This window comes from Pseudodesulfovibrio indicus (assembly GCF_001563225.1).
GTDB classification, from domain to species: domain Bacteria; phylum Desulfobacterota; class Desulfovibrionia; order Desulfovibrionales; family Desulfovibrionaceae; genus Pseudodesulfovibrio; species Pseudodesulfovibrio indicus.
The window spans coordinates 3473468-3588810 of record NZ_CP014206.1 but is presented as its reverse complement, the minus strand read 5'-3'; the positions used below and the strand labels follow the sequence as shown (position 1 = coordinate 3588810).

At 64.5% G+C, this 115343-nt stretch carries 91 protein-coding genes, 2 tRNA genes, 1 pseudogene and 1 CRISPR repeat array (2 of these 95 running past the window's edge); of the genes and pseudogenes, 34 read left to right on the top strand and 60 right to left on the bottom strand.

What is annotated here, in order from left to right:
- Both AWY79_RS16355 and AWY79_RS16350 read right to left on the bottom strand, forming a co-directional pair.
- A protein-coding gene (locus AWY79_RS16355; RefSeq protein WP_066806274.1) for a hypothetical protein crosses the window boundary here: on the bottom strand, positions 1-186 show its 5' portion. 87 nt of this gene lie to the left of the window's left edge; the window shows 186 of its 273 coding nt (coding positions 1-186); its start codon is at positions 184-186; the stop codon falls past the left edge of the window.
- 269 nt (positions 187-455) lie between these two features.
- On the bottom strand, positions 456-1859 hold the full coding sequence (locus AWY79_RS16350; protein ID WP_066806272.1) for a sigma-54 interaction domain-containing protein: 1404 nt from the start codon (positions 1857-1859) through the stop codon (positions 456-458).
- A gap of 907 nt (positions 1860-2766) precedes the next feature.
- On the opposite strand from AWY79_RS16350, the gene AWY79_RS19465 reads away from it, so the two are divergent.
- Positions 2767-3072: an RHS repeat domain-containing protein gene (locus AWY79_RS19465; RefSeq protein ID WP_066806270.1), complete on the top strand. Its 306-nt coding sequence runs from the start codon at positions 2767-2769 to the stop codon at positions 3070-3072.
- Positions 3073-3291: 219 nt separating this feature from the next.
- Here the strand turns inward: AWY79_RS19465 and glgP are convergent, their stop codons facing one another.
- From glgP to AWY79_RS19045, 5 genes are all read right to left on the bottom strand, one after another.
- Positions 3292-7533: an alpha-glucan family phosphorylase gene (gene glgP, locus AWY79_RS16340; protein ID WP_066806268.1), complete on the bottom strand. Its 4242-nt coding sequence runs from the start codon at positions 7531-7533 to the stop codon at positions 3292-3294.
- Positions 7534-7543: 10 nt separating this feature from the next.
- Positions 7544-8746 carry a glycoside hydrolase family 57 protein gene (locus tag AWY79_RS16335; protein WP_066806259.1) on the bottom strand — a complete coding sequence of 401 codons (1203 nt, stop codon included), beginning with the start codon at positions 8744-8746 and terminating at the stop codon, positions 7544-7546.
- Entirely contained in the window at positions 8743-10029 is a 1287-nt protein-coding gene (locus AWY79_RS16330) for a glycosyltransferase family 4 protein (protein ID WP_066806258.1), read from the bottom strand. The genes AWY79_RS16335 and AWY79_RS16330 overlap by 4 nt, the downstream gene beginning before the upstream one ends.
- A 2-nt stretch (positions 10030-10031) precedes the next feature.
- Positions 10032-11990: an amylo-alpha-1,6-glucosidase gene (locus tag AWY79_RS16325; protein WP_066806257.1), complete on the bottom strand. Its 1959-nt coding sequence runs from the start codon at positions 11988-11990 to the stop codon at positions 10032-10034.
- Positions 11991-12179: 189 nt separating this feature from the next.
- Positions 12180-14090 carry a response regulator gene (locus AWY79_RS19045; protein ID WP_133987159.1) on the bottom strand — a complete coding sequence of 637 codons (1911 nt, stop codon included), beginning with the start codon at positions 14088-14090 and terminating at the stop codon, positions 12180-12182.
- Positions 14091-14197: 107 nt separating this feature from the next.
- Here AWY79_RS19045 and AWY79_RS16315 point away from each other — a divergent pair, with 107 nt between their 5' ends.
- On the top strand, positions 14198-16165 hold the full coding sequence (locus AWY79_RS16315) for a methyl-accepting chemotaxis protein (RefSeq protein WP_078063829.1): 1968 nt from the start codon (positions 14198-14200) through the stop codon (positions 16163-16165).
- Between the two features lie 65 nt (positions 16166-16230).
- On the opposite strand, the gene AWY79_RS16310 is transcribed toward AWY79_RS16315, so the two are convergent.
- The 4 genes from AWY79_RS16310 to AWY79_RS16295 all read right to left on the bottom strand — a co-directional run bounded on the left by AWY79_RS16310 (position 16231) and on the right by AWY79_RS16295 (position 21378).
- The gene (locus tag AWY79_RS16310; protein WP_158509906.1) at positions 16231-17349 is read right to left on the bottom strand and encodes a sensor histidine kinase; all 1119 of its coding nucleotides are present in this window, start codon (positions 17347-17349) and stop codon (positions 16231-16233) included.
- 28 nt (positions 17350-17377) lie between these two features.
- Complete coding sequence (locus AWY79_RS16305) at positions 17378-19936, bottom strand: ATP-binding protein (protein WP_066806252.1); 2559 nt, start codon at positions 19934-19936, stop codon at positions 17378-17380.
- Positions 19933-20574 carry a transporter substrate-binding domain-containing protein gene (locus AWY79_RS16300; protein WP_066806250.1) on the bottom strand — a complete coding sequence of 214 codons (642 nt, stop codon included), beginning with the start codon at positions 20572-20574 and terminating at the stop codon, positions 19933-19935. Before AWY79_RS16300 ends, AWY79_RS16305 begins: the two co-directional genes overlap by 4 nt.
- 123 nt (positions 20575-20697) lie before the next feature.
- Positions 20698-21378, bottom strand: a complete 681-nt coding sequence (locus AWY79_RS16295; protein WP_066806248.1) for a Crp/Fnr family transcriptional regulator — start codon at positions 21376-21378, stop codon at positions 20698-20700.
- Positions 21379-21489: 111 nt separating this feature from the next.
- Here AWY79_RS16295 and AWY79_RS16290 point away from each other — a divergent pair, with 111 nt between their 5' ends.
- The 3 genes from AWY79_RS16290 (at position 21490) to AWY79_RS16280 (ending at position 25842) form a co-directional block, all read left to right on the top strand.
- A complete protein-coding gene (locus AWY79_RS16290; RefSeq protein WP_066806246.1) occupies positions 21490-22398 on the top strand; it encodes a 4Fe-4S dicluster domain-containing protein in 909 nt (302 codons plus the stop codon).
- The gene (gene nrfD / locus AWY79_RS16285; RefSeq protein ID WP_066806241.1) at positions 22388-23551 is read left to right on the top strand and encodes an NrfD/PsrC family molybdoenzyme membrane anchor subunit; all 1164 of its coding nucleotides are present in this window, start codon (positions 22388-22390) and stop codon (positions 23549-23551) included. Before AWY79_RS16290 ends, nrfD begins: the two co-directional genes overlap by 11 nt.
- Positions 23552-23673: 122 nt before the next feature.
- Complete coding sequence (locus AWY79_RS16280; RefSeq protein WP_066807331.1) at positions 23674-25842, top strand: tetrathionate reductase family octaheme c-type cytochrome; 2169 nt, start codon at positions 23674-23676, stop codon at positions 25840-25842.
- A gap of 112 nt (positions 25843-25954) precedes the next feature.
- Here AWY79_RS16280 and AWY79_RS16275 read toward each other — a convergent pair whose 3' ends face one another.
- The 15 genes from AWY79_RS16275 to AWY79_RS16205 all read right to left on the bottom strand — a co-directional run bounded on the left by AWY79_RS16275 (position 25955) and on the right by AWY79_RS16205 (position 41070).
- Complete coding sequence (locus tag AWY79_RS16275) at positions 25955-27220, bottom strand: amidohydrolase family protein (protein WP_066806239.1); 1266 nt, start codon at positions 27218-27220, stop codon at positions 25955-25957.
- Between the two features lie 16 nt (positions 27221-27236).
- Complete coding sequence (locus AWY79_RS16270; RefSeq protein ID WP_066806237.1) at positions 27237-28178, bottom strand: ABC transporter permease; 942 nt, start codon at positions 28176-28178, stop codon at positions 27237-27239.
- Position 28179: 1 nt separating this feature from the next.
- Positions 28180-29229, bottom strand: a complete 1050-nt coding sequence (locus tag AWY79_RS16265; RefSeq protein ID WP_066806235.1) for an ABC transporter permease — start codon at positions 29227-29229, stop codon at positions 28180-28182.
- Entirely contained in the window at positions 29220-30758 is a 1539-nt protein-coding gene (locus AWY79_RS16260; RefSeq protein WP_066806233.1) for an ABC transporter ATP-binding protein, read from the bottom strand. The genes AWY79_RS16265 and AWY79_RS16260 overlap by 10 nt, the downstream gene beginning before the upstream one ends.
- Before the next feature lie 61 nt (positions 30759-30819).
- Positions 30820-31812: a BMP family protein gene (locus AWY79_RS16255; protein ID WP_066806225.1), complete on the bottom strand. Its 993-nt coding sequence runs from the start codon at positions 31810-31812 to the stop codon at positions 30820-30822.
- A gap of 298 nt (positions 31813-32110) precedes the next feature.
- A complete protein-coding gene (locus AWY79_RS16250; protein WP_066806222.1) occupies positions 32111-33400 on the bottom strand; it encodes a TRAP transporter large permease in 1290 nt (429 codons plus the stop codon).
- Positions 33401-33403: 3 nt separating this feature from the next.
- Positions 33404-33883 (bottom strand): TRAP transporter small permease, encoded by a 480-nt coding sequence (locus tag AWY79_RS16245; RefSeq protein WP_066806220.1) that lies wholly within the window; start codon positions 33881-33883, stop codon positions 33404-33406.
- Positions 33884-33985: 102 nt separating this feature from the next.
- On the bottom strand, positions 33986-35056 hold the full coding sequence (locus AWY79_RS16240; RefSeq protein ID WP_099093217.1) for a DctP family TRAP transporter solute-binding subunit: 1071 nt from the start codon (positions 35054-35056) through the stop codon (positions 33986-33988).
- Positions 35057-35474: 418 nt separating this feature from the next.
- On the bottom strand, positions 35475-36602 hold the full coding sequence (locus tag AWY79_RS16235; protein WP_066806218.1) for a M20 family metallopeptidase: 1128 nt from the start codon (positions 36600-36602) through the stop codon (positions 35475-35477).
- Complete coding sequence (locus tag AWY79_RS16230) at positions 36603-37208, bottom strand: DUF1989 domain-containing protein (protein ID WP_066806216.1); 606 nt, start codon at positions 37206-37208, stop codon at positions 36603-36605. It lies immediately after the preceding gene.
- A complete protein-coding gene (locus AWY79_RS16225) occupies positions 37208-38038 on the bottom strand; it encodes an amino acid ABC transporter ATP-binding protein (RefSeq protein ID WP_066806214.1) in 831 nt (276 codons plus the stop codon). Before AWY79_RS16225 ends, AWY79_RS16230 begins: the two co-directional genes overlap by 1 nt.
- The gene (locus AWY79_RS16220) at positions 38035-38706 is read right to left on the bottom strand and encodes an amino acid ABC transporter permease (RefSeq protein WP_066806212.1); all 672 of its coding nucleotides are present in this window, start codon (positions 38704-38706) and stop codon (positions 38035-38037) included. The genes AWY79_RS16225 and AWY79_RS16220 overlap by 4 nt, the downstream gene beginning before the upstream one ends.
- A complete protein-coding gene (locus tag AWY79_RS16215) occupies positions 38703-39377 on the bottom strand; it encodes an amino acid ABC transporter permease (protein ID WP_078063826.1) in 675 nt (224 codons plus the stop codon). The genes AWY79_RS16220 and AWY79_RS16215 overlap by 4 nt, the downstream gene beginning before the upstream one ends.
- A gap of 22 nt (positions 39378-39399) precedes the next feature.
- Positions 39400-40254: a transporter substrate-binding domain-containing protein gene (locus AWY79_RS16210; RefSeq protein WP_066806205.1), complete on the bottom strand. Its 855-nt coding sequence runs from the start codon at positions 40252-40254 to the stop codon at positions 39400-39402.
- 261 nt (positions 40255-40515) lie between these two features.
- Positions 40516-41070 (bottom strand): cupin domain-containing protein, encoded by a 555-nt coding sequence (locus AWY79_RS16205; RefSeq protein ID WP_078063825.1) that lies wholly within the window; start codon positions 41068-41070, stop codon positions 40516-40518.
- Positions 41071-41467: 397 nt separating this feature from the next.
- Here AWY79_RS16205 and AWY79_RS16200 point away from each other — a divergent pair, with 397 nt between their 5' ends.
- A complete protein-coding gene (locus AWY79_RS16200; protein ID WP_066806204.1) occupies positions 41468-41779 on the top strand; it encodes a hypothetical protein in 312 nt (103 codons plus the stop codon).
- A 349-nt stretch (positions 41780-42128) separates the two neighbouring features.
- Positions 42129-44540, top strand: coding sequence for an SPFH domain-containing protein (locus AWY79_RS16195; RefSeq protein WP_158509905.1), 2412 nt, complete (start codon positions 42129-42131; stop codon positions 44538-44540).
- A gap of 439 nt (positions 44541-44979) precedes the next feature.
- Here the strand turns inward: AWY79_RS16195 and AWY79_RS16190 are convergent, their stop codons facing one another.
- The 4 genes from AWY79_RS16190 to AWY79_RS16170 all read right to left on the bottom strand — a co-directional run bounded on the left by AWY79_RS16190 (position 44980) and on the right by AWY79_RS16170 (position 51893).
- Positions 44980-45396 carry a cytochrome c3 family protein gene (locus AWY79_RS16190; protein ID WP_066806202.1) on the bottom strand — a complete coding sequence of 139 codons (417 nt, stop codon included), beginning with the start codon at positions 45394-45396 and terminating at the stop codon, positions 44980-44982.
- A gap of 24 nt (positions 45397-45420) precedes the next feature.
- A complete protein-coding gene (locus tag AWY79_RS16185; protein ID WP_066806201.1) occupies positions 45421-46173 on the bottom strand; it encodes a 4Fe-4S dicluster domain-containing protein in 753 nt (250 codons plus the stop codon).
- The gene (gene fdnG, locus AWY79_RS16180) at positions 46173-49220 is read right to left on the bottom strand and encodes a formate dehydrogenase-N subunit alpha (RefSeq protein WP_078063824.1); all 3048 of its coding nucleotides are present in this window, start codon (positions 49218-49220) and stop codon (positions 46173-46175) included. Before fdnG ends, AWY79_RS16185 begins: the two co-directional genes overlap by 1 nt.
- Positions 49221-49847: 627 nt before the next feature.
- Positions 49848-51893, bottom strand: coding sequence for a sigma-54-dependent Fis family transcriptional regulator (locus AWY79_RS16170; protein WP_066806197.1), 2046 nt, complete (start codon positions 51891-51893; stop codon positions 49848-49850).
- A 317-nt stretch (positions 51894-52210) separates the two neighbouring features.
- Between AWY79_RS16170 and AWY79_RS16165 the strand changes: the two genes are divergently transcribed.
- The 6 genes from AWY79_RS16165 (at position 52211) to AWY79_RS16140 (ending at position 57370) form a co-directional block, all read left to right on the top strand.
- Entirely contained in the window at positions 52211-53554 is a 1344-nt protein-coding gene (locus tag AWY79_RS16165; RefSeq protein ID WP_066806194.1) for a 2-oxo acid dehydrogenase subunit E2, read from the top strand.
- 9 nt (positions 53555-53563) lie between these two features.
- Positions 53564-53989, top strand: coding sequence for a Lin0512 family protein (locus AWY79_RS16160; RefSeq protein ID WP_066806191.1), 426 nt, complete (start codon positions 53564-53566; stop codon positions 53987-53989).
- Between the two features lie 19 nt (positions 53990-54008).
- Positions 54009-54968 carry a thiamine pyrophosphate-dependent dehydrogenase E1 component subunit alpha gene (locus AWY79_RS16155; protein ID WP_066806189.1) on the top strand — a complete coding sequence of 320 codons (960 nt, stop codon included), beginning with the start codon at positions 54009-54011 and terminating at the stop codon, positions 54966-54968.
- Between the two features lie 45 nt (positions 54969-55013).
- Positions 55014-55985 (top strand): alpha-ketoacid dehydrogenase subunit beta, encoded by a 972-nt coding sequence (locus tag AWY79_RS16150; RefSeq protein ID WP_066806183.1) that lies wholly within the window; start codon positions 55014-55016, stop codon positions 55983-55985.
- Between the two features lie 70 nt (positions 55986-56055).
- Positions 56056-57045 carry an NAD(+)/NADH kinase gene (locus tag AWY79_RS16145; protein ID WP_066806178.1) on the top strand — a complete coding sequence of 330 codons (990 nt, stop codon included), beginning with the start codon at positions 56056-56058 and terminating at the stop codon, positions 57043-57045.
- Between the two features lie 16 nt (positions 57046-57061).
- Positions 57062-57370 (top strand): DUF6506 family protein, encoded by a 309-nt coding sequence (locus tag AWY79_RS16140; RefSeq protein WP_066806176.1) that lies wholly within the window; start codon positions 57062-57064, stop codon positions 57368-57370.
- A 36-nt stretch (positions 57371-57406) separates the two neighbouring features.
- Here AWY79_RS16140 and AWY79_RS16135 read toward each other — a convergent pair whose 3' ends face one another.
- From AWY79_RS16135 to AWY79_RS16125, 3 genes are all read right to left on the bottom strand, one after another.
- A complete protein-coding gene (locus AWY79_RS16135; protein ID WP_066806174.1) occupies positions 57407-57796 on the bottom strand; it encodes a PaaI family thioesterase in 390 nt (129 codons plus the stop codon).
- Between the two features lie 81 nt (positions 57797-57877).
- Positions 57878-58204 (bottom strand): carboxymuconolactone decarboxylase family protein, encoded by a 327-nt coding sequence (locus tag AWY79_RS16130; protein WP_066806172.1) that lies wholly within the window; start codon positions 58202-58204, stop codon positions 57878-57880.
- A gap of 179 nt (positions 58205-58383) precedes the next feature.
- Positions 58384-59361 (bottom strand): lipoate--protein ligase, encoded by a 978-nt coding sequence (locus AWY79_RS16125; protein ID WP_066806169.1) that lies wholly within the window; start codon positions 59359-59361, stop codon positions 58384-58386.
- A 170-nt stretch (positions 59362-59531) separates the two neighbouring features.
- Between AWY79_RS16125 and AWY79_RS16120 the strand changes: the two genes are divergently transcribed.
- Complete coding sequence (locus tag AWY79_RS16120; protein WP_066806167.1) at positions 59532-60326, top strand: MBL fold metallo-hydrolase; 795 nt, start codon at positions 59532-59534, stop codon at positions 60324-60326.
- Between the two features lie 154 nt (positions 60327-60480).
- Here AWY79_RS16120 and AWY79_RS16115 read toward each other — a convergent pair whose 3' ends face one another.
- From AWY79_RS16115 to AWY79_RS16095, 5 genes are all read right to left on the bottom strand, one after another.
- Entirely contained in the window at positions 60481-61491 is a 1011-nt protein-coding gene (locus AWY79_RS16115) for a zinc-binding dehydrogenase (protein ID WP_066806165.1), read from the bottom strand.
- 18 nt (positions 61492-61509) lie between these two features.
- The gene (gene yjfF, locus AWY79_RS16110) at positions 61510-62532 is read right to left on the bottom strand and encodes a galactofuranose ABC transporter, permease protein YjfF (RefSeq protein WP_066806163.1); all 1023 of its coding nucleotides are present in this window, start codon (positions 62530-62532) and stop codon (positions 61510-61512) included.
- Positions 62532-63578, bottom strand: a complete 1047-nt coding sequence (locus tag AWY79_RS16105) for an ABC transporter permease (RefSeq protein WP_066806161.1) — start codon at positions 63576-63578, stop codon at positions 62532-62534. Before AWY79_RS16105 ends, yjfF begins: the two co-directional genes overlap by 1 nt.
- A complete protein-coding gene (locus AWY79_RS16100; protein ID WP_066806159.1) occupies positions 63575-65098 on the bottom strand; it encodes a sugar ABC transporter ATP-binding protein in 1524 nt (507 codons plus the stop codon). The genes AWY79_RS16105 and AWY79_RS16100 overlap by 4 nt, the downstream gene beginning before the upstream one ends.
- Before the next feature lie 130 nt (positions 65099-65228).
- Positions 65229-66209 carry an ABC transporter substrate-binding protein gene (locus AWY79_RS16095; RefSeq protein WP_199533826.1) on the bottom strand — a complete coding sequence of 327 codons (981 nt, stop codon included), beginning with the start codon at positions 66207-66209 and terminating at the stop codon, positions 65229-65231.
- A gap of 463 nt (positions 66210-66672) precedes the next feature.
- On the opposite strand from AWY79_RS16095, the gene AWY79_RS16090 reads away from it, so the two are divergent.
- Positions 66673-68010 (top strand): sigma-54-dependent transcriptional regulator, encoded by a 1338-nt coding sequence (locus tag AWY79_RS16090; protein ID WP_066806151.1) that lies wholly within the window; start codon positions 66673-66675, stop codon positions 68008-68010.
- Entirely contained in the window at positions 68003-69859 is a 1857-nt protein-coding gene (locus AWY79_RS16085) for an ATP-binding protein (RefSeq protein WP_066806149.1), read from the top strand. Before AWY79_RS16090 ends, AWY79_RS16085 begins: the two co-directional genes overlap by 8 nt.
- 14 nt (positions 69860-69873) lie before the next feature.
- Here AWY79_RS16085 and AWY79_RS16080 read toward each other — a convergent pair whose 3' ends face one another.
- Complete coding sequence (locus AWY79_RS16080; RefSeq protein ID WP_066806147.1) at positions 69874-70536, bottom strand: HAD family hydrolase; 663 nt, start codon at positions 70534-70536, stop codon at positions 69874-69876.
- 2 nt (positions 70537-70538) lie between these two features.
- Positions 70539-71585, bottom strand: a complete 1047-nt coding sequence (locus tag AWY79_RS16075) for a LacI family DNA-binding transcriptional regulator (protein ID WP_078063820.1) — start codon at positions 71583-71585, stop codon at positions 70539-70541.
- 211 nt (positions 71586-71796) lie between these two features.
- Between AWY79_RS16075 and araA the strand changes: the two genes are divergently transcribed.
- From araA to cas2, 11 genes are all read left to right on the top strand, one after another.
- The gene (gene araA, locus AWY79_RS16070; RefSeq protein ID WP_066806145.1) at positions 71797-73278 is read left to right on the top strand and encodes an L-arabinose isomerase; all 1482 of its coding nucleotides are present in this window, start codon (positions 71797-71799) and stop codon (positions 73276-73278) included.
- 24 nt (positions 73279-73302) lie between these two features.
- On the top strand, positions 73303-74979 hold the full coding sequence (locus AWY79_RS16065; RefSeq protein WP_066806143.1) for a ribulokinase: 1677 nt from the start codon (positions 73303-73305) through the stop codon (positions 74977-74979).
- A 3-nt stretch (positions 74980-74982) separates the two neighbouring features.
- Complete coding sequence (araD, locus tag AWY79_RS16060; RefSeq protein WP_066806141.1) at positions 74983-75675, top strand: L-ribulose-5-phosphate 4-epimerase AraD; 693 nt, start codon at positions 74983-74985, stop codon at positions 75673-75675.
- A gap of 87 nt (positions 75676-75762) precedes the next feature.
- Positions 75763-76407: a fructose-6-phosphate aldolase gene (gene fsa / locus AWY79_RS16055; protein WP_066806138.1), complete on the top strand. Its 645-nt coding sequence runs from the start codon at positions 75763-75765 to the stop codon at positions 76405-76407.
- Between the two features lie 636 nt (positions 76408-77043).
- A complete protein-coding gene (gene cas3, locus AWY79_RS16050) occupies positions 77044-79197 on the top strand; it encodes a CRISPR-associated helicase Cas3' (protein WP_233490946.1) in 2154 nt (717 codons plus the stop codon).
- Positions 79198-79222: 25 nt separating this feature from the next.
- Positions 79223-79882 carry a type I-C CRISPR-associated protein Cas5c gene (gene cas5c / locus AWY79_RS16045; protein ID WP_078063819.1) on the top strand — a complete coding sequence of 220 codons (660 nt, stop codon included), beginning with the start codon at positions 79223-79225 and terminating at the stop codon, positions 79880-79882.
- Positions 79879-81618: a type I-C CRISPR-associated protein Cas8c/Csd1 gene (gene cas8c, locus AWY79_RS16040; protein WP_066806134.1), complete on the top strand. Its 1740-nt coding sequence runs from the start codon at positions 79879-79881 to the stop codon at positions 81616-81618. Before cas5c ends, cas8c begins: the two co-directional genes overlap by 4 nt.
- A 3-nt stretch (positions 81619-81621) precedes the next feature.
- Positions 81622-82497 (top strand): type I-C CRISPR-associated protein Cas7/Csd2, encoded by an 876-nt coding sequence (cas7c, locus tag AWY79_RS16035; RefSeq protein WP_066806132.1) that lies wholly within the window; start codon positions 81622-81624, stop codon positions 82495-82497.
- A gap of 2 nt (positions 82498-82499) precedes the next feature.
- Complete coding sequence (gene cas4, locus AWY79_RS16030) at positions 82500-83108, top strand: CRISPR-associated protein Cas4 (RefSeq protein WP_066806130.1); 609 nt, start codon at positions 82500-82502, stop codon at positions 83106-83108.
- Positions 83108-84139 (top strand): type I-C CRISPR-associated endonuclease Cas1c, encoded by a 1032-nt coding sequence (gene cas1c, locus AWY79_RS16025; protein ID WP_066806128.1) that lies wholly within the window; start codon positions 83108-83110, stop codon positions 84137-84139. The genes cas4 and cas1c overlap by 1 nt, the downstream gene beginning before the upstream one ends.
- Positions 84140-84142: 3 nt before the next feature.
- Positions 84143-84436, top strand: a complete 294-nt coding sequence (gene cas2 / locus AWY79_RS16020) for a CRISPR-associated endonuclease Cas2 (protein WP_066806126.1) — start codon at positions 84143-84145, stop codon at positions 84434-84436.
- A 176-nt stretch (positions 84437-84612) separates the two neighbouring features.
- A CRISPR array of direct repeats spans positions 84613-85905; the repeat unit is 32 nt; unit sequence GTCGCCCCCCACCCGGGGGCGTGGATTGAAAC.
- 358 nt (positions 85906-86263) lie between these two features.
- Here cas2 and AWY79_RS16015 read toward each other — a convergent pair.
- Both AWY79_RS16015 and AWY79_RS16010 read right to left on the bottom strand, forming a co-directional pair.
- A complete protein-coding gene (locus AWY79_RS16015) occupies positions 86264-86782 on the bottom strand; it encodes a Shufflon-specific DNA recombinase (RefSeq protein WP_133987153.1) in 519 nt (172 codons plus the stop codon).
- Positions 86783-86882: 100 nt separating this feature from the next.
- Positions 86883-86958 (bottom strand) — tRNA-Thr (locus AWY79_RS16010).
- A 253-nt stretch (positions 86959-87211) separates the two neighbouring features.
- Between AWY79_RS16010 and AWY79_RS16005 the strand changes: the two genes are divergently transcribed.
- Positions 87212-90538, top strand: coding sequence for a cache domain-containing protein (locus tag AWY79_RS16005; protein ID WP_133987151.1), 3327 nt, complete (start codon positions 87212-87214; stop codon positions 90536-90538).
- A gap of 4 nt (positions 90539-90542) precedes the next feature.
- Here AWY79_RS16005 and AWY79_RS16000 read toward each other — a convergent pair whose 3' ends face one another.
- Both AWY79_RS16000 and AWY79_RS15995 read right to left on the bottom strand, forming a co-directional pair.
- Positions 90543-92540: a hydantoinase/oxoprolinase family protein gene (locus AWY79_RS16000; protein ID WP_066806120.1), complete on the bottom strand. Its 1998-nt coding sequence runs from the start codon at positions 92538-92540 to the stop codon at positions 90543-90545.
- Between the two features lie 59 nt (positions 92541-92599).
- Complete coding sequence (locus AWY79_RS15995) at positions 92600-92974, bottom strand: hypothetical protein (protein ID WP_066806118.1); 375 nt, start codon at positions 92972-92974, stop codon at positions 92600-92602.
- Positions 92975-93085: 111 nt separating this feature from the next.
- Between AWY79_RS15995 and AWY79_RS15990 the strand changes: the two genes are divergently transcribed.
- From AWY79_RS15990 to acs, 4 genes are all read left to right on the top strand, one after another.
- Positions 93086-93802, top strand: a complete 717-nt coding sequence (locus AWY79_RS15990; protein ID WP_066806116.1) for an MBL fold metallo-hydrolase — start codon at positions 93086-93088, stop codon at positions 93800-93802.
- A gap of 71 nt (positions 93803-93873) precedes the next feature.
- Entirely contained in the window at positions 93874-96153 is a 2280-nt protein-coding gene (locus tag AWY79_RS15985) for a mechanosensitive ion channel domain-containing protein (RefSeq protein ID WP_066806114.1), read from the top strand.
- 46 nt (positions 96154-96199) lie between these two features.
- A complete protein-coding gene (locus AWY79_RS15980; protein WP_066806112.1) occupies positions 96200-96571 on the top strand; it encodes a hypothetical protein in 372 nt (123 codons plus the stop codon).
- A 76-nt stretch (positions 96572-96647) separates the two neighbouring features.
- On the top strand, positions 96648-98753 hold the full coding sequence (acs, locus tag AWY79_RS15975; protein ID WP_066806110.1) for an acetate--CoA ligase alpha subunit: 2106 nt from the start codon (positions 96648-96650) through the stop codon (positions 98751-98753).
- A gap of 1 nt (position 98754) precedes the next feature.
- On the opposite strand, the gene AWY79_RS15970 is transcribed toward acs, so the two are convergent.
- From AWY79_RS15970 to AWY79_RS15945, 6 genes are all read right to left on the bottom strand, one after another.
- Complete coding sequence (locus AWY79_RS15970; RefSeq protein ID WP_066806108.1) at positions 98755-98952, bottom strand: 2-hydroxymuconate tautomerase family protein; 198 nt, start codon at positions 98950-98952, stop codon at positions 98755-98757.
- Positions 98940-100379 carry a sensor histidine kinase gene (locus AWY79_RS15965; protein ID WP_066806106.1) on the bottom strand — a complete coding sequence of 480 codons (1440 nt, stop codon included), beginning with the start codon at positions 100377-100379 and terminating at the stop codon, positions 98940-98942. Before AWY79_RS15965 ends, AWY79_RS15970 begins: the two co-directional genes overlap by 13 nt.
- 192 nt (positions 100380-100571) lie before the next feature.
- Entirely contained in the window at positions 100572-101282 is a 711-nt protein-coding gene (locus AWY79_RS15960; protein ID WP_233490945.1) for an arginase family protein, read from the bottom strand.
- A gap of 7 nt (positions 101283-101289) precedes the next feature.
- Positions 101290-102675, bottom strand: a complete 1386-nt coding sequence (gene hslU, locus AWY79_RS15955) for an ATP-dependent protease ATPase subunit HslU (protein WP_066806101.1) — start codon at positions 102673-102675, stop codon at positions 101290-101292.
- A gap of 248 nt (positions 102676-102923) precedes the next feature.
- Entirely contained in the window at positions 102924-103463 is a 540-nt protein-coding gene (hslV, locus tag AWY79_RS15950; protein ID WP_066806099.1) for an ATP-dependent protease subunit HslV, read from the bottom strand.
- A 9-nt stretch (positions 103464-103472) separates the two neighbouring features.
- Positions 103473-104021 (bottom strand): O-acetyl-ADP-ribose deacetylase, encoded by a 549-nt coding sequence (locus AWY79_RS15945; protein WP_066806098.1) that lies wholly within the window; start codon positions 104019-104021, stop codon positions 103473-103475.
- A gap of 83 nt (positions 104022-104104) precedes the next feature.
- Between AWY79_RS15945 and AWY79_RS19655 the strand changes: the two are divergent.
- Together AWY79_RS19655 and AWY79_RS18880 are read left to right on the top strand one after the other, a co-directional pair.
- Positions 104105-104302, top strand: a pseudogene (locus AWY79_RS19655) (response regulator); the annotation flags it as partial.
- A gap of 58 nt (positions 104303-104360) precedes the next feature.
- Positions 104361-105275 (top strand): hybrid sensor histidine kinase/response regulator, encoded by a 915-nt coding sequence (locus AWY79_RS18880; RefSeq protein WP_066806094.1) that lies wholly within the window; start codon positions 104361-104363, stop codon positions 105273-105275.
- Between the two features lies 1 nt (position 105276).
- On the opposite strand, the gene AWY79_RS15930 is transcribed toward AWY79_RS18880, so the two are convergent.
- The 10 genes from AWY79_RS15930 to ispE all read right to left on the bottom strand — a co-directional run.
- Positions 105277-107169, bottom strand: a complete 1893-nt coding sequence (locus AWY79_RS15930; protein WP_066806092.1) for a chloride channel protein — start codon at positions 107167-107169, stop codon at positions 105277-105279.
- A gap of 4 nt (positions 107170-107173) precedes the next feature.
- The gene (locus tag AWY79_RS15925; protein WP_066806090.1) at positions 107174-108157 is read right to left on the bottom strand and encodes a bifunctional riboflavin kinase/FAD synthetase; all 984 of its coding nucleotides are present in this window, start codon (positions 108155-108157) and stop codon (positions 107174-107176) included.
- A 66-nt stretch (positions 108158-108223) separates the two neighbouring features.
- A complete protein-coding gene (locus AWY79_RS15920; RefSeq protein WP_066807321.1) occupies positions 108224-109660 on the bottom strand; it encodes a M48 family metallopeptidase in 1437 nt (478 codons plus the stop codon).
- A gap of 109 nt (positions 109661-109769) precedes the next feature.
- Positions 109770-111140, bottom strand: coding sequence for a transcription termination factor Rho (gene rho / locus AWY79_RS15915; RefSeq protein ID WP_233490944.1), 1371 nt, complete (start codon positions 111138-111140; stop codon positions 109770-109772).
- Between the two features lie 291 nt (positions 111141-111431).
- Entirely contained in the window at positions 111432-111947 is a 516-nt protein-coding gene (locus tag AWY79_RS15910) for a CarD family transcriptional regulator (RefSeq protein WP_066806089.1), read from the bottom strand.
- A gap of 82 nt (positions 111948-112029) precedes the next feature.
- Positions 112030-112647, bottom strand: a complete 618-nt coding sequence (pth, locus tag AWY79_RS15905) for an aminoacyl-tRNA hydrolase (protein WP_066806087.1) — start codon at positions 112645-112647, stop codon at positions 112030-112032.
- 125 nt (positions 112648-112772) lie between these two features.
- Positions 112773-113393: a 50S ribosomal protein L25 gene (locus AWY79_RS15900; protein ID WP_066806086.1), complete on the bottom strand. Its 621-nt coding sequence runs from the start codon at positions 113391-113393 to the stop codon at positions 112773-112775.
- 100 nt (positions 113394-113493) lie between these two features.
- Positions 113494-114432: a ribose-phosphate diphosphokinase gene (locus AWY79_RS15895; RefSeq protein WP_066806085.1), complete on the bottom strand. Its 939-nt coding sequence runs from the start codon at positions 114430-114432 to the stop codon at positions 113494-113496.
- Between the two features lie 30 nt (positions 114433-114462).
- Positions 114463-114537, bottom strand: a tRNA-Gln gene (locus tag AWY79_RS15890).
- 380 nt (positions 114538-114917) lie between these two features.
- Positions 114918-115343 carry the 3' portion of a 4-(cytidine 5'-diphospho)-2-C-methyl-D-erythritol kinase gene (gene ispE, locus AWY79_RS15885; RefSeq protein WP_066806083.1) on the bottom strand. Its footprint extends 441 nt past the window's final position, so 426 of the gene's 867 nt are visible here — the last part of the coding sequence; its start codon lies off the right edge, out of view; it ends in the stop codon at positions 114918-114920.

Genomic DNA, 115343 nt, shown 5'->3' with positions numbered 1-115343 from the left:
CATCGCTTCGTTCCTGGAAAGGGAAAGGAGGCTCGGGAGACTCTTGAAGTTCTCCACGAGGATCTCCCGCTCGTCCTTGCAGGCGATCAGCACCTCGGTCACCCGGTACTGATCGTCCCACTGCTGCGGAACGACCATTCCCCGGACCGTGACGGTGTTGGGTCGATGTTGTTTTTCGTGCGACATGGCTCCTCTCAACCGGTCGGTTTTGAAGGAACTGGGAAAGCATGGAGTGTGCCAAATTCATATCTATCTGAAATTACGAAAGAAGTGTCATCAGTGCCCCGAGTGTGGTCGGAACTTTTAGTTCTGATTCAAACAAAAAGGGCTTCAAAAGGGGTGCAAAGGGGAATCATTCGCATGATTTTGGGCAGATTCTATGACAAAATTATTTTGTATTCATGGATGTTATATAAATACGAGAACTAAAAGTTCCGATAGGACCTGAAGAGGAATCAGGAATTCCTCTTTTTGCGGAATTCCTTCTTGTCCAGGGAGTGGCGGCTCATCAATTTCGAGAGTTGGCGGGTGGTCACGCCCGCGCGCTGGGCCGCGTCCTTGATGACCCCGCCGCACTGCTCCAGGAGGCTCGACAGGTACTGGCGCTCGAACTTGTCCACGGTGATGCGCCGGGCCTCCTTGAGCGGCAGGCTGGTCTTCACCGGGGAGGTGACCACCTCGCCCTGGGTGTCCAGCAGGTCCGGGGGAAAGCTCTCGGGCTGGAGCACGTCGCCGGTCTCCAGGATGCACGCCCGCTCGATGACGTTCTCCAGCTCGCGCACGTTGCCCGGCCATTCGTATTCCAGCAGGGTGTCCAGGACGTGCGGATGGATGCCCTTGACCTCGGTGTTCAGCAGCCCGTTGAACTGCTGGATGAACGCCTCGGACAGGCGGGGGATGTCCTCGCGCCGTTCGCGCAGGGGCGGGATGCGGATGGGAAAGACGTTCAGCCGGTAGAACAGGTCGCGCCGGAACTTGCCGCGCTCGCACAGGTCATTCATGTCCTCGTTGGTGGCCGCGATGATGCGCACGTCCACCGGGACGTCCGTTTCGCCGCCCACGCGCTGGATCATGCGTTCCTGGATGACGTTCAGCAGCTTGACCTGCACCGACTGCGAGACCGTGCCGATCTCGTCCAGGAAGATGGTCCCGCCGTGGGCCAACTCGAACTTGCCGAGCTTGCGCCGGACCGCGCCCGTGAACGCGCCCTTTTCGTGGCCGAACAGCTCGCTCTCCACCAGGGTGTCCGGGATGGCCCCGCAGTGGACCGAGATGAACGGCTGGCTCTTGCGGTTGGAGTGGGCGTGGATCAGCTTGGCGATGAGCGACTTGCCCGTGCCGGTCTCGCCGGTCAGGAGCACCGTGGTCCGCGTCCCGGCCACCTGCCGGATCTTCACGAACACGTCCCGCATGGCCTTGCTTCGCGTGTCCACGTATTCCAGCGAGTCCTCGTTCCAGAATTGGCCGCGCAGGTAGTCCAGCTCGGACTGGAGCACGTCCGATTCGCGCACCTTGTCCGCGATCAGGTCGAACTCCGCCTTCTCGATGGGGTGGGTCAGGTAGTCGAAGGCCCCGGCCTTGACCGCGTTCACGGCCAGCCCGGTCTGCTCCTCGCCCGCCATGACCACGATGGCCGCCGACGGATACTGCGCCCACAGGGAGCTCAGCGCCTTGGCCACGGACCGGTTCCTGGCCAGCAGGGATTCCACGTCCACGAACAGGGTATCCACGTCGCGGTCGGGCGCGCCGGCGTCCGGCACGGCGACCGGTTCGGCCCGGACTTCCTGTTCCCGGCCAAGCAGGCCGCCGATCTCCTCGGACCGGCTCCCGTCTCGGGTGATGACAAGCATTTTACGCATGCGGACAACGTCTCCAAACCCCCTTGTACTGCGTCCCCCCGCCCCATGACAATGGATATTTGGGCGGGGGGCGCCTTCCGAGAGCGGGCCATCCGCACATTTTCCCTGGGGGGCTTTCATCCTCACGTAGAAGGCTATCGCTGCTGTCGTCATCTCTAAGACCGAGCAAGCTCGGCCTAAGAGCTGACGCACGCTGCGGTGAAAGCCCCCCGGAAGTACCTAAGGCATAAGATCTTGTACGGCTCGAAGACTCGCCTACAATTCACTTAAAAAAGCACGGCTGACCCACTCTCGACAAATCCGCAGGACAGCGGATTTGGACGTTGCGGTCTTTCCGCAACGCCCCGAAGGGGTGAGCCCCAGGACGGGGCGAATCAAAGCCTGGTGCGAGCGCGGGGTAAGAGCCGCTGTCGGGTGGCTGCGCCACCCGAATCGCTCCATTCAGGAGAGAAATGCCAACCCTGTCCGTCGTACATTGGAGCGCTTTGGGGCGCAGCCCCAGCAGCGGCTCTCCTGCCCGCCATTCCGTCCGAAGCTTCTCCCCTGGAACGTCTTTGAGGCGTAGCCTCAAACAGTGGCTTTCATACTCCGCCATGCCTTACGAAGGCCCTTCTTCCTTCGCTCTTAGTACCGCCAAGCCGCACGCAGCGAGCCCTGTTCTGGCCGCCTAGAAGCCGACCGCGAAGGGGCGGCGGCTCCGTTCCCGTGGCCCGGAGGTATTCCATATAAGGGGTGCTCTCGCGGAGACTGTCCCTATACTTTTGATCAGATGGAGCCGCCCCGAGCGGATCGGATTCTCAGCGGCCAAACTTCGGGCGGTGGGCTACCCCCCAAAGCATTTTTCTTTGGTTCTTTCTTTTTTGCTTTGGAAAAAGAAAGAACCCCGCCGGGAGGGCTCCAAAAAAACATGGAGGAGCGCCAGCGACGGCTCTCCCACAACCAGTTCGGCTCCCTGCGCTTGGTTGTTGACATGCACGACAATGTGATAAAGGAAATCGTGTACGACCCGTTCGGCGGGATCATCGAGGACACCAGCCCGGGCTTCCGCATCCCGCTCGGCTTCGCGGGCGGCCTGCACGAACGGGATTTGGGTTTCGTGCGCTTCGGCTGGAGAGATTACGACGTCAAAACCGGCAGATGGGCCGCGCCCGACCCCATAGGGGAGAAGGGCGGCGACCCGGACTGGTTGGGTATTGTTTGGATGACCCGGTGAACGGCGTGAACCCGGCGGGGTTGGCGACCGTTCCCATTCCCCACTCTGAAAGCGATCCGCATTTCACGCCCGCACGGTTTTAAGCGGAGCGAGCGATAAAACGTTCCGGAAGGGGGGGCAGGGGGAAACCTCTCTCAAGAGGTTTCCCCCTGGCCGATCGCCGCTGTCCTCATCCGCAAGGCTCGAAGACTCGCCGGCGGCTGAGGCCCGAAGGCTCTCCTAGCTCCACCGGATGAGCCGGGCCTCGCACTTGTTGGCCAGGCCGGGGTGGGCCGGGATGACGCGCACGCCGTAGCGCATGGGGCCGGGTTCGGTGGGGATGTATTTGACCCGGTAGGTCAGGACCGGCCCTTCGGAGTGCCGCAGCTCCATGGGCATGCAGGCCACCACGGTCTGCTCGTCCGGGGTGCAGGCCACGAATTCCACGAGCAGCTCCTTGTCTTCGAGCTGTCCCCGATCCACCTTTGCCTTGACCGTGAGCTTGGTTCCGAGCCGGAACACGTCGCCGGTGATGCCCTCCACGTTGACCTCCTTGATGGTCACGGTGGAGAACCGGCCGGGGATGCGGGTGCGCCATTCCCCGATGCGCTGGGCGAGATCGTAGTTGTTCTTCTCGCGCAGGGCGGCCAGCTCGATGGCGGGCAGGTACATGTCGTCGATGTAGTCCCGGACCATGCGGTGGGTGCCGTACTGGACAAAGGCGGTGCGCATGGACTCCTTCATCCGCCTCAGCCAGGCGTGGGGCACGCCGTCGCCGCCCCGGTCGTAGAACTCCGGGGCCACCTCGGATTCGAGGGTGGCGTAGAGGTTGTCGGCGTCCACGATGTCCTGGTTGACCTGGCTCTCGTAGACCAGGCCGGAGCCCACGGCCCAGCCGTTGGTGCCGTCGAAGGCCTCGTCCCACCAGCCGTCGAGGATGGAGCAGTTGGGCACGCCGTTGACCGCGGCCTTCATGCCGCTGGTGCCGCTGGCCTCCATGAGCCGGGTGGGGTTGTTCAGCCAGACGTCCGCGCCGGACACGAGCAGCCGGGCCAGCCGGATGTCGTAGCTCTCCAGGAAGATGACTCGGCCCAGAAAGTCGTCCTGCTTGGCCAACCGGCAGATGAGGTTGATGTAGCTCGCGCCCATGGTGTCCGCCGGGTGGGACTTGCCCGCGAATATGATGTTCACGGGCCGGTCCGGGTTGGTCAGGATTTCCCGGATGCGCTGGAGGTTGTGGAAGATCAGGGTGGGCCGCTTGTAGGCGGTGCAGCGCCGGGCGAAGACCAGGGTCAGATGGTCCGGGTTCAGGGCGCGCAGGAAGGCGTGCAGCCGGTTGGGCGGCTCGCCCTCGCGGGTCCACTGGTTGGAGATGGACCGGCGCACCTCGTCGTACAACCGGTGCTTGAGGGCCACGTGGGAATCCCACAGCCGCCGGTCGTCCAGGCCGTGCAGGCAGTCCCAGTCGCCCTGGTCGAGGAGTTCGCGGTGCACGGACAGGCCGCACGTCTCCTCGATGTCGCGGCGCAGCCGCTCGTCCAGCCAGGAGGTCAGGTGCACGCCGTTGGTCACGTGGCCCACCGGGATCTCGCCCAGGATGAAGCCGCGCCACAGGTCCATCCACATGCGCCGGGACACGTCGCCGTGCAACCGGCTGACGCCGTTGCGCTTGCAGGAGAGCTGGAGGGCGAGCACGGTCATGTTCAGGTGGTCCGCCTCCTCGGAGTAGATGTGGCCGAGGTTCCACAGCCCGTCCCAGGGCACGCCCATCTCGTCGGCGTACCCCCGGAAGTAGTTCTCCACCAGGGACTTTTCGAACCGCTCGTTGCCCGCGGGCACCGGGGTGTGCATGGTGAATACCGTGGTCCCCCGGACGATCTCCTTGGCCGTGGCGAAGTTCACGCCGTCCAGGATCATGAGATGGCGGATGCGCTCGAAGAGCAGGAAGGCGGAGTGCCCCTCGTTGAGGTGGTAGACGGACGGGTTGACGCCCAGGGCGGTGAGCAGCCGCACGCCGCCCACGCCGAGGATGATCTCCTGCTCGATGCGGCCCTTGGAGGTCGGGTCGTAGAGCCGGGAGGTGATGTCCCGGTCCGAGCGGGAGTTCTCGACCACGTCGGTGTCCAGCAGGTAGAGCCTGGCCCGGCCCACGTGGACCTCCCATATCTGGGCGAACACGGTCCGGCCCGGCAGGTTCACGGTGACCATGATCTTCTCGCCGTCGGCCCCCTGGACCTGGGTGATGGGCATGGTCGCGAAGTCGTTCTCGTGGTATTCGACCACCTGGTCCCCGTTGCCGTTGATGCGCTGGTGGAAGAAGCCGTTCTTGTAGAGCAGGGAGATGCCCACGAAGGGCAGGTTCAGGTCGCTGGCGGACTTGATGTGGTCGCCGGAGAGCAGCCCCAGGCCGCCGGAATAGACCGGGATGGACTCGTGCAGGCCGAACTCCATGGAGAAGTAGGCGATGGGGTTCTTCCAGGTGATGCCGCGCACGTCCGCGCCCGCGCTCTCGGCCATGTAGGCGTCGAAGCGCTCCAGGATGGACCGGAAGCGGCCCATGAATTCGTTGTTGTCGGCCAGCTCCTCCAGCCGGTCGCGGTGCATGGTGTCCAGGAACAGGACCGGGTTGTGCCCGCTGGCCTCCCACTTGTCCGCGTCCATCCATTCGAACAGCTCCTGGGAGTCTCGGTGCCAGACCCACCAGAGGTTCTCGGCCAGCTCGCGCAGCCGGGCCAGCTGCTCGGGCAGCTCGGTGACCACGGTGAAGGACCGGAGCCTCGGCTGGGTGGTGTTGACGCCGGAGAAGCTGATCTCCCGGCCGGGCGAGGCGACCATGCGCTGCACGCCCGCGATGCGCTCGGCGCGGCTGTCGGCGGCGGCCTCGTAGGCCTCGATGTAGCGGGGGTAGAAGTGGACCCAGGTGGCCTCCTCGGCAATGGCCCGCGCCTCCCGGCTGCGGGACTCGCGCTCCTCGGCGGGCCAGCGGGTGAAGTCGGACAGGAACCGGGTCAGGTTTTCGCGGGCGGTCTCGTAGTCGTCCTCAAGCCGGTTGAGGACGTGGACGCCGGGATGCCCGTCGGGGTGCTTCTCCATGACCCACTGGCCGAAACCGGCGCGGTCCGAGGTCACGGTGGGCACGGCAAAGGCCGCGCTCTCCATGGGGGTGTAGCCCCACGGCTCGTAGAAGGAGGGGAAGACCGTCAGGTCCATGCCCGCCAGGGCGTCGTAGTATTCGAGGTTGAGCACGCCGTCGTTGCCGTCCAGGTAGACCGGGATGAAGATGACGCAGCAGCGGTTCTCCGGGGCGTTGTCCAGGTCCCGCTCGCGGCACTTGAGGACCACCGGGTCGCGGTCGGCGTCGCCCAGGTGGTGGGTGGAGATGCCCGCGTATTTCTCGATGTCGTAGCGCTCCTGCTTGAGCCTGCGGCGCGCCTCGTCGCTGAAGCCCGCGTAGCCGCAGGAGACCAGCAGGAAGGCCACCACGGTGACGTCGCCGCCCTCCTTGGCCAGGGCCTCGTCCAGATCGCCCAGGCCGTCCAGGAGCAGGTCGATGCCCTTGTTGTGGAATTCGTACCGCCCGCTGGTGGCCACCAGCAGGGTCTTGTCCGGGTCGAGGTCGCGGGCCAGGAAGTTGGCGGCCAGGTCCAGGAGCTGCTTGCGCGAGCTTTTTCTGGTCTTGGCCACGGCGCCCGGCTCGGCGAACCCCTTGAGGTTGAAGCCGTTGACCGTGACCACGGACGGGTTGGTGCCGAGCAGGTTGGACGCCTCCATCCGGGTGATGTTGGAGACCGTGGTGAAACAGTCCGCCTCGCGCGCCGAGACCGACTCCATGGAGTGCTTGGCCGTGACCCCGAACGCCTTGGCCTGCTGGGACGGTTCGATCTCCTCCAGCTGGCTGTATATGTCCACGCCCGCGCCGGACATGGCCCGGCCGAGCATGGTGGCGTGGGTGGTCAGCACCGTGCTGACGCCGGGGGCGTGTTTCTTCAGGTGAAGCACGCCCGCGCCGGACATCCACTCGTGGAAATGGGCGAAGACGGCCGCCTCGTCCTCCACGTCCTCGGCGATCTCCTTGATGGCCATGGCCGCGGCCGTGGAATAGAGGACCGGCTCGATGTAGTCCCAGCCGCCCGCCATGGAGTCCACGCCGTAGTCGTTCCAGAGCTGGAAGAGCAGCTTGTCGTGGGCCGGAAAGGCGTTGCGGAACCCGATGAGCAGGACCCAGGGCTGGCCGGGGATGTCCCAGCGCCCGGTGGCGGTCTCCACGCCCCACGCCTTGAGCCGCTCCAGGGCCGGGCGGATGTCCTCCGGCGGGTCGCACGGCTTGAAGCCGGGGTTGCGGTCGAGCAGCGGGCCGATGGCCACGTAGCGCCCGTCGAAGGCGGCCATGGCCTGGGCGGCCTTGCTGCTGATGACGGTGTAAATCCCGCCCACCTTGTTGCACACTTCCCAGGAAACTTCGAACAGCCAGCTCGTATCCATAACCAATCTCCTAGTCTCGCGCCCGGGGGAATCCCTCCAGGCGAAGGGCGAGGTCGTTGAGGGCGTTCATGTAGGTGATGAACGCCTGGTGCGGGGTCTCATAGGGGTTGAAGTACTTGTGCACGTCGCCGTCCGAAAACCACTTGGTGCACATGTAGTAGAAGTGGTCGCTGGTCAGCAGCTCGCGCCAGGTGGCCACGATCTCTTCGTCGCCGCTGGCCATGACCTTGTCTTCCAGCCCGTAGGCCAGCTCGGCGGCCTGGTCCTGCATGGGGTTGCCCTGCCAGGCCGTGACGTCGCGCTCCAGGTCCGCCCAGGAGGTAAAGTACGGCACGTCGAGCTGGGCCATGGGGTCCAGGTGCGCGGCGGCCTCGCCCGGGGTTTCGAAGACGAAGTCGTCGCGGGACAGGATGGCGTCGGGCAGGGCGCGGAAGAACTCGAAGATGCCGGTGTCCGCCCATTGGTGCTCGCCGATGGTCTCGTAGTCCATGAACAGGTTGACCATCTCTCCGCTGCCCGCCACGGCGTGGACCCAGCGCGCGAATTTCTCGGTGGTCACCGGCCATTCGCTCCACCCCCGGTCCGAGAAGCGGAAGGCCACGTCGTCGGACAGCCGGTAGTTCTTGAGCAGCGCCTTGAGCTTGGAGCAGCCCGCGGGCTGGTACACGAAATTGGGGGAGCGCCAGCCCAGGACCTGGTCCGCGCCCTCGGCCAGGATCGCCTTGTAGCCCATCTTCTCGACCTCCAGCGCCAGGTCGTTGCTGTAGATCAGCTCGGTGTTTCGAAAGGTCACGGGCTTGGCTCCGAAGAATTCCTCCAGGATGCGGCTGTGCATCTTCACCTGGCGGCGGAACTCCTCCTTGGAGAACAGGAACGCCAGGGAGTGGTAGTGGGTCTCGCCGATGAACTCCACGCACCCGGTGTCGGCCAGCTCGCGGAAGGAGTCGAGGACCTCGGGGCAGAACTCCTGGAACTGCTCCATGGCCACGCCGGTGATGGCGTAGGAGATGCGGAACCGCCCCTTGTGGCGCTCGATGAGGTCGAGCATCATCCGGTTGGCGGGCAGATAGCACTTCTCGGCCACCTTGCGCAGGATGTCGCGGTTGGCCTTGTCGTCGCGGTAGTCGTGCCTGCGCCCGATGTCGAAGAAGGTGTATTTCTGGTCCAGCCGCATGGGCTGGTGGACCTGGAAGTAGAAGCAGACGGAGATCATGACCGGCCTCCGGTAAGTTGTCGGTAGACGTCGAGCACCCGCTCGGCGGCGTGGTCCCACTGGACCTTCTTGAGGGTCTCGCGCCCCTTCTCCACCAGCTCCCCGGCCCGTTCCTCGTTCTCCAGGATGTCCTGGATTTCGAAGGCCAGCCGGTCCACGTCCCAGAAGTCCACCTTGACCGCGTCCTCCAGGACCTCGGCCACGCCGGACTGCTTGGACACGATGCACGGCACGTCGAAGACCATGGCCTCCAGCGGGGTGATGCCGAAGGGCTCGGACACGCTGGGCATGACGTACAGGTCGCTCATGGCGTAGATGCGCTCCACGTCGGCCCCGCGCACGAAGCCCAGGAAGTGGAACCGGTCGGCCAGCCGGAGCTCGGCCATGCGCTCGACCATGCGCGGGAGCATGTCGCCGGTCCCGGCCATGGCGAAGCGGACGTCGTGGTTCTTCTCCAGGACCTTGGCCGCGGCCTCCACGAAGTAGTCCGGCCCCTTCTGGAAGGTGATCCGGCCCAGGAACAGGACCAGTTTCTCCTTGAACGGCTTGGCCACGCGCAGCTGGTCCAGCCGCCGCTCCTTCTCCACGGCGTTGTGGACCACGGTGATCTTGGCCGGGTCTATGGAATAGCGGTGGACGATGGTCTCCTTGGTGAAGTGGCTGACCGCGATGATCCGGTCGGCGGCCTCGAACCCGGCCCGCTCGATGTCGTACACGGACTGATTGACGTGCTCGCCGGAGCGGTCGAACTCCAGGGCGTGGGCGTGGACCACCAGGGGCTTGCCGGAGACGCGCTTGGCCTCGATGCCCGCCGGGGCGGTCAGCCAGTCGTGGGCGTGGATGACGTCGAACTCCTGGCTCATGCCCAGGTGCGCGCCGATGAGGCTGTAGCGCACGATCTCGGCCATCAGGTTCTCGCCGTAGCCGCCCGCGAAGTCGTTCTCAAGCTCCGCGAAGATGTCCTCGGTGGTGATCAGCTCGTTCTTTTCGATCAGGGTCCGGTATTCCACTTCCGTGAGATAGGGGCGCAGGGGGGAGAGCACCTCCAGCACGGCCAGCCGTTCGCGCAGCTGGCGGATTTCCGAGATGCCCACCTTGGCCCGGATGCGGTTGGCGCCCATCAGGGTCAGGTGGTGTCCCTCCTCGTCGGAGTCCAGACGGGGCAGCACGAACAGGATTTCGGTCCCCAGATGGGCCAGTCCCTTGGTCAGGCCGAGGCAGGCCGTGCCCAGCCCGCCCGAGATGTATGGCGGGAATTCCCACCCGAACATGAGTACGCGCACGGCTACTTCTCCTTCAGCAGCTTGTTGAGCCGCACGGCCTCCGCCATGGACCACGCCTGGGCCACGGCGCCCCTCGGTTCGTGCGGCGGGTTGCCGGTGTAGAGTTCCGGCAGCGCGCCCAGCCCGAAGTCCTCGGGGAAGGAACGCAGAATCGGCTTGAAATAGGTGCGCAGGAATGCCTTGGTCCCGGCGCGGTCCTCGGCCTGGCGCAGCAGGGCCTGGCCGAAATGTCCGGCCAGCCAGGGCCAGACCATGCCCTGGTGGTAGGCCGCGTCGCGGGCGTCGGCGTCGCCGTGGTAGAACGGCTTGTAGGCCGGGTCGCGGGGCGACAGGGTGCGCAGCCCGTAGGGGGTCAGCAGGTGCGCCTGGACGTTGGCGATCACGGCGCGCATCTGGTGATAGTCGAGCATGGTGTGGGGCAGGGACGCGGCGAACACCTGGTTGGGCCGGATGGACCGGTCCTGCCCGGCGTGGTTGACCACGTCGCACAGGCAGTTGTCGTCCTCGTTCCAGAAGCGGAGGGAGAAGTTCGCCTTGAGCCGGTCCGCCGCCTCCATGGCCCGCGAGGCCAGCCCGGCGTCCTCGCCGTCGGCCAGCTCCAGGAAGAAGCGCAGCGCGTTGTACCACAGGGCGTTGATCTCCACGGCCGCGCCGTGGCGGGGGGTGACCGGCCTGCCGTAGGCCTGGGCGTCCATCCAGGTCAGCTGGGTGCGCTCGTTGCCCGCGAAGAGCAGGCCGTCGCGGTCCAGGCCGCACAGGGGCACGCGCCCGTCCAGGTGGGCGGCGACTATCCCGCGCAGGGCCGGGTAGACCTTGTCCATGACGAACCGCTTGCTCCCCCCGGCCTTGAGGTATTCCTGCGTTGCCCAGAAGAACCACAGGGAGGCGTCCACGGAGTTGTAGGCCAGGTGGTCGGAGTTCTGGTCCAGGTAGTTGGGCAGCAGCCCGTCGCGGGCCAGCCCCGCATAGGCGGCCAGGACCTCCTCGCCGAACTCGGTGCGCCCGGCGTGGAAGGTCAGGCCGGGCAGGGAGATCATGGTGTCGCGGCCCCATTCGCCGAACCAGTGGTAGCCCGCGATGACCGAGGCGAAGCCCGAGGGATTGCGGATCAGGAACCGGTCGGAGAAATACTTGAGCCACTGCACGGACTTGCTGCGGTCCTTGCCCACCTCGAACAGCGCTTCGCGGCGCGCGATCTCCTTCTTGCGCAGCCGCTCCAGGTTGCCCAGCGGCTCCACCGAGGCGGCGAAGATGACGGGCTTGCCCTTTTCCAGGGAGGTCTCGAACATGCCGGGGCAGAACAGGTCCTCCTGGTAGTCGAAGCCGCGCGCCCGTTCCATGAGGTACTCCACGCTGTAGACCCACTTGGGGCCGGGGAAAAATTCGGACTTGCGGTTGGTCCCCATGTACAGCGGCGGCATGCCCTCATAGGGCTGTATCTTGCGGCCGTTCTTCTCCGGATAGGACTTGGGGCGCAGGAACATGTTCTCGCGGGTCAGCTTGTGGACGTCGCGGTAGGCGAGCATGGGCCGCAGCCGGAGCGCGGGTTTCACCTTGCCCTCCAGCAGCTCGTAGCAGACCAGCACGGTGTTCTGGCCGTGGATCATGAGGAAGGACTTGCGGATCAGGGCGTCGCCGATGCGGTAGGTGGTCGCCGGGTACAGTCCCTGTTCGAACTGGTCCACGAACTGGTGCCCGGTGGGATGGTACACGCCGGGGAACTTGTTGGAGGAGAGCAGGAACTCCTTGTCGTTGGCGACGACCGAGGTCTCCAGCTTGGAGAGCAGGACGAACCGTCCCCTGGGCTCCTTGAGGGCAGCCACCAGCAGCCCGTGGTATTTTCGGGTGTGGCAGTTGATGACCGTGCTGGAGGCGTAACCGCCCAGCCCGTTGGTATCGATCCATTCCTTGCGTGTCGCCGTCTCGGTGTTGACGCATTCGTCTCTGGGTATTCGCAGCATGATGTTCCACCGATGGAAAATGGTTGAGCACGATCGATCATCCCCGCTTTAGAGGGGATTTTCCCATGGTTCGAGTTGATAGGAAAAGGCCGCCACTTGCAAGAGAAAAATGGCGAAGAAGTGTTATATTTCTGCTACGGCGCGGAGTGCGGAAAACGCTATGCGGACAAGGGGTTCGGAAGCGGGCGGTCAGGACTGCGGACGGTCGGCCAGGAGCCGGGCCACCTCGGCGACGAGGTCTTCCATCTCGTAGGGTTTCGTCACTATCCCGTCGATCCCGGCGCGCAGAAATTCATCCTGGTCCGAGAGGTCGGCGTGGGCGGTGACCGCGATCACCGGGGTCTCGCGGTTCGGGGATTCCCGGTCGGCGCGCAGTGCTTTGGCCAGCTCGGTCCCGTCGATGTCCGGGAGCTGGATGTCCAGGAGGATGACGTCGAAGCGCCGCTCCCGAAGCCGGGCTTCGGCCTCGGCCCCGCTCACGGCCTCGGCCACCTCGAATCCGGTCCTCTCCATGGCCCGGCGGGCGAAGAGCCGGTTGTAGGGGGCGTCCTCGACGACCAGCGCTGCGCGGCTCACTTTGTCGCCGGGGATGGCGGCCGGTTCCTGTCCGGACCCTTCCTCGAAGGGCAGGGAGAGGACCACCGATCCCCCGGCCCCGGGGGTGTGGTTCACGGTCAGGTCTCCGTCGAGCAGCCGGGTCAGGGGAGCGACCATGCGCACCGGGCCGGACAGGGACAGGCGGTCGTCGCCGTCGCCGGGATCGGCGGAGAACAGGGTTTCGTCCACCGGCACCTTGGCCGACGGGGCGGACACGGACAGCACGAGCCGGCCTTCGGGCCCGGGTGAGACGCAGGCGGACAGCTGGACCGCTCCCCACTCGGTGTTCGCCACGAAGAGCTCCATGAGGGCGGTCAGCATCTGGCGCAGCCGCCGTTCGTCCGTGCGCACCATTGCGGGCAGGGACGGGGAGACGGCGGTGATCAGGCTCAGGCCCGCCTCCTCGGCGTCGAAGGCGAAGGCCGACCGCACGTCCTCAAGGAGGCGGTGCACGTCCGTGTCGGCCAGGGTCGGGACAATGGCTTCCGGGTCGGTCAGAAAGTCGCCCAGGTCGTCGATTTTGGGCAGGATGCGGTCGATGGCCGGCTTCATTCCGCCGTCGCTTTGCGCGCCGCCCCCCGCCGGGTCGAGGCGGGTCATCAGCGAGCGCAGCTCGAAGGCGTGTTTCCTGAAGAACAGCTTCTGCTCCTTGGCCTGGCGGGCGATCTTGCGGTTGACCACCTGGAGGTTGATTTCCAGCAGGTGGCGGCGGCGGATCTCCTCGTTGAGCTTGCGGATGGAGGTCGCGATCTCGGTGTGCTGTTCGTCCACCTTCAACTGCAGCTCGTCGCGGGCCGAGCGGATCTGGTCGCGCAGGGCGGCGTAGTGGGTCACGTCCTGGACGATGCCCAGGTGGACCGGCCCGGACCCAGCGTCCTCTGCGCACCCCCAGACCAGGAGGGTGGCGGGCGGGTTCGTCAGGGTGCGGACCTCGCAGCGGTACGCCCCGTAGCCGGAGAGGTGTTCGCCGGTCACCCTGAGCAGCCGCTCGGCGGATTCCGCTGCAAGCCCGGAACCGATGGCGGCCAGCGAGGGCGGCGTGTCGGGGGCCAGCCCAAGGATTCTCGGGACCTGTTCGGTCCAGAAGGCGGCCTCGCCGTTCGCCGGGAAGCGGAACGCCCCGATGGAGGCCAGGTCGTGCAACCGGTCCAGGGTGGCGGCCATGGATTGAAAAAAGGTCTTCTCTTCGATGACCGCGTCGGGCATGCGCTGCATCTCGCGGACGATCCGCGCGAACAATTCGGGGCGGTTCTTGATGATCCGCTGGACGTCGTCGGAAATCTTGCCGCCCAGCGCCAGGAGATAGTCCGCGTCGATGCCGAGCTCCCCGGCAAGGGCCACGATCTTCTCCTCGGAAAGGGTCACGGGCAGCCCGCGCTCAATCTTGCTCAGATAGGACGGCTCCACTCCGATGCGCTGGCTGACCTGGCGCAGGGAATAGGCCTTGTCCCCTTCCAACAATTCGAGGCGTTTGTTCCGTATGTAGTCGCCGAATGTTATCATTGAACCATTATAATCTTCGCGGTGTCTGTTTACAAGCCGTGGACCTGGTTGTACACAGTGTACTAACTAGTACACATCAACCAACTAGTCAATCCACGGGAGGCATTATGATCAATAATTTGAGGTTGGGAATCAAACTGGGGGCGGGCTTCGGTTTGGTGCTGATCCTGACGGCTCTGGTGGCCGTCATCGGCTATCGCGGCATGGTCAGCGTGGCGGACCGCGTGGACAAGGCGGACGACGTGAACCGGTTGGTCCGGTACATCCTCGAGGCGCGGGTCCAGGAGAAGAACTACATGCTCCGCAAGGACGACAAGATTCTCGCTACCCACGCCGAGGCCTTGAAGAAGCTCTATGAGCAGGTGGCGACGACCACGGAAAAGCTCAATCAGCAGGCGAACAAGGACAGCATGGCCGAGGTGGTCCAGTCGGTGAAGGCCTATGAAAAGGGGTTCGCCGACTACGTGGCCCTGGAGAAGCAGAAGGCGGAGGCCCTGAGCGGCATGCGCGGCAGTTCCGAGGAGGTCATGGCCGAGACGGAGAACCTTCGCTTCGAGCAGAAGGCCCAGTTCGGCGAGCTCCTGGCCGCGGGCGATACCTCGCGCGAGTTGCTTGAGGACAAGCTGCTCAAGGCGGACGAGGCCAACCGGATGATCAAGTGGTTTCTCAACAACCGGATCCACGTCTTGTCGTACATGCTGGACATGACCGATGAGTCCATCGCCAAGAGCGACGAAAACCTGGACAACATCCTGAATCTGGCCGCAGAGCTGAGAACCAGGTTCAAGGATACCACGAATATCGAACAGCTGAAGGCGGTGGAAAAGGCCGTGCACAGCTATAGGGAGGACCGCGACAGGTTCGCGTCCAGTCTCGTTGCTCAGGGGAAGGCGGGCGAGGTCATGCTGGCCGCCGCGCGCAAGGCAGACGAACTCTGCCGCGCCGTGCGCGCCAGCCAGAAGGCGCTGATGCTCGGCGACATTGCATCCGCAAACCTTACCAGCGGGGTGGTCTCCGCCGGGGCCCTGCTCCTGGGGCTGTTGGCCGCCGTGTTCCTGACCCGGGGCATCACCCGGCCCATCGCCAAGGGCGTCAGCTTTGCCAAGGAGATGTCCATGGGCGACTTCTCAAAGACCCTGGATATCGATCAGAAGGACGAGATCGGCGTGCTGGCGTCGGCCCTGAACAACATGGTCGTGAAGCTGCGCGAGGTCGTGGCCGAGGTCGGCAGCGCCACGGACAACGTGGCCTCCGGCAGCGAAGAGCTGTCCGCTTCCTCCGAGTCCCTGTCCCAGGGCGCCACCGAGCAGGCCGCGGCCATCGAGGAGGTCTCCTCCTCCATGGAGCAGATGGCCGCCAACATCAGCCAGAACGCCCAGAACGCCGAGGAGACCGACGGCCTGGCCAACAAGGCCGCGCGCGACGCCAAGGAGTCGGGCGAGGCCGTGCGCCAGACCGTGGAGGCCATGAACAGCATCGCCGAGAAGATCTCGATCATCGAGGAGATCGCCCGCCAGACCAACCTGCTCGCGTTGAACGCCGCCATTGAGGCCGCTCGCGCGGGAGAGCACGGCAAGGGGTTCGCGGTGGTCGCCGCCGAGGTCCGCAAGCTGGCCGAGCGCAGCGGCGAGGCAGCCTCCGAGATCAGTGAGCTGTCCGTGAACAGCGTGGCCGTGGCCGAAAAGGCCGGGACCATGCTCCACGCCCTGGTCCCGGACATCGAGCGGACCGCTTCCCTGGTCCAGGAGATCGCGGCCGCGTCCAACGAGCAGAACGCCGGGGCGGCCCAGATCAATCAGGCCATCAGCCAGCTGGACACCGTCATCCAGCAGAACGCCTCCGCCTCGGAGGAGATGGCCTCCACCAGTGAGGAGCTGTCGGCCCAGGGCCAGCAGTTGCAGTCGACCATGGCCTTCTTCAACGTGGGCGGCCCGACCACAGGGGTCCGGCAGCGCAAGCCCGCCAAGGTCGGATCCGCGTCCAGGCCTCGTGCGGCCCTGCCGCAGGGCGGGGGGCAGCTCGGCATGAACCTGTCCATGGCCGGCGACAAGGAAGCGGAGTTCGAACGGTTCTGACCCTCGACGGATAAACGAAAAAATGGGGCGGCGCGCCGGTTGGCGCGCCGCCCTTTGCTTCGGTCTCAGCTCGCCTTGAGGCGTATCCGGAAGGTGGTGCCTTCGCCCTCCTCGGAGGTGAAATCCACCTCGCCGTGGAGGTAGTTTTTGGTCAGCATGCGGATGGAGTAGGTGCCAAGCCCCCGGCCCGGTCCCTTGGTGGAGAAGGAGCGCTTGAACACCTGGAGCCTGGTCGGTTCGTCCATGACCGTCTTGTTGTGCACCCAGAACAGGGCGTCGCCGTTGTCCGGGCGCACGCCGATGGTCACCGTGCCGCCCGCTGGGGTGGCCTCCATGGCGTTCAGGAGCATGTTCACCAGCGTCCGCCGGAGCAGGACCGGGTCCGTCGAGAGGGAGACCTCGGCCGCATCCGGCGCCAGGCGAAGGGTGCGGCCTTCGCTCTTGGGGTGGGCCCTGAATTCGCGGGCCAGCCTCCTGACAGCAGCCAGCCCCTCGATGTCCGACAGGGACGTGGCGAACTGGCCCTGTTCCATGAGCAGCAAGTCCTTTTGTTTTTTGATCTCCTCGACCAACCCGAACAGGGCGGAATCGAGCAGTTCGGCGGCTTCGCGCGGGTCTTCCTCCGGGGCTTCCAACAGCATCCGGGTCAGTCCCTTGGCCCCGCCGGCGGTGTTCAGGATGTCGTGGAAAAAGATGTGCTCCAGGGTCTGCCTGCGCTTCTGGTCTTCGATGTCGGCGATGGTCACGATGTAGAACGGGCCGTCCGGGGTGACCCAGGGGGAGGCGTTGACCCGGAGGTCCCGGGCCTTGATGCCCGGCTCGTCTTGGACCAGCAATTGGCATTCCCGCTCGCAGGCCCGGTTTTCGTCAATGGCCTCGATCACGGCCCGAAGGGCGCCGCACACCCGGCAATGGGGCGTGGTGCCGCAGCCGTCTTCGGTGTCGCCGGCGTAGATACAGCGCATGGCCTCGCCGGGCCGCTTGCCCAGGATGTCCTGGTCGTCCATTCCCGCCGTGCGCAGGAACAGTTCGTTGCAGAAGACGATCTGACGCAGGGGGTTGAGCACCGCCATGGGCAGCGGAAAGGAGTTGAAGAACTCGGAGGGTGAGCGTTTGCGCAGCTCGTCGTGCTGCCGCTCGATCGCTTCCTTGCTCAGCCTATTTCCGGGTATGATCTTGCGCATCATCGGTGTTCTCCCTGGTTGAAAGAAGTCACTGCGGGAGATTGCGGAGGATGACCTCGGCCAGGTCCTGGGCTTCCAGCGGTTTGGCGACGTAATCGGTCATGCCCTCCTGAAGGAATGTCTCGCGGTCCCCGTTCATGGCGTAGGCGGTCATGGCGATGATCGGGGTGCCGCGCCGGGCAGGACCCGCCTGGCCGTCCCGGATGGCCCGGGCTGCCTGGACTCCGTCCATCTTCGGCATCTGGACGTCCATGAACACCAGGTCGAACGGTTCCTCCCGCAGGGCGGCCACGGCCTCCTCGCCATTGTCCACGGTCCGCACCGCATGCCCCATGCGCCGCAGCAGCCCGGTGACGGCCATCCTGTTGACCTTGTCGTCCTCGGCCAGGAGGATGTTCAGGGCCGGGCTGCCCGTTTCGGACCGGACCGTGGTGGCGCCGTCCTCGGACGGGGCTTTGATGCGCAGCGGGACGCACAGGTGAAAGGTGGTGCCCTTCCCCGGTTCGCTGTCCACGGACATGGTGCCGCCCAGCAGGGTGACCATCCGCCTGGAGATAGCCAGGCCCAGCCCGGCGCCCTGATGGCGGCGGGTGAACCCGCCCTGCAGCTGGGTGAAATGCTCGAAAATGGATTCGATCTTGTCGTCGGGGATGCCGATGCCGGTGTCGAACACGGTGAACAGCGCGTGAACCAGGTCTCCGCGCCGAAGCGGCAGCAAGGCGGCCTCCAGGGTCACCTTCCCGGACTCGGTGTACTTGATGGCGTTGCCGGTGAGGTTGATGAGCACCTGCTGCAGCCGCGTCTCGTCGCCCAGGAGCGGGCCGGGTTCAAGGCCCTCCATGTTGACCGTGAAGTCCAACCCCTTGGAGCGGGCGGTCATGGCGAACATCTGGCGGATGCCGTCGAGGAGGTCGGGCAGGTTGACCGGTTCCTCGCGGATTTCCAACTTGTTGGCCTCGATGCGCGAGAGGTCGAGAATGTCGGTCAGCAGCCGGGTCAGCCGCCTGCTCGCCTCCAGGCCGAAGGAGGCGTATTCCTCCTGCTCCTGGGTCAGCCGGCCGGCGCGCAGCAGCTGGAGCATGCCCATGATGCCGTTGAGCGGGGTGCGGATCTCGTGGCTCATGTTGGCCAGGAACTCCGATTTGGCGCGACTTGCCTCCTCGGCCTGTTCCTTGGCTTCGGCCATGGCCTGTTCGGCCGTGACGCGGTCGGTTATGTCCGTGAAAATGCAGGCGAACTGGCCCGGCGCGGGCCGGAACGAGCTGACCTGGAAATACATGCGCTGGGAGGCGGAGAATTGTTCGAAGTTGGCCGGTTCGCCGGTCAGGGCCACCTTGCCGTAGGTCTCGATCCAGTGGTCCTCCACGTTGGGTAATATTTCGCGCACGGTCCGGCCCACGACCTTTTCGGCGTCGAGTCCGGTGATCCGCTCGAAGGCCGGGTTGACCTTGATGAACCGGTAGTCCACCGGGTTCCCGTCCTCGTCGCAGATGATCTCGTGCAGGGCGAACCCGTCGAGCATCTTCTGGAACAGGGTCTCGAATCGCTTCTCCAGGTTGCGTTCGCGGGTGATGTCCCGGGCCAGGGTGAACACGCTGTCCACACGGCCGTCCTCGTCCCACTCGGGAAAAATCCGCCAGTCGAAATGGGAGATCCCGCCGTTTCGCTCGAAGGAAAAGCCGACCCCCGTGGGTTCGCCGGTGTCGTAGACCTGCTGGATGTGCTTCTCCCAGAAGGCGCAGTGTCCCTCGGGGAAGCCCAGGTCGCGGTGGGTCTTGCCGATGAAGGACGCGGACGGGATGCCCGCCACCTCCGCCACGTTTTCGGAGACGTAGAGATGGCGGCACTCGCGGTCGAAACGCATGAGCACGTCGGGCATGTTCTTGACCAGGGTCCTGTAGAGCTCTTCGCTGGCGTGCAGGGCCTTCTCGATGCGCTTCATCTCGGAGATGTCCGCAGCGGCGGCAAGGACCACCGGCTCGCCGTCCACGTCCCTGAACGGGACGTCGTGGACCAGCAGGCAGCGGCCGTCGGGAGTGTCCATCTCCCAGGTCAGCGGGGTCCCGGAGCCGAGCACGGCGTCGATCCTGCACGGCCTGCACGGTTCCGGGGTACCGTAGAGTATCTGGTGGCAGGGCCGTTCGCCGAGTCCTTCATGGGTCTTGCGGAAATGCTCGTTGGCAAAGACGATCTCATGGTTCGCGTTCTGCAGATAGATGGACAGGGGCAGGTGGTCCAGCAGGGAGTGCATCCATTCGCGGTTGCGCGCCACCCGTTCCTCCGCCCTCTTGCGCTGTTCGATCTCCTCGGACAGGTGGGCGGTCTTGCGGTTGACCTGGAGCTTGAGGAAGATCAGCCCGGCCAGGGCAACGACCAACCCCAGGGGCAGGAGAAAGATCGTGGACTGGCGCGCCAGCTCGGGGAAGGTCAGCTCCGGCTCCGGCAGGATCGGGCCGAACCATTTTCTGTGCAGCCGGTCGTAGGCCCCGTTGGCGAAGACGATGGCCAAGCCTTCGTTGAGCCGGGCGAGCAGCTCCTTGTCGCCCTCGCGCACGGCGAGGCAGAACTTCTGCTCGAAGCCGGTCATGCCCTGGCCCTCCGGGCGCGCGACGGCTCCCGTGGGGGAAGCACGTCGACCACGTTCTTCAGGCCGAGCTTGTTGATGATCTGCCAGCCCACGACCTGCTGAACCAGGACCGCGTCGTAATGTCCCTGGGAGAGCAGGGACATTGCCTCGCTGTAGTCCTTGGTGCGGATGAGCCGTCCGGCCAGATTGTTTTTCAGGGCGTATTCCTCGGCGGTGTCGCCGCGCATGACCAGGACCTCCTTGTCGCGGAGGTCGTGCTCGCCGTGGATGTCGTCGGTCCCTTTGCGCACGAATATGGTTCCGTGCATCTGGAGGTAGGGGATGGAGAAGTCGAATACGGCGTCGCGTTCGGGGGAGTAGGAGACCAGGGGCAGGACGTCCAGCCTCCCCTCGGCCAGGTCTTTCTTGATGGCTGCCCATGGCCCGGTCTTGAACCGGATCATGAACCCCGCCTGTTTGGACACCTCCTTGAGGAGGTCCACGGAGAAGCCGTCCGCGGTCCCGTCAGGCAGGGTCAGGGCCAGAGGCGGGTAGTCCAGCTCGCTCGCCGAGCGCAGGGCGTGAGAAGGGGTTTCCTCCGCCCGTGCCGAAAGGCAACAGCAAAGGGCCAGGGCCAGGGGGAGAACAAAGCTTCTCATTATCCGCAAAAAGGGGGTCATGTCCGGTTCCGCCGTTACCGCCATGCAATGGGTGGTATTGACTTGAATACCCGGAAACCGACCCGTGTTCAATTATTATCAGGCATTTCGAGGCGAATCGGCCTATTCCCCGTAGTCGGCGTCGGACAATTCGGCATGGTCGACCACCCGGATAACCCTGCCGCTTGCTTCAATGAGGTTGCGCCGCTTGAGTTTCTGGATGACCCGCGAAAGGGTCTCCGAGGTGGTGCCCACGATCTTGGCCATTTCACGGTGCGAGATGGGCAGGCTGAAGGCGGTCCCCGGCTCGTCGGCGAAGCAGGACTCCGCGTGGAGCAGGAAACCGGCTATGCGCTCCTGGGTCCCCTGCAGGGCCAGGGCCTCGACCAGATTCATGGCCTCCAGGAGCCGTCCGGAGAGAATCTGGACGATCTTGAGCATCAGCCCCGGCGCGTTGCGGGCCAGGTCTTCCATGTCCCTGGCCGGGATCATGGCCACCAGCGACGGCTCCAGCGCGGTCACGTCCACCGGGTAGGGGCGGTCGGTGAACGCGGTGCAGAAGCAGAACGGCTGCCCCTCCTCCACCAGATAGAGAATCTGCTCCTTGCCCCTGGGCGAGCTTCTGGAAATCTTCACTCTCCCCGACAGGACGATGAAGAAGGCCTGTACGTCGTCGGATTGGCTGACAATCCGTTCTTCGGCCCCGTATTCGCTCATTCTCGCCCGGTCGGCCAAGGCCTGGAGCGCCTGGTCGTTGAGACCGGTGAACAGCGGAATCCGTCGCAGGTTTTCATATGTGCTCATAGGTGCAGGTTTTTCATAAAATTTGATCGCGATCAATGCGCTGTTTCGAAAATTTCCCTATGGTATGTGCGTGAATAATTCATAACTGTCTGCTTTTAATAGGAGAATGAAATGCCGATTACCCGCAGAAGTTTTCTGGCCGCATTGGGGATTGCCGGGGCGACCGCTGCGGCGCCCAAGAATGCGGAGGCCTGGCAGTCGAAGGCGCCGCCGGACCCCTACGGATGCCTGGTGGACCTGACCCGCTGCGTCGGCTGCCGCAAGTGCGAGCAGGCCTGCAAGGAGGTCAACGACCTGCCCGAGCCCGCGATCAAGTTCGACGACCTGACCATCCTCGACGTCAAGCGCCGCCCGGACCAGAACGCCTTTACCGTCATCAACCGCTACTATTCCGGCCGCATCGACGACCGGGACAAGCTGGTCCCCACCTTCGTCAAGGTGCAGTGCATGCATTGCCAGGACCCGGCCTGCGCCTCGGCGTGCATCACCGGGGCCCTGAGCAAGAAGGAGAACGGGGCCGTGCATTACGACGTGGACAAGTGTATCGGCTGCCGCTACTGCATGGCCGCCTGTCCCTTCGAGATTCCGGCCTACGAGTACGACCGGCCCGTCCTGCCCAGGGTGCGCAAGTGCACCTTCTGTTTCGAGCGCATCTCCAAGGAGGGGGGCAAGCCCGGCTGCGCGTCCATCTGTCCGGTGGAGGCCATCACCTTCGGCAAACGGTCCGAGCTGCTCGGCCAGGCCCGCGAGCGCATCAAGGGCGATCCCGGCAAGTACAACGACCACATCTACGGCGAGCGGGAAGTGGGCGGCACGAGCTGGATGTACATCTCCAACGTGGATTTCGGGAAGGTCGGCTTCCAGGCCCTGCCCACCCGGCCCATGCCGCAGACCACGGAGACCATCCAGAGCGGGCTGTTCAGCTACCTGTGGTCCCCGCTGGCCCTGTTCGGGGTCCTCGGCGCGGTCATGGGCTACACCAGCCGCAAGCACGACAAGGAGGACGGCCATGACGCATAGGCCCCAACCCGTCGCACAACCCTTCTGGACACCCGGCGTCCTGGTCATGCTGGCCCTGATGATCGCTGCGGGCGTGACCCTGGTCGTCCGCTACACCTACGGCCTGTCCGCCGTGACCAACCTGAACAACCACTACCCCTGGGGCATCTGGATCGGCCTGGACGTGGCCTCGGGCGTGGCCCTGGCCGCGGGCGGCTTCACCACCGCCTTCCTGGCCCACATCCTGGGCCGCCACTATTACGAGGCCGTGACCCGGCCCGCGCTGCTGACCGCCGCCCTGGGCTACACCTTCGTGGCCCTGGCCGTGTTCTTCGACATCGGCCGCTCCTGGGCCATCTGGAAGGTGGTCATCTACCAGAACCACACCTCGGCCCTGTTCGAGGTGGCCATGTGCGTCATGACCTACGTCACCGTGCTGTGGATCGAGTTCATCCCGGTCCTGGCGGAAAAGCTGGGCCACAAGATCAGGCTGCTGGCCTTCCTGGACCGCATCCTGGACAAGACCATGTGGGTCTTCATCATCCTCGGGGTGGTGCTGTCCTGCATGCACCAGTCGAGCCTCGGCACCCTGATGGTCATCGCGCCGACCAAGACGTCGCCCCTGTGGGCCACGCCGCTGCAACCGCTGCTCTTCCTGACTTCGGCCTTTGCCGTGGGCTATCCCATGGTCGTGGTCGAGACGACCATCGCCACCTCCTCGCTCAAGCTGGAGTCGGAGATGAACGTGCTCACCCCGCTGTCCAGGATCACCATCCTGCTGCTCGGCGTCTACCTGTTCCTCAAGGTCGGGGACCTGATCTGGCGCGGGGCCTACGCCACCCTGCTGGACGGCTCGGCCCAGAGCGGTTCCTTCCTGGTGGAAGTGGGGCTCGGCGTGATCCTGCCCTGGGTCATGCTGCTCTTCCCGGCGGTGCGCCGGTCGCGCAGGCTGCTCTTCACGGCGGCCCTGCTCATCGTCTCGGGCGTGATGCTCAACCGCTTCAACGTGTTCGTGGTCTCGTTCAAGGCTCCGTATGCGACGAGTCCGTACTACCCGGCCATCGGCGAGATTCTGGTCACCGCCGGGTCCGTGGCCGCGATCTTCTTCCTGTACCGTCTGTTCGTGACCTGGTTCCCGGTGCTTTCCGCCCAACGACAGGAGGTGTCCCGATGAAGACGAAGCCGAGGAAGATAATCGGTTGGTCGGTCCTGGCCGTCGCGGTCACGGTCCTGTGGGCGCTGGCCCCGGCCTGGACCGCCACGCCCCCGTTGTCCCCCGGACGCACGGTGTTCCCGATGAAGACGAAGCCGAGGAAGATAATCGGTTGGTCGGTCCTGGCCGTCGCGGTCACGGTCCTGTGGGCGCTGGCCCCGGCCTGGACCGCCACGCCCCCGGCCGGTGAGGCCGAGCCCGTGGCCAAGTCGCGCAAGGATCTGACTCCCAGGCCCGAGAGCTGGTCGCCCGTGGACCAGGTCAAGGCGGAGGAGCTGGCCCGCAAGGAACACCCCTACGTGGACAAGGTGCTCATGGAGGACCTGCCCCTGCGCCAGCAGCGGCTGCGCAAGCTGGGCATCGGCCCCAAGGACATGAAGCAGAGCTACATCCTGCTGGACAGCGAGTTCGTGGACACCTTTGACCGCAAGTACGAGCCCGTGCGGTTCATGCACGCCAAGCATTCGGCCGCCCTGAACGGCGATTGCGCCTCCTGCCACCACTACCGCCCCGAGGACCCCGAGGCCGCCGAGATCGTGGCCTGCCGCTCCTGCCACCAGGACGCCTTCTCCGAGAAGGACCCCGAGCGCATCGGGCTCAAGGCCGCCTACCACATGCAGTGCATGGACTGCCATGAGCAGATGAAGCAGGGGCCGGTCAGTTGCGAAGGGTGCCACGCCAAGCGCCCGGTGGACCACAAGGAGCTGGTCAAGCTCCCGGACAACCCCTCTCCGCAGGAGGTCACGCGGGAATGCCTGCGCTGCCACGAACAGGCGGGCGAGGACATGCTGACCACGGCCCACTGGCTGTGGCGCGGCCCGTCTCCGTACACCGTGGAGCACCGCAAGAGCGTCCTGTCCGGCAAGGGCACCACCACGCTGAACAACTTCTGCCTGTCGGTGCTCAGCAACGAATCCCGCTGCACCTCCTGCCACGCCGGGTACGGCTGGAAGGACAACACCTTCGACTTCTCCAACAAGGAGAACATGGACTGCCTGGTCTGCCACGACACCACGGGCAGCTATCGCAAGGCACCGCCCGCGGCGGGCATGCCCGACCCCAAGGTGGACATGGTCTTCGTCGCCCAAAACGTCGGCCCCTCCAGCCGCCAGACCTGCGGCGTCTGCCACTTCGCGGGCGGCGGCGGGGACGCGGTCAAGCACGCGGACATGTCGGCCGAGCTCAACTGGCCCGACCGCAACTGCGACATCCACATGGGCGGCTACGACTTCAGCTGCACGGAGTGCCACGAGACCCGGAACCACAAGATATCGGGCCGGTCCACCTCCGTGCCCGTGGCCGAAGGGTCCCGCGCCTGCGAGGACTGCCATACGTCCAAGCCGCACTACGGCGAGAGCCTGCTCGACCATCACCTGAACATGCACTGCGAGACCGTGGCCTGCAACGCCTGCCACTCGCCCATCTACTCCAAGTGCGCGGCGACGAAGACCTGGTGGGACTGGTCCACGGCCGGGGACAAGAAGCGCGAGGTGCGCAAGGACAAGTACGGCAAGCCGGACTACAACTGGATGAAGGGCGACTTCCGCTGGAAGGAGGCGGCCAAGCCCGTCTACGCCTGGTACAACGGGTTCATGGAGCGCCGCCTGCTGGGCGACCCCATCAATCCGGAGGCCAAGGGGTTCCTGCCGGGCGAGCAGCCGACCCCGGAGCAGAAGGCGGCCATGGTCGTCACGGACATCACCCGTCCGGTGGGCGCCCTGGACGACCCGCACTCCAAGATCACGCCGTTCAAGATCATGGCCGGCATCCAGCCCGCGGACGCCAAGCACCGCTATCTGCTGGTGCCGCACCTGTTCCCCTACGGCAAGGAGGACACGTCCGCCTTCTGGAAGGGGACCGACTGGCAGGCCGCGTTCAAGGAAGGCATGGCCAAGGCCAATCTGCCCTACAGCGGCGAGTACATGTGGGTCGCCACCAACATGTACTGGCGCATCGAGCACGAGGTCATGCCCAAGGAGCACGCCCTGTCCTGCGTCCAGTGCCACGAGAGCCTCAAGGGCGAGCGGACCTGCGACCGCTGCCACCAGGATTCCCGCGAGGTCAAGTTCCGGGAGCTGGTGGAGCAGGGCGCGGACTTCGAGCTGCTCAAGATGATGGGCCGCGACGTGGACGACCTGATCGGCTCCACCGACTACATCGACTTCAGGAAGCTCGGCTACAAGGGCGATCCCATCGTCTACGGCGGCCGGTTCAAGAAGCTGCCGCTGGGCTATGGCCTGACAAAGAAGTAACGGCGCACGCGCCGGAAAACACGGCCCGGGGTCCTCGGACTCCGGGCCTTTTTGCGTGGCGCGGGCCGCGCCGGTACAAGGTCGGGTGGTGCTTGCCGGCGGCGAACCGCTCTCAGCGGAAATCCACGGTCAGGGTTCGTCCCAGCTCCACGGTGGCGCGCACCGGCGGGGTGGTGGAGATGACCTTGCCGCGCCGGATGACGAACAGCCGGGCGGGGTGCAGCCTGAGCGCCTCCAGCCGGTTAGCGGCCTGGAGCACGACCATGTCCGCGTTGTCGCCCGGGGCCAGCCCGTAGCCCGCGAGGTTCAGGGTCTTCGCGCCGTTGACGGTGACCGCGTCGAACAACGCTTCCTGCTGGTCCGTGCCGGTCATGTGCAGGGCGTGCGCGCCCATGTGGGCGACCTCCAGCATGTCGTGGGTGCCCATGGGATACCACGGGTCCATGACGTCGTCGTGGCCGAGCGACACGTTGATCCCCATGGCCGTCAGCTCGGGCACGCGCATCAGCCCGCGCCGCTTGGGATAGGTGTCGTGGCGGCCTTGGAGGTTCATGTTCACCAGCGGGTTGCACACGCAGTTGATCCCGGCCTCGGCCATGAGCGGCAGGAGCTTGGACACGTAGTAGTTGTCCATGGAGTGCATGGAGGTCAGGTGCGAGCCGGTGACGCGGCCCTGCATGCCCAGCCGTTGCGTCTGGAAGGTCAGGGATTCGATGTGCCGCGAGTGCGGGTCGTCGGACTCGTCGCAGTGCATGTCGACCATCAGCCCCCGGTCCGCCGCGATCTCGCAGAGGATCTCCACGGACCTTCGGCCCTCGTCCATGGTCCGCTCGAAGTGCGGGATGCCGCCGACCACGTCCACGCCCTTGTCCAGGGCGCGCTTCAAGAGCTCCACGCCGCGTTCGCAGCGCAGCACGCCGTCCTGGGGAAAGGCCACCAGCTGGATGTCGATGAACTCCTTCATCTCCTCGCGCACCTCCAGGAGCATGTCCACGGCCATCAGGGTCGGGTCCGTGGTGTCCACGTGGGTGCGGATGGCCAGGTTGCCCTTGGCCACGGCCCAGGAGCAGAGCTTGAGGGCGCGTTCCTTCAACCCCTCGGGGGTCAGGTCGGGCTTGAGCTCGCCCCAGATGCGGATGCCCTCCAGCAGGGTGCCGGACCGGTTCAGGCGCGGCATGCCCATGGACAGGGTGGCGTCCATGTGGAAGTGGGAGTCCACGAAGGGGGGCGTGACCAGGCAGCCGTCGGCGTCAATGGTCCGAGCGGCCTCGCCCTCGATGCACGGGGCGACCTCGACGATCTTCCCGTCCCGGCAGGCGATGTCCGCCGTGGTTTCGCGCCCGGCGATGCGCGCGTTCTTGACCAGCAGGTCGAGCATGGGGTTCTCCCTTTCGTTAGCGTTCGCCCCTGCGGAAGGGGATGAGCAGGGCCTTGGGGTAGGCCGCGCGGCGCGACATGACGATGAGCGCTATGATGGAGAAAACGTAGGGCATCATCAAGTAGAATTGGTACGGGATGGCCATGCCGGACTGCTGCTGCACGCGCATCTGGATGGCGTCGAAGGCCGCGAAGAGCACGCAGCCCAGCAGCGCCTTGGCCGGTTTCCAGGACGAGAAGACCACCAGGGCGATGCAGATCCAGCCGCGTCCGTTGACCATGCCGATGTAGTGCGCGTCAAAGGCGGACATGGTCAGGAACGCGCCGCCCACGGCCATGAGCGCGCTGCCCGCCATGACCGCGCCGGTGCGGATGGAGAACACGGACAATCCCTGCGCCTCGGCGGCCATGGGGTTTTCGCCGACCATGCGCACGGCCAGCCCCAGCGGGGTGCGGAAGAGCAGGTAGGCGACCACCACGACCATGGCGAGGGCCAGATAGGTGAGGGCGGTCTGGTTGAACAGGGTCTCGCCCAGGAAGGGCAGGTCGGACAGGAACGGGACCTTGAGCGGGGTGAACGGCACGATCTTGGGCGGGGTGGTGGCCTTGGGCAGGAGCATGCGGAAGACGAAGGCCGCGAGGCTCGATCCGAGCATGGTGATGCCCAGGCCCGTGACGTGCTGGGACAGCCCCAGGTGCACGGTGAACAGGGCGTGGAGCAGCCCGAACATCGCGCCCACAAAGGCCGCGAAGAGCACGCCGGTCCACAGGTCGCCGCCGAGGTAGACCCACATCCAGCCCGCCATGCACCCGGCGGACATGATGCCCTCGATGCCGAGGTTGAGCACGCCCGCGCGCTCGCAGATCAGCTCGCCCAGGGTGCCGAAGATGAGCGGCGAGGCCATCCGGATGGTGGCCATCCAGAAACCGGTCTCAAGAAGGAAGTCGAACAGGTTCATGCTACCTCCACCGGATGCGGTAGCGGGTCAGGAACATGGAGACCAGCACCGAGAGCAGACAGACCGCCGTGGTCACGTCCGCGATGTAGTTGGAGATGTTGATGGCCCGGCTCATGGAGTCCGCGCCGATGTAGATGACCGCCACGAACAGGGACGAGGCGACCACGCCCAGCGGGTGCAGGGCCGCGAGCATGGCGACCACGATGCCGGAGTAGCCGAAGCCGGGGGAGAGGTCGAGGGTCAGGTACTCCTTGACCCCGAGCAGCTCGGACACGCCCGCCATGGCGGCCAGCCCGCCGGAGAGCAGGGCGGTGCGCACGATGACCGCGTTCACCGGCATGCCCGCGAACCGACTGGCGCGGGGGCTCGCGCCCACGGCCCGGATCTCGAATCCCCAGGTGGTGGCGCGCATGAACCACCACGCGCCCACGGCGCAGGCCAGGGCGATGACGAACCCCAGGTGCAGCCGGGTCTTGGCCAGGAGCTGGGGCAGCAGGGCGGAATCGACCACCGGCGCGGCCTGGGGCCAGCCCATGGCCATGGGGTCCTTCCACGGCCCGAAGACCAGCCAGTTGACGAACAGCAGGACGATGAAGTTGAGCAGCAGGGTGGTGACCACCTCGTCCACCTGGAGCTTGGTCTTGAGCAGGGTGGGCAGGAGCAGGAGCAGCCCCCCGCCCACGGCTCCGGCCAGGAAGAGGTAGGGGATCATCAGGAAGGCGGGCATCTCGAAGGACCCCGCGCCGAGCCAGGTGGCGACCACCGCGCCGATGTACAGCTGTCCCTCGGCCCCGATGTTCCAGAGCTTGGCCCGGAAGGCCACGGCCGCGGCCAGCCCGGTGAAGATCAGCGGGGTGGCGCGGGTCAGGGTCTCGGTCAGGGCGAAGGTGGAACCCAGCGCGCCCTTGAGCATCAGCGCCCAGCCCTCCAGGGGGGACGCCCCGGCCCAGACGAGCAGGGCGGAACAGACGACCATGGCCGCGCCCACGGCCAGGACCGGGGCCAGGGCCTTGCGGGCCAGGGAGACATTCTCCCGCGCTTCTATGCGCATGCTACGCCTCCCCCGGCACCCTTGGGCCGGTTGCCGGACATGAGCAGGCCCAGCCCGGCGCGGTCCACCCCGGAGGTGGGAACCGGGTCGGACAGGGACCCCTGGTACATGACCTGGATGCGGTCCGCCACCTGGAGCAGTTCGTCGAGGTCCTCGGAGATGAGGATGATGCCCGCGCCGCGTTCGGCCCCGTTCAGGAGCTGCTGGTGGACGTAGGCGGTGGCCCCCACGTCCAGCCCCCAGGTGGGCTGGTTGACCATGATGATGGCGGGCGCGCTCGAAAACACGCGGGCCAGGATGAGCTTTTGCATGTTGCCGCCGGACAGCTTGCGCACCGGGGTATCGATGCCGGGGCAGCGGATGTCGAAGGTTTCCACCAGTTGTTTGGCGCGGGAGGCCAGCGCCTTGAAATTCAGCACGCCGCGCCGGGCGAAGCCGGGCAGCCGGTAGGTCTCGGTGGCCAGGTTCTCCATGACGGTCATGTCCGCCACCAGGCCGGTGCCGGTGCGGTCGTCGGGCACGCGGCCCACGCCGCGCTCCAGCATGGCCGCCGGGGTGGGGTTGTGCACGGCCTTGCCCCGGATGACGATCTGCCCGCAGCGGGGCGCGATCAGCCCGGAGAGCAGGTCGGCCAGCTGGGCCTGGCCGTTGCCGGAGACCCCGGCGATGCCCAGGATTTCGTGGCTCTTGAGGCTCAGGGAGAGGTTGTCCAGGAGCGGTTTGCCGCGCGCGTCATCCACCCGGATGGAGTCGAGGTACAGGATCTCCTTGCCCTGCTTCGGCTCCGGGCGGCGCGCCTTGGGGATGTCGCTGCCGACCATGGCCCGGGCCAGCTCCCCGGCGGTGGTGTCCGCCGTGGCCGACTCGAAGACCACGCGCCCCTGGCGGAGCACGGCGCAGCGGTCGGACGCGGCCATGACCTCGCGCATCTTGTGGGTGATGAAGATCACGGACAGCCCCTCGCCGACCATCTGGCGCAGGGTGTGGAACAGGTGGTCCGCCTCCTGCGGGGTGAGCACCGAGGTCGGCTCGTCCAGGATGAGGATGCGTGCGTCGCGGTACAGGACCTTTAATATCTCCACCCGCTGGCGTTCGCCCACGGACAGGGCGTTGACCTTGGCCGAGGGGTTCACGTCCAGGCCGAAGCGGGCCATCAGGGCCGTGAGCTTGGCCAGGGCGGTCTTGCGGTCGTGCCTGAGCGCGGTCAGGGGTTCGGTGCCGAGCATGACGTTTTCGAGCACGGACATGTTTCCGGCCAGGGTGAAGTGCTGGTGGACCATGCCCACGCCCGCGTTCAACGCGGCGCGGGGCGACCCCTGGGGCAGGGGCGCGCCGTCCACCTCCACCGTGCCCGCGTCGGCCACGTAATGGCCGAACAGGATGGACATGAGGGTGGTCTTGCCCGCGCCGTTCTCGCCCAGCAGGGCGAGCATCTCGCCGCGATGGAGGGTCAGGGTCACGTCTTGGTTGGCGACCACCGGCCCGAAGGTCTTGGTGATGCCGTTCAGGGTCAGGATGGGGTCCTGCATGGAGCTCCGGAAAACGGGCCGCTCCCCCGACAAGGGGAAGCGGCCCGCCGTGAGGGTTCGTTTAGAAGGTGGACTTGGGCTCGGCGTCGTCGATGGCGACGGTGAAGGTCCCGGCCTTGATCTCGTCGGCTTTCTGCGCCACGGCCGCCTTGACGTCGGCGGGAATCTTGTCCTCGAACTCGTAGAACGGGGACAGGGACGCGCCGCCCTTGGCCATCATGGTCCACTCGCGGTAGTCCTCGGCCTTGAACTGGCCCGCCTCGACCAGCTGCACGGCGTGGCCGATGGCGGCGTCCATGCTCCACAGGGCGGAGGCCACGACCACGTCCTTGCCGTTCTCTTCCTTGTTCATGTCGTTGACGTTGCCGAAGGCGATGATGCCCTTTTCGCGGGCCGCGTCGACCACGCCCGCGCGCTCGGCGTAGAGCACGTCCACGCCGGACTCCACCTGGGCGAAGGCGAATTCCTTGGCCTTGGGCGGATCATACCAGGAGCCGATGAAGGAGACCTTGAACTGGACGTCCGGGTTCACGGATTTGGCCCCGGCCATGAAGGCGTTGAACAGCCGGTTGCATTCGCCGATGGGATAGCCGCCGACCATGCCGATCTTGTTGGTCTTGGTCATCTTGCCCGCGACCATGCCCATCAGGTAGCACGGCTCGTGGATGTAGTTGTCGAACACGGAAAGATTGTCGCCGCGCGGGCCGAAGGAGTCGCCCATGAGGTAGGCCACGTTCGGGTAGTCCTTGGCCACCTTGGTCACGTCGCGGGAGATGCCGAAGGCCTCGCCCACGATCAGGTTCACGCCCTTCTCGGAGTACTCGCGCAGCACGCGGATGTAGTCGGTGTTGGATACCTTCTCGGAGTACACGTACTCGATTTCGCCCGCGTCGGCGGCCTTTTGCAGGGCCTTGTGCAGGCAGGCGTCCCATTTCTGCTGGATGGGCTGGGTGTAGATGCCCGCCACCTTGAGCTTGCCCGCGGCCATGGCGGAGCCCGCGAACAGGGCGACCGCCAGGCAGAGCGCCGCCGCGATGGTCAGAATGCGTTTCATTAAAATCCTCTCTTGCGGTTGATGGTATGGAATGTCGCGCGGCCGTGACGATGGCGTCCCGGCCCGGTGGAAGGTGCAATGGCAGTGCCAGAAGACGCGGCCCGGCTTATTGCCAGCAAACCCCGGCCCCTGTGATGTGAAGCCCGCCCGGAAGCGCGGCTCGCGCGGTCCGGAAAGGTTACATTTTTGAAATTATCTGGTGTTCGGATCAAGGGTATTTAACGGGATTGTAAAATGGTTCGAGACAAAACCGGGCGTAAAAAAAAGGGGCCTCCCCGCCACGGGAAGGCCCCCGGCCTTACGGCGTATACAGTCCGGCCCACTGGGGCAGCACCAGCGACAGCGCCGGAATGAGCGAGATGATGATCAGGACCACGAAGTCCATGACCACGTAGGGGATCGCCTCCTTGGCGATCTCGTCCACATCGCAGCCCACCAGGTTGGCGGCGGTGAACAGGTTGACGCCCACCGGCGGCGTGGCCTGGCCGATGGCCAGGGCCGAGATGAAGATGACCCCGTAGAACACCGGGTCCACGTGGAACGCGGAGAGCACCGGGATGAGGATCGGCATGAGCAGGTACGAGATGGAGATGGCGTCCAGGATCATGCCCAGGCCGAAGAGCAGGACGTTGACCAGGATGATCATGACCACGGCGTTGGGCGAGATGCGGATGATCAGGTCGGCCATGGCGTCGATGACCCCGGTGACCGAGGCGGCCCAGGTGAAGATGCCCGCGAAGGCCACGATGAACATGATCACCGAGCTGGTCACGGCGGAGTCCACCAGGATCTCGATCAGGTCGCGCCAGCCGATGGAGCGGTAGACGACCACGGCCACGAACAGGCTGTAGAAGACCGCCACCACCGCCGCCTCGGTGGGCGTGAAGATGCCGGTGTAGATGCCGCCCAGGATGACCACCGGGGCCATGATCGCCCAGAAGGACTGGCGCAGGGCCTTGAGCAGGTCGGTCATGCAGCCTCGGCAGACCAGCCCCCGGTAGCCCCGGCGGTAGGAGATGTACCAGGCCACGAGCATGGTCGCCAGCCCGGTCAGGATGCCGGGGATGATGCCCGCCACGAACAGCGCGGACACGGACACCGAGGTGATGTTGCCGTAGATGATGAAGGCGATGGACGGCGGGATGATGATGGACAGGTCCGAGGCGTTGGCGATGGTCGCCCCGGCAAAGGCCTTGTCGTAGCCGTTCTTGAGCATGGGGGTGAGCAGGATCAGGCCCACGGCGGCGGTGGTGGCCGGGCCGGAGCCGGACATGGCGCCCCAGAACATGCAGGTCAGCACGGCCACGATGGACAGCCCGCCCGTGGCGCGGCCCACCAGCAGCTCGAAGAAGTTGGCGATGTGCGCCGCGATGCCCGCCCGTTCCAGGATGACGCCCGCCAGGACGAAGAACGGGATGGCCAGCAGCGGGAAGGAGGCGATGCCCGAGGCGAAGTTCACGCCGAGCATCTCCGCTCCCAGGTCGAAGTACAGGATGGTGGCCACCGCGGACACGCCGAGCGACGTGCCGATGGGCGCGCCCATGACCATGAGCACCAGGAAGAGGACCAGGATGAGCAGGAATTCCATGGCTTACTCCTCCTCCGGGTCGGCCAGCTTGCGCACGGCGTCGCAGTAGATGCCGTGGAAGATGAAGACCGACAGGACCGGCAGCCCCAGGTAGTAGATCCACACCGGGATGTTCAGGGCGGCGGACTTGGCCTCGAACAGGGTGATCTCGTCGTAGATGGCCTGGATCATGTAGTAGTCCAGGACCAGGAAGAGCAGGGCGGCGAGCAGGGAATAGATGACGATGCACGTCTTCTGCGCGCGCCGGGGGAAATGGTTGAAGAAGGTCACCATGCCCATGTGTCCGCCCCGCTTGAAGGCGATGCCGATGCCGATGACGGTCATCCAGACGAAGAGGTTGATGGTGATCTCCTCGGTGGCGGCCAGGGAGAAATGAAAGATGTACCGGCTCAGGACGTTGAGGAAGGCGATGATCACCATGCCGGCCATGCAGAGGGCCACGAGCCAGTGCTCGAGGCTGAAACCAAACAGTAACTTTTTCACACGCTTACTCCGCTATTCGGGTTCCGCAGGCGAAACCCCGTGAGAGAGCCCGCCCCGGAGAACCACTCCGGGGCGGGACGCAATCGTCGGCAAGGGAAGGGCTTATTGGCCGATGTCGGCCTTGGCCTTCTCATAGAGATCGGTACCGATCTCCTTGACCCACTTGTCGTAGACGGGACGGGTGACCTCGGCAAAGGCGGCCCGCTCCTCGTCGGTAAGCATGTGGACTTCCATGCCCTTGCTTTCCAGGAAAGCGATGGGGTCCGGAACTTCCATGGTGTAGTTGAATTCGTTCTTGAGGATGTTCAGGGAGACGTCGCCGTCAAGTCCGGCGCGGCTCAGGGCGGTTTCGAAGCGGCCCGCCTCGTTGGCGGCCTCCATGATCGCGTTTTGGATCTCCTCGGGGAAACCGTTCCACTCCTGCTGGTTCCAGTAGATGATCAGCGGATCGACCAGGTAATTCCACATGGTCGCGTACTTGTGGTACTGGTAGATCTGGATGGGGATGAGCACGCCGACCGGGTTCTCCTGGCCGTCGACCACGCCCTGCTGGAAACCGGCGACCGCGTCGCCCCAGTTCATGTTCACCGGGTCGGCGCCCAGCTGGCGGAAGGTGTCGATGAACAGCGGGTTGCCGACCACGCGGATGCGCAGACCCTTCATGTCGGCGGGGGTCCTGACCGCGACCTTGGAGTTGGTCAGCTGGCGGAAGCCGTTCTCGGCCCAGGCCAACGGCTCGATGCGCTTGGCGCGCATGGCCGCAAACACGGCCTCGCCCGCCTGGCCGTACTTGACCTTGTCCAGGGTCTCGAAGTCGTTCAGGAAGAAGGGAAGATGAAAAATATTGGCTTCGGGGATGACCGGGCTGATGTTGATGGTCGAATCGATGGCGCAGTCGATGACGCCCTTGGCGACCATCTGCGAGCTCTTGAGCTGCGCGCCCTTGAGCAGGGCGGACCCGAAGTACGGTTTGACGTTGATCTGGCCGTTGGTCTTTTCGCCGACCAGCTCGGCGAACTTGGTGGCGCCCATGCCCCAGTAGAGCTTCGGCCCGACCGTGACCTGCATCTTGTATTCTTTCTTGAACCCGGCGGCCCCGGCGGACAGCGCCGTCATGAGGATGGCCACGACCGCGAACGCGACCGCTTTACGCATCATTTTGAGATTAGACATGCAACCAACTCTCCACTGCAATAAATTACTGCCGGAAGCGGTGCGCCCGGCTCGATGAAAAACGGCCCGGCGCGGGTGCCCCGACAAGAGCTATATGTAATGAGCGGCCCGCCGCGCTCCGCCCTGTCCGCGCCGGAAAGACCGGCACCGGCCCAAGGCCGCGACATTCCCGCCGTTCCGGGGACCCGGGACGGCACCGGGAAGCCCGGCGGCGGCTGACGCTCTCGAATAACCTGGAAACCCCGGCAGCGGCAGCGATACCCCATCCCACGCCGCGCCCGAAGGGCTTGAACCCGGGCGGCTGCAGGCCACCCCTTCTCAAATTTGCGGAATTTCAGCACAGGTGCTTTCAAAAGTCCACTCTTTCCCACGACATGGCACGGCGGGAAGGCCGGACGGGACGCCGGTTCGGGGCCGGTCAGGGGTTGTCGGGGGCGGCGGCCCAGGCGGCTCCGATGGCCTTGTACAGGCGCACGGCCTGGCGGATCTCCCGGATGGCGCAGTACTCGTCCGTCTGGTGGGCCATGGCCGGATCGCCCGGTCCGAGAACAAGGATGGGAACGTCGGGGAGGGCGCGCCGGAATGCGGCGGCGTCCGTGAAGAACTGGACGGTTTCAATGGCCGGGGGCGCGTCCAGCAGGGGCGTCAGGACCTGGAAGGCGCTTTCGATCCACGGCTCGGACGGCTCGGTCCAGACCGCCGGGATGTCCAGGAGCTGCGCGGCGATGGTCCCGGGAGGCGCCGCCCGGATGATCCTGTCCACGATGTCCGGGCCGTGCTGGCCGGGCAGGGTCCGCATGTCGATGTCGAAGGTGGCCCGGTCCGGCACGGAATTGGTGTTCATGCCCGAATGCAGGGTGTTGACCGAGAGGGTCATGGGGCCCAGGTGGGCGTGGTCGGGCACGGCCCAGTCGATGTCCCGGATGGCCCGGATGGCGTCCACCGCCTTGTACAGCGCGTTGTCCCCCAGCTCGGGCATGGCGCCGTGGGCCGTGGTGCCCGTGGCGGTGCAGCGCAGCCAGAGCGCTCCCTTGTGTCCCAGGAGCGGGCGGCAGGAGGTCGGTTCGGCGACCACGACGGCCCCGGGCTCGCCGAGCAGGGCCGGGTCCGCCAGAGCGTGGAAGGACCCGGTGCAGCCGGTTTCCTCGCCGCCGAAGACGTACAGGGCCAGCTCGCGGTCCATGCCCTCGGCGATCATCTCGAGGGCCGCGATGCACATGGCCGCGATGCCGGACTTCATGTCGCTGGCCCCCCGGCCGTAGATCTTCCCCGCCGCCTCTTCCGCGCCCAGCGGCGGGTGCGACCAGGTCTGCCCGCCGAACGGCACGGTGTCTATGTGTCCGGCGAAGCACAGGGCCGGAGCCCGGTGCCCCGCGTTGAAGCGGGCCACCAGGCTCCCTCTGCCTTCATCGAACCGGTCCAGCGTCACGCGGGCCCCGCCGGAGGAGAGCAGGGGGGCCAGGAGGTCGAGCGCATCCCGTTCGCGACCCGGAGGATTGGTGGTGTCGATCCGGATGAGCCGCCGGGCCAGGTCGATGACGTCCATTTATTTCGCCTCGAGAATCTCGAAGTGGGTTTCGGTGGGATCGCAGGCCTCCCCGTTGATGGGCAGGATGTCCTGGGGGCAGTTGGACATGGCCACCACGCAGTCGACGGCCGCGCGCAGGACCACATAGTCCCCGGGCTTGGAGACCGGGGGCAGCCACTCGACGACGTTGTCCGTGGCCGGGGTGTTCATCCACAGGTTCAGGGGGCTGGGGCAGGTGCACGGCGTGTGGCCCAGGGCGGCCATGGCCGCGTACATGTTGTCCTGGCAGTTGTCGTGGTATTCGTCCACGCCCAGGCCGATGTAGCGGTAGATGTCGCAGGCGGCGATCAGGGTGTCGTGGACGCCCGGGGAGGTGTCCTCCTCCAGGTGCAGCAGGGGGCGGCGGCGGTTGGAGACCAGGGCGTCGCCCACCCCGGGGATGACCTTGTTCAGATAGGCCCGGGTGTGCTGCATGGACAGGTATTCGCTCATGTCATAGGGGTTGAAGGCCCAGGTGTCGACGATCTGCTGCCCGTGGGTGTTGATGATCTTGATGGCCTGGCCGGCCTTGAGGAACACGGCCTTTCCGGTCCTGGGGGGAATGCGGGTGGGGGCGGTTGTCATTATAGACTCCTTTCTTTGTGGTTTGGTGCACTGACGTTGCGCCGGTTCCAGGAACCGAGGAACCTTTCGAGCCGGGGATCGTCCGATGCGTTGAAAATGGCGTCCGGGCTGCCCTGGATGACGAGCCTGCCGTCTTCGAGGAAGACGACGCGGTCCGCCACCTCGGCGGCGAAGCCCATCTCGTGGGTGACGACGATCATGGTCATGCCTTCGTCGGCCAGGTTGCGCATGACGTTGAGCACGTCGTCGACCAGCTCGGGGTCGAGGGCGGAGGTCGGCTCGTCGAAGAGCATGATGGACGGCTCCATGGCCAGGGCGCGGGCAATGGCCACCCGCTGCTGTGCCTGGCCGCCGGAGAGGTTGGCCGGATAGCTGTGCAGCTTGTCGCCCAGCCCGACCTTCTCCAGCATGGCCGCGCCCCGTGCCTCGGCCTCCCTGCGTCCGGCCCGCTTGACCGAGCGGAGGGCCTCGGTGACGTTGTGGAGCACGCTCATGTGGGGCCAGAGATTGAACTGCTGGAAGACCATGCCGAGGTCCCGGCGCGCGTCGCGCACGGACGCGGCCGAGGCCGGGACGCGCTTGCCGTCGTAGGTCTCGGAATAGCCGATGCAGTTGCCGTCGATGAGCACGGCGCCCTCGTCGTAGGTCTCCAGGAGGTTGATGCAGCGCAGCAGCGTGCTCTTGCCCGAGCCGGAGGGGCCGATGAGGCAGACCACTTCGCCCTGGTGGATGTCCAGGTCGATGCCCTTGAGCACCTCGATGTCCCCGAACCGTTTGTGCAGTCCCTGGATCTGGATGGCCAGGGCCTTGGCTACGTGTTTCTTGGTCATGATGATTTCCCTCGGAGCGGTTTGAGATGCTTCGTGACCATGGCCTCCAGCTTGGCGCCGCCCCTGGACAGGGTTTCCACCAGCAGCCAGTAGAGCAGGGCCAGGGCCAGCAGCGGCTCGGAGATGGTGAAGGTTTCGTTGATGATCTTGGCGGTCTGCTTGGTCAGGTCCGGGACCGTGATGATGGACAGCACGGCCGAGTCCTTGACCAGGATGATGGCCTGGTTGACGAGGGCCGGAAGGACCATGGCCATCATCTGCGGCAGCTGGATGCGCCACAGGGACCGGAAGGGCGGGATGCCCAGGCTCTCGGCCGCTTCCAGCTGCCCCGCGGGGATGGCGTCGAAGCCGCCCCGGAAGATTTCCGCGAAATAGGCCGCGCCGTAGAGGGCCAGGCCGACCACTCCGGCCGTGTCCGGGTCGAGGACCAGGCCGAAGCTCGGTCCCGCGTAATAGAGCAGGAAGAGCTGGAGCAGGATGGGCGAGCCGCGAAAGAACTCCACGTAGATCCGGCACGGAACCCGGAGCCAGCGCAGGTTGCGGCGCACAAGCTCCAGGCCGAGCCCCAGGACCAGGCCGAGCAGGATGCTGAGGGTGCAGATGACCACCGTGGTGCGGAGGCCGCCGAGGATGATCGGCCAGTAGCTGTCGAGCACGGAGAGGTTCATGCCGCACCCTCCTCGTGGCCGCTCAATCTGCTGCGGACCGACGATCCCAGGACCGAGAGGCCGAAGCACATCAGGATGTAGAGCAGGGCCGCCGCGGAATAGATCTCCGTGGGCCGGTAGGTGGAGGAGACGAGCTGCTGGCTGGTGCGCAGCAGTTCGATGACCGTGATGGTCGAGGCCAGGGAGGTGTTCTTGAGGAGCACGATGAGTTCGTTCACCAGGGACGGCAGGACGCGGAGCAGGACCTGGGGGATGACGATGCGCGTCAGGATGCGCGTCTCGGCCATGCCCAGGGCGCGGGCCGCCTCCAGCTGTCCCTTGGGAAGGCTGTTGAACCCGCCGCGAAATATCTCGGCCTGGAAGGCGGCGGAGTTGAGGCTCAGGCCGAGGATGGCGGCCAGCACCGGCGGCACCTCCAGCCCCACCAGCGGGAGCATGTAGAAGACGATCATCAGCATGACCAGGATGGGAATGCCGCGCAGGGCGCTGATGTAGACCTTCATCAGCCCGCGCAGCACGCGGTTGCCCGAGAGCCTGCCCAGGCAGACCGCCATGCCGACCGCCAGCCCCGCCGTGATGGAGGCGAGGGCCACCGCAAGGGTGACCCCCGCTCCCTGTATCAAGAGGGGGAGGTTGTCGATGACGACCGTGTAGTCCAATGACGCGTTCATGTCGGGTCGTTTCCCTGGATGGCTACTGGACGGGGACGGGCAGCGCGTCGGCGGGGACCGGCATCTCGAAGCCGAACCACTTCATTTGGAGTTCCTTCATCTTGCCGGACTCGTTGAGCTTGCGCAGGCCCGCGTCGAAGAAGTCGGCCAGGGACTTGGATTCCGCGTCCTTGCGGGCGGCCCAGGAGAAGTACACGGCGGGGCCGAAGGGCGGGGTGATGATGCGGAAGGCGTCGGGGCGCTTCTTGACCGCGTCGGCCAGGTTGGGAAAGGCCTGGGCCACCGCGTCCAGCCGCCCGGCGGCCAGGTCGGCGTAGGCCTCGTCAAAGGACACGTATTCCCGCACGTCCTTGAAGGATTTGCCCTCGGCCGCGAGCTTCTCCCCGAGGCCGAGCAGGGCCTTGAGCTGGGCGGAACCGGTCTGGGAGGCGACGACCTTTCCGGCCGCGTCCCCGGCGGTCTTGATGTCGGAGTCCTTGCGCACCAGGAGGGCGACCGTGGCGTCGGCGATGGGCAGGGAGAGGGCGTAGCGGTCATACCGCTCCTTGGTGGCGGTGACCGAGGTCACGATGTAGTCGAATTTGCCGGCGGCCAGGCCCGGCAGGATGCCCTGCCAGGGCACGTCCAGGCGGTTGAGCTTGACGCCGGGCAGGTCCTTCATGATCAGTTCGAGCAGGTCGGCGGAATAGCCCACGATCTTGCCGTTCTCCACGAACTCGAAGGGCGGGAAGGCGGCCTCGGTGCCGATGGTGATCTCTCCCTTGTCCTTGATGTCCTGGAGCAGGTCGGCCCAGGCGGCGGTGACGGTGAGAAGCAGAACGGCCAAGGCCACGGCCATGCACCTGACGCTGCGTTTGAAAAGGGGGGGACGGGTCATTCTTGTTCTCCTAATACGGTTGAGTTGGCTGCGCGGTCGCGACTAAAAACTTGACTGATTTTAGCAGCTCTCGTGCCAAAACTTTCGTGTAGGGAAAATTCTCCGGGAATATGTTGAAAAGACTGAGGTTTGGAAGGGTGCCTATGGGCAACCGGGGAAAGGGGTTTAAAGGGGTGTGTGACAAATATGGGAAAATTGAGAAAATTTCCTGAGAGGAAATGACAATTATGGGCAGCCGCGAGGCGGCGCGGCAAGGCGGGATCAGTAGGTCGGCGGGGTGTTGACCCAGAGGACTCGGGCGGTGACGGCGCCGTTGTTGCGGAAGGCGTGGGGGAGTTCGGAGCTGAAGAAGAAGGAGTCGCCTTCCTTGACGTGGTAGGTCTGGTCGTCCACGGTCAGCTCCAGCTCTCCGGTCAGGACGTAGCCGACTTCCTCGCCCTCGTGGGAGATTTCGCCGAGGCTGCTGCCGCCCGGTTCGACCACGTGGATGTGGGCCTGGAGGGTGTGGCCGGGCAGGTGGGGCGACAGGTATTCGAGGACCACGCCCCTGCCCGTGGTCATCTGGGCCATGTGCCGCTCGCCCCAGTGGGAGACGATGCCCGGCGCGGCGTCGGGCTGGAACAGGGCTCCCATGTTGGTGCCCAGGGCCTTGGAGATGCCCTGCAACGCCTTGATGGACGGGTTGCCCTTCCCGTTCTCGATCTTGGACAGCATGCTTTCGGAGCAGCCCGCCTTTTCGGCGAGATCGCGGAGGGTCATCCCCTGGGCCTTGCGCAGTTGGCGGATGTGATGTCCGAGGACGTTCTGTTCGTTCATGGTCGGCTCCTTGACGTTCGTTACACCCTTTTAGCAATTTCTTTCCCGTGATTCAAGATTTTCATGAAAGTTTCCAAAATCGGGCGGAGGTTCGATCTCGGGCTCGGTTTCGGCGGGGGGCGCGTCCCGGATTTCGGGGCGGGGTATATTACCTTTTATTGCGCCGGTGATTGTGGTAATGGACGGATCGTTCAACGGGAACCCGGCCGGACTTCGGATTAGACGAGGTTTGCCTGCCGGGCGTCGGGCAATCCGGGGGATTCCCCTGAATCGATGCAACGGCGCAGCTCCCGGAACGAGGGCGTCTCAGGCCTGAATGGCACCGTGTCTAACCACCTCGGCAAAGGTCTTGATTCCAGTGGCGGCAAGCTTCAGACGATACAGCAAAATCGGACTCGTGCTGGCGATATGCCTGCTGATGGCTTCGGCCACCGGCCAGGTCCATCGTTTGTCGCACCAGTTCGGCCACAACCTTGCCGCGCGGGCGCTATCCGTCGACACCGGTCCGCTGGTCAGCCTGGCGGATCTGGGGGACACCGACAACGGGGAAGACGACCTGCACCACGTCCTGTCGGTCGAAGCCTGGTGCTTCATCCCGTCACTGCCGCCCCATGGGTCCCACGGGTTCTTTTCCCTGGCCGCGACCCTGCTCCCCAATTCCGAAGAACATCTTTCCCGATTTCTCCCCCGCCCGCCTCCGCTGGGCTGATCCCGCACCCTTTTCCCCTGTCCGGCAACGGCCCGGCGCATCACGGCGGATGACCGCCTGACGGCCTGTCCCTGTCCGGTTCCGGGCGATTGGGGTCCCGAGACCGTCTGCCATTGAGCGCAAAGGCTGCCGGGCGTCCTTCTGGGAACACCGGCATCAACCTCCCCCCAAGCCGGGTGTCGCAACCGGCCACCGGCGTTTCCGGGGGCTTTACCGCAAGCGCAAAGTCAACGTTCCGAACGGTTCTCGCCGGAGGATGCCTCCTCCGGCCGGTGTCCGTCCGGACCCTCCGCATGCCGGGGGCGGGGACTTCTGTATCAAGGATGACCGCATGAATAATTTTCTGAATATGCTTATTTCAAGCCGGGAGATGGTGGGAGTGGTCCTGCTCGTCCTGATCGTGGTGTTGTGCCTGATCGGGCTGAGCATCGTTCTGGTCCCGGGCAACAAGATCGCCATTGTCGAGCGCCGCTGGCTCGGCCGCAAGATGCCCAGGGGCAGGGTCGTTGCCATGCCGGGCCAGGTGGGTATCCTGGCCAAGACGCTGGAGCCGGGACTGCACTTCATACTGCCCTTCGTGTTTACCGTGCGCAAGATCGCCTTCCAGCAGATCGGCGTGGGCGAGGTGGGCCTTGTCGAAAGCATCGACGGCGAGCCGGTCCCCACCGGCCGCATCTTCGCCAAGGTCGTGCCGGAGCACGACGCCTTCCAGGACGGCGTGAAATTTCTGGCCAACGGCGGCCAGAAGGGGCCGCAGCTCCAGATCCTGCCTCCCGGCACCTACCGCATCAACTCCAACCTGTTCCATGTGAACAAGGTCAAGCCCATCGTCGTCGGCACGGGACAGATCGGCATCGTCACGGCCATGGACGGCCAGCCGATCCCCTCGGGCAAGCTGCTCGGCGAGAGCGTGCCGGGGCACGACAACTTCCAGGACGGTCAGGCCTTCCTGGAGAACGGAGGGCAGCGCGGGCCGCAGCTCGACATCCTCCTGCCCGGCACCTACCGCATCAACACGGCGCTGTTCAAGGTCGGGATCAAGGAGGCCATGGTGGTTCCCCCGAGCCAGGTCGGCCTGGTGCTGGCCAAGGACGGCCTGCCCCTTCCCGACGGAGAGCGCATCGCCAAGATGGTCTCCGGCCATGACGATTACCAGAACGCGCACAAGTTCCTGGCCCAGGGAGGGCAGCGTGGACCGCAGCTCGAAATCCTGCGTCCGGGAACCTATTACATCAATCCCCTGATGTTCAAGGTCGAGCTGGACGACATCATCGAGGTGGAACGGGGCGAAGTCGCGGTCTACATCTCCAACGTGGGGTTGCCGCCGACCGAGGAAATGAAGGCCCATCAGGCGACCTTCGACAACTCCAGCGTCCACCAGGAAGCCGGGGTCGGCGAGCGGTACGTGGTGCCCAAGGGATACCGGGGCATCTGGGAAGAGGTGGCCGGTCCGGGTCACTACTACCTGAACCGGTGGGCGTACATCCCGCACATCATCAGGACGACCAACCAGACCTTCGAGTGGGAAAACTCGGCCAAGACCCGGTTCGACAGCCTCAAGGTCATCTCCAAGGACGGCTTCCTGATCGACATCACGCTCAAGATCGTTGTCCGCGTCTGGCCGGAGCAATGCCCCTACCTGGTGGCCAAGGTCGGCAGCGTCGACATCCTGGCCCAGGACGTCATCCATCCGATGATCGAATCCCAGTTCCGCAACCAGGCGTCCTCCATCTCGGCCATGAACTTCCTCCTGAACCGCGAGGACGAGCAGGCCAGGGCGCACAAGCAGGTCCGGGCGGAGCTTCGGAAGTACTATGTGGAATGCGTGTCCGTGCTGATCTGCCAGGTCAGCCTCCCCGAAGAGCTGATGCAGACCCAGACCCGAAGGATCATCGCGGAACAGCAGACGGAGATGTTCGCCCGCCAGCAGGTGGCCGAAGAAGCGCGCATCGCCACCGAGAAGACCCGCGCCACGGCGGACCAGCAGATCGACCTGGTCCGGGCGGAGATCGACTCCAAGGCGGCCTACGAGGTCAAGTCGACGACCATCACCATCGCGGAAGGCAAGGCCAGGGAGATCGAGGTCATCAGCCAGGCAAAGGCCGACGCCTACCGACTCCAGAGCGAAATCCTCGGCGAAGAGGCGATAACCGCCATCGAGATTATCCGGCAGGTCGCGGAAGGCAAGATCAAGATCACCCCGGAAGTGATGGCCGGAGCAGGCCAGGGCGGGCTCATGGACGTGGTCCTGGCCCAGCTTGTCCGGGACGGGAAAGGGTGGTCCGCACCGGCCCGCGCGATCCAGGCTTCCCCGGAACGAGGGGCAACCCGGAAACCGGCGGCTCCCGCGCCGTCTCCCAAGCTGCCTGCGGCCCAGGCGCCCGCCGCTGCCAAACCCCGGGCCGGAACGGAACCCGCCGCAACCGCGGTGAAACCGTCCCCGGAAAAACCGGCCCAGCCTCCGGCGACCGTCCTGTCGCCCGAGATGCAGGTGGCCACGGCACCGGCGGCCAAGGCGCAGCAGCCAGACAAGGCCGATGCGCCCAAACCGGCGGCAAAGCCGTCTCCGGCGACCCCGGCCAAGTCCCCGGCGGCGGGCCAACCGGCCAAGGCCGCTGCAAAGGCCGCCGTAAAAACCGTTGCGGCCAACCCCCAGGCCAAGGCCGACGGTCCGAAGCCCGCAAAGGGCGCGGCCCAGAAAGCGGCCCCTGCGGGAGCTGCCAAGCCCAACGGCAAGGGCAAGGCGGTCTCCGCCGCCTAAACCGCCCTGCGGATAATCGCCGGCACGGCGACTCGCGAGATCTGATCCGATCGGACAGGATGGCGGCGGCCATCCTGCCCGGTCGGGCCTCGCGCCCGCCGCTCGCCGTCCGCGCCCGCGCTCCAGCGCGGACGCGCCCCCGCCGTTTCGCTCGTTCCGAACCCGAGCCCCATGCCCTGAAAAAAAAGAGGCCCCACGCAGATAGCACGCTGCGCGGGGCCGATGGAAACTCCGTTCGCCAGGTGTCGCAAGGTCCTGCGCGACGGCTTACGGAGGTGTTCGACAGTCTCTTCGAAAGGATCGCCGAGCGCGGCGGTTCGGAGACGTCCGTCCCTTGGACGGGGGTCCCTGGTCCTGTCCGCGATCCTTTTGAGCAGACTGTGAAGCCGGGGGGGAAACCCGGGGCGGAGGCGGACCTCCGCCCCGGGGGTTGCGGTTTCTAGTACAGGCCGGTCGGATGGCAGGCCGAGTTGGTGCATCCGGTCAGGTCCTTGTCGCCCTCGAACTCCTCACCGTGGCAGGCGAGGCAGGTGGTCTGCTTCGCGCCCTTCAGGTGCATGGCACGGAAGAAGGACTTGTAGCCCTGGGCGTCCGGGGCCGTGTCGGTGTGACAGTTGGCGCAGGACTCGGGCTGGTTCGCAACGGTGTTCTTGTGGTGACAGGTGAAGCAATCGATGCTGTCGTGGCTCGAATGATTGAAGACCACGCCGAGGTCGCGCTCGCTGTTGCCCTTGATGACGTTGATTTCCAGATCGTCGTCAGGGGCGTCGATGGCGGACTCCAGCGCTGTCTGGGCAAAGGCCAGGACAGCGGTAAGGCACACGCACAGCAGGGACAAAATGAATATTTTTTTCATATTATTTCCTTTTAGTATGCGACCTTACGCGTTCTTTCCGGGGCGGAGACGACCGGCGAGCAAGTCGCGGCGGTTGACGCCACCTTTGGCCAGGGCCTTGTTGATCATCTTGCGGCCGTCAACGGAGGCGAGCAGGTTGCCGTTGTAGCTCTCCGGCGAAGCCGTGCACAGGTAGATGACGCGCACGGATTCGGGGTCGGCCAGGTAGGCGTCCGGATTGGTCTTCTGCACTTCCGCGAGGCGCTTTTCGGCCAGGGCCAGCATCTCGGCACGGTCGCCGAAGTTCATGGTGCCGGTGGGGCAGCTCTGAACACAGGCGGGCAGACGGCCGGCCTGGACGCGGTCCAGGCACATGTCGCACTTGGCCCACTGGCCGGACTTCTCGTCCATGCGGGGCACGTTGTACGGGCACAGCTCCTGGCTTTCGACCTTGTTGCCGATACCGGCGGTGCGGCTGTTCATGACCACCGCGCCGGTCTCGGCGTCCTGCTTGATGCCGTTGTCGCAGTACATGTTTCCGATGTACTTGCAGGGCGGTTCGATGCAATGGCGGCACTGCTCCGGGAAGAAGTACCACTGCAGCTTGTCATCGGCCGTCCGCCCCTCGTTGAACCGGACGAGGCGGATGGTGTTGAAGGACAGGTCCTGCGGGTTCTGGTGGGAACCGACGTTGCGGGTCTTTTCCGCGGGTAGGTTCTTCCACTGCTTGCAGGCAACCTGGCACCCGCGACACGCCGTACAAAGGGACAAGTCAACGAAGAAGCTTTTACCGTTCATTATTTATCCCCTTCTTGCCACTTGCGCAGGTTGACCATGAACGCCTTGTATTCCGGGATGCCGGTGTTGGGGTCGCCCACGTTGGGAGTTACGATGTTCGCGGAATCGCCGCCGTCGACGGGCATGACCCAGCCGTAGTGCCAGGGCATGCCGACCATGTGCACGTCGTTGCCGTCGATCTTGTACGGCTGGATGCGCTCGGTGACCATGGCGATGGCCCACAGGGAACCACGGACGCTCTCGATGGTGACCTTCTCACCGTTCTCGATGCCCCTGAGTTCCGCGAGCTGCGGGCTGATTTCGACGAACATCTGCGGTTCGGCCTCGACCAGCCAGCTGCACCAGCGGGTCATGGAGCCGGTCTGCCAGTGTTCGGTCAGGCGGTAGGTGGTGCCGATGAACGGGTAGCGGGGATCGCAGACCGCCTTCTCTTCACCTTGGATCTGAACCGCGGTCGGGTTGTGGAGCGTGCTGGAGAAGGGATGCTTCTCCACCGGGCACTCCAGGGGTTCGTAGTATTCGGGCAGGGGGCCGTCGGCGCGGCCGGGGCCGAAGAGCTGGCCGAAACCATGCTTGCGCATGATGAACGGGTGCTTGGTGCCGGGTGCCCATCCGCCGTCGGGGACGTCGCCCACCCACTTCTTGCCGTCCCACTCGATGACGGTCCGCTCGGGGTTCCAGGGCTTGCCCTGCAGGTCGACGGAGGCTCTGTTGTAGAGGATCCGGCGGTTGACGGGCCAGCACCAGGTCCAGTTCGGGAACAGCCCGATCTTTTCCTGCAGCGGGGTCTGGGTGGCGTCGTGGCGCATGGCCTTGTTCTCGGTGTCGCTCACCGAGTTGCAGTACAGCCAGTTGCCCGAGGTGGTGGAGCCGTCGTCCTGGAGGAAGGCGAAGCTGGGAACCTGCTGCCCCTTCTTGTAGGTCTTGCCCTTGATCTCGACGTCCCGGGTGAACCAGCCGTTGCAGAGCTTCGCGGTCTTGCGCGCGCTGAATTCCATGTGGCCATGGGCATTCATCTCGCACATGTTCTCGAAGCTCAGGCGGGTGATCGGCTCGGGGTACGCGCCGCCCTCCGTCTTGTAGAGGTGGGCCATCTCCTCCCACAGCTCGTGGAAGTAGTGGCCGTCGGTGAGCACGCCGTCCTTGGGTTCCGGACCGGCATAGCGCCACTGCATCCAGCGGCCGGAGTTGGCCACCGAGCCTTCCTTCTCGATTGCGGTCGCGCACGGGATGAAGAAGGTTTCGGTCTTGACCTTGGCCGGGTCCATGCCCGGGCCCTTCCAGAAGCTGGAGGTCTCGCAGTCGAAGACGTTGACGTTGACCATCCAGTCGAGCTCGGCAAGGGCCTTGCGGGTCTTGATGGAGTCGGAGCTGGAACAGGCCGGGTTCATGCCCCAGATCCACGCGCCGGTGAAACCGCCCTTGTACATGCGGTCGATGAGCGGAATCCAGGAGTATTCGCTGGCGTTGTGGTTTTCCAGCTTCGGCAGGTAGCTGTACGCATCCTTGGGATCGTCGTCGGAGTACATGGCCTTGAGCAGGCTGGCGGAGTACTTGGAGTAGTTCTGCCACCAGTTGGCGCTCATCGGGTCCTTGGTCACCGGCGCGAACTTCTTGTTGTACTGGTCAAGGGTGTCCAGTCCGGCAAGGGGGGTCGCGATGTATCCCGGCAGGATGTGGTAGAGCAGGGCGTAGTCGGTGGAACCCTGCACGTTGCATTCGCCGCGCAGGGCGTTGACGCCGCCGCCCGCGATGCCGATGTTGCCGAGCAGGAGCTGGATCATGGCCATGGCGCGGATGTTCTGGACACCCACGGAGTGCTGGGTCCAACCCATGGCGTACATGATGGTGCCCGCCTTTTTCGGCGTGCCGGTGGCGGAGTACAGGGAGTAGAGTTCGGTCAGATCCTCGTGGGAAATGCCCGACATCCTGGAGACGTTCTCCAGGGTGTAGCGCTCGTAGTGCTTCTTGACGATCTGGAACACGCAGCGGGGGTCTTCCAGGGTCATGTCCTTTTTCGGAATGCCGTTCTCGTCGTACTCGAAGGCCCATTTGGACTTGTCGTAGGAGCTGGTCTTGGAATCAAAACCGGCGAAGAGGCCGTCCTCGAACGTGTAGTCCTTGCCAACGATGAAAGAGGCGTTGGTGTAGTCGCGCACGTAGTCGAGGAAGTAGCGCTTGTTTTCGATAATATACTTAATCATACCGCCGAGGACGGCGATATCGGAACCGGAACGAAGCGCAATGAACTTGTCGGAACGAGCGGACGTGCGTGTGTAACGCGGATCAACGTGAATGATCTTTCCGCCCTTGGCTTGCGCTTTCAAAGCCCATTTGAAGGAAATGGGATGGTTTTCGGCAGCATTGCTGCCCATGATCAAAATGCAATCACTGTTCTGCAGATCATTCCAGTGATTGGTCATCGCACCGCGTCCGAACGACTCTCCCAGAGCCGCAACAGTGGCGCTGTGTCAGATACGGGCCTGATGTTCGAGATAGACTATGCCCTGGGCGCGCATGAACGCATGCATGGCATAGCATTCCTCGTTGTCCAGAGCGGCGGAGCCGAGGGAGGCCACGCCCATGTTGCGGTTGACGACCTGGCCCTTTTCGTTCTTGACCTGGAAAGACTTGTCGCGGGATTCCTTGGCGAGCTTGGCGATGCGCTTCTTGCACCATTCCCAGCTCTTCTCCTCCCACTGGCCGGAGTACGGCGCGCGGTACAGGCATTTGCCGGTGCGCAGGTCGTTCTCGGTCATCTGGATGGAGCTCGCGCCCTTGGCGCAGAGGGAACCTTCGTTGATGGGGTGGTCGGGGTTACCTTCCACGTTGATGGCCCGCTTGGTCTCCAGCGAGGTGGTCACCACCAACCCGCAGCCGACGGAGCAGTAGGCGCAGACGGAGGTCGTTTCCTTACTCCATTCCGGCTTCATCTGGGCAATTTTTTCGACCGCCGTCTTCCGGCATCCCGCACCGAGGCCGGTGAAGGCCACGCCGATGGCGGTAGCTGAAGACAGCTTAACAAAGTCACGACGATTCAGTTTCATTCAGTCATCCTTGAGTAGTAGTTATCGTCCACGAATCTCACGGCCGAGTACCGTAAGGAGCCTGTAGCCGGAGAGTGCCGCCGGAGGCTCATGAAAAGCCATGCCGTCACAAGTCGCGGCTGGAATCCGGGTGACGACCCGGACATGCAGCGTTTGGGCATGCTCTTCACACGACTCCAGGGACAACCCCAGCCCCCCGAACGGGAGGCAGGCTGCGGCCCACGCTGTTGAGAGTTTTTCAATGAGTGCCAGAATGCACCTCCATGCTCCTTTCCTTCGCGCCCAATACGCAAAAGGTTTTGTTACCTATGGAGAATAAAAATGGGCAGCAAAAAAAAACGACTTTCACGCGGTTATGCACTGACCTGTTTGTTGTGTCTAAAATGACATAATGACTGCGTTTTTCGGGACGCTCGGACGAGCCTGCGGCGGCGGGAATTGCGCCTTGAGGGCCGGGGTGGGCGGAAGGTGAGGAACGACGGACGCTGCCGGGTCGCGCAGCGGGGGAGCCATGGCGCGGGGCGCGCCTTTGCCGGGCGTATGAGAGAAAACAAGACGGCGGGACCGCGACGCTCCGTCCCGGTCCCGCCGACGTGAAAGAGCGGGTTCCGTGGGGCAGTGCCCCGTTTAGGTCTCTATGCCGTAGCGTTCGAGCTTGACGTACAGGGTGTTGCGGCCGATGCCGAGGGCCTTGGCGGTCTGGCTGATGTTGCCGCCGTGGAAGCGCAGGGCCTCCCGGATGGTCTCGGCCTCACGGTCCTGGAGCAGGAATCCCCGGTCGGCGGTCTCCTTGGCGGGCTGGGCTCCGGCGGTCCGTTCCAGCAGGTAGGGCGGCAGATTCTCGGCCCGCAGCCAGCCGTCGGACAGGTTGTTGGCCGCGTATTCCAGGCAGTTCACCAGCTCGCGGACGTTACCCGGCCAGTCGTGGGCGGACAACACCGAAGCGGCGTCCGGCCCGATCTGCGGAACCGGGATGCCGAACCGGGTGCACAGCTGGCGCAGGTGGTATTCGGCCAGCAGGTTGACGTCCGAGGCGCGCTCGCGCAGCGGCGGGATGGAGATGCCCACCACGTTGAGCCGGTAATAGAGGTCTTCGCGGAATTTCCCCTGGCGCACGAGCTCGGCCAAATCCTTGTTGGTGGCGGCCACGATCTTCACGTCCACCGGGAGGGGGGTGGAGCCGCCCACGGGCACGATGGCCCGTTCCTCCAGGGCGCGCAGCAGGTTGACCTGCTGGGACAGGGGCATTTCGGAGATTTCGTCCAGGAACAGGACGCCCTTGTCCGCCTTCTGGAACTTGCCGATGCGGCCCCGCTTGGCCGCGCCGGTAAACGCCCCCTCGCGGTAACCGAACAGCTCGCTTTGGACCAGCTCCTCGGTGAAGGCGCCGCAGTTCACGGCCACGAAGGGGTAGGCGGCGCGCGGCCCGGCCTGGTGGATGCCGCGCGCGAACAGCTCCTTGCCGGTGCCGGACTCGCCGGACAGCAGGACCGTGGACGGGGTTCGGGCGGCGTTGGCCGCGCGGTGGATGGTGTCCCGCATGGCCGAGCTGACGTACAGGACGTGCTCGAATCCCTTGATCCGGTCGCTGTTCGGGACCGGGGCCATGGAGACCATGGGGCTGGTCGGCCGTGCTTCGGTCAGGGTGACGATGGTGTCCAGCCAGTCGCCGCCCGCGCTGAAGGTGGGCAAGGCCTGGGCGAACAGGGGGCCGCCGTGCCGGTATTTCAGGGGGACCGGGTCGCAGCCGACCGCGTCCTTGGCCTGGGCCAGGTACGTGTCCAGTTCGAAGAATTCATCGGCCTTGCGCCCGCGCAGGGTCTTGTTGGCCCCGACCAGGAGCCGCTCGGCCGCGTTGTTGGCGCTGGTGATCCGGCCGCCGCGGTCCAGGAACAGGACCCCGGTCACGGCGGAGTTGAACATGGAGGAGAAGAGCGAGGCCATCTGGCCTTCCAGCTCCGAGCAGTAGAGTTTGCTCAGCCGCTGCTCCAGGGCGCGGGCGGCGCTGAGCACGATGTCCAGGGCGCGGGAGTGGTCCGATTCGGTGGGACCGGAGATGTCGAAGCTGCCCCAGACGTTGCCGCGCGGGTCGAGGATCGGTGCCGCCGTGCAGTTCCAGGCGTGGTGGCTGCGGCAGTAGTGCTCCTCGCCGAAGACCTGCATGGGCCGTCCGGTGGCCAGGGCCGTGCCGATGGCGTTGGTGCCCACGCACGATTCCGCCCAGTTGGCCCCGGGGCCGAAATTCAGGGAGTCCGCCATGCGCAGGACGTCGCGGTCGCCCAGGGTGCGGGCCACGCGGCCCTCCGCGTTGGTAATGGTGATGAGCAGTCCCTTGTCCTTGATGATCTCGAACGCCGTGGATTCCACCTCTCCGCAGATGCGCTCCAGGGTGGTGGTGAACCCCGCCATCTGGTCCATGGGCATGAAGTCCCAGCACCGCCTGGGGGCCGGGTCCACCGCCTGGCTCCGGCAGCGGCTCCATGAGTCCATCAGGGCCTGATCGATATCAAGGGCGGCCCGCTTGCCGTCCACAAAGTCCTTCCAGGAAGCGTAGTCCACCTGCGCGCCGCGCTGTTCCCGTCCGCCGCTGGTGGGGAGTCGGAAACAGGATTTCTGCATGTACGGGTTGCGACGAATCTCGAACCCTTCGCCTTCCCTCGTGAGCAAATGCATGTGCAACCTCCAGGAGCACATTAATAACCCTCTTTGTGCCGCCCTTACGGTCTCCTCCAACCTCAATGCCATGTCAAGTGTTCATATTTCGAACAGTGCAAAGGTCGGATGACGGTTGTTCTTCCAGTGAAATCAGTCTGATGGAGCCGAACGACATTTTTGAGGGCCATTCCGGCCCGGGTGTTCCAGGCCCGAACAGACGGCGGGGTTCCGGAATTCATCATTGGCCCATCTTACTGAAATACTGGCAATAACCGCCTTGGCACTCCCGTTGCAATCCTCCGGTGACATTCGAAACCAACCAGGAGGACTTGGTTATGGCTCAAGAAGTGATCATGCCCAAATGGGGCCTGACCATGAAAGAAGGAAAGGTCTCACGTTGGCTCAAGGCCGAAGGAGATCCGGTCAAAGCCGGCGAACCGCTGTTCGAGGTGGAAACCGACAAGATTACCAATTCGGTCGAGGCGCCCGCTGACGGCGTCCTGGCCAAAATCATCGTCCCCGAGGGTGGAGTCGCTGCGGTCCAGGCCGTGCTTGGCGTCATCGCCGCGCCGGGCGAGGCGGTGGACGTTGCGGGCGGAGCTCCGGCCGCAGCCGAACCGGCCCCGGCCGGTGCGTCGTCCGATGCCGCGCCCGCGGCCTCGGGAGCGGGCCCGGCCAAGGACGGCGAGTTCGTCAAGGCCATGCCCGCCGCACGCAAGCTGGCCCGGGAGCTGGAAGTGGACCTGTCCACGGTGACCGGCACGGGCCGAGACGGCGCGGTGACCATGAAGGACGTGCAGGAGGCCGCCGACGCCGCCTTTGCGGGCGTCAACGCCAGCCGCAAGGCCATCGAGTTCGCCCGCAAGAAGGGCATCGACCTCACCCAGGTCGCGGGCACCGGCGAGGACGGCAGGATCACCAAGGCGGACATCCTGCGCGCCATGAATCCGGCCGCCGAAGCACCCGCCGCCGCAGCCCCGGCCCAGGCCGCCGACACCGTGATCCCCATGGAAGGCGTGCGCAAGCTCATCGCCGACAACATGCAGGCGAGCCTGACCAATGCGGCCCAGCTGACCGTGTTCGTGGAGATCGACGCCACCGGCATGGTCGAGCTGCGCGGCAAGCTCCTGGCCCGCAACAAGCGCAACCCGGACTACCGGCTTTCCTACAACGACATCGTGTCCTACGCCGTGTGCCGCGCCCTCAAGCGCCATCCGATCATGAACTCCACCCTGCAGGACGACGGCATCCACCTGCACGACTACGTGAACCTCGGCATCGCCGTGTCCATCGACAACGGGCTGATCGTTCCCAACGTCAAGAACGCCGACAAGTACGGCCTGGAAGGCCTGCGGACCGAGGTCCGCGACGTGGCCACCCGGGCGCGCAAGGGCGGCCTGAGCATGGACGAGATCTCCGGCGGCACCTTCACCATCAGCAACGTCAGCATGCTCGGCGTGGACGGGTTCACCCCGATCCTCAATCCGCCGGAAACCGGCATCCTCGGCGTGGGCCGCATTGTCGAGAAACCCGCGGTCAAGGACGGAGCGGTCTGCGTCCGGCAGATGATGACCCTCTCCCTGACCTTCAACCACATGACCACGGACGGGGCCCCGGCCATGGCCTTCCTGCGCGAGCTGGGAGACATGCTGGAAGATCCCGGCCTGATGATCGTCTAGGGGCGCGCCATGGCTCGGCAACGGTTCGCCATAGAACTCGGCTACGCCGCGGACCTCCACGGCGAGGACATGACAAAGGCCGCGGTCCGCGCGGTCCGGGACGCCGTGTCCCGGGTCTGCCTGTGCGGGATCATGGAAATCTGCGGCCGGGATCGGTTCCAGGGCGTGTTCGTCCATGCCGACGTGGCCGTTCCCGACCCGGAGCGGGTGGACCGGGACGCGGTGCTCGCCTGCATCCCCATCGGCGAGACCTCCCTGAACCTGGTCCCCGGCGGCATGAGCGTGCCGGGCATCGAGGTTCCCTGCTTCGCCCCCGGCGTGAGCAACATCGTCGTGGCCTGCGCCGCGCTGACCGTGTCCGTGGAGACGGACATGGAGGGCGCGGCCGACGGATCGAAGAAACCGGCCTGCGGATGCGCCGCCAAGGCCGACTAACCTTACAGGAGAGAAAGCAATGGCTCTCAGCAAGAAGACATTGATTCACATGTACGAAACCATGAACAGGATCAGGCTGTTCGAGCAGAAGCTTCAGGAATTCTTCGCCGCGGGCGAGATTCCCGGCTTCGTGCACCTCTATCTCGGCGAGGAAGCCGTGGCCACCGGGACCTGCGCGGCCCTGACCGACACGGACATGATCACCTCCACCCACCGCGGCCACGGCCACCTGCTGGCCAAGGGCGGCGACCTGAAGCTGATGATGGCCGAGATCTTCGGCCGCCAGACCGGCTACTGCAAGGGCAAGGGCGGTTCCATGCACATCGCCGACATGCACCTCGGCATCCTGGGCGCCAACGGCATCGTGGGCGGCGGCGGTCCCCTGGCCGTGGGCGCAGCCCTGGCCGCCAAATACAAGAAATCCGACGACGTGGCCGTGTGCTTCTTCGGCGACGGCGCGTCCAACCAGGGCACCACCCAGGAGGCCCTGAACATGGCCAGCGCCTGGAAGCTTCCCCTGGTCTTCGTCAATGAGAACAACGGCTACGGCATATCCTGCCCGCAGTGCAAGTCCATGGCCGTGGTCGACATCGCCGACCGCGCCGCCGCCTACGACATGCCCGGCGTGGTGGTGGACGGCAACGACGTCCTGGCCGTGCACGAGGCCGTGACCGAGGCCGTCAAGCGCGCCCGCAAGGGCCAGGGTCCCTCCCTGGTGGAGTGCAAGACCTACCGCTGGCGCGGCCATTTCGAGGGCGACGCCTGCACCTACCGCTGCACCGAGGAACTGGAGGAGTGGATGGCCAAGGACCCGCTGCCCCGCTTCGAGGCCAAGCTCCTGGAGAGCAAGACCCTGACCAAGAAGGAAGCGGAGAACATCAAGGAGCGCATCGTCGCCGACGTGGAGGCCGCCGTGGCCTTCGCCAAGGAGAGCCCCATGCCTCCGGTCAGCGCCCTGATGGAAGACGTCTACGCCTAGGCCGTCACCTTTCACGAATCCCTACAAAACCATACGGAGAATATAATGTCCGAAAAAACATATCTTCAGGCGCTCAATGAAGCGTTGAGGCAGGAAATGGAACGCGACCCGAACGTGTTCATTCTCGGCGAGGACGTGGGACAGTTCGGCGGTTGCTTCGGCGTCACCCAGGGGCTGTTCGACACCTTCGGCGAAGAGCGGGTCATGGACACCCCGATCACCGAGAGCACCATCGTGGGCGCCGCCACCGGCGCCGCCGCCGCCGGGCTTCGCCCCGTGGCGGAGCTGATGTTCGTGGACTTCATCGGCGTGGCCATGGACCAGCTGTTCAACCAGGCCGCCAAGATGCGCTACATGTTCGGCGGCAAGACCACCGTTCCCATGACCCTGCGCATGCCCCAGGGCGCGGGCATCGGCGCCGCCGCCCAGCACTCCCAGTCCCTGGAGTCCTGGTTCATGAACATCCCCGGCCTGAAGGTCGTCATCCCGTCCACCCCCTATGACGCCAAGGGGCTGCTCATCAGCGCCATCCGCGACGACAACCCGGTGGTCTTCCTGGAGCACAAGCTGCTCTACGGCATGACCGGCGAGGTCCCGGACGAGAGCTACACCATCGAGATCGGCAAGGCCGACGTCAAGCGCGAGGGTTCCGACGTGACCATCGTGGCCACTTCCCAGATGGTCTACTCCGCCCTGGAGGCCGCCGAGCGCCTCAAGGCCGACGGCATCGAGGCCGAGGTCGTGGACCCGCGCTGCCTGCAGCCGCTGGACAAGGAGACCATCCTGGAGTCCGTGAAGAAGACCCACGCGCTGGTGGTGGCCAACGAGGCCGTGTCCTTCGCCGGTCCCGGCGCGGAGATCGTCGCCCTGGCCGCCGAAGAGGCCCTCGAATACCTGGACGCCCCGGTCAAGCGGGTGGGCGCGCCGTTCTGCCCGGTGCCGTTCTCGCCGCCCCTGGAGCAGGCCTACATTCCCAACGCCGACGACATCGTCGCGGCCGTGAAGAGCATTCGCTAATCCCCAGCACCCTGGCGGGGGGCCGGCTCCGGCCGTCTCCCCGCCGAACCCATTTCGTGAGGGCGACCCCTTGAGCATCGCAGCCATTCTGGCAAACCCCGCTTCCGGCAAGGACATACGCCGCCTGGTGGCCCACGGCAGCGTCTTCGACAATCAGGAGAAGGTGCGCATGGTCCGCAGGCTGATTCTCGGCCTGGAAAAGGCGGGCGTGAAGAAGATCTTGTACATGCCCGACGGGTACGGCATCGTGCCGCGCGCCCTCAACGCCATTTCGCCTTCCATTCCCGTGGAGGCGGTGGAGATGCCCATCCGCAACAGCCAGACCGACACCACCACGGCGGCGGGCATCATGGAGACCCTGGGCGCGAAGTGCCTTGTCGTCCTCGGCGGCGACGGCACCAGCCGCGCGGCCTGCAAGGGCACGGTCTCCATTCCGCTTCTGCCGCTCTCCACGGGAACCAACAACGTCTTTCCGATCATGGGCGAGGCCACGGTGGCCGGGCTGGCCGCCGGGCTGGTGGCCTCGGGCAAGCTGCCCGTGGACGGCTGCTGCTACCGCTCCTGCATGTTCGACGTCCTGCTGGACGGCCAGGTGGTGGACATCGCCCTGGTGGACGCGGCGGTCTACGACGACGTCTTCCTCGCCTCCAAGGCGGTCTGGCACATGGACAAGGTGCCGCAGCTCTTCCTGACCCGGTGCGGCGCGAGCTCCATCGGGCTGTCGGCCATCGGCGGCCAGATCCGCGAGATCCGCCCGGAAACCCCGGAGGGCATGGCCCTGCGCCTGGGGGGCGGCGCACCGGTCACGATCACGGCCCCCATCGCCCCCGGCATGTTCGCCGACGTCCCGGTCTGCGGGGTCTCCCCCATGGCTCCCGGCGAGCTGTTCACCATCGACGTCAGCCCCGGCCTGGTGGCCCTGGACGGCGAGCGCGAGGTGGAGATTCACGCCGGTTCCCACGCGGCCATACGGCTGAACACCCACGGCCCGCTGGTCGTGGACGTGGACAGGACCCTGTCCCTGGCGCGGCAGGAAGGAATTTTCAGGCAACCATTATAACCACAGGGGAAACATCATGAGCAGCGCACTCAAGGCGGCGTTCATCTTCATCGCGCCCGGCGCGGATCCGGTCGCCCATCGCAACTGGGTGAAGACCGGGGCCGTGGACCTCCTGGCCGTGGCCGTGAAGGATTATGACCAAGCGGAGAGCCTGGCCCGCGAGCTGGTGGAAAAAGAAGGGATTGCCGCCATCGAGCTGTGCGGCGGGTTCGGCAATGCCGGCACCGCGCGCGTGGCGGCGGCGGTCAACGTCCCGGTGGGCGTGGTCCGTTTCGACATCCACCCCGGCCTGGGCAACGCCAGCGGCGACACCCTGTTCGGCTAGACGCGCGGCGTCGTCCCGGACCGCCGGGGCCCGATCCTATTTGCCCGCCAGGACGTGCTCCCTGGTGACGAAGCAGGTGAAGGTCCCGGCAAAGACCGTCTCCTCGCCGGAGAAAACCTCGACCTTGACCAGGTGCCTGCGCTCGTCAGGGGTCTCGTCCTGCGCCCTGGCCACCAGCGTGTCGCCCACGCGGGACGGCTTCAGGAAGCGGGTCTCGGCCCCGCCCAGGACCACGTTGGGATGGTTCACGGAGAGCATGGCCGCGTAGTCGGCCAGGCCGAAGATGAATCCGCCGTGGACCAGCCCGCTGGCGTCCGCGGCCATGGATTCCAGGCAGCGAAGGCGCACTTCGCTTCGGCCCGGCTCCAGGGAGATGGGCTCCCCGCACAGGGAGCGGTCGATGCTTTCGTGGGTCTTGATATCCATACATTCCTCTTTTGGGGGGCGGCGAACGCCGGGACCGGGGGGAAACGCGTACCCCGGCCCCGGCATGAATCCGCCTCTCGGTTAATCGAACAGGTCTTCCAGCTCGTCGAAGACGTACTTCATGTACATCATCTTCGGGGAGCCGCCCATGGCTATGGCCAGCATGGCGGCCTGCATGATCTCCTCCTTGGTCGCGCCGTGGCTGGCCGCGCCCTGAATGTGGAGGGAGATGCACATCTCGCACTGCGACATCATGGAACAACCGATGTGGATGAGTTCCTGCGTCTTGTGGTCGATGGGACCGAACTGGCTGATCTCCTTGGTGAAGGCAATGTAATTGGGGAACACGTTCCCGGCTTTGGTCTGCATCTTGGACAAGGTCATTGCCGCTTTTTCCGCTGCATCCATTGGATTTCTCCTAAAGGTTGTGGTTGAGATGCAGGGATAAAGCAAGGAGCATGCCCGGGTAATTTTTATCTGTAAATCCAATGTTTTTGTAAGAAAACCATCCTTTCAAGGGCCGGTAAACGGCCCGCCCCGTGTTCCCAACGCGAACATTGCCCGAAAATCGAACAGGTCCCCTCGGCTCAGAACAGGCAGTCCAGCAGGACGGGCAGGGTCACGCCGTTCAGGTATTCGCCGAGCGGCAGGCCGGAAAGCCGCTCCTCAAGGGCCGTTCGCTCGTGGGCGCAACCCTCGATGCGCCGCTCCAGGGGGTCGATGTCCCGGACCCCGAAATAGTCGCCGAACAGCCGCGCCTTGACGATCAGCCCCTTCTTGACCTGCATGTTCACGTCCAGCAGTCCGCCGGGGGTGCGGGTCCGGCGGGAGAAGTTGTAGGCGGGCGAGGAGCCGAAGTTCCACTCCCAGGTGCGGTAGCGCGCGGCGGCCAGCGCCTCGATGGACGCCTGCTCCTCGGCGCTCAAGACCATGTCGTCCATGGGCGTGTGGCCGGAGACGTGGTCCATGAGCGCCTTGATGAAGGCGGTCACTTCCATGGGCGCGGGCAGATGGCTGGAGATGTTGGTCACCCGCGAGCGGACGCTCTTCACCGCCTTGTCGCGGTACTTCTCGGGGTCGGTGCGCAGCGCGCCGGACAGGTCGGCCATGTCCGAGGCGAAGAGCAGGGTGCCGTGGTGCAGGATGCGCCCGGCATGGAAATGTTGGGCATTGCCGGAGAACTTCTTTCCGTCTATGAGCAGGTCGTTGCGGCCGGAAAACTCGCACGCCACCCCCATGGCCCCGAGGGCCTGCTGGATGGGCGCGGTGAACCGCTCGAAGTCCAGCCCCTGCGAGGGGTTGCCCCGGGTGATGAAGGTGAAGTTGATGTTCCCCAGGTCGTGGAACACGGCACCGCCTCCGCTCAGGCGGCGGACCACGGGGATGCCGCGCGTCCGGGTGAAGGCTTCGTCGATCTCGGCCAGGGTGTTCTGGTTCCGCCCGACGATGACCGCGGGCCGGTTGCGCCAGAGCATGAAGACGTCCTCGTCCGAGCGGGTCAGCAGCCATTCCTCGGCTGCCAGGTTGAAGGCGGGGTCCGTGACCGGGTTGTGGATGTATCGCATGTCCGCTCCTTTTTCGGGGGCTTTGCAAAAGACGGGCCTCGACGGCCGCCCTGTTCTGGCGCGGTCTTGTCGCGCTGTCAACCCGGTCCGGAATGTGCAATGGTGCGGGGCGTAATCAGGCGGAAAAGTGCCGCTGTGCGAAAGCGGGACAAACCTACAGGGAGCGATTCGTGGCGGAGTGCATAGATGTGACCTTGGTGGCCAACGCGGGCATCCTGGTCCGAGGCGGCGGGACCGGACTGCTGGTGGACGGCATCCACGACCAGGGGGACCACCCCTTCGACCGCGTGGACAGGGACACCCTGGTGCGCATGCGCCAAGGGGACGCCCCGTTCCAGCAGCTGGAATACCTGCTCTTCACCCACGAGCACCCGGACCACTTCACGCCGGGGCTGGTCATGGAGCACCTGCGCTACCGGCGGACCAAGGGGCTGTTCACGCCCGATCCCCGGTGCGGCTCGGTCGAGGCCGTGCTGCTGGCCCGGTTCGCGGGCGAGCTGGGGGTGCCCCAGTGGAACGGGTCCCTGGAGCCGGGCCAGGCCAAGACCTACGGCCTGGGCGAAGGGCTGGGCGTGACGGTCATCGGCGGGGTTCACATGGGCAAGGCGTTCACCGGCGTGCGCAACGACAGCTTCCTGGTCTCGGTGGGGAGCAGCAACCTGCTCTTCACCGGCGACGCGGACCACGTGCCGGAACATTTCGAGAAGGCCCTGGCGGGCGTGAGCCTGGACGCGGCCTTCGTCAACCCCATCTTCTACCACAACCCGGAAGGGCAGCGGTGCATCAACGAGGTCTTCCGCCCGCGCGAGGTGGTCATCTGCCACCTGCCGGACCGCGAGAAAGACACCTACCACCTCTGGTTCACCCTGGAGCGCGCCCTGTCCCGCCACGCCCGCCCCGGCATGCCCGTCCGGGTCCTGACCACCGACTCCCCCTCGCTCAGATTCTGCACCGAGCGGGGCTAGCGGCCCGGGCTGCCGCACCCGGCGGAGGCCCCCATTGTCCCCGCTTGCAGGTCGACCCGCGAAAAAGCGCTTATGATCCCTCATAAGCGCTTTTTCGTTGGAGCCGGGGCCGGAGTCGAGCCGACGTCCTGCCGATGACGAATGTATTGCGGGATTACGTTGTCGGGCGGAGGCAGACTTTCAGTCCCGATCTGGAGACGGCGGTCGCGAATGCTTCGTCAGCCTTTTCCAGGGGGAAGACGTGCGTCACCAGCGGCTGGAGCCGAACCGTTCCCGCCATGGTCAAGGCGATGGCTCGCGGGTAGGTATGCTTCATGCGGCGCACGAGCTTGATGGTCAGCCCTTTGCGGCGGGCTTCGGAGGCGCAGAATGAGGTCCTGTCGTCCCGGGGGATGCCGCCGAGGATGAGCTTGCCGCCCGGGCGGAGGCTGCGGATCGCGGCCTCCACGGCATCATCCTCGCCCGCGATTTCAAAGGCCACGTCCAGGCCGCCCTTGTAGTCCGACCGGATGAGCGGAGCGACCTCTTCGCCGTTCCGTGCGGAACTCGGCTGGGCGCCGAAGGTCCCGGCCAGATTGCGGCGGTGCTCCAGAGGGTCGGTGGCCAGCACCCGCTCGGCGCCCGACGCCAGGGCCAGTTGCACCATGAGCAGGCCGATGGGGCCGCAGCCGAAGACGCCCACCTTGTCGCCCACCCGGATCTTGCCGAGGTCCATGGCATGGAGGGCCACGCCGAGCGGTTCCAGCATCACGCCGTCCTCAAAGGACAGTTCGTCGGGGAGCGGGTGCAGGAGCTCTTCAGGCCAGGCCATCCTTTCACGCAATGCGCCATCGTCCGGGGCGTGTCCGGCGAAGCGCGTGGCTTCGCAGAAGTTGGGGTTGCCCTCGATGCAATGGCGGCAGCGGTTGCACGGGATGGCCGGGTCCACGGCCACGCGCTTCCCCGCGAATTGTCCCGTCAGGGCGACGGCGGAGAATTCATGGCCCAGAATGAGCGGGCGCTCCAGTCTGGCCGAGCCGATGCCCGAGGAGACGAACCAGGTGAGGTCCGAGCCGCAGACGCCCACCGAGGCGATTTGCAGCAGGGCTTCGCCGGACGCGGGACTCGGTTCGGGCTCGTCCAGGAGCCGAATGTCGCCGGGGCCGTAAAGACGCAGGGTTTTCATCGCAATGCCTCGCTTGGCCTACTCGGTAGCCGTTCGCCCGTCATCCTGGGCGTTTTGTTTTGCCGTCCCGACGTCGCCGCCGGAGTAGGCGGTCGACAGGTAGCGTTGCAGCAGGATGAACACGAACAGCAGGACGCCGACCACGATTTTGGTCCACCACGAGCTGAGGGTTCCCTGGAACGTGATGAACGTCTGGATCAGCCCGAGGATCAGGACGCCGATGAGGGTGCCTTCCACGTAGCCCACGCCGCCGGTGAGCAGCGTGCCGCCGATGACCACGGCGGCGATGACGTCCAGCTCCAGGCCCACGCAGGCCAGCGGATAGCCGGACATGGTGTACAGGGAGTAGACCACGCCCGCCAGGGCGCAGAGGAGGCCGTTGAGGGTGAAGATGTATATCTTGGTCCTGCCCACCGGCAAGCCCATGAGGACGGCTGATTGCTCATTGCCGCCGATGGCGTAGGCGTTGCGGCCGAATTTGGTGAAGTGGGAGAGGAACACGCCCAGGGCGAAAATGGCCACGAAGACCATGGCGATGGACGGCACCCAGACCTTTCTCGTCACCTGGAAGCCGAAGTCCACCAGGCTTTCGAAGAAGGGGTGCTTGATGGGGATGGAGTTCAGGCTGAGCAGGAAGGCCAGGCCTCGCGCCAGGAACATGCCGACCAGGGTGACGAGGAACGAGGGCAACTGGAAGAAGTGGATCAGGCACCCCATGGCGCAGCCCAGTACCGCTCCGAGAGCGAGGCAGATCGGGATCGCCAGCATGGGATGCATGCCGTGGTCGTGGACCAGTGTCGCCAGGAGAACGCCGACCAGCGCCACCACGGAGCCGACCGAGAGGTCGATCTCGCCCGAGATGATGACGAAGGTCATGCCGATGGCGATAATGCCGATGAAGGCGTTGTCGATGAACAGGTTGACGAAGACCCGCAGGGAGAAGAAGCCGGAATACATGAACCCGCCGATGGCGTAGATGATCAGGAATACGGCGATGGTTGCGAGAATGGGGATGTTTTTCTGATTCAGGCGGAGTCGCATTATTTTCCGGCCTCCTTTTTCATCAGGCGGCCTGCCAGGATGTTTCTGAAGGTCTCGGATTGGATCAGGGCCACGCAGATGATGACCACGGCCTTGAATACCAGGGTTATTTCAGGAGCGATGCCGCGCGTCAGGATGGTCGTGGTCAGGGACTGGATGATCAGCGCGCCGATGATCGAGCCCGCCACGGTGAAACGGCCGCCCCACATCGTGCCGCCGATGATGACGGCGGCGATGGCGTCCAGTTCGAGAAACAATCCCGCGTTGTTGGCGTCGGCCGCTTTGATGTCCGAGCAGATGATCAGCCCCGCGATGCCCGCGCACAGGGCGCAGAACATGTAGACGGCGACCTTGATCACCTTGGCCCGTATGCCCATGTACAGGCTGGCCTTGGGGTTGGCCCCGATGGCTTCGATGAACAGGCCGAGCGCCGTTCGTCGAGTCAGCAGGTAGGTCGCCGCCAGGGCGACCAGCACCAGGATGATGGGGAACGGAATGCCGAAGAGAAAGCCGCCACCGATGTATTGAAACGGTTCATGGATGAAGACCAGGATCTGGCCTTCGGTGACCAGCTGGGCGATGCCGCGCCCGGCCACCATCAGGATGAGCGTGGCGATGATGGGCTGGACGCCGACGTAGGCCACGAGCACGCCGTTCCACAATCCCGCCGCCAACGAGACGATCAGCGGGATGGCGATGACCTGGAACAGGGGGGTCAGCTCGCCGTATTCGATGACGCCCTTGACGTAGTCCGGCCGGATGAGATGGGCGGCGATGGCCCCGGAGATGGCGATGACCGCGCCCACGGACAGGTCCACGCCGCCGGTGGCGAACACCAGCGTCATGCCGATGGACACGAGCATGACCGGCGCGCCTCGGTTGAGGATGTCGATAAGGCTGCCGAACAGGTGCCCGTCCTTGATCTCGATGTGGAAAAAGCCGGGCGTGAACAGGATGTTGAATATGATGATTGCGGAAAGGGCGACAAGCGGCCAGATCAGCTTGGCCGTGGCCTCGTTCTGCAGAAAGGACGGCTTCAGGCTCATTGTTTTCCTCCCTGCGCGATAATCTTCATGATCTTGGATTCCTCTATCTCGTCGCCGGAGATCTCATCGACGACTTCGCGGTCTCTCAGCACGGCGACCCTGTCCGCGCAGGATATGATTTCTTCCAGCTCACTCGATATGAACAGCACGGCCATTCCGGCCCGGCTGAGTTCGACGATCAGTTTTTCGATCTCCGCCTTGGCGCCGACATCGATGCCCCGGGTGGGCTCGTCGAGGATCAGGAACTCCGGGTCCGAGGCGAGCCAGCGGGCCACGATAACTTTCTGCTGGTTGCCGCCGCTGAGATCGCCGACCTTCTGGTTCTGGCTCGATGCCTTGATGTCCAACATCTTGATATACTTGTCAACGATCTCGCTCTGGCGCTTGGGGGAGAGCTTGTTGAAGATTCCCGACCGCGCCTGCAGGGCGAGGATGATGTTTTCGCGGACCGAAAGGTCTTCGATGATCCCCTCCGATTTGCGGTCTTCCGGGCAGAGGCCGAAACGATGGGCGATGGCCTTGCGGGGGGAGTTCAAGACCTCGCTCTTGTCGTTAATGTACAGGTTGCCCTGCTGCGCCTTGTCCACGCCGAACAGCAGGCGGGCCGTTTCCGTCCGCCCGGAGCCGAGCAGGCCGGCCAGCCCCATGACCTCTCCCTTGCGGATCACCAGGTTGAAGGGCGACATGGCCCCCTTGCGGCCCAATCCCTGGGCTCGCAGGAAGCAGAGGTTGTTCCCGGTGCCGCAGTCCTTGGGCGCTTTTTTGTCCGCTTTCTGGAGGGATTCGATGCTCTTGCCGAGCATCATCTCGATCAGCTGCAGCTTGGGCAGCTCCGCCACCGGTTTCTCGCCGACGAGTTTGCCGTTTCGCAAGACGGTGATGGTATCGGAAATTTCGTAAACCTGGCCGAGGAAGTGCGTCACGAAGACGATGGCGATGCCCTGGGACTTGAGTTTCTTGAGCACGGTGAAGAGACGTTCGGTCTCGGCGGCGTCCAGGCTCGAAGTCGGCTCGTCCAGGATCAGGATGCGGGCCTGGATGTCCAGGGCGCGGATGATGGCCACCAACTGCTGGATGGCGATGGAGTAGGAGGACACCGGCTGGGTCACGTCGATGTCCAGATCGAGTTTCTTGACCGCTTCCTCGGCCCGCCGGTTGAGGGTGGGCCAGTCGATGGCCCCGAAGCGCTTCGGTTGGCGGCCGAGGTAGATGTTCTCCGCCACCGACAGGTGGGGGATCAGATTGACCTCCTGGTACACGGTGCTGATGCCGTGCTTGGGGGCCTGCTCGGGCGAACCGAACTCGAAGGGCTGCCCTTCGAGGAGCATCTCCCCGGTGTCCTTCTTGTACAATCCGGTCATGACCTTGATCAGCGTTGATTTCCCCGCGCCGTTTTGGCCCATCAAGGCGTGAATTTCCCCGCGGCGCAGCGTGAAATCCACGTCCTGCAAGGCCTTTACGCCGGGGAAACTCTTGCTGAGGCCCTTGATTTGAAGGATCGCATCCTGGTTGTTCGACATTCCCTGCTCCGATACTCGTGATAAGATGTCCGACGCGCTGGTTGGCGTTGAGAGCTCCGGGCGGCCCGAGCGGGCCGGCCCGGAGCTCGTGATTTGATCTTACGGAGCCCCTGGCGGGGCAAATCCAACGCTAGTACTTGCGGTTAGGCAGTTCCTTGGCGGCGACTTCCTGGGGGAAGACGCCTTCGTTGGTCACGATGCGCTTGGGCAGGGTCTTGCCGGCCATGAGGTCTTCAACGGCGTCGAAGAGCTGGGGTCCGAGCAGGGGGCTGCACTCGACGGTGCAGTTGAGCTTGCCTTCGATCATGGCTTCGAATGCGCCGCGCACGGCGTCGATGGACACGATGATGATGTCCTTGCCGGGCTTCAGGCCGAATTCCTCGATGGCCTGGATGGCGCCGATGGCCATGTCGTCATTGTGGGCGTAGAGCACGTCGATCTTGGCGCCTTCGGCCTTCAGGAAGGCTTCCATGACTTCCTTGCCCTTGGAGCGGGTGAAGTCGCCGGACTGGGACTTGATGACCTTGAACTGGGGGTAGTTCTTCATGACTTCTTCAAAACCGGTCTTGCGGTCGATGGCCGGAGCGGAGCCGACGGTGCCCTGGAGTTCCACGACGTTGATGACGTCGGAAGACTTGTCGGCGTTCTTGAGCCGGTCATAGTTTTCGGCGAGCCATTTTGCGGAGCGGCGTCCTTCCTCGACGAAGTCGGAGCCCATGAAGGTGACCCACAGGGTGTCGTCTTCGGTGTCAACGGCGCGGTCGGACAGGATCACGGGGATGCCGGCGCGCTTGGCTTCCTTCAGGACCGGGGTCCAGCCGGTTTCGACGACCGGGGAAAAGGCGATGACGTCAACGCCCTGGGCGATGAAGTTGCGGATGGCCTTGATCTGGTTTTCCTGCTTCTGCTGGGCGTCGGAGAATTTCAGTTCGATGTTGGGGCGCTTGGCCGCTTCGGAAGTGATGGATTCCGTGTTGGCGACGCGCCAGGCGCTTTCAGCGCCGATCTGGGAAAAGCCCACCACGATCTTGTCTTTGGCCAGAGCCGGAGCGGCGAGGAACATCCCGACCGCCAGCGCCAGTGCACAAATCATCATCAATTTAGTAGCCACGTTTTTCATAATACCTCCAAATGATGTTGAATCACTCAAACCTACCTCTAGGCAACAGTCCCTGAATCAACTGCCCGGGACTGGGGCAACCACTTCGCAGATAGAAGCAGCAATTCCGCTTTATCACGCCGCAACGGGTCATAAAGTCAGAGCAAATATCGAACCGAATCGCGACGTTGGACCCGGCGAAGCGGGCGGTCCGTTCGCAATGCGTTGAATGGAGCCGGTTCCCGACGTTTTTGTCAGCATTGACGTGATTGTAATAAAAGTGATCACTCTCTGGCGGACAAGCTCGCCTTTCGGTGATTAGAGCTTTTATTTCGGTAAGTTATGCCGTTTTTCAAGATGTTCCGTGAACGTTGACGTAATATGGCGAATGTGTAACATTTTCACACATGGTGTGAAAGTGTGTATCCGAGGTTCACACTTTCTTCAGACGAATCAATCGGCACAGGGTGGAGAAATGGGAAAGGAAATTCTGATTGTCGACGACAACCTCAAGCTGTCGAGCAGCCTGGCCCGCAACTTCGAGCAACTCGGATATCTCGTGCACGAGGCGCCCAATTCGCGCCGGGCGTTCGGCGCGCTGGAAAGCGGTTCCGTGGGGGTCGTGCTCCTCGACATCATGTTGGGGGAAGAGGACGGCCTGGCCTTGCTCAAGGACATGGTCGAGCGGTATCCGGGGCTGCCGGTCATCATGATCACGGGCTTCGGTTCCATCGAGTCCGCCGTGACCTCGGTCAAGCTCGGCGCCTACGACTATGTCCAGAAACCGCTCGATTTCAACAAGCTGCTGAAGATCGTGGAGAACGCCATCAAGCTCGGGGAGCTGGAGCAGGAGAACTCGACCCTGCGGGACAGGATCGTGGAGCTTTCCGGCAGCATCGTGACCGGCAACGACGAGGTCCTGGCCGTGTGCGAGAAGGCCAAGAAGCTGGCGGGCACGAACATCTCGGTCCTCATTCTGGGAGAGAACGGCACCGGCAAGGAGCTGCTGGCCAACCTCATCCACAACAACTCGCTCCGGGCCTCGAAAAAGATGGTCACGGTCAACAGCGCAGCTTTCCCGGACAGCCTGCTGGACAACGAGTTGTTCGGCCATGAGAAGGGCGCGTACACCGGCGCGCAGAGCCGGTTCATCGGCATCATCGAGCGGGCGGGGGATACGACGCTCTACCTGGACGAGATCGGCGACATGTCCATGTCCACCCAGGCCAAGATCCTGCGGGCGCTCCAGAATCAGGAGATCCGCCGCATCGGCGGGACGGAATCCATCAAGGTGGACATTCGGCTCATCACCTCCACCAACAGGGACCTGGACAAGCTCATCAGCGAGAAACGGTTCCGGCAGGACCTGTACTATCGGCTGAACGCGGCCATCCTCAAGCTGCCGCCGCTGAGGGAGCGCCGCGACGACATCCCCCTGCTGACCGAGTATTTCCTGGCCCAGTTCTCGGCGGAGAACGCCAAGGAAGTCCGTTCCGTGTCCGGGGAGGTCATGGAGCGGTTCATGGAATACGCCTGGCCCGGCAATGTCAGGGAATTGAAGAACACCATCAACTATGCGGCCACTCTGGCCGTGGCCGACTGCATCAATCTCGAAGACCTGCCCACCCCGCTGATGGAGAGGAAGCGGCAGGGAGGGCGGGGGTCCATGCTCATGGAGGCCGAAAAGCGGCTTATCCTGCGCACGCTCAAGGAAACCGGGAACAACAAGCGTAAGGCCGCCATGGTCCTGAACATCAGCCGCAAGACGCTGTACAACAAGCTGAAGAAATATGAGATCGACCAATATGCCTGAGAACGGTCCGGGTGAAGCGGTCCTCAGGCTGGAAGACGTGGCCTGCGGCGTGGGGCACATCCATGCCCTGCGCAATGTGAACCTCGACATCGGCCCCGGGGAATTCCATGTGGTCATCGGCGATCATGGCGCGGGCAAGTCCTCTCTGGCCAACCTCACGGCGGGGCTGCTCCGGCTCAACTCCGGGCGGCGGTTCTACAACGGCACCGCATACCCCAACCTGAGTCAGCGGGAGGCGAGGAAACTCAAGATCGAGCTGGTCTGCCAGGAGACCCATCTTATCAACTGCCTGACCGTGACCGACAATCTGCTCATACCCGACCTGATCAAGAGCAAACCGTTTTTCTTCAAGAAACGGGCGTGGCACCGGGAATGCGGGGACATCCTGAAGAAGTACGGCTTCGATTTTTCCCCGGAGACCCTGGTTCAGGAATTGCGTCCGTCGGAGCAGCTCATCGTCTATTTCCTGCGGAGCGTCCTGCGCAAGCCGCGCCTTCTGGTGCTGGACGCCATCCTGGAGCAGCTGTCCGCCGAGGACCTGGACAAGGTGCTTCACGTCCTGGCCGCCTTGAAGGAGGAGGGCACGGCCATCCTCTGCCTTGCCCACGGCATCGACGAGGTGGCGTCGCTGGCCGACAGGGTGACCATCCTGCGCAACGGCAAGACCATCGTCACCGAATCCATCGAGAACGTGGACAAGGTCAACCTGATCAAGCTGTGCTACAGCCAGCTGGCCGAGCATGCCAAGGCCGGGGACTCGCGCGAGTTCTATCAGCTCCTGCGCTACAACGAGGCCATCCTGCAAAAGCTGCCGATCAACCTTGTGGTCGTGGACAACGACAACCGCATCAAGATGATCAACGACAATGGCCGGAATTATTTCGAGCTCGGCGATGCCGACTACAGGAAACTCCGCATCGACGACCTGTTTCCCCTGGGCGACGGCAAAGCGCTGCCCCTGATCAAGGGCGCGTTCGCGGAGCAGCGGGAGGCGGCGTTTTATGCCGTGCCCACCACGGTCGGTGAAAAGGAGACCACGGCGGACATCAAGATCCTGCCCATCGGCGACGGCGCGTTCTTCATCGGCAACATCCTCATCGTCGAGGACATCTCCCGGCAGGAAACGCTGCGCCAGCAATTGACCATGGCCGAGAAGCTGGCCTCGGTGGGCATCCTCTCGGCGGGCGTTGCCCACGAGATCAACAACCCCTTGGAGATTATTTATAATCACCTGAATTATCTGAAGTTCAACCTCGAAAAGACGCAGGTGGCCGAGACCATCGACCTCATCGAGGAAGAGTTGGAGGACATCAAGCAGATCGTCAGCAACCTGATCTCGTTTTCCGACCGAACCCGTGTGGTCATCGAGGAGATCGACATCAGCGAGCTGCTGCTGTCCATCATCGCCCTGCTTCGGATCGACGCGCGGCGGCGCAACATCGAGATCCGGTTTTCGCCGCCCGATTGTCCTGTGGTGGTCGAGGCCAGAAAGAACGAGATCAAGCAGGTCCTGCTAAATCTCTTCAGAAACAGCTTCGAGGCGGCCGGCGACGCGGGAACCATCCGCATCGAAACCGACATGGTGGAGGAGGGCGGAAAGCCCCTGGCCCGCATCCGGTTCATGGACGACGGGTGCGGCATCCTCGACGAGGACCCGAGCAACATCTTTCTGCCGTTCTATTCGTCAAAGCTCGGCAAGGACACCAATCTCGGGCTCGGGCTTTCGGTGAGCTACGGCATCATCAGCAAGTACAACGGCTCCATCGAGGTCAAGAACAGGGAGGCGGGAGGCTGCGAGTTCACCATCCTCCTGCCCGGCGTCCCGTGCGAGCCGGATGAGCGCGACTGAGACGGGGTGCTGAATCAGGGGAACAGCGTTCCCACGGCGTCGGAGGTCAGGTCGGCCAGCCCCTTGAGGACCAGGTCCGCTTTCGCCAGTTCTTCCGCCCGGTGCGTGGTGCACACGGCCAGGCACCGCATGCCCGCCGCCTTGGCCGCCTGGACGCCGACCTTGGCGTCTTCGATGACCAGGCATTCGGAGGGCGGCAGGCCCAGGCGCTCGGCGGCCAACAGGAACGTGCTCGGGTCCGGCTTGCCGGGCAGCGCGGAGCCGGAGACCAGCGCCTGAAACGACGCACGCAGACCGATGCCGTCGATGATGGCGTCGATGTTTTCCTGAGGCGCCGAAGAGGCCACGGCCTGGGGAAATCCCGCCCGTTTGAACCGCTCGAGCCATTCGACCACGCCGGGCAGGGGGGCGATGTTGCCCTTGATGTCCTGCCGAAAAAGCTCTTCCTTCAGACCGCCGATGGCGTCCACTTCCTCGTCGGTCGCGTCGCGTTTCAGGAGCAGGGAGATGATCCCCCTGTTGTTCATGCCGAAGGTCTCGTCAAAGAACTCCCGGGTGCAGGGAAGGCCGTATCGTTTCAGGGACGCCTGCCAGGAAACGTAATGGGCTTCGCCGCTGTCCACGATGACGCCGTCCATGTCCCACAGGACGCCGATGCGTCTGCCGTTCTCCATCATGCTCACTCTCCGTTCCTGTTGGTGGATTGGCGCGCGATCACCTCCGGCTGGATGATGATCGTGTCTTTGGCAACGCATTCGTCATCCGGAGTGGTGCCCGCAAGGTACAGGAGCTTGCGGACCGCCAGGTCGCCCAATTGGTGGAAATTCTGCCGGATCGTGGTCAGCGCCGGGGTGAAAAACGCCGACTCCGGGATGTCGTCCATGCCCGCGACGCCCAAGGATTCGGGAACGTTCACACCGCGCAGTCCGGCCTCGTGCAGCACGCCCAGCGCCATCTGGTCGTTGGCCGCGAATACGGCGTCCATTTCGGGGTAGCCTTTCAGGAGGCGGAGGTAGCTCTCCCTGCCGGACGCGGGCGACCAGTCGCCGGCGACCACGGCCCGGTCGTGGACGGGCAAGCCGGCTTCGATCAGGGCCTGCCGCCACCCGCGCTCCCGCTCGATGGATTCCCACCAGTCCCTCGGGCCGTTGATGTGGGCGATGCGGGTGTACCCCCGATCTATGAGGTGCCGGGTGATCTTGTATCCCGCGGCATAGTTGTCGATGGAAACGGTCACGGGCGCGGCCAGCGGGTTGCCCTTGAGAAAGACCAGCGGCGGGGTCTTGGCCGGGAGGGATTGTTGCAGGATGGTCCAGTTCGAGCCCACTTGCGGGGCGGCGCAGATGATGCCGCGCACCTGGTGCGCCATCAGGGAATGGATGAAGGACAGGACGTCGCGGCAGTCCATGGAGGACGTTTCCTTGAGGATGAGGGTGAACCCCCGCTCCTCCGAGGCCCTGGCCACGCCGTTGAGGGTCGTGGCCACGCCGGTGTAGCGGAGCCCGGAAATGATCACGCCCAGGGTGTCGCTCTGCCTGCGCATGCCCCGGGCGATGATGCTCGGCTGGTAGCCCAGCCCGTCGATGACCGCCTGGACCTTGTCGCGGGTCGCATCGGAGACGTCGCTGCGGTTGTTCAACACGCGCGAAACGGTCTGGATGGAGACGTTGCACTCTCTGGCGACGTCCTTGATGGTGACCTTTTTCTGGCTCAGATGCTGTGTCATGGCCTCTGATTACCCGCCTTCAGGCCGGTTTGTAAACAGCGGTTCGGGGGCGTTCCGGCACGGAGCCGGGCCGAACCGTCCAATTGTGGTGCGAGGGTTGACATGATTTTGCGTTGGTATGTAGATATGGCATACCGTGAACGATAACGAAACCCGGCCCGCGTCGACGCCGTCATTGGGTCGAGCCCTGTCCGGGAGGAGGCATAGAAGTATGATATCATTTGACAAGTTCGAGATTTGGTTCGTGACTGGCAGTCAGCATCTCTATGGACCGGAAACCCTGAAACAGGTCGAGAGAAACGCTGCGGAAATCGCCGAGGCCCTGAGCGAGGCGATGCCGGTGAAAATCGTGCCCAAAATCGTGGCCACCCGGTCTCATGAGATCGCCAAGGTGTGCCGGGAGGCCGATGCGGCAGAGGCCTGCATCGGGCTGATCTGCTGGATGCATACGTTCTCGCCGGCCAAGATGTGGATCGCCGGACTCTCCTCCCTGAACAAGCCTTTCGTCCATCTGCATACACAGTACAATCGCGAGATTCCCTGGTCGGACATCGACATGGATTTCATGAATCTCAACCAGTCCGCCCACGGCGACCGCGAGTTCGGCTTCATCTGCTCCCGCCTGCGCCTGAACCGCAAGATCGTGGTCGGGCATTGGCAGGACCGGGACGTCCGTGACGAGCTCGGCGTCTGGGTGCGCGCGGCGGCCGCCGTGGCGGATTCGCGCGGCGCCAAGGTGGCCCGTTTCGGCGACAACATGCGCGACGTGGCCGTGACCGAGGGCGACAAGGTGGAGGCCCAGATCCGGTTCGGTTACGAGGTCCACGGCTTCGGCGTGGGCGACCTGGCCGTTCGGGTCAAGGCCGTTTCCGACGCGGACATCAAGAGCATGGTCGACGAGTATTTCCAGGCCTACGACGTGTCCCGGCTGACCGCCAAGCCCGATGACCCGATGATCCGCGAGGCGGCCCGCATCGAGGTCGGCATGCGCCGGTTCCTGGCGGAGGGCGGGTTCAAGGCGTTCACCACCACCTTCGAGGATTTGCACGGCCTCGCCCAGCTCCCCGGCCTGGCCTGCCAGCGGCTCATGGCCGACGGGTACGGGTTCGGTGCGGAGGGCGACTGGAAGACCGCCATGCTGGTCCGTTCCATGAAGGTCATGGGAGCCGGATTGCAGGGCGGCACATCGTTCATGGAGGATTACACCTACCACCTGCCGGAAAACGGCGAGGCCCTGGTGCTCGGCGCGCACATGCTGGAAGTGTGTCCGTCCATCGCCGGGGGCAAGCCCTCGCTGGAGCTGCACCCCCTGTCCATCGGCGGCAAGGACGACCCGGCCAGGCTGGTCTTCTCCACCAGGAAGGGAGCCGCCCTGAACGCCACCATCGTGGACATGGGCAACCGGTTCCGCATGCTCGTCAACCCCGTGGAGGTGGTCGACACGCCCAGCGATCTGCCCAAGCTGCCGGTGGCGCGCGCCCTGTGGCGTCCGGAGCCGAACCTCAAGGTCTCGGCGACAGCCTGGATTCTCGGCGGCGGCGCGCACCACTCCGGGTTCAGCCAGAGCGTGACCGTCGAGCATCTGCGCGACTTCGCGGAGATGATGGACGTCGAGATGCTGGAAATTGACCGGAACACCGATATCCGGGCTTTCAAGGGCGAGATTCGGGCCAATGAAGTCTATTACAAATAGCCGGAACCAGGGGAGGAGCGGAGCATGAGCGATTCGAAGTATGTCCTGGGACTCGATTACGGCACGGATTCGGTGCGGGCGGTTCTCGTGGACACGGCCACCGGCACCGAGGTCTCGTCCCATGTCTTTTACTATCCCCGCTGGTCAAAGGGAATGTATTGCGACGCGCGGGTGAACCGTTTCAGGCAACATCCGCTGGATTATCTCGAAGGGCTGGAAGGGGCCGTGAAAGGAGCCCTGGCGAGCGGACCCAAGGGTGCCGCCTCCAAGGTCGCGGGCATCAGCGTGGACACGACCGGGTCCACCCCGGTCGCCGTGGACAAGCAAGGCGTCGCCTTGGCGCTTCGCCCGGAGTTCGCGGAAAATCCCAACGGGATGTTCATACTCTGGAAGGATCACACGGCCATTGCCGAAGCGGCGGAGATCAACAGGCACGCCAAGGAATGGGGCGGTGAGGACTTCACCCGTTACAGCGGCGGGGTGTATTCATCCGAATGGTTCTGGTCCAAAATCCTGCACACGCTCCGCGAGGATGAAGCCGTCCGCGATGCCGCCTGGTCCTGGGTGGAGCATTGCGACTGGATTCCCGCGGTGCTGACCGGCGTGACCGACCCCGCAGCGATGAAGCGCAGCCGGTGTGCCGCCGGACACAAGGCCATGTGGAACGAGCTGTGGGACGGCCTGCCCGACGAAACGTTCCTGGCCTCGCTGGACCCGCTTCTGGCCGGTCTGCGCGAGCGGTTGTACCGGGAGACCCATACCGCCGACCTCAAGGCGGGCGGCCTGAGCGACGAATGGGCCGGGCGGCTTGGACTGCGGCCCGGCATCGCCGTGGGCGTCGGCGCATTCGACGCGCACATGGGAGCCGTGGGCGGCGAAATAGCGCCCTACAGCCTGGTCAAGATCATCGGGACGTCGACGTGCGACGTGCTGCTGGCCCCCTCCGACGAGCTGGGCGATACCCTGGTGAAGGGAATCTGCGGCCAGGTGGACGGGTCCGTTCTGCCGGGCATGATCGGCCTGGAGGCCGGGCAATCGGCTTTCGGCGACATCTACGCCTGGTTCAAGCAGCTTCTCCTGTGGCCCCTGACCCTGTTGGGCGAACAGCCCGGCCTCGATGCCGACGCGGCTGCGGCCCTGGAACAGACGCTGGCCGACAGGCTGATCCCCGCCTTGAGCGAGGCCGCGGCCGCCATCCCGCCCGGCGAGACCGCCGAACTGGCCGTGGACTGGCACAACGGACGCCGGACGCCCTTTGCCAACCAGGCGCTCAAGGGCGCGTTGTGCGGCCTGAATCTGGGCAGCGACGCCCCCCGAATCTTCAGGGCGCTGGTGGAAGCCACCGCCTATGGTGCCCGTCTGATCGTGGAGCGGTTCCGCGAGGAAGGGGTCCCCATCAAGGAGGTCATCGCCATCGGCGGCGTGCCCAAGAAGGCGCCGTTCGTCATGCAGGTCCTGGCCGACGTCCTGGACATGGACATCAAGGTGGCGAAATCCGAGCAGACGGTAGCCCTCGGGGCGGCCATGTTCGCCGCGACCGCCGCCGGTCTGTTCCCCTCGGTGATGGAAGCGCAGAAGGCCATGGGCAGCGGTTTCGACACCGTGTACAGCCCCGACCCGGCGAGCGCCGCCCGCTACCGGGTGCTGTTCGAGAAGTATCGCCATGTGGGCGATTTTATTGAAAACAACCTGACGGAGTAGGCCATGGGACGCTACACTGAGATACGGCGGGAGGCCTTTGAGGCGAACATCCAGATTCCCGCTCTCGGGCTGGCCATATACACTTTCGGCAACGTCAGCGCCTATGACCCCGACTTGGGCGTGTTCGCCATCAAGCCATCGGGCGTGCCCTACGCCGACTTGAAGCCGGAGCACATGGTCGTGGTCGATCTGGACAACGCCGTGGTGGACGGTGATTTGCGCCCGTCTTCGGACACCAATACCCATTCCGTGCTGTACAGGGCGTTCGCGGGAATCCGGGGCATCACGCACACGCATTCCACCTATGCCACGGCATGGGCGCAGGCATGTATGCCCATCCCGGTGTTCGGGACGACCCACGCCGACCATCTCGCCCGTGAGGTGCCGTGCACCGAGGTGATGTCGGACGCCATGATCCGGGGTGATTACGAAACCGAGACGGGCAACCAGATCCTGGCCGCATTCAAGGGACTGTCGCCCGCCGAGGTGGAGATGGTCCTGGTGGCCTGCCATGGCCCGTTCACCTGGGGCGTGTCGGCGGAAAAGGCGCTCTACAACAGCGCCGTGCTAGAGGAAATAGCGCGCATGGCCCTGCTGACCCGGCAGGTCAATCCCGACGCCGGTCCGCTCAAGCCGTCCCTGATCGATAAACACTACCAGAGGAAGCACGGCAAGAATGCGTATTACGGCCAATAGGCCGTTCGCGTGCGGTGCGTCCGTGATCCGGGTCCTGTTGCGGCAGGCCTTCTTCCCCTGCAGTCAAATAAAGACAAGGAGTCTCCCATGGAATTCTTTCTCGATACCGCGAATCTCGATGAAATCCGTGCCGCCACACAACAGGGGTTGGTTGACGGCGTGACCACCAATCCCACGCTGCTCGCTCGCGAAGGCGGCGAATGGCGGTATCAGGCCAAACGTATCTGCGAGGAAGTGGATGGCCCCGTATCCCTGGAGGTTGTCGGCCTGACCGCCGCCGAGATGGAAAGGGAAGCGGAGGACCTCATCGGGTTCGGCGACAATGTGGTCATCAAGCTGCCCATGACCGGCGAGGGCCTCGTTGTCTGCAAGGCGCTGACGGCAAAAAACATCAAAACCAACGTCACCCTCGTGTTCTCGGCCATGCAGGCGCTGCTCGCCGCCAAGGCCGGGGCGACGTACGTCAGCCCGTTCGTGGGCCGTCTGGACGGGCTGTCCCAGGACGGGATGCAGCTTATCGAGCAGATCCGCACCATTTACGACAATTACGGGTTTCCGACGAAGATACTCATCGCCAGCGTGCGCAACCCCCTGCACGTGCTGGACGGGGCGCTCATCGGTGCCGATGTGGCCACGATTCCCTTCTCCGTCATCAAACAGCTCGTGCATCATCCCATGACCGACAAGGGGCTTGAAGCGTTCTTGAAGGATTGGGAAGCGTTCGCCAGGTAGCCCAAGGATGGATGGAACTGCATCGTAGTGGATGCCTGTAGTCATGAAGGGCGTGCTGCCGCCTTTTTTCTACGGCATCCGCGCTATGTCCATTTCTTTTTCAGCGCCATGCGGAATCAGCGCTGTTCCGCACCTCGCGCATGCGATGCACTCTAAATGACGAAGTCCCTCGGTGCTAGAAGGTCCAGTTTAATAAATAGGTTATTCGCGTTGGTCGGTCTTGCGACCTAAAGGATGGCGCTCAAGAGATCGTTGGGCGATCTGAAACCGATCGCACGTGAATCCCCCGCAAACCTCTCCACCAACCGGCCAGATCTCGACGGTGTATCCCGCTTCGACAGAAGTGGTCCAACAAACCGGACCCACTTCTCTACCTCACTCAGATTCCGTGCGTTGATTCATTCTGGTTAAAGGAGGCAGATTAAACAATCTTCTGTCTACCTGTTTTAGCTTTTGGATCCCTATCCCTTGCCACCAACATATATATGACCCTATAAGAATTCTGCTGTTCCCGGATAACCGACTAGTAGTTCTGCCACCTCGGATGGTTGCGGACGTATTCGCAAATAAATATAGCGGAGTTTAGAGATGTTGTATGCCCATACCCAGGAGGGGGCGCCTCAGTCGGAGTGGCAGTTGCTGAGTGATCACCTCGCCGCAGTGGAAAGGTTGGCTGCCAGGTCGTCCGCCGCTTTCGGGGCGGGAGAGTGGGGGCGGATCATCGGTCGACTCCACGACATCGGCAAATGCAATCCGAAATTCCAGATGAGGCTAACGGGGGAGTCTCGGAAACACGCGGATCACAAAGGCCTCGGAGCCAGTCTGCTGGATGGTTTGGGCACCGGGTTCGGCCGTATCGGGGCCTATTGTGTGGCCGGACATCACGGAGGCTTGCCTGATTACTCGCATTCGAAGAACAAGCGTTCTTTGAGGCAAGTCATAGCGGAAGCCATCACCCTGCCTGACGATGTGGAAAATCCCCTCGCGGCTTTCGTCGAACCCGGTTTACCCTTTGTCCCGGAAGATGGCTTTGCATGTTCGTTTTTTACGCGCATGCTCTTTTCGGTCCTGGTAGATGCCGACTTTCTCGACACCGAGCGGTTCATGACTCCGGGCAAGCATGCGTGGCGTGTCCCCGGCCCGTCCATGTACGAGTTGGCGACCGCGTTGGACAAGCGGCTCGCCGCGTTCGATTCCTTGGGCCGCATCAATGGGTTACGGGCGGAAATTTTGGCCCATTGCCGGAACAAGGCGCCCCTCGTGCCTGGGCTGTTCACCCTCAGCGTGCCTACCGGCGGCGGCAAAACGCTCTCATCCATGGCTTTCGCTCTTGATCACGCCCGCCACCACGGTTTGCGCCGCGTGATCTACGTCATTCCCTACACTTCTATTATCGAGCAGAACGCTCGGGTGTTCCGCGACGTGTTCCGGGATCATCCCGGTGCCGTCATCGAACACCACAGCACCTTCGATCCGAGGCATGCCTTCAGCGAAGCTGACAACGCGGGCGAGACCGACGAGGCCCGCCGCCATCGGCTTGCCTGCGAGAACTGGGACGCGCCCGTGGTAGTCACCACCAGTGTCCAGTTCTTCGAGTCGTTCTTCGCGGCCAAACCCTCGCGCTGCCGTAAGCTGCACAACGTGGCCGGGTCGGTGATCATTCTGGACGAGGCCCAGATGCTGCCCGTGGAATATCTGGACCCGTGCCTGCGCGCACTGGAGGAGTTGACGGACCATTACGGATGCAGCGTGGTGCTGTGCACCGCCACTCAGCCCGCCCTGCGCCGCGAGGATTTTGCGGCCAACCGGAGGGCTGGGCGTACACCCGGTCTTACCGGGCTGAACGCGGAACGCGAGCTGGCCCCGGAACCGGACCGCCTGCACGAAGCGTTCAGGCGCACCGAGCTGCGCGACCTGGGCAAGCTCGCCCTGCCCGCCGTCGCGCAGTTGATGAGAAAGCCGGAACAGGTGCTGTGCATCGTCAACACGAGAGCCCGCGCGGCCGAACTGTATGGCATGGTGGAGGACGAGCCCGGCGCTTGTCACCTGAGTGCCCTCATGTGCCCGGCCCATCGTTCGGCGCGGTTGGATGAAATTCGGCGAAAACTGAAAGAGGGTGAACCGTGCCGGGTGGTCAGCACCCAGTTGATCGAGGCCGGGGTGGATGTGTCGTTCCCCGAGGTCATCCGCGAGATGGCCGGGCTGGACTCCATCGTCCAGGCCGCGGGACGCTGCAACCGCGAGGGCGAACGAGAGGGCACAGCTCCGGTGTCCGTATTTTTTCCGGACGAGGGGTTGGGACGCGCCTTCGGAGCCCAGGCGGAGCATACGGCCTCGGTGCTGCGCAACCTCGACGCAGGCGCGGACCCCTTTTCGCCCGCCGCGATCCGCCACTATTTCCGCCTGCATTACTGGCTTCAGGATTCCCTGGACCGCAAGAACGTTCTGGCCGACCTGAATAGCTTGGACCTCGAGTGGCGGTTCCAGGAGGCGCAGCACAAGTTTCGGTTCATCGACAATCCCATGCAGCCGGTGATCATCCCGTGGAATGACCGGGCAAGAAAGCTGATCGACAATTTGCGGTACGTCGAAAATCCCGGCGGCCTCCTGCGCGAACTGCAACAGTACACGGTGCAGGTCTACGAGGGGCAACTGCGCGCCCTGGACCACGCCGGAGCAGTGGAATGGGTGGCCGACACTTATGCGGTGCTGTGCCGCATGGAGCACTACGACGACCGGCTCGGCCTGACTGTTCCAGGGGAGTGGAGGGGGGAGGATTTTTTGATTTAGGGACCACAACAAGGAGGTGACCGTTGTGTCAGGAATAAAGCTCAGGGTCTGGGGCGACTACGCCTGCTTCACCCGGCCGGAGATGAAGGTTGAGCGCGTCAGCTATGACGTGATGACACCGTCTGCCGCCCGGGGGATTCTGGAGGCCATCTACTGGAAACCGTCCATCCGCTGGGTTGTGGACCGCATCCACGTCATGCGGCCCGTCCGGTTCGACAATGTGCGCCGCAACGAGGTGGACGCCAAGGTGCCGGTGGGCAGCGTTAAAACCGCCATGAAGGGCGGCGACAAGCCCTTGCAGCTCTTCATCGAAGACAGCCGTCAGCAGCGGGCCGCCATGGTTCTGCGCGACGTGGAGTACGTCATCGAGGCGCATTTCGAGTATACGTCGGACGAGGACCGGAACGACGGCAAGCACCTGGACATGTTCAACCGCCGCGCAGCCAAGGGGCAGTGCTTTCACCGGCCCTACCTCGGCTGCCGCGAGTTCGCGGCGTTCTTCGAGCCGATAGAGGGCGACGTGCCCGTTTCGCCGTTGGCGGACGATCCGGCGCGCGACCTCGGCTGGATGCTCTACGACATCGACTACGCGCGCGACATGGCTCCTGTCTTCTTCCGCCCGGCCCTGGAGGGCGGAGTGGTGGAAGTGGCAAAGGCCCTGGCCCGCGAGGGGGTGGCGTCATGATCCTCCAGGCGTTGAACGGCTATTACGAACGGCTGTTGGCTGACAGTTCGTCGGCAATTCCAGAATTTGGCTTTAGTGTTGAATCTGTCGCGCATTGCGTGATTTTGGCAAAGAATGGAGATGTAGTTGGTGTTCACGACCTTCGGGAGAGAGACGGCAACCGCGTTGTATTGAAAAAGGTGGTAGTCCCCAAACCTCCTAAAGAGCGATCAGGAACAAAGGCACCAGCCTATTTCCTTTGGGATAAATCAAAATATGTAATTGGATGCGATGTTGACCCCAAAGGGAATCGTCAATTTCATACGTTCGCTTTTGACGACTTCGCCAAACGGCAATTTGGACTTCTGGAAGGCGTCGAGGATATGGGAGCTAAGGCTTTCTCTGAGTTCGCCAAGAAACGGAAACTCGGCGACATTCCTTCCTGGGCAAACGATGATGTCATGAGCGGACGTTTCATGGTATTTCAGCTGGATGGTGAACCTGGATTTCTTCATGAAAGAGAGGGGTTGAGGAGGATATGGCTGCAACATCTGGAAAAGGAAGCCCCTGAGGATGTCGGTCAGTGCTTGATAACTGGCTTGAGTGGTCAAGCTATTGCCTATACACATCCGCAAATCAAGAATGTTCAGGGAGCGAATACAGCAGGGGCGGCCTTGGTGTCATTCAATGCAACAGCCTTTGAGTCTTATAATAAGGGTAAAGGGAACCTGAACGCCCCGGTCTCGGAGCGGGCGGCCTTTGCCTACACCACGGCCCTGAACCATCTGCTGGCCCCGGAGAGCCCGCGCAAGCTGCGCGTGGGCGACACCACCGTAGTCTTCTGGACCGAGGCGCGCGGCGAGGCGGAGCGGTTCTTCAACTTCGCCATGGGCGGCCGGCACGCGGAAGACGACAGCCTGGCCCGGCGGCTGGAGGGCTACCTCTCGGCCGTGACCAAGGGCAAATACCCAGAGGAGCTTGGCGATTCCCGAACGCCGTTTTACGTGCTCGGTCTCTCGCCCAACGCGGCCCGGCTCTCGGTGCGTTTCTGGCACGTGGGCACCGTGGGGGACATGGCCGCCCATCTGGGCGAACACTACCGCGCCCTGGCCCTGCAGCGGAGGTTCGACAGCGATCCGGAACACCCGAGCCCGTGGCATCTGCTCAAGGAGTTGGCCCCGCAGCGGGACTCGAAAAACATGTCGCCCTTGCTCTTCGGCCAGTTCGTCCGGTCCGTGGTTCAGGGGTTGGCCTATCCGCAGACCCTGCTGTCCGCCGCCATCGGCCGCATCCGGGCCGACAAGGAGGTCAACTACCTGCGGGCGGCGGTGATCAAGGCCTTTCTCGTTCGCAACAGAAAACAGGAGATTCCCATGACCCTCGATACCACCAACACGGACATAGGCTACCGCCTCGGTCGGCTGTTTGCCATTGTCGAACGTATCCAGGAGGAGGCGGTTCCCGGCGCCAACGCCACGGTGAAGGATCGTTTCTTCGCGTCCGCCGCCGCCACCCCGGCCCGGACCTTTCCGATCATCGTCAAGAACGCCCAGCATGGGTTGGCCAAGATCCGCAAGGACAAGCCGGGTTGGGCGATCAACCTAGACAAGGCGATCCAGGAGATCGTGGGCGGCATCGACGCCGCAACCGGCTTCCCGGCCTCCATGCCGTCGGATAAGCAGTCCATGTTCATTCTCGGCTACTACCAGCAGCGTCAGGACTTTTACACCAAAAAAGAAAAGAATACGGAGGACTAGATCATGGCCGCCATCAATAATCGCTACGAGTTCGTCTATCTGTTCGACGTGGAGAACGGCAACCCCAACGGCGACCCGGACGCGGGCAACACCCCGCGCATCGACCCGGAGACCGGACATGGCCTGGTCACCGACGTCTGCCTCAAGCGCAAGGTCCGCAACTATGTGGACATAGTGAAACAGGGGGCCGAGGGGTACAACATCTATGTGGCCGAGAAAGGCGTGCTTTCCCAGACCCGCGAGCCCGCCTACAAGACCGAGGAGGTCAAGAAGCTCAAGAAGAAGGATGAGCAGATAGCGGCCGCGCGCCAGTGGATGTGCGGTAATTTCTTCGACGTGCGCACCTTCGGCGCTGTCATGTCCACCAAGGAGAACAATTGCGGCCAGGTGCGCGGGCCGGTGCAGCTGACTTTTGCCAAGAGCATCGAGCCCATCGTCCCGGCCGAGGTGTCCATCACCCGCATGGCCGTGGAGACCGCCAAGGAGGCCGAGGCGCAGGAAGGCGACAACCGCACCATGGGCCGCAAGCACATCGTGCCCTATGGCCTGTACCGCGCCGAGGGGTTCATCTCCGCCAACCTGGCGCAGGGCGACAAGGGCACCGGCTTCTCCGAGGCCGATCTTGATTTGCTTTGGCAGGCCCTGGCCAACATGTTCGACCACGACCATTCTGCGGCCCGGGGCAAGATGAGCCCGCGCGGCCTGATCGTCTTCAAGCACCAGGACGCCCTGGGCAACGCCCCGGCCCACAAGCTGTTCGAGGCCGTGACCGTGACCCGCAAGGCGGGCGACGGCCCGGCCCGCTCCTTTGCCGATTACGAGGTGGCCGTGGACAAGGCGGCCATTCCCGGCACGGTGGAACTGGATGTGAAGTTCTAGCCGTGGACCAAACCCTGCCTCTTTCCGCTCTGCAGCACTATCTGTACTGCCCGAGGCAGTGCGCGCTCATTCACGTGGAAAAGGTCTGGGAAGAGAACCGGTTCACCGCCGAGGGGCGGCTTTTGCACCTCCGCGCCGATTCCGGGGCAACCGGGCGGCGCGGAGGCATTGCCGAGGATCGGTCGGTGCCGCTGCGCAGCGACCGCCTCGGCCTCTACGGCGTGGCCGATGTAGTGGAGCTGCGGCCCGGCCCGGACGGACGCGAGCGGCCCTATCCCGTGGAATACAAGCGGGGCAGCCCCAAAGTGGAGGACTGGGACCGGGTGCAACTCTGCGCCCAGGCCATGTGCCTGGAGGAGATGCTCGGGGTAACCATACCGGAGGGGGCCATCTTCTACGGTAAGCCCCGGCGCAGGGAGCGGGTCGTTTTCGAAAAAGTCCTACGCGTTTTGGTGGAGAAGGCTTGCGGCGACATGCACGCCATGATCGAGGGCGGAGAAGTGCCCCCCGCCGAGGTCGGCAAACGCTGTCGGGGCTGCTCGCTGGCGGGAGCCTGCATGCCCGGGGCATCGGCCCGAGTCGAAAGCTATCTTCTCAAGGGGTTGGAATAGTGAAAAAGCTTCTGAACACGCTCTACGTCACCTCGCAGGGCACCTATCTGTCCAAGGATGGCGAATGCGTGGTGGTTCGCACCGAGGATGGGGAGAAGCATCGGTTCCCGGTCCATGTGCTGGACGGCATCGTCTGCTTCGGCAATGTGTTGTGCAGTCCGTTTTTGCTGGGCCATTGCGGCGAAGCCGGGCTTGCGGTGTCGTTTCTTACCGAACGGGGCAGGTTCCTGGCCGGGGTGCGCGGCCCGCAAAGCGGCAACGTATTGTTGCGGCGGGCGCAGTATCGGCTGGCCGATGATCCGGTGGAAAGCGCGCGGCTGGCCCGTGCGGTCATCGCGGCCAAGGTGGCCAACTCTCGCGCCGTGCTGCGCCGTTGCCTGCGTGATCACGGCGACCGCGTGCATGCCGCGGCTATAGGTCGGGCGGTGTCGGTGCTGGACGACTGCGCAGGGCGCTTGCGCATGCCTGTGGACATGGATGAGGCCCGAGGCATGGAGGGCAGGGCGGCGGCCGCCTATTTCGAGGTGTTCGGGCACATGATACTTGCAGAAGATCCGGCGTTCGCCTTTGGCGGGCGCAATCGTCGGCCTCCGCTGGATGCGGTGAACTGCCTGTTGTCTTTTGTGTATACCCTGCTGGCGCACGATGTGCGCTCCGCGCTGGAGGCGGTGGGGATTGATCCGCAGGTGGGTTTTTTGCATCGCGACCGGCCGGGCCGCCCCGGGCTGGCGCTTGACCTGATGGAGGAGTTCCGCCCGTTTCTGGCTGATCGGCTGGTGCTCTCGCTGATCAATCGGGCCGAGGTGCGCGGGCGCGGGTTCGTCCGCAAGGAGAGCGGGGCGGTCTTCATGGACGACGATACGCGAAAGGTGGTGCTGACCGCCTGGCAAAAACGCAAGCAGGACGAAGTGATGCATCCATACCTTAAGGAGCGGTTGCCGTTGGGGCTTGCGTTTCATATTCAGGCCCGGCTCATGGCGCGGGCCGTGCGCGGCGACCTGGACGGATATCCGCCGTTTTTTTGGAAGTGACCCATGCTGGTGCTAGTGAGTTATGACGTGAGCTTCGAGGATGAAGGCGGCAAGCGGCGGCTGCGCCGCATTGCCAAGGTCTGCCAGGACTTCGGCCAGAGGGTGCAGTATTCGGTATTCGAGTGCGTGGTTGATCCGGCGCAGTGGACGCGTTTACGTCACCGGCTGCTGGAAGAGTATGACGAGGAGCGTGACAGCTTGCGTTTTTATTTTCTCGGCAAGAACTGGCAGCGCCGGGTTGAGCAGCACGGTAGCGGAAGCAGCTATGACCCGGAAACAGACACGTTGATATTGTAGCGCGAACCCCAAGCGGTTGGAAAAATCCAGGGAGGTTCGCAACCCTTGGGGTGTCAAGGATAACAGCCCGTTGCGCTACCGCTGATGAGTAAGCGAGCCTTCGGGGCCTTAAGCGGACATGGTTTCGCGGACAAACGGCTGAGGAAGCCCGCGCCGCAAGGCTTTGCTGCCGCACTGTCGCCCCCCACCCGGGGGCGTGGATTGAAAACAGATGGCGCGACGGCGGCCGGTATTGCGGGGCTGTCGCCCCCCACCCGGGGGCGTGGATTGAAAAATCTTCGGCCATCCATGTCGTCTCCTCATCTGCCGTCGCCCCCCACCCGGGGGCGTGGATTGAAAAACTTTCAGTCACAGGTAAACCACATTGCCAGTTGTCGCCCCCCACCCGGGGGCGTGGATTGAAAAATTATCAGGCCGAAGGTTGAACTTGACGAGAGTGGTCGCCCCCCACCCGGGGGCGTGGATTGAAAACTGCACGTCGAGGAAGGTTGCAACTCCGTAATCGAAGTCGCCCCCCACCCGGGGGCGTGGATTGAAAACGCACTTTCCATGGCCGCCTTGATATTCTTGCGGCCAAGTCGCCCCCCACCCGGGGGCGTGGATTGAAAATGCACGGCAATCCGCCGCGCGGCTGTCACAGCAGTCGCCCCCCACCCGGGGGCGTGGATTGAAACAGGCGCATTGCAGAGATTGTGGCGGACAACAACAGTCGCCCCCCACCCGGGGGCGTGGATTGAAACCATGCAAAACTGGATTTTATATGCGGACATCAAATGTCGCCCCCCACCCGGGGGCGTGGATTGAAACCAGCCCTGCGCGTCACAGAGCGCGGCCCACTCGACGTCGCCCCCCACCCGGGGGCGTGGATTGAAACCGGTTGGGCGGTTTGGGCTGCTGGTTGACTACCCGTCGCCCCCCACCCGGGGGCGTGGATTGAAACACTTATTCTGCTTGATGCGCTGGAGGATTTACACGTCGCCCCCCACCCGGGGGCGTGGATTGAAACTCGTCTTTTCCCCGGGCGCGGCGGGCGTGCCGGAGGTCGCCCCCCACCCGGGGGCGTGGATTGAAACTTGAGCTCACCTTTCATGAGTCTGGCCAGGATGTGTCGCCCCCCACCCGGGGGCGTGGATTGAAACCGCTACGTCATTACCAACCTGGGCGACCCGGTGGTGTCGCCCCCCACCCGGGGGCGTGGATTGAAACCTCCGCTGCTTGGCCCGCATCTTCCGGGCCGCTTGTCGCCCCCCACCCGGGGGCGTGGATTGAAACATCGGTCTTGCCCGCCTCGACGAACTCTTCGCTGTCGCCCCCCACCCGGGGGCGTGGATTGAAACTGTGCAGTTGCTCATAATTGCCTCATGCTTTTGGTCGCCCCCCACCCGGGGGCGTGGATTGAAACCCCTGACCGACCAGCAGAAGCGCAAGGTTTTCGGCGTCGCCCCCCACCCGGGGGCGTGGATTGAAACCCGGCCATGGCGCAGATCGCGGAAAGTCAGGCCCTCAATCTGGGCGGCGGCGAGCGTCCTTCTCATTGCAATGGTGATGGCGTTTGGAGTCATGCCGAACACCGAGCCGGTAATATTTCGAGGGATGCTCGTCAGCACGGCCAGGGCGTCGGGTGATAGTGGGACTGTTCGCTCGGACTTATTTTTGGTGCTTTCGAGGTAGAGCGTCTTCGTCTTCAGGTCGACGTTTCCTCATCGCAAGCCTGCGATTTCCTCACGGCGCATCGCCGTTGCCAGAGCGAACTGAACAAGAGCTCGGAACTTGTCGCCACAGGCGGCCAAGAGCCGTTCCTCTTCGCTCTTGGCGTCCTCGACACCCTCAGGAGCGGGGTAAATGTCGCCGGGTCCGTCCGCCGGTCAGTTTGGGCTTGTTGCTCGCCCTTTTCACGGGGTTTGCGAGGCTTTCCGTACTCCAATCTGAGGCGACGACTTCGAAGAGCCGTGAGAGGATAGCAAGGTCAAGCCGGATCACGTTCGGCTTCACTCCTTCGGCTTCGCGTTCATCGATGAAAGCGGCAATGTGCTTGGGGCGGATAGCGGCCATGTAGAGGCTGGCGATCTCGCGGCGTTGGATTCCCTTAGCCCTGCGCGTTTCAATGGCCGCTGTTCTCAACCTCGGGATATCATACTCAATGAAACGATCCATGGCTTCGAAGAGGGTTGTCTCTTCGGCCTCTTTGCGGGAGACGAAGACGCCGCGATCCATTTCATTCTCAATGTCTCGCGCCCATTGCTCAGCATCTCTTTTTCGCTCTAAGGTTTTACTTTGAAGAGGAAAACCATTCCTTCTGATACGGCATTCCCATTGTAGTTTTCCGCGCTTTCTGATGCTAGCCACTGTGCCCCCTCCTTTTGGGGCATTGGAGCAAAAATGGAGCAAAAAAAACAATTAAATAACAAAAAAAGGGTCTAGCTAGTTGCTAAACCCTTGATTTCGCTGGAGCCAGGAATCGGAGTTGAACCGACGACCTACTGATTACGAATCAGTTGCTCTACCAACTGAGCTATCCTGGCGAAACGGGAGTCGATTTTTATATCAGGTGGGGGGCGGGGTCAAGGCAAAAGAGTGGGGGGAGTGGGGGGGGAGGTAGGTTGCGGGTTGGTTGGGAACTGGGGGGTGGGCTGGGGGCTGGGGCGGGAACCAGCGCGGGGAGGGGATAATTTGGGGGTGGCTTTTGTGGGGTTGCTTGGTATACTGTATAGATAACATTTAGCAGTGTTCTTAACGGGCTGACTGTGGCGGCCCGATTCATGGGAGAGGTTGCGGGTGCGAAAGGGAATGACCATCAGCGGGGCGAGCCTTTTGGGCATGGTGGCCGTTTCCTGGATTTCCATTCTCGTCATCGGCGGGTTCTGGGTCTATTCCATGTACCGCGATTTCCGTTTCGAGGCGGACCGGCTTCGGCAGGATCACTACGCGGAGCAGCGCAACTTGGTTAAGGCCGAGGTTGAGGACGCCGTGGGGCTTGTGGCCGAACTGCGCTACAGCGCCTCCCAGGCGCTCCTGCGCGAGCTCGAATCGCGGGTGCGGGATGTCCGCGCCCTGGTCGAGGTGCTCAAGCACGACCTGGTTCAGGAACCGGACGAGGCGGTCATCCGGTTGGCCACCGTGCGCCTCATGGCCGCCCAGGACGGCAGCGAGGCGCGACTCTACGCCCTGCACGGCGCGTCCATCTACCTCATTTCCCCCTTCCCTCGCTGGATCGACAAGGGCGATGCCCTGGCGCAGATCGAGAGCGCTCTTGCTTCCACCCGGACCGGGCGCAGCAAGCTGTCGCTGAAGGTGCCGGAGGGGGCCGCCGGGTGCACCCTGCTGCTGACGGTCAACGAGTTTGACTCCTTCGGGTTGCGCGTGGTGGCCGGGGCCAGCCTGGAAATGGCCGAGGAATCGGTCAAGGAGAAGGTCCTGGATAGGCTGTCCGAAATCCGCTACGCCAAGAACGGCAGTCTGTTCGGCGGGACCTACGCGGGCGAGTCTTTGCTCGGCCCGGTCCGGGGCCGGGACATGTGGAACGTCATCGACGTCAACGGGGTCAAGATCGTCCAGGAACTGGTGGCCGCGGCCAAGAGCGGCGGCGGTTTCGTCTCCTACGTCATGCCCCCTCTGGACGGCCAGCGCAATGCCGAGAAAGTCAGTTACGTCATGCCCATCCCGGACTGGGACTGGTATGTCGGCACCGGCGCGTTCGTGAACGACATCGAGAACGTCATCAACCTGAAGCGCAAGCAGCTGGAGCAGAACATCGAGGACCGCGTGCTGCTGATCCTCGCGGGCATGGCGGCGCTCAGCCTGCTGGCCCTGTATCTTTCCCACCGTCTCTCGCGCAAGCTGGACAACAACGTGGCGGCGTTCATCCGGGTCTGGACCCAGGCCACCTCCGGCAAGGACGAGATCGACATCAAATCCCTGTACTACTCCGAGTTCCGCCAACTGGCCGAGGCCGCCAACTACATGGTTGCCGAGCTGCGGGCCGTGCAGGACGCCCTGTCCGGGAGCCTGGAGCGGTTCAGCTCCCTGGTCTCGAACATCCCGGGCATCGTGTTCCACTGCGACAACGAGAACGGCACATGGGAGCGGAAGTACGTGGGCGGTTCGGTCCTGGAGATGACCGGCCATGATCCGCAGATGTTCATTGACGGCGGTTCCGCGGCGTTCAAGTCCATCATCCATCCCGAGGACCGCGAGTGGGTCGGCCGGATCTACGAAGACGACCTGAACAGCCGCAGCACCTACACCGCGGACTACCGGATCATCCGCAAGGACGGCGAGATCCGCTGGTTGTCCGAGCGCGGCAGGGTTCTGCGCGACGACGCGGGCCGCCACGCGCGCATCGACGGCGTTATCTTCGACGTCTCGGACCGCAAGCTGGCCGAAGAGGAATACTACAACCATATCCACTTTCTGGAGACCCTGGAGCGCATCGACCGGGCCATGCACATGGGCGGGAACACCCAGGAGATGCTGCGCAACATCATGGAGGCCATCCGTCACGCCTTCGGCGCGGACCGTGCGTGGCTGCTCCACCCCTGCGACGTGGAGGAGGAGACATTCACCGTTCGCCTCGAACTCAGCGACCGGATGTTCGCGAATGCCGATGGGGAGGGCTCAGAGGTGTCCATGGACCATTGCGCCCGCGAGGTGTTCGGCGGCGTGCTGGACAGCCCGGTGCCGCTGGCCTACGACCCGTCCACCGGCAGGGAGATTCCCGATTACGTCCGCGAGCGCTACGGCATCCAGTCCCAGTTGATGTTCGCCCTCAGGCCCCGGGTGGGCAAGCCGTGGATACTCGGACTGCACCACTGCCGCGAGGCCCGGGTCTGGACCGGGGAAGAAATCAGGCTGTTCACCGAGGCGGGGCGCAGGCTGTCAGACGGGTTGAGCACCGCGCTGGTCCTGGACCGGCTGACCGAGAGCGAGGAGCAGTTCCGGACCTTCTCGGAACAGACCATGCTCGGGCTGCTCGTGCTGCAGGAGAACAGGATCATTTTCGTCAACCAGGCCACGGCGGACATCGTCGAGACCTCGGTGGAGGAGCTCATGGCCCTGCCGCCCAACGGGTTCGAACGGTTCCTGCATCCGGACGACCGGGATTTCGTCGTGGACCAGGGCCGCCGGAAGCAGGCGGGCGATCCGGACGTGGTGCCCTCCTATTCCTGGCGGGTGGTGACCGCCACGGGCCGCGTCAAGTGGCTCCACCTGCACTCCAAGTCCACCCGGGTCAACGGGCGGACCGCCGATCTCATCTCCCTGGTGGACATCTCCGCCCTGAAGCGGGCCGAGGAAGACCTGGAGTCGCTGGTGGCCCAGCGCACATCGGACCTGGCCCGCAAGGCCGAGGAACTGAAGCGGGCCAATGCGGAGCTGACCCGGCTCGACGATCTCAAGTCGTTCTTCCTGACCACCGTGTCCCACGCCATGCGGACGCCGCTGACCTCGGTCCTGGGCTACTCCGTCCTGATACGCAGGGAGCTGGAAAGGGCGCTGGAAGGGCGCAACGGCGGCAGCCTGGAGCGGGCGGTGGACAACCTCGACGTCATGGAGACCGAGGGCAAGCGGCTGCACCACCTGGTGGACCAGTTCATGGAGTTGGCGGACATGGAGGCGCAGGGCGACCTGCGCACCCCGGACGCGCACCCCGTGGGCGAGGCCATCCGGAAGGCGGTGGAGAGCGCCAGGGAAGAGTGCCGCACCAACGTCGAGCTGACCCTGGAGATGGACGACTCCGGAACACTGCCCGAGATCAACGTCTCGCCCGCGCACCTGGAACGGGTGGTCGGCTACCTGCTGGAGAACGCCTGCAATTATACCCGCGAGGGGAGCATCGTCGTGCGCGTGACCAGCCCGAACGGGGCGGGCATCGACCTGGCCGTGGCCGACACCGGCAAGGGGATTCCTGACGAAGAGCTGGAGGCGATTTTCAAGCCGTTCCACCAGGTGGAGACCGGCGACACGCTGGTGGACGAGATCAAGGGCGCGGGGTTGGGGCTGGCCCTTTGCCGGATGGTCGTGGAAAAGCTCGGCGGCCGCGTCTGGGCGGAATCGGCCAAGGGGCGCGGCGCGGTCTTCCACATTTCCCTGCCCGGCGCGGGCTAGGTCCTCAGCTTTCCAGGATCAGGTTGGACCATGGGTCCACGCGCGCCGTGGTTCCCGGCGGGACCACGATGGTCGAGGTGTATTCGGTGACGATGGCCGGTCCCCGGAACTCGTTGCCGGGCAGCAACCCTTCGCGGTCCAGGACCAGGGCGTCCACCCCATGCCCGTCGAACACGGCGCGCCTGCGCCCCAGCCGGGCCGCTTCCGGCACCCGCGCGCCGCCGTCCGGGGCGGGTGCGGGAAGGCGCCGCTCCTGGCCGCCCCGGGAGCGCAGCCGGACGTTGACCACCTCCACCCCCTTGGACTCGTTGCGGTAGCCGTACCGTTGCTCGTGCAGGGTCTGGAACGTCTCTATCCGGTCGCTGCCTTCGGGTACCAGCAGTTCGAAGGACTGGCCCTTGTAGCGCATGTCCAGGTATCGCTCGTGGCGCACCCGTTCGGCCGGGACGCCTTCCGCGGCCAGCTCGGCCAGCCCGTCCCGCTCCAGCTCGGTGAAGCAGGCCTCGGCCTCCTCGTCGGTGAATTCCTCGGCGGGCCGCATGATCGTGCGCGAGTAGTCCTTGACCACGTCGGCCATGAGCATGCCGCAGGCCGAAAGAATGCCGGGGTTGACCGGGACAAAGACCCTGGGCATGCCGAGCAGCCGGGCCAGGGACGCGCAGTGCAGGCCGCCCGCACCGCCGAAGGAGTAGAGGGTGAATTCGCGGGGATCGAACCCCTTTTCCACGGAGATGACCCGGATGGCCCGCTCCATGTTGGCGTCGGCCACGGCCAGGATGCCTTCGGCCAGCTCCTCCGGGCCCATGGCGAGCCGTTTGGCCAGCCGCTCCACGCCGGATCGCGCCGCACCCTCGTCCAATCCCATGGCCCCGCCCAGGAACCGGTCGGGCACCAGGCGGCCGAGGTACAGGTTGGCGTCGGTCACGGTGACCATGTCCCCGCCCAGCCCGTAGCAGATGGGGCCGGGAGCCGCGCCCGCGCTGCGGGGGCCGACGGTCAGGGACCCGCCGGGGTCCGGGGAGGCGATGGACCCGCCGCCCGCGCCCACGGTGTGGATGTCGATCATCGGCACCTTCACCGGGTAACCGGAGATGGAAGAGGTCGTGGTCAGGGGCAGGGTCCCGTCCATGAGGCTGACGTCCGTGCTGGTGCCGCCCATGTCGAAGGTGATCAGCTTGTCGTATCCGGCGTTGCGTCCGGTCGCCAGCGCACCCACGGCCCCGCCCGCCGGACCGGACAGGATGGTCCGCACGGACTCGCGCATGGCCGTGGCCGCCGAGATGGAGCCGCCGTTGGACTGCATGACGCTCAGCCCCGCGTTGCCCAGCCCGCGGCGCAGGTCGGTCAGGTAGCGGGTCATGATCGGCGAGACGTAGGCGTTGACCACCGTGGTGGAGGTCCGCTCGAACTCGCGGAACTCGGCCAGGATTTCGTGGGACAGGGAGACGGGCAGCCCCAAGGCGCGCAGCCGGTCTCCCAGGAGCAGCTCGTGCTCCGGGGCGAGAAAGGAGAAGAGCAGGCAGACGGCCACGGACTGCGCGCCCGATTCCCGGACGCGCTCCAACGTGCGCGCCACCGAATTCTCGTCCAGGGGGGCGCTGACCGCGCCGTCCGATCCCACCCGTCCCGGGACGCCGAAGCGCAGCTCGCGGGGCACGATGTGCGGCGTGCGGCGGTAGGTGAGGTCGTAGAGCCGGGACCGGTTCTGGCGGCCGATCTCGATGACGTCCGTGAATCCCTCGTTGGTCACCAGGGCGGTGGTCACCCCCGTGCGTTCCAGGATGGCGTTGGTGGCCACGGTGGAGCCGTGGATCACGGCCAGCTCGGCGTCCGCCGGAGCCGTGCCGGGGAACCGTTCGGCCACTATTCGGCGCACGCCCGCGAGCACGGCATCGGCCGGGTTGCGCGGCGTGGACAGCGTCTTCCAGGTCCCGGAGTCCGGGCCGTGGGTCCAGGTGAAATCGGTGAAGGTGCCGCCGGTATCGACGCCGATGGTGAGCATGTCGCCTCCTCTGTGGGGGGCGAGGATACAGGAATCCGGCGCGGGCCGCCAGGACGGGTTCAGGAGCGGGCCAGCCACTCCTCGGCCTCGGCGCTGTCGGTGAAGGCGCGGTAGGCGATGGAGCGGTTGTGGGCGATGGTCTCGTACTTGCGGTGCAGGTCCACGCCCTCCGGAGAGCAGAGCGCAGCGATGCGCAGGCCGTGGAGGTGGAATCCCTGCTCCGTGGCGTATTCGGCCAGCTCCAGCAGGTCGTGGTAATCCATCATGAAATAGGCCTCGCGGTAATCGATGAATACCCGGCGCAGGCCGAGCCGGTTGGCTTCCAGGCGGTACTGCCTGGAGTAGTCGGCGATTTCTTCGAGGGTCCGGATCACGCCAGTGACCGTCACCCGGAGAAAATCGCCCTGCGTTTCGATGGTTGCCTTTGCCGTCATGGAAGCTCCCCTATTAACATGGTTCTTTAGCCCTGTGTAAGCCGGATGGCAAGAGCGCGGGACACTTTCCGCCATTAATGATAGGAAGCGGGAAACCAGCCGGAGTCGTCCATGCAGTGCACCGTGACCTATGTTCATCACAATTGTTTTCTCCTCAAGACCTCGTCCCGGACGTGGCTGTTCGACTACCCGGAGGACAAGTTCCTGCCCCCGGGCGCGGCGGCCCTTGTCCGCCGCGCCGTGGCCGGAGACGACCTGGCCGTGTTCGTTTCCCACGGCCACGAGGACCATCTGAACGGGAACCTCGCCTCGGTTATCGGAACCGCGGCCGAGGCGTGCCTTGTCCTTTCCGACGACATCCCGGAACTGCGCCCGGAGGCGGTGCCGGGCGGCTACGAGACGCTCGTCGTGGAACCTGACGAGCGGTACGAGTTCCGGTCCATGCGCATCGAGACGCTCATGTCCAACGACCTCGGCGTGGCCTTTCTGGTGCAGGACGGGGAGTTCCGGTTCTATTTCGGCGGGGACCTGGCCTGCTGGATATGGGAGGGAGCTTCCCCGCGCGAGGCGGAGTTCACCCGGCGGTTCTTCACCGAGGCCATGGAGCGGGTCCGGGACTTCGGGCCGCAGGTGGCGTTCTGCAACGTGGACCGGCGGCTGGCCAACCTGGCCGGGGGCGTCGACGCCTGCCGGATCATCGCGCCCCCGCTGTTCGTGCCCATGCACTCCTTCGGGGTTGGCTCCTGGCCCGAATCCCTGTCCGCGGAATGCGGCTCGGATCTGTTTCTGTACCGGGAGAGCGGCGATGCGCTGGAATATCATTTCTAGTTTACAACTATTTACCGGCCTTGCTAAAAGGCAGGGGTCAGTAACTCCTTAGAATCCCTAACGGGGGCGTCATGCTCAAGCGCATCATCCTGGTCCTTGTCCTGTGTCTTTCCTGCCAGTTCGCCGCAACCGGGGTGGCCGGGGCTTCTTCGGCGGCCATGCTCGCCGTGACCGCCGGGTCCGGCAAGAGCGCCAAGCAGGTAGTCATCCCGCCCGACGCCAGCCCGAGCCAGCTCAACGAGATCATGGCTTCCCTGAGCGACGAGCAGGTCCGCCGCCTGCTCATCGAGGAACTCAAGCGCAACGCCGTCCCGCCCGCGAAGGAGACCGGTCCCACCGGGGTGGCCGGGGTCATCGTCAAGGCCAAAACCTTCGTCCAGAAGGTCCACGAGCGGTTCGTCTACCTGTTTTCGGGCGCGGCCCAGGCCCCCCGGCTGCTGCCGGAGACCTTCCGCAAGGCCCTCAGCGGCGAGGGCGTGCATCCCCCCGGACATCTGGCCCTGGGGCTCTTGGCGGTCATCGTCCTGTGGTTCGGCTCCCGGCGGCTCCTGGTCCGGCTGTGCCGCGGAGTGCTCCGCCGCATCGAGGATGCGGAGGGAGACGTGCACGTCTCGGCCAAGCTCGGCAGGCTCCTGGCCCGTTGCGGCTACGACCTGCTCATCCTGGCCGGAGGGCTGCTCATCACGCTGATCCCCTACCTCCTGATCTTCAACGAACCGATCAAGGGCCGCCCGGTGATCTTCATAGTGCTGGCCGCCCTGGTCCTGGTGGACCTGGTCCGGCTGGCGGCGCGCATCATCCTCGCTCCCCAGGCTCCGGCGCTCCGGCTTCTGCCCCTGGGCGACGGGCCCGCCCGGTATATCAACAAGTGGACACTGCACGCGGCCTGGGTGGTGGCGGCGGGATTCGTGGCCACCAGCCTGGTGGCCCTGACCGAGCGCAGCGAGCTGGCCTTCCTGCTGGTCCTGGCCGTGACCGGGCTCGTGGTGGCCGTCATGGTCAGCCTGCTGGCCCTGTGGAACCGGAACCAGGTTGCCGACGCCATCCGCAGGAACGTTCCGCCGGACTCCCTGCGCCACCAACTGGCCGGGTCCTGGCACGCGGGGGTCATCCTCTACGCCATGGTCTTCTGGTTCTTCTGGGTCCTGGCCCTGCTGGTCTTCGGCCGACACGCCATGCTGACCGGGGTCTACACCCTGTTCCTGGTGCCGGCCTACCTGCTGGTGGACTGGGCGTGCCAGCGGCTGGTGGCCTTCGCCTCGTCCATGGCCGATACGCCCATGGACGACGAGGAGACCGTGGTCGAGGGCGTGCCGAACATCGGCCGGTTCCAGCAGTTCCTGTCCGCCGGATTCCGGGTCCTGGTGTTCGCTTCGGCGTGTTTTCTGCTGCTGCGCATCTGGGGCATCAACCTGGCCTTCGGCCGGGCCTCGGTGGACGCGGGCATCGATATCCTGCTGACCCTGGTGCTGGCGTACATCTTCTGGGTGTTCATCTCCAACTACATCGAACGCAAGCTCAAGGCCAAGACCGGGGCCGACGACGACCGCAGCGACGGCGAGGGCGGCGGCGGACCGGGCGGCGACCGGTTCTCGACCCTGCTGCAGCTGGTCAAGAAGTTCATCTTCGCGGGCATCACCGTGATCACCGTGCTGGTCATCCTGTCCTCGCTCGGCGTGGACATCGGGCCGCTCATCGCGGGCGCGTCGGTCTTCGGCATCGCCATCGGCTTCGGCGCGCAGACCCTGGTCAAGGACATCATCTCCGGCATCTTCTTCCTCATGGACGACGCCTTCCGGGTGGGCGACTACATCATCGTGGGCAACGCCATGGGTACGGTGGAGGAGATCTCGGTCCGCTCCTTCAAGCTGCGGCACCACCTCGGGCCGCTGTACACCATCCCGTTCGGGTCCATCAAAGAGGTCCAGAACATGACCCGCGACTGGGCGGTGATGAAGCTCCAGTACCTGGTGCCCTTTGACACCGACATCGGCGAGATCAAGAAGATCATCAAGAAGATCAACAAGGAGATCCGGGAGATTCCGGAGCTCAACGAGTTCATGCTGTCCGACATCAAGAGCCAGGGCGTCAAGGCCATGGAGGAATACGGCATGCGCATGCGGGTCAAGTTCATGACCAAGCCGGGCGGGCAGTTCACCCTGCGCAAGCTGGTCCTGGCCAAGATGCGCAAGTACTTCGCCGAGGCGGGCATCGAGTTCGCCAAGCCGAGGGTCTCGGTACACATCCCGGACCGCGACCAGCTGACCCCGGATGAGGAGGCCCACGTGGCCGCCGCAGCGGCCCAGTCCGTCACCTCGGACGAGGGGAAGCACAAGAAAAAGAAGGGGTAGACGGGGATCGGCAGCCCGAGCCGGAAACCGGGCCGCAGGAGGAAGCATGGGGTTCAGGTTGAGCACCGAGGTCAGGGACGGGTACATCCACGGCGTGACCACCGGGGAGATCCGGACCGCCGACCACGTCCTGGAGAAGGTCGAGAGCCTGCGCCGGGTGTGCGAGCGGGAGGGCATCTTCCGCTTTCTCATGGAGGAGCGGCGGTTGCGGCTGCTCGTGGACGCCCATGAGAGCGCCATCGCGGCAAACCTGCTGGAGAGGGAGGGAATCCAGACCTTCGGCGGGCGCATGGCCACTCTCTACAATCCCGATTACCTGGACGCGTTCCGGCTGCAGGAAACCATGTACATGAACCGTTCCCTGAGCTACAGGCTGTTCCGGGACGAGGCCGAGGCCCTGGTCTGGCTGATGCGCTGATCCGGCCTTTCCATGGGGCCGCTTTCGGGTTACATTCGTCCGACGCAAACAGCCACCCTGACCAGGAGTCCCGCCCTTGACCGCCAAGGACAATCTGCACGCCTTCTTCTATCCCGACACCGTCGCCGTCATCGGCGCTTCGGCCACGCCCGGCAAGGTCGGACACACCATCGTGACCAACATGCTCGAAGCCGGGTTCACCGGGCGGCTGCTGCCCGTGAACCCCAAGGGCGGAGAGATCGAGGGGCTGCCCGTGACCTCGTCCGTCGCGGACCTGCCGCGCGGCCTGGACCTGGCCGTCATCTCGGTGCCGCCCAAGTTCGTGGTCGGAGCCATCGAGGAGCTGGCGGCCATCGGGACCAGGTCGGCCATCGTCATAACCGCCGGGTTCAAGGAGGTGGGCAAGGAGGGATACGACCTGGAGCAGCGGATCAAGGCGCTGTGCGAGTCGTCCGGCATGGCCCTGCTCGGGCCCAACTGCCTGGGCATGATGAACGGCGCGGCCGGGGTCAACGCCTCGTTCGCGGCGGGCCGGCCCGATCCCGGCTCCATCGCCTTCTTCTCCCAGTCCGGCGCGCTCTGCGTGGCCATCCTCGACTGGGCGCGGGGCGCGAACATCGGCTTTTCGAAGTTCGTCTCCCTGGGCAACAAGGCGGTTCTGGACGAGGCGGACATGCTCGAATACCTGAACCGCGACGAGGACACCAAGGTCATCCTCGGTTACATCGAGAACGTGGAGCACGGCGATTCCTTTCTGCGCCAGGCGCGGCGCACCAGCCTGAACAAGCCGGTGATCATGATCAAGGCGGGCACCACAGCGGCGGGCGCCAAGGCGGCGTCCTCCCACACCGGGGCCATCGCCGGGTCGGACCAGAGCTACACCGCCGCCTTCCACCAGTCCGGGGTCATCCGGGTGGGCGACGTGGCCACGCTCTTCAACCTGGCCCAGGCGTTCTCCAGCCAGCCCCTGCCCAAGGGGCCGAACCTGGCCGTGGTGACCAATTCCGGCGGGCCGGGCATCCTGACCGCCGACGCCGCGGACCGCTCCCGGCTGACCATGGCCGAGCTGTCCCCGAAGACGGTCCAGAAGCTCCAGGAATTTCTCCCCAGCTACGCCGCCTTCTACAACCCGGTGGACATCGTGGGCGACGCGGACGCCAAGCGCTACCGCCAGACCCTGGACGTCATCGGCGAGGACCCCATGGTCCACGCCATCCTGGTGCTGCTCACGCCCACGGCCTCGGTGGAAATCGAGAAGACCGCCGAGGCGGTCATCCGCACGGCGCAACGCTGCGGCAAGCCGGTCTTCGCCTGCTTCATGGGCAAGACCCGGGTGGCCGGCGCCAGGAAGATGCTCATGGACGCGGGCATCCCGTGCTACGCCTTTCCGGAACCGGCGGTCCACTCCATCGAGACCATGTACCAGTACTACCTCTGGAAGAACCGCCCCGAGCCGCAGTACGCGGAGGTCGAGCGCGACCTGGACGCGGCCCGCGAGGTCATCGACGCCCACCTGCGCCGCAAGCAGCCGGAGATCGTGGAGTTCGAGGCCCAGCAGGTGCTCAAGGCCTATGGGCTGCCCACGCCGAGGACCGTGCTGGCGCGTTCCTCGGACGAGGCCGTGGCCGCAGCCGAGGAGATCGGCTATCCGGTGGTCCTCAAGATCGCCTCGCCGGACATCTCGCACAAGTCGGACGTGGGCGGGGTCAAGGTCAACCTGCTCAACGCGGGCGAGGTCATGGACGGGTTCAAGGAAATCACGGCCCGGGCGCAGCGCATGCGCCACGACGCCTACCTGGCGGGCTGCCTTGTCCAGGAGATGGCCCCTGCGGGCGTCAAGGAAGTGATCATCGGGTTCAAGCGCGACGAGCAGTTCGGCCCCATGCTCATGTTCGGCCTGGGCGGCATCTACGTGGAGATCATGAAGGACATCGCCTTCCGGCTGGCCCCGCTGTCGCGGCAGGACGCCTTCGAGATCGTGCGCGAGATCAAGTCCTATATGCTGCTCAAGGGGCTGAAGGGCGAGATGCCCGTGAATTTCCGCGCCCTGGAGGACATCCTCATGGTCATGTCCCGGCTGGCCCTGGACTTCCCGGAGGTCTCCGAGGCGGAGTTCAACCCGGTGCTGGCCAACGACGAACGGGCCATGGTCGCCGACGTCCGCATGAGCCTCAGCCTGTAGCTCACTTCTTCCGCAGTTCGGTCACGCTTTCGCCGGCGATGCCCCAGTTGTCCGTGTCCACCTCGTCGATGATCACGAAGGTGGTCTTGGGGTTCTTGCCCAGGACGTCGGCCAGGAGGTCGGTGACGCCTTGGATCAGGCGCTCCTTCTGCTCCTTGGTCGCGCCTTCCCTGGTGATGCGGATGTTCACGAACGGCATGATTCTCTCCCGTTTTGGTCGGTCCCCGAGGGCAGCGTCACGGTCACCGTGGTTCCGTCCTCCTCGGACGTCTCCATGGCGATTCGGCCGCCCATGACCTGGACCATGAGTTTGGCGGAATAGGTGCCCAGGCCGGTGCCGGTGCGCTTCCCGGCCGTGGCGTACTTCTGGAAAAAGACATCCCTGACGGATTCGGGCACCGCGGCCCGGTTGTGGACGGCCAGGGCGACCTCCTCGCCCGAACCGATGCGCACCTCCACGGAGTCGCCCGTGTCCGAGGCCTCGATGGCATTCTTGACCAGGTTGGCCAGCACCGCGTAGCACAGGCTGCCCTCCATGCACGCCTCCAGGGCGTCGCCCGTCTTGAGCGGCGCGCCGTCCAGGGAGACGATCACGTCCACTCCGCGTGCCTTGGCCATGCCGGACAGGTCGTCCGCAACCCGGCGGCAGGTGGGCAGGATATCCATGACCACGGGCGCGTATTCGTAGTTGCCCGTCTCCATCTTGTAGAGGTCCAGGCTGCGGTTGATCAGGTCCAGGCCGGTGTTCAAGGACTGGCGCATCTCCTCCAGCATGTCCCGCTGCTCGGCGTCCACCGCCGTGAAGTTCTCCAGGTAATTGATGCCGTTGAGCGCGCCCAGGAGCGGAGTCTTGATGTCGTGGCGGGTGATGTGCTCCACGTCCAGGCGCAGGGCGTCCGCCTGCTGGCGGGCGTATTCGCGGGACGCCTCCATGCGCAGCAGGATCAGGACGATGCACAGCAGGCAGAAAGAAATGATGAAGGTCGCGGCCGTGGCGTAGGTGTTGAACCGTTCCAGTTCGTTCTTGGGGCCGGTGACGTCGAAGACGATTCGGAAGGCGCCCAGGAAGACGCCTTTCTGCATCAGGGGGACGTAGGCGTCCACCACGTCGATGACCGGGGTCGTCCTCCTGGTGGGCAGGGAGCGCAGGGTGCCGAGGTGGGCTTGCGGATTGCCCAGGGCCACCCGTTCAAAGGCCGAATCCACGGTCTGGGCTCCGATCTCGTCTGGATTGGTGGAGTAGAGGACGCATCCCTCGGGCGAGAGGACCGCCACCTTGATCAGCCCGAAGCTCGACTCCAGTCGGTAGACGTCGGCCAGGAACCGCGGAGTGTCCAGTACGGCCGGGGTCAGGGCGGTGTTGCGGATGGACGGCGGGATGGTGTGGGCCGCCAGCCTGCTGGCCGTGTTCTCGAATGTCCCGACCATGATCTCGGTGTAGGCGGGATAGATGACCAGGGTGTTCAGCAGGGGCAGGGCAACGGCGCTGATTACGGCGAGCACCAGGATGCCGAGCAAGGGATAGCTGTGCCTGACCCGGACGTCGGCCCGACGGCCATAGATCAGCCAGCGCAGTCCTCGCAGCAGAGGGGTGTCGGTGGGGGAATTGAACCCGGATTCAGCCATGGCCTTGCTCTCCTTCACGAACCGGAAGGGCCGTGCGAATTGACCATAGCAGATGGAAGGAAAGAGGCAAGGGCGTTAGAAATCGCTCCCGGAAGGGAAAGGTCCTTTACGAATTCAACATCATTCCGGCGAGTTCCTTTATGATTTTCGCCCCGGTCATGGCCGTGACCCTGTCCCGGTCGCGGTCCGGGTTCAGCTCCACCACGTCCGCCCCACGATGGGCGCGTCGATGGCGTGCAGGATGTCCAGCAGCTTGCGGGTGGTCATGCCTCCCGGCTCGTGGTGCGAAACGCCGGGCGCGAACGCCGGGTCCAGCGCGTCCAGGTCCACGCTGACGTAGACCGGGGTGTCGAAGGCCAGGCGGGGCCAGTTCGCCTTGTCGCGCATCTCCAGCCACTGAATGCCGAACCGTTCCTTCTGCTCGCGCTGGTGGCCCGTGGCCGTGCGGATGCCCACCGAGACCAGCCTGGTGCACAACCCCTCCTCCATGATCCGGGCAAAGGGGCAGGCGTGGGAATGGAGGTTCCCCTCGAACTCGTGGTAGCAGTCGGGGTGGGCGTCGAAATGGAGGATGGCGAAGTCGCCCACGGCGCGCTTGAGCCCCCTGACCAGCGGGTAGGTCACGGAGTGGTCGCCGCCCAGGAAGAGGGGCGCAACGCCCGGTTCCGCCCCGGCCCTGGCGGCGGCTTCCTCGATGGCCGCAAAGGCGGTGTCCGGGTCGCTCAGGTCGAGCACGCCCCGGTGGTCGATGACGGGTTCCAGGTTGTGCCCGGTCTCGGTCCACAGGTTGGCCGAGTCGCAGTGCAGCGCCTCCACCAGCCCGAACGGCCCCTTGGCGGGGCCGCGCAGGTAGGAGGAATTGCAGTCCAACGGGACGCCGATGAGGGAGATGCGTTGCGCCATGGCGGGCCTACAGGATGTAGCGGGACAGGTCGCGGTCCTCGATCACCTGGCCGAGCTGCTTGACCACGTACTCCCGGTCGATGACCACCGTGCGCCCGGACTGGTCAGGGGCTTCAAAGGACAGCTCCGCCAGGATCTTCTCCATGATGGTGTAAAGCCTCCGGGCGCCGATGTTTTCGGCCTCCTCGTTGATCTTCTCCGCCATGGCCGAAATCTCCTCCAGCGCCTCTTTGGTGAAGTCGACTTCCACGCCCTCGGTCTTGAGCAGCGCCTTGTACTGCACGGTCAGGGCGTTCTTCGGCTCGGTCAGGATGCGGTAGAACTCCTCCTTGTGCAGGGAGGTCAGCTCCTCGCGCAGGGGGAAACGGCCCTGCAACTCCGGGATCAGGTCGGACGGCTTGGCATAGTGGAACGCGCCCGCCGCGATGAACAGGATGTGGTCGGTCTTGATCATGCCGTACTTGGTGTTGACCACGCTCCCCTCCACGATGGGCAGCAGGTCGCGCTGCACGCCTTCGCGGGACACGTCGGCGGAGCCGCCGCCGGTCTGGTCGTGGCGCGAGGCGATCTTGTCCATCTCGTCCAGGAACAGGATGCCCTGCTGCTCAACGCGCTCGCGGGCCAGCTCGTTGACCGCGTCCGGGTCGATGAGCTTGTCCGCCTCCTCGTCGATGAGCAGCTGGTAGGCGTCCTTGATCTTCATCTTGCGCGCCTTGCGCTTGCCGGGGAACATGTTGGAAAAGGCGCTTTGCAGGCTGGACCCCATCTCCTCCATGCCGGGAATGGCCATGATCTCCACCGAGGCGTTGTTCTGGATGGTGACCTCCATCTCGACCTCGCGGTCGTCCAGCTGGCCCGCGCGGAACATCTGGCGGAACTTCTCGCGGGTGGCGTCGTCCTTGGGCGGTTCGACCCGCTCCACCTCGCCGTTCTGGCCGCCCTGGAAAAAGCCCATGGGACCGCTCGGCTGGGGTTTCTTGCCCGGCAGCAGCAGGTCCAGCAGCCGCTCCTCGGCGTGCTTCTCGGCCTTGATGCGGACCTTGGCCGTCTCCTCCTTGAGGACCATGCTCACCCCGATCTCCATCAGGTCGCGAATCATGGACTCCACGTCGCGGCCCACGTAGCCCACCTCGGTGAACTTGGTGGCCTCGACCTTGAAGAACGGGCAGTTGGCCAGCCGCGCCAGGCGGCGTGCGATCTCGGTCTTGCCCACGCCCGTGGGACCCATCAAAATGATGTTCTTGGGCGCGATCTCGTCGCGCAAATCGGGCTCGATCTGCTGCCTGCGCCAACGGTTGCGCATGGCGATGGCCACCATCCGCTTGGCGGCCTCCTGGCCGATGATGTATTTGTCCAGTTCCGATACGATTTCACGCGGTGTCAGATTGCTCATGGGATGCCTCCGGCGGCTTAAGAACCTTTTGAAAAAGGTTCTTAAGAATCTCCAAAACTTTGTATCGCACGCCTGTCGGCGTGGGGCGTTGTTACAATAAGTCGCACGTTCTCTGTGAACGCACCTCCACGCCGCCTTGTCCTTTTGGGGTGTTCCTCGTCCCTTCCCGGCGGCGTGGCGCCAAAAAGTTTGGAAGGGAGAGCGCGAGAGGGAAACTTTTTTAAACGTTTCCCTCTCGCATCTTCAAATTACTTCGATTGCGTTTCCAGGGTGATGTGGTTGTTGGTGTAGACGCAGATGTCGGCCGCGATTTCCATGGCCTTGGTGGCGATTTCGCCTGCGGACAGGTCGGTGTTCTGTTGCAGGGCGCGGGCCGCGGCCAGGGCGTAGGACCCGCCGGAGCCGATGGCGGCCACGCCGTCGTCCGGCTCGATCACGTCCCCGGTGCCGGAGATGATCAGGATGTGCTCGCCGTCCGCGGCCAGGAGCATGGCTTCGAGCTTGCGCAGGTACTTGTCCGTGCGCCAGTCCTTGGCCAGCTCCACGGCGGCCCGGAGCAGGTTGCCGGAGTAGGTCTCCAGCTTGTTCTCGAACCGCTCGGACAGGGTGAAGGCGTCGGCGGTGGCCCCGGCGAAGCCGATGGTCACCTTGTCCTTGTAGATGCGCCGCACCTTGCGGGCGGTATGTTTCATGGCCACGGCCTGGCCCAGGGTCACCTGGCCGTCGCCGGCCACGGCGGTGCCGTTTTCGTCCTTGACCGCGACGATGGTCGTTCCTCTGAGTTCCATGGGGTCTCCTTACAGGATGTGCTCGGCGGCCCGCGTCCACAATCGGTACGCGGGTTCGCCGTGAAGGACCATGACCGCCTCCTGGACCAGCCCCTGGTTCACGCCCCTTTTCAGGGCGGAAAGCGCTATCTGCGCCGCGTCCTCGACCGGATAGCCGTAGACGCCGCAGGAGATGGCCGGAAAGGCCATGGTGCGGATGTCGTGTTCGTGGGCGAGCCGCAGGGAGTTTGCGTAGGCGTTCTCCAGCAGCCCGGGTTCGTTGGCGTTGCCGCCGCGCCAGATGGGGCCGACGGTGTGGATGATGTGCCGTGCAGGGAGGTCGAAGCCGGGGGTGAGAACCGCCTCGCCCGGTGGCAGGGAGCCGATCTCGCGGATGATGGCCCGGCAGGCCGCCTGAAGCCGTTCGATTCCGGCCGCGCGGTGGATGGCGCCGTCCACGCCGCCGCCCCCGGCAAGCCGGGAGTTGGCAGCGTTGACGATGGCGTCCACGTCAAGCCGGGTGATGTCGCCCTCGCGGACGGTGATCCGTCCCGGACCGATGCTCCACGTATTCTGCATGACAGTCCGAAAGGTAAGACCGCTGCTCCGATTGGCAAGGGGCGCGCAGAGGGAAAAACTTCCGCGCATCGTCTGAACGTGTTATGCTATATGGCATGACTATGTCCGAAACCATCCTCCTTGTGGACGACCAGCCCGAGAACATCAGCATCATGATCGAGGCGCTGGAGCCCCTCTACACCCTGCTCGCGGCCACGGACGGGGCCACGGCCCTGGAGCGCGCGTCCGGGGAGCAGCGTCCCGACCTGATTCTGCTGGACGTGATGATGCCCGGCATGAGCGGGCACGAGGTCTGGCTGCCGCAGGCTCAAGGACGACCCGGAGACCAGGGATATTCCGGTGATCTTCGTGACCTCCCTGTCCGACCCGGACGACGAGGCGCGCGGGTTGCGGGTCGGGGCCTCGGACTATCTGACCAAGCCGGTCAGCGCGCCGGTTGTCCAGGCCAGGGTGCGCGCCCACCTGGACCTCAAGCGTGTCAGGGAGCAGCTCCAGCGCCAGAACCAGGAGCTGGAGGAGCGGGTCCGCGAACGGACCGCCGAGGTGGTCCGGGCGCAGCGGGAGCGGGTGGAAAGCCTCAACCACTTCGCCAACGCCATGGCCCACCAGATCCGCAATCCGGTGGCGGCCATCGGCGGCATCGCCGGGCTGATGGTCCGCAAGGCCCCCGGCGGCAGCCCGCTGGCGGAATATGCCGAGGCGGTGCGGGAGGAGGGGCTGCGGCTGGAGAGTCTGGTGCGCGAGATCAGCGAGTACGTCTCTCTGACCGCGGGCGGCATACAGGCCGTGTCCGTGAAGACCGTCATGAACCAGGCCCTGGTCAAGGGCCGGGAGTTCGCCGAGGCGTCCGGCAGGACGCTGCACGCGGAGGTCGATCTGACCGACGCCATGGTCGGGGTGGATATCCGGCTGGTGACCACGGCGGTGGCCGAGATCATCCGCAACGCGGTGGAGTTCGCCGAGGGGCTGGAGGCGGACATGGTCGTCCGTGGACGCCCCGTCCCCGACGGGGGCCGCTACGAGATCCGGGTCATCGACGACGGCATGGGCATTCCCGAGGAGAACCTGCCCTACGTGACCGATCCCTTTTTCACCACCAAGGCGCGCGGCGTGGGCATGGGGCTGACCAAGGCCAAGCGCGTGCTCTGCGACGAGCACGGCGGCTCGCTGCGTCCGTATTCCCCGCCGACCGGAGAGGACGACGAGTTCGGAGGCAGGGGAACGGCCATGGTCTTCGACCTGCCGCTGGCCTGATCTAGAGGGTATCCATGTCCGCCGGTCGGAGTTTCTTGGCCGGTCCGGCCTCGCCCTTCACTTCGGCTATGGCCTCGGCGTAGGCCAGGAACACGTCGTCGCGGTTGATCAACCCGATGATGTCCGAGGTGTCGGTGGAGGCGACCACCGGAATCTGCCCGTAGTCCGTGTTCACGAACCGGAGCAGGGCCTGGTAGAGGTCGTAGTCCGGGCGGACGTAGACCGGGCGGGACATGAGGTCGCGGACCACCACCAGCTCGTGCAGGTCCTCCTCGAACATCCAGTTGCGGACGTTGTGGATGGAGACCATGCCCACGTACTTGCCCTCGCTGGAGCGCACCGGGAAATAGAACTGGTCCGAGTTGGCGATGATGTCGGTCAGCGCCTTGAGGGTGGTGCCTTCCTCCAGCACGATGACGTCGCCGGGGTTGTAGAAGTCGGTCACGTGCATCTGTTCCAGGATGTTGATGGTCGCGTCCTCGGCGTGGGCCGGGGAGTCGAACTTGTTCTCCACCTGGTGCTCGTAGAGCGAGTAGTTGCGGCCGAGCACGATGCACAGGGCCGAGGCGAGCATCAGCGGGGCGAGCAGCCCGTAACCCTGGGTCAGCTCGGTGACCATGATCAGCGGGCCGATGGGCGCATTGGCCACGCCCGCGAAGAAGGCGGCCATGCCGACCAGGATGTACGCGCCCGGCTGGGTGACGATGTCCGGGAAGAAGTGGTGGCCGAGCTTGCCCACCAGGCCGCCGGACATGCCGCCCACGAACAGGGCGGGCGCGAACATGCCGCCGGACATGCCGGAGCCGATGGTCACCGAGGTGGCCACGGTCTTGCCGATGATGATGTAGCACATGCCCAGGGCCGGAATCTGGCCGAGGATGGCCATTTCGAGCCAGCCGTAGCCGCCGGAGAGCACGCCGCCGGTGATCAGCCCGTCGGTGGCGGTGTAGGGGTAGGCGATGCCGATGAGCCCCATGGCCAGCCCCCCCAGCCCCATGGACCAGATCAGGCCGATCTTGTCCCGCAGCGGGATGAAGATGTGGTATTTGATGGTGTAGAAGGTCTTGATGTACAGCCAGCCCACCCCGGCGCAGACAAAGGCGAGCAGTCCGTAGAAGATCAGCTCGCGCGGGTCGTGGAAGGTGAAGCGCGGTATGCCGAAGATGGGGTCCGTGCCGTAGAAGAAGGTGAAGATGGAGTAGGAGACCACGGAGCTCATGACCGAAGGCAGGATGGCCTCGGCCTCGAAGTCCTCGCGGTAGATGACCTCCACGGCGGTCAGCGCGCCGCCCAGGGGCGCGCGGAAGATGGCCCCCAGCCCTCCGGCCGCGCCGGACAGCAGGAGCATGCGCCGTTCCTTGGCGGACATGTCGAAAATCTTGGCCAGCCAGGAGCCCGCGCCCGCGCCCATCTGGGTGATGGGGCCCTCGCGGCCCGCCGAGCCGCCCGAGGCGATGGTCAGGACCGAGCACAGCCCGCGGATGATGGCCACGCGCGCCCGGATGATGCCGCCCTGGTTGTGGAAGGCGTTGATGGTCGCGTCGGTGCCGTCGGTGCCGCCGTTCATGGTCTCCGGGATGAAGGTCTGGACCAGCCAGCCGGTCAGCAGGGCGGTGCCGGTGGTGAACAGCGGGATGATCCAGGGCCGGAACTGTCCGGCCTGTCCCTCGAAGATGCCCTCGCCCGCGGGTTCCGGGGCCACGATGCCCGCCAGGTGGTGCTGGATGAAGAACTTGCCCGCTTCCACCAGCCAGAAGAAGCCCACGGCCACCAGGCCGGACAGGCAGCCCACCAGCACGCCGATGACCAGCCAGCGGAAGGCGGTCACCGTACGGTAGGATTTGACGAAATCCTTCCAGTAATTGATCAGGCGGGTGAAGACGGAAAAAGGCATGCGACTATCTGACCTCCGGTCCCTTGTCGAAGTCCGGGCGGGTCACCTTGATGGCCGCTTCGGGCTGGGCGAGGATCTGGCGGCCCAGCTCCACGTCCTTGGCAATGCGGTCCTTGAGTTCGTCCAGGCTGTTGAATTTCTTTTCGTCGCGGATGCGCTGCACGAAGTGCACGCGGATGTCGGTCCCGTAGATGTCCCCGGAAAAGTCGAGGAGATGGGCCTCCACGGACAGGGCGTCGTTGCCGAAGGTCGGGTTCTTGCCGATGTTGGCCACGCCCTCGTACACCTTGTTGTCCACCTCGGCCCAGATGGCGTAGACCCCGGGCTTGGGGAACAGCTCGTCCACCAGCTTGAGGTTGGCGGTGGGGAAACCGAGCAGCTTGCCGCCCCGGTTCATGCCGTGCACCACCTCGCCCTTGACCTGGTAGAACCGGCCGAGCAGCGGGCGCACGGCCCAGACGTGGCCCGCCTGGACCAGGTCGCGGATGCGGGTGGAGGAGACCACGGCGCTGTCTATGGTCACCGGGTCGAGCCGGTCCACGGTGAACCCGTGCTTCTCGCCCAGCGCGGTCAGGGTCTCGAAGTTCCCGGCCCGCCCCTTGCCCAGGTGGTAGTCGTAGCCGATGATCATCTCCTTCATGTTCAGGCCGTTGAGGAGGTAGGTCTTGACGAACTCCTCCGGCGAAAGCCTGGCCATGTCCATGGTGAAGTTGAGCAGCAGACAGACCTGCGGCCCGAACTGGGAGAGGAGCTCCAGCTTCTGCTCGGTGAGGGTGATGAAGGGCGGCGTCTTGTCGCTGCGCAGCACCCGCAGGGGGTGGGGGTCGAAGGTCACGACCACGCTGATGAGGTCCCTGGCCTTGGCGCGCTCGCAGCACAGCTCGATGAGTTTCTGGTGGCCTTTGTGGACTCCGTCGAAATTGCCGATGGTCACGCATGACCCGGCAATGACGTCCGCGATGTCCTTTATGGTCCGTACGACGATCATGTCTTGGGTGTTCCTGTTTGAAAAAAGTGCAACCTACGCCAAAAAGTCCCGGTGTACAAGGGTGCGCTACTTCTTCAACGCGGCCCGGGTCTTGATGGTCTCGCTCAGCTGCTGGAGCTGCTCTTTCTGGGCCTCGGTGGTGGCCAGCGCCTGGGCCTGGTTCATGTACCGCCGGGCCTTGCCCAGGTCCATGGAGTAGACCCCGGAATAGGCCAGGTGGAGGTTGCCGGAAAAGGCGTCGCCGGACTCGCCGAGGATCATGCCCAGGTGCTGGTGGACCTCCCAGTCCTCGGGCACCAGTTCGTTGACCTTGGTCATGTTCTTGGCGGCCTGGCCGTACTGCTTGGCCTCGGCCTGGAGGCGGGCCAGGTAGAAGAGGGCCATGGCGTCCCGTTGGTTCATGATGGCCGCCTGCTGGAGCAGAGGCAGGGCCTGGTCCGGGCGTCCGGTCTTGAAGTAGAAGATGCCCGCCTCGCGAACCACCAGCTGGTCGTTGCGGTCCATGGCCAGCGCGCTGTCGAACGCCTTCTGGGCTTCTTCGATGCGCTTGAGCCGTTCCAGGGTGACGCCGCGCCCGACCCAGTCCATGGCCGTGTAGTCGGCCTGCTTCATGTCGTCCCAATAGGCCAGAGCGGTGTTGGCCGGGGACATGCGGGAGCGGACCAGAACCTGGACCCGCTTGAGCCGGGTGTTGTCGTCCTTGCGCGTGGTGAATTCGGTCGGCATGCGCGCGATGCGGTCGTTGAGGTAGCCGATGCGCTCCTCGGTGCCGGGGTGGGTGGACAGGTAGCTCGGCATGGAGGAGCTGGAGTCGTACCACTTGTTCTTGAGCATGATCTCGAAGGTCTGGGGCATACCCTCGGGGTTGTAGCCGGCCTTGACCAGGGAGTTCATGCCCACCTGGTCCGCCTCGCGCTCGTCTTCCTGGGAGTAGTGGAGCATGGCCGCCGTGGCCACGCCCGAGGAGCCGATCATCAGGGCCTGTCCGGCGGCGGCGCCGGAGGACCCGCCCGTGGCCACGCCGAGGAGCACTCCGGCGAGGATGCCCGCCGTGGAGAGCAGGGAAATCTTTTTCTGTTTCTCCAGACGGTTGACCACATGCCGCTGGGAGACGTGCGCAAGCTCGTGGGCCACGACCCCGGCCAGCTGGGATTCGGTCTCCACGTCCTGGATCAGGCCGGTGAAGATATAGATGAACCCGCCGGGAATGGCGAAGGCGTTGATCAGGGGGTTGGCGATGACCGCGCTCTTGATCTGGTAGGGCATGGGCCGCTTGCCGGTGACCACGCGGGTCACCACCTCGGCCACGTAGTCGGTGATGTAGGTGTCGCCGACCATGGGCATCTGGCTGCGGATGATGGTGTCGAACTCCCGGCCCATCTTGTTCTCGTCGCGCAGGGTGAGCTTGTCGCCCAGAAGGTCGGCGCGCGCGCTGGTGGCGGGCGCGACCACCAGAAGCAGGGCGGCCAGCAGGGCGGGGAGGACGGCAAGGGGAGTGCGCATGGCGATCATAGTAATCATTTGGCGGGTCAAGGCAACCACCGGCGCCATTTTGCACAAAAAAAGGCGCGCCCCGGAGGACGCGCCCGTAAAGGTCGTGAACAGGGACCGGCTACTTGGACATGGAGTCCAGGAATTCGCGGTTGTTCTTGGTGCCCTTCATCTTGCCGCGCAGGAACTCCATGGAGTCGATGGAGTTCATGGGGGAGAGCAGCTTGCGCAGGATCCACACGCGGTTCAGGACCTCGTCTTCCAGGAGCAGCTCTTCCTTGCGGGTGCCGGAGCGGTTGATGTCGATGGCGGGGTAGATGCGCTTCTCGGACAGGTGGCGGTCCAGGTAGAGCTCCATGTTGCCGGTGCCCTTGAACTCTTCGAAGATGACTTCGTCCATGCGGGAGCCGGTGTCGATGAGCGCGGTGGAGATGATGGTCAGGCTGCCGCCCTCCTCGATGTTGCGGGCCGCGCCGAAGAACCGCTTGGGCCGTTGCAGGGCGTTGGCGTCGATACCGCCGGAGAGCACGCGGCCCGAGGACGGGGTCACGGCGTTGTAGGCCCGGCCGAGCCGGGTGATGGAGTCGAGCAGGATGACCACGTCGCGCTTGCGTTCCACCAGCCGCTTGGCCTTTTCAATGACCATTTCCGCGACCTGCACGTGGCGGGTCGGCGGTTCGTCGAAGGTGGAGGAGACCACCTCGGCCTTGACCGTGCGCTGCATGTCGGTCACTTCCTCGGGCCGCTCGTCGATGAGCAGCACGATGAGGTCCACCTCGGGGTGGTTGGCGTTGATGGAGTTGGCGATGGTCTGAAGCATTATGGTCTTGCCGGTGCGGGGCGGGGCCACGATGACGCCGCGCTGACCCTTGCCGATGGGGGCGAGGAGGTCGATGATCCGGGCGGAATAGTTGGTGTCGCCGTTTTCCAGCTTCAACTGCTCTTCGGGATACAGGGGGGTCAGGTTGTCGAACAGGACCAGGTTCTTGGAATGCAACGGGTCCTCGAAGCCGATCTCGGACACGCGGAGCAGGGCGAAATACCGTTCCCCTTCCTTGGGGGGGCGGATCTGGCCGGAGACCACGTCACCCTTGCGCAGGCCGAAACGGCGGATCTGCGAGGGGGAGACGTAGATGTCGTCCGGCCCGGCCATGTAGCTGTACATGGGAGAGCGCAGGAAGCCGAACCCGTCGGGCAGGATTTCCAGAACGCCTTCGCCGAAGATCTGGCCGTTCTGGGAGGCGCATTGTTGCAGGAGGGCGAAGATCAGTTCCTGCTTGCGCAGGGAGCTGGGGTTCTCCACCTCGAAGGACATGGCAAGATCGGTCAGATCCTGCATGGACTTCTGCTTGAGTTCGGTGAGATTCAGGCTGCCGCCGTTGCCGTTGGAGTCGCCGCCGTTCTCAACGGGCGCGGCTTTCTTCTTGCGGGTGGTCTTTTTGGGAGCGGCGGCTTTGCCTTTACTTTCGGTGTCGGTCTTTTTGGTGGCCATGTGCGGAAATTTGTGTTGAAGGTTTTAACAAATATAGAAACAAAACTGCTAGTTGCGGGCTCAAGAAGCGTTGTGCGCCGCTGCCTTTCGGCTCTGCGGCCTCGGGTAGGCGCGGGCGAACCTGCACGGTCGGCGGGTTCGGGGTGTGAAGACGGGAGAAAACCTCTCGTTGAAGTTGCGCTAACAGCCTCTGAACGTCAAAAAAGCCAAGTGGGAGTGGGATGATCTGAGCTAGCCGCGATGCGGCACGAATTGGCAGTTACCTCAATCGGAGGTCCTTGACAAGCCCTGCTAGTCGTTTTTCTCCTGGGCGGCGATGACATCGGCGAACATCTCGTTGATGTCGGCCTTGATGTCCTCCTGATCGCGGTCCAGGGAGTAGGCGAGTTCCATGGAGACCAGCCCCATGGCCTGTTCGAGCAGGCGGCGCTCGCCGAAAGAGAGCTCCTTGTCCTTGCCGATCAGAAAGAGTTCCTTGAGCACGTAGGCCACGTCGGACAGATCGCCGCTCTTGAGCTTCTCGGAGTACTCGCGGTAGCGGCGGTTCCAGTTCTGGCCGGTGTAGCCGGTGAACCCGGTGCGGTCATTCAGGGATTCGAAGATCTCGGTGCCGGTGGCGGCGGGACAGACGGAGCGCAGGCCCACGTTCTTGGCGTTGGCCACGGGAACCATGAGGGTCACGTTGTTGCTCAAGATACGGACTATGTAAAAATCGGCTCTCACGCCGCCAATCTCCTGGGATTCGACACGCTCGACGCGGCCCACTCCCTGGGAGGGATACACAACCAACTCATTGACCTTGAACACTTGGACCTCAGTTCTTGAAAAAACTACCAAATTCGATGCGACAGAAGGACATTATATCGGAAAGGGCGGGAAGAGTCCACGATTACTCCGCTTCTTCTTTTTGCAGGGAGAATGCGTTGACGTGCTGCTGCGCAAATCCCATTCCCCGCCTGAAGAACAGGTCCAATCCCTTGGCCGCGTGGGCGATGATCTCGGGCAGGGCCGGGGCGGATTCCGGGCCGAAAGGCTCCAGCACCCAGTCGGTGATCGGCTTGTACTGATCATCGGGGCGGCCGATGCCCAGCCGCAGCCGGTAGAAGTCCGGGGTGCCGAGGGACTCCTGGATGGAGGCCAGCCCGTTGTGGCCGTTGTTGCCACCGCCGAGCTTGAACTTCATTCGCCCAACGGGCAGGTCCAGCTCGTCGTGGACGACCACGATGTCGCGGGCGGCGAGCCCGTGGCGGCCGCAGATCTTGGACACGGCCTTGCCGCTCAGGTTCATGTAGGTCATGGGCTTGGCCAGCAGCCGGTAGGCCCCGGCGAACTTGCACCGCCACAGCTCGTAGTCGCCGGACTCGTCCAGCTTTTCCAGCCGCATGGACTGGCGCTCCCCGCCCAGGGCGAGCAGATGGTCCACCAGCATGAACCCGGCGTTGTGGCGGGTCGACTCGTACTTGGGGCCCGGATTGCCCAGCCCGACTATGGCGCCTTTATAGTCCATTCTCGCGGTTCCATCCTGTTTCCGGTGCGTTGTCCAGAAGGCTACCAGCCTCTTGCTCTGGACGCAAAAAAAATCCCGGAGCACGACATCGCGCTCCGGGATGTGATGTCGTTTGGTGACCCGAGTTACTCGGTCTCGGTTTCTCCGGCCTCTTCCTCGCCTTCCTCGCCGTCTTCATCCTCGTGCTTGGCGGCAATGGACAGCACGGCGTAGTTCTCGTCGAACACCGGGGTGACGCCTTCGGGGAAGACCACGTCCTCGATGTGGACGGAATCCATGACGTCCATCTCGGTGATGTCGATGACGATGGACTCGGGGATATCCATGGGCTTGCAGATGACCTCGATGTGGTCGCGGTACTGCTCCAGCGTGCCGCCGAGCTTGACGCCCTTGGAGTTGCCGACGATCTCGAAGTGGACGGCGACCTTCAGCTCCTTGGACAGGTCAACGCCGAAGAAGTCGACGTGCTCGGGGAAGCCCTTGACCGGCTCGTTGCGCAGCCGCCAGATCAGGGCGGGCATGGCCTCGGTCTTGCCGCCGCGCTCGAGCACCAGCTCGAACACCTGGGCGTTGCCGACGGCGGCGAAGGCCTTCTGCAGGGGAACCATCTCGACCTTGACCGGGATGTTGGCGCCCTTGGAATCGTAGTACACGCCGGGGACCATGCCGGTGGCACGGAGACGGCGGTTGGGGCCCTTGCCCAGCTGGGTGCGTTCCTGAACGTTCAGTTTCAGCAGTTCTGCCATAGTAGTTTCTCCTTGTTACGCCCTGGCCGCCCACCATGGACGGACGCTCGCGCTTTAAACGGTTGTGGACCGGGGCCAGGCCGCCGGTTCCGGGAATGCCTTATACAAACAGCACGGAAACCGAAGATTCCGTGTGCACGTTGTTGATCGCCTTGGCCAGCAGGGAGGCCACGGAGCGCTGCTTCAGCTTGCTGCACTGGTCCTGCTTGTCGCCCAGGGGGATGGTGTCGGTGACGACCACCTCGGAGAAGGCGGACTGTTCCAGCCGCTGGCAGGCCGGGCCGGACAGGACCGGGTGGGTGGCGCAGGCCAGGACGTCCTTGGCCCCGTTCTCCATGATCACGTTGGCCGCGGCGCACATGGTCCCGGCGGTGTCGATCATGTCGTCGATGACCACGGCCACCTTGTCCTTGACGTCGCCGATGATGTGCATGGCCTTGGCCTGGTTGGGCGCGTCGCGGCGCTTGTCCACGATGGCCAGGGTCGCGCCGAGGCGCTTGGCGTAGGCGCGGGCGCGCTCCACGCCGCCGGCGTCCGGGGAGATGATGACGAAGTCGTCGTCCCGGTCGCGCAGCTGCTCGATGAGCACGGGCGCGGCGAACAGGTTGTCCACCGGGCAGTTGAAGAAGCCCTGGATCTGTCCGGCGTGCAGGTCGATGGTCACCAGCCGCTGCATGCCCGCGGTGGACAGCAGGTCGGCCACGAGCTTGGCGGAGATGGGCGCGCGGGGTACGACCTTGCGGTCCTGGCGCGCGTAGCCGAAATAGGGAACCACTGCGGTCACGCGGGAGGCGCTGGCGCGCTTGAGCGCATCCAGCATCAGGCACAGCTCCATGAGGTGGAAGTTGACCGGGGAGCAGGTGGGCTGGACGACGAAGACATCGTCGCCGCGCACGTTCTCGCCGATCTCGATCCGGATTTCGCCGTCGGAGAAACGCTCGCGCAGGACCGGAGAGGCCTTGGTCCCGAGGTGCTCACAGATGGCGTCGGCCAGTTGCGGGCTCGCGGACCCGCTGATGATCTTCAATTCACCGTGCATGACTATCCTCTATGCAGTGGTTGTAAATTCTGGCTGGGGCGGAAGGATTCGAACCCTCGAATGTCAGGACCAAAACCTGATGTCTTACCACTTGACGACGCCCCAACGAAAAAATGTCGAGAAGCGGCCGATCGCTTCGTTAAGTGAATTCTTAGCGAACTCGTTCGCTTAGAAGACCTTACACCTTAGGCGTGCTGCGCGCTAGCCGGACCCTTGCGTATTGAGATACGCGGCGGTCCCGCCTTGCGCTTGCGCCTCGCGCCCGACCGCTCCTCGACATTTTTCTCCCGTACCCGGCTTGGGTCGCCTTTTCGAAGGCATGCTTTGCATGCATTCGTCGTCGGCGGGGGAGGTGTCGGAGAGTGGGCGGTGCTGTTCGCCGCCGGGGCGGCAAAGGCGCTTGCGCTTTGGGCTGCGGGCTCTTCCTGGTCCTCATCGGATGGTGGAAGGTGCCCGTGGCCCGGCCACTTTCGGGTTTCTTGCCCCTAGGGGCAGTCCACCTGGAAAATTTCAAGTCCCATCGATTCGAGAGCCCGGACTGCGGACATGGCAGAACCCCTGTCCCGGAATACTCCGAACAGGGAGGCTCCCGAGCCGCTCATGGCGGCTTTTTCGGCTCCCAGGGAGAGGAGTTTTTCCTTTATCTCCCCGAGGGTTGGGAACTCTTCGAACACCACCGGCTCGAAGTCGTTCGCCATGTCCCCGGCCGAAACGGGAGAAGGATTCTTAGTATTCCGCCTCGCGGATGTCAAGGAATCATGGGCATTGGCGGCCGCGTATTTTTTGTCCCAGGCGCGGAAGGCCCAGGCCGTGTTCACGTGGACGTCGGGGCAGACGATGACCAGGGTTGCCCCGGACAGGTCCACCTCGGCCGGGACCAACTGCTCGCCGATGCCCGTGGCCCAGGCCGG

Excerpts from the sequence above, each read along its gene's own strand:
- AWY79_RS16115 (WP_066806165.1), bottom strand. The coding sequence starts at position 61,491 with ATGAAAACCCTGCGTCTTTACGGCCCCGGCGACATTCGGCTCCTGGAC.
- AWY79_RS16130 (WP_066806172.1), bottom strand. The coding sequence starts at position 58,204 with ATGGATGCAGCGGAAAAAGCGGCAATGACCTTGTCCAAGATGCAGACC.
- araD (WP_066806141.1), top strand. The coding sequence starts at position 74,983 with ATGGGACGCTACACTGAGATACGGCGGGAGGCCTTTGAGGCGAACATC.
- AWY79_RS16295 (WP_066806248.1), bottom strand. The coding sequence starts at position 21,378 with ATGAGCACATATGAAAACCTGCGACGGATTCCGCTGTTCACCGGTCTC.
- AWY79_RS15960 (WP_233490945.1), bottom strand. The coding sequence starts at position 101,282 with ATGGCGCAACGCATCTCCCTCATCGGCGTCCCGTTGGACTGCAATTCC.
- AWY79_RS16150 (WP_066806183.1), top strand. The coding sequence starts at position 55,014 with ATGTCCGAAAAAACATATCTTCAGGCGCTCAATGAAGCGTTGAGGCAG.
- AWY79_RS15995 (WP_066806118.1), bottom strand. The coding sequence starts at position 92,974 with ATGACGGCAAAGGCAACCATCGAAACGCAGGGCGATTTTCTCCGGGTG.
- AWY79_RS16300 (WP_066806250.1), bottom strand. The coding sequence starts at position 20,574 with ATGAGAAGCTTTGTTCTCCCCCTGGCCCTGGCCCTTTGCTGTTGCCTT.
- AWY79_RS16085 (WP_066806149.1), top strand. The coding sequence starts at position 68,003 with ATGCCTGAGAACGGTCCGGGTGAAGCGGTCCTCAGGCTGGAAGACGTG.
- AWY79_RS15985 (WP_066806114.1), top strand. The coding sequence starts at position 93,874 with ATGCTCAAGCGCATCATCCTGGTCCTTGTCCTGTGTCTTTCCTGCCAG.
- AWY79_RS16100 (WP_066806159.1), bottom strand. The coding sequence starts at position 65,098 with ATGTCGAACAACCAGGATGCGATCCTTCAAATCAAGGGCCTCAGCAAG.
- AWY79_RS15990 (WP_066806116.1), top strand. The coding sequence starts at position 93,086 with ATGCAGTGCACCGTGACCTATGTTCATCACAATTGTTTTCTCCTCAAG.
- AWY79_RS15980 (WP_066806112.1), top strand. The coding sequence starts at position 96,200 with ATGGGGTTCAGGTTGAGCACCGAGGTCAGGGACGGGTACATCCACGGC.
- hslU (WP_066806101.1), bottom strand. The coding sequence starts at position 102,675 with ATGAGCAATCTGACACCGCGTGAAATCGTATCGGAACTGGACAAATAC.
- AWY79_RS15945 (WP_066806098.1), bottom strand. The coding sequence starts at position 104,021 with ATGCAGAATACGTGGAGCATCGGTCCGGGACGGATCACCGTCCGCGAG.
- AWY79_RS19465 (WP_066806270.1), top strand. The coding sequence starts at position 2,767 with ATGGAGGAGCGCCAGCGACGGCTCTCCCACAACCAGTTCGGCTCCCTG.
- AWY79_RS16065 (WP_066806143.1), top strand. The coding sequence starts at position 73,303 with ATGAGCGATTCGAAGTATGTCCTGGGACTCGATTACGGCACGGATTCG.
- AWY79_RS16220 (WP_066806212.1), bottom strand. The coding sequence starts at position 38,706 with ATGAACCTCTCCGTGCTCGACAGCTACTGGCCGATCATCCTCGGCGGC.
- AWY79_RS16075 (WP_078063820.1), bottom strand. The coding sequence starts at position 71,585 with ATGACACAGCATCTGAGCCAGAAAAAGGTCACCATCAAGGACGTCGCC.
- AWY79_RS15965 (WP_066806106.1), bottom strand. The coding sequence starts at position 100,379 with ATGGCTGAATCCGGGTTCAATTCCCCCACCGACACCCCTCTGCTGCGA.
- AWY79_RS16190 (WP_066806202.1), bottom strand. The coding sequence starts at position 45,396 with ATGAAAAAAATATTCATTTTGTCCCTGCTGTGCGTGTGCCTTACCGCT.
- AWY79_RS16240 (WP_099093217.1), bottom strand. The coding sequence starts at position 35,056 with ATGTCTAATCTCAAAATGATGCGTAAAGCGGTCGCGTTCGCGGTCGTG.
- AWY79_RS16270 (WP_066806237.1), bottom strand. The coding sequence starts at position 28,178 with ATGAACCTGTTCGACTTCCTTCTTGAGACCGGTTTCTGGATGGCCACC.
- AWY79_RS16195 (WP_158509905.1), top strand. The coding sequence starts at position 42,129 with ATGCTTATTTCAAGCCGGGAGATGGTGGGAGTGGTCCTGCTCGTCCTG.
- AWY79_RS16215 (WP_078063826.1), bottom strand. The coding sequence starts at position 39,377 with ATGAACGCGTCATTGGACTACACGGTCGTCATCGACAACCTCCCCCTC.
- AWY79_RS16275 (WP_066806239.1), bottom strand. The coding sequence starts at position 27,220 with ATGCTCGACCTGCTGGTCAAGAACGCGCGCATCGCCGGGCGCGAAACC.
- AWY79_RS16225 (WP_066806214.1), bottom strand. The coding sequence starts at position 38,038 with ATGACCAAGAAACACGTAGCCAAGGCCCTGGCCATCCAGATCCAGGGA.
- AWY79_RS16170 (WP_066806197.1), bottom strand. The coding sequence starts at position 51,893 with ATGCATTTGCTCACGAGGGAAGGCGAAGGGTTCGAGATTCGTCGCAAC.
- AWY79_RS16140 (WP_066806176.1), top strand. The coding sequence starts at position 57,062 with ATGAGCAGCGCACTCAAGGCGGCGTTCATCTTCATCGCGCCCGGCGCG.
- AWY79_RS16250 (WP_066806222.1), bottom strand. The coding sequence starts at position 33,400 with ATGGAATTCCTGCTCATCCTGGTCCTCTTCCTGGTGCTCATGGTCATG.
- AWY79_RS16135 (WP_066806174.1), bottom strand. The coding sequence starts at position 57,796 with ATGGATATCAAGACCCACGAAAGCATCGACCGCTCCCTGTGCGGGGAG.
- AWY79_RS15930 (WP_066806092.1), bottom strand. The coding sequence starts at position 107,169 with ATGCCTTTTTCCGTCTTCACCCGCCTGATCAATTACTGGAAGGATTTC.
- AWY79_RS16335 (WP_066806259.1), bottom strand. The coding sequence starts at position 8,746 with ATGATCTCCGTCTGCTTCTACTTCCAGGTCCACCAGCCCATGCGGCTG.
- AWY79_RS15895 (WP_066806085.1), bottom strand. The coding sequence starts at position 114,432 with ATGCACGGTGAATTGAAGATCATCAGCGGGTCCGCGAGCCCGCAACTG.
- AWY79_RS16165 (WP_066806194.1), top strand. The coding sequence starts at position 52,211 with ATGGCTCAAGAAGTGATCATGCCCAAATGGGGCCTGACCATGAAAGAA.
- AWY79_RS16280 (WP_066807331.1), top strand. The coding sequence starts at position 23,674 with ATGAAGACGAAGCCGAGGAAGATAATCGGTTGGTCGGTCCTGGCCGTC.
- hslV (WP_066806099.1), bottom strand. The coding sequence starts at position 103,463 with ATGGAACTCAGAGGAACGACCATCGTCGCGGTCAAGGACGAAAACGGC.
- AWY79_RS16265 (WP_066806235.1), bottom strand. The coding sequence starts at position 29,229 with ATGCGCATAGAAGCGCGGGAGAATGTCTCCCTGGCCCGCAAGGCCCTG.
- AWY79_RS16305 (WP_066806252.1), bottom strand. The coding sequence starts at position 19,936 with ATGACCGGCTTCGAGCAGAAGTTCTGCCTCGCCGTGCGCGAGGGCGAC.
- AWY79_RS16080 (WP_066806147.1), bottom strand. The coding sequence starts at position 70,536 with ATGATGGAGAACGGCAGACGCATCGGCGTCCTGTGGGACATGGACGGC.
- AWY79_RS16255 (WP_066806225.1), bottom strand. The coding sequence starts at position 31,812 with ATGAAACGCATTCTGACCATCGCGGCGGCGCTCTGCCTGGCGGTCGCC.
- AWY79_RS16230 (WP_066806216.1), bottom strand. The coding sequence starts at position 37,208 with ATGACAACCGCCCCCACCCGCATTCCCCCCAGGACCGGAAAGGCCGTG.
- glgP (WP_066806268.1), bottom strand. The coding sequence starts at position 7,533 with ATGGATACGAGCTGGCTGTTCGAAGTTTCCTGGGAAGTGTGCAACAAG.
- AWY79_RS16185 (WP_066806201.1), bottom strand. The coding sequence starts at position 46,173 with ATGAACGGTAAAAGCTTCTTCGTTGACTTGTCCCTTTGTACGGCGTGT.
- AWY79_RS15920 (WP_066807321.1), bottom strand. The coding sequence starts at position 109,660 with ATGCGCACTCCCCTTGCCGTCCTCCCCGCCCTGCTGGCCGCCCTGCTT.
- cas2 (WP_066806126.1), top strand. The coding sequence starts at position 84,143 with ATGCTGGTGCTAGTGAGTTATGACGTGAGCTTCGAGGATGAAGGCGGC.
- AWY79_RS15925 (WP_066806090.1), bottom strand. The coding sequence starts at position 108,157 with ATGATCGTCGTACGGACCATAAAGGACATCGCGGACGTCATTGCCGGG.
- nrfD (WP_066806241.1), top strand. The coding sequence starts at position 22,388 with ATGACGCATAGGCCCCAACCCGTCGCACAACCCTTCTGGACACCCGGC.
- AWY79_RS15970 (WP_066806108.1), bottom strand. The coding sequence starts at position 98,952 with ATGCCGTTCGTGAACATCCGCATCACCAGGGAAGGCGCGACCAAGGAG.
- araA (WP_066806145.1), top strand. The coding sequence starts at position 71,797 with ATGATATCATTTGACAAGTTCGAGATTTGGTTCGTGACTGGCAGTCAG.
- AWY79_RS16155 (WP_066806189.1), top strand. The coding sequence starts at position 54,009 with ATGGCTCTCAGCAAGAAGACATTGATTCACATGTACGAAACCATGAAC.
- fsa (WP_066806138.1), top strand. The coding sequence starts at position 75,763 with ATGGAATTCTTTCTCGATACCGCGAATCTCGATGAAATCCGTGCCGCC.
- AWY79_RS16310 (WP_158509906.1), bottom strand. The coding sequence starts at position 17,349 with ATGCGCAAGATCATACCCGGAAATAGGCTGAGCAAGGAAGCGATCGAG.
- AWY79_RS16325 (WP_066806257.1), bottom strand. The coding sequence starts at position 11,990 with ATGCTGCGAATACCCAGAGACGAATGCGTCAACACCGAGACGGCGACA.
- AWY79_RS16125 (WP_066806169.1), bottom strand. The coding sequence starts at position 59,361 with ATGCGATACATCCACAACCCGGTCACGGACCCCGCCTTCAACCTGGCA.
- rho (WP_233490944.1), bottom strand. The coding sequence starts at position 111,140 with ATGGCCACCAAAAAGACCGACACCGAAAGTAAAGGCAAAGCCGCCGCT.
- AWY79_RS15900 (WP_066806086.1), bottom strand. The coding sequence starts at position 113,393 with ATGGCAGAACTGCTGAAACTGAACGTTCAGGAACGCACCCAGCTGGGC.
- pth (WP_066806087.1), bottom strand. The coding sequence starts at position 112,647 with ATGGACTATAAAGGCGCCATAGTCGGGCTGGGCAATCCGGGCCCCAAG.
- AWY79_RS16205 (WP_078063825.1), bottom strand. The coding sequence starts at position 41,070 with ATGAACGAACAGAACGTCCTCGGACATCACATCCGCCAACTGCGCAAG.
- cas8c (WP_066806134.1), top strand. The coding sequence starts at position 79,879 with ATGATCCTCCAGGCGTTGAACGGCTATTACGAACGGCTGTTGGCTGAC.
- AWY79_RS16105 (WP_066806161.1), bottom strand. The coding sequence starts at position 63,578 with ATGAGCCTGAAGCCGTCCTTTCTGCAGAACGAGGCCACGGCCAAGCTG.
- AWY79_RS16210 (WP_066806205.1), bottom strand. The coding sequence starts at position 40,254 with ATGACCCGTCCCCCCCTTTTCAAACGCAGCGTCAGGTGCATGGCCGTG.
- AWY79_RS16260 (WP_066806233.1), bottom strand. The coding sequence starts at position 30,758 with ATGCAGGACCCCATCCTGACCCTGAACGGCATCACCAAGACCTTCGGG.
- AWY79_RS16235 (WP_066806218.1), bottom strand. The coding sequence starts at position 36,602 with ATGGACGTCATCGACCTGGCCCGGCGGCTCATCCGGATCGACACCACC.
- AWY79_RS16315 (WP_078063829.1), top strand. The coding sequence starts at position 14,198 with ATGATCAATAATTTGAGGTTGGGAATCAAACTGGGGGCGGGCTTCGGT.
- cas7c (WP_066806132.1), top strand. The coding sequence starts at position 81,622 with ATGGCCGCCATCAATAATCGCTACGAGTTCGTCTATCTGTTCGACGTG.
- AWY79_RS19045 (WP_133987159.1), bottom strand. The coding sequence starts at position 14,090 with ATGATAACATTCGGCGACTACATACGGAACAAACGCCTCGAATTGTTG.
- AWY79_RS16000 (WP_066806120.1), bottom strand. The coding sequence starts at position 92,540 with ATGCTCACCATCGGCGTCGATACCGGCGGCACCTTCACCGATTTCACC.
- AWY79_RS16350 (WP_066806272.1), bottom strand. The coding sequence starts at position 1,859 with ATGCGTAAAATGCTTGTCATCACCCGAGACGGGAGCCGGTCCGAGGAG.
- AWY79_RS16090 (WP_066806151.1), top strand. The coding sequence starts at position 66,673 with ATGGGAAAGGAAATTCTGATTGTCGACGACAACCTCAAGCTGTCGAGC.
- AWY79_RS16290 (WP_066806246.1), top strand. The coding sequence starts at position 21,490 with ATGCCGATTACCCGCAGAAGTTTTCTGGCCGCATTGGGGATTGCCGGG.
- AWY79_RS16160 (WP_066806191.1), top strand. The coding sequence starts at position 53,564 with ATGGCTCGGCAACGGTTCGCCATAGAACTCGGCTACGCCGCGGACCTC.
- yjfF (WP_066806163.1), bottom strand. The coding sequence starts at position 62,532 with ATGCGACTCCGCCTGAATCAGAAAAACATCCCCATTCTCGCAACCATC.